85 protein-coding genes and 1 other RNA gene (2 of these 86 cut by a window edge) are annotated in these 115,343 nt (G+C 46.9%); 48 read left to right on the forward strand and 38 right to left on the reverse strand.

Features of this window, described 5'->3' with window-relative positions; all coding sequences use genetic code 11:
• On the forward strand, positions 1–810 hold the 3' portion of the coding sequence (locus tag NC994_RS04635; RefSeq protein ID WP_190439723.1) for an RsmE family RNA methyltransferase. 27 nt of this gene lie to the left of the window's left edge; 810 of the gene's 837 nt are visible here — the last part of the coding sequence; its start codon lies beyond the left edge, outside the window; the stop codon is at positions 808–810.
• Positions 811–888: 78 nt separating this feature from the next.
• Positions 889–1,971 (forward strand): tetratricopeptide repeat protein, encoded by a 1,083-nt coding sequence (locus NC994_RS04640; RefSeq protein WP_190439724.1) that lies wholly within the window; start codon positions 889–891, stop codon positions 1,969–1,971.
• Between the two features lie 56 nt (positions 1,972–2,027).
• Here NC994_RS04640 and NC994_RS04645 read toward each other — a convergent pair whose 3' ends face one another.
• Positions 2,028–2,618, reverse strand: a complete 591-nt coding sequence (locus NC994_RS04645; RefSeq protein ID WP_190412739.1) for a hypothetical protein — start codon at positions 2,616–2,618, stop codon at positions 2,028–2,030.
• A 427-nt stretch (positions 2,619–3,045) separates the two neighbouring features.
• Between NC994_RS04645 and NC994_RS04650 the strand changes: the two genes are divergently transcribed.
• Positions 3,046–3,735 carry a triacylglycerol lipase gene (locus tag NC994_RS04650; protein WP_190412740.1) on the forward strand — a complete coding sequence of 230 codons (690 nt, stop codon included), beginning with the start codon at positions 3,046–3,048 and terminating at the stop codon, positions 3,733–3,735.
• Here the strand turns inward: NC994_RS04650 and NC994_RS04655 are convergent.
• Positions 3,665–4,096 (reverse strand): VOC family protein, encoded by a 432-nt coding sequence (locus tag NC994_RS04655; RefSeq protein ID WP_190430473.1) that lies wholly within the window; start codon positions 4,094–4,096, stop codon positions 3,665–3,667. The two genes, NC994_RS04650 and NC994_RS04655, sit on opposite strands and share 71 nt — an antisense overlap.
• 162 nt (positions 4,097–4,258) lie before the next feature.
• Here NC994_RS04655 and NC994_RS04660 point away from each other — a divergent pair, with 162 nt between their 5' ends.
• Entirely contained in the window at positions 4,259–5,050 is a 792-nt protein-coding gene (locus tag NC994_RS04660) for a TIGR00297 family protein (RefSeq protein WP_190439916.1), read from the forward strand.
• A 24-nt stretch (positions 5,051–5,074) separates the two neighbouring features.
• On the opposite strand, the gene NC994_RS04665 is transcribed toward NC994_RS04660, so the two are convergent.
• Positions 5,075–7,663, reverse strand: coding sequence for a peptidase domain-containing ABC transporter (locus tag NC994_RS04665; RefSeq protein WP_190439726.1), 2,589 nt, complete (start codon positions 7,661–7,663; stop codon positions 5,075–5,077).
• Entirely contained in the window at positions 7,612–8,367 is a 756-nt protein-coding gene (locus NC994_RS04670) for a peptidylprolyl isomerase (RefSeq protein WP_190439728.1), read from the reverse strand. Before NC994_RS04670 ends, NC994_RS04665 begins: the two co-directional genes overlap by 52 nt.
• Positions 8,368–8,483: 116 nt before the next feature.
• On the opposite strand from NC994_RS04670, the gene NC994_RS04675 reads away from it, so the two are divergent.
• On the forward strand, positions 8,484–10,295 hold the full coding sequence (locus tag NC994_RS04675; protein ID WP_190439730.1) for a serine/threonine-protein kinase: 1,812 nt from the start codon (positions 8,484–8,486) through the stop codon (positions 10,293–10,295).
• A 146-nt stretch (positions 10,296–10,441) separates the two neighbouring features.
• On the opposite strand, the gene NC994_RS04680 is transcribed toward NC994_RS04675, so the two are convergent.
• Complete coding sequence (locus tag NC994_RS04680) at positions 10,442–12,805, reverse strand: response regulator (protein ID WP_190439731.1); 2,364 nt, start codon at positions 12,803–12,805, stop codon at positions 10,442–10,444.
• A 155-nt stretch (positions 12,806–12,960) separates the two neighbouring features.
• Positions 12,961–13,218 carry an ATP-binding protein gene (locus NC994_RS04685; RefSeq protein ID WP_190439732.1) on the reverse strand — a complete coding sequence of 86 codons (258 nt, stop codon included), beginning with the start codon at positions 13,216–13,218 and terminating at the stop codon, positions 12,961–12,963.
• Between the two features lie 405 nt (positions 13,219–13,623).
• Here NC994_RS04685 and NC994_RS04690 point away from each other — a divergent pair, with 405 nt between their 5' ends.
• Positions 13,624–14,073 (forward strand): pentapeptide repeat-containing protein, encoded by a 450-nt coding sequence (locus NC994_RS04690; protein WP_190412747.1) that lies wholly within the window; start codon positions 13,624–13,626, stop codon positions 14,071–14,073.
• Positions 14,074–14,141: 68 nt separating this feature from the next.
• Here the strand turns inward: NC994_RS04690 and NC994_RS04695 are convergent, their stop codons facing one another.
• Positions 14,142–14,729, reverse strand: a complete 588-nt coding sequence (locus NC994_RS04695) for an SRPBCC family protein (protein WP_190428625.1) — start codon at positions 14,727–14,729, stop codon at positions 14,142–14,144.
• Between the two features lie 416 nt (positions 14,730–15,145).
• Between NC994_RS04695 and NC994_RS04700 the strand changes: the two genes are divergently transcribed.
• The 7 genes from NC994_RS04700 (at position 15,146) to NC994_RS04730 (ending at position 20,063) form a co-directional block, all read left to right on the forward strand.
• Positions 15,146–15,337 carry a hypothetical protein gene (locus NC994_RS04700; RefSeq protein WP_190412750.1) on the forward strand — a complete coding sequence of 64 codons (192 nt, stop codon included), beginning with the start codon at positions 15,146–15,148 and terminating at the stop codon, positions 15,335–15,337.
• Between the two features lie 148 nt (positions 15,338–15,485).
• The gene (locus NC994_RS04705; protein WP_190412751.1) at positions 15,486–16,277 is read left to right on the forward strand and encodes a ChaB family protein; all 792 of its coding nucleotides are present in this window, start codon (positions 15,486–15,488) and stop codon (positions 16,275–16,277) included.
• A 215-nt stretch (positions 16,278–16,492) separates the two neighbouring features.
• Complete coding sequence (gene rd / locus NC994_RS04710; RefSeq protein WP_190439734.1) at positions 16,493–16,657, forward strand: rubredoxin; 165 nt, start codon at positions 16,493–16,495, stop codon at positions 16,655–16,657.
• A gap of 50 nt (positions 16,658–16,707) precedes the next feature.
• On the forward strand, positions 16,708–17,976 hold the full coding sequence (locus tag NC994_RS04715; protein WP_190439736.1) for an NAD(P)/FAD-dependent oxidoreductase: 1,269 nt from the start codon (positions 16,708–16,710) through the stop codon (positions 17,974–17,976).
• A gap of 116 nt (positions 17,977–18,092) precedes the next feature.
• Entirely contained in the window at positions 18,093–19,142 is a 1,050-nt protein-coding gene (gene lpxD / locus NC994_RS04720) for a UDP-3-O-(3-hydroxymyristoyl)glucosamine N-acyltransferase (protein ID WP_190439739.1), read from the forward strand.
• A 170-nt stretch (positions 19,143–19,312) separates the two neighbouring features.
• A complete protein-coding gene (locus NC994_RS04725; RefSeq protein ID WP_190412755.1) occupies positions 19,313–19,621 on the forward strand; it encodes a WGxxGxxG family protein in 309 nt (102 codons plus the stop codon).
• A 121-nt stretch (positions 19,622–19,742) separates the two neighbouring features.
• The gene (locus NC994_RS04730; RefSeq protein WP_190439742.1) at positions 19,743–20,063 is read left to right on the forward strand and encodes a WGxxGxxG family protein; all 321 of its coding nucleotides are present in this window, start codon (positions 19,743–19,745) and stop codon (positions 20,061–20,063) included.
• 248 nt (positions 20,064–20,311) lie between these two features.
• Here the strand turns inward: NC994_RS04730 and NC994_RS04735 are convergent, their stop codons facing one another.
• Positions 20,312–20,866, reverse strand: coding sequence for a peroxiredoxin (locus tag NC994_RS04735; protein WP_190439745.1), 555 nt, complete (start codon positions 20,864–20,866; stop codon positions 20,312–20,314).
• 229 nt (positions 20,867–21,095) lie between these two features.
• Positions 21,096–22,181, reverse strand: coding sequence for a fatty acid desaturase (locus NC994_RS04740; protein WP_347276953.1), 1,086 nt, complete (start codon positions 22,179–22,181; stop codon positions 21,096–21,098).
• 211 nt (positions 22,182–22,392) lie between these two features.
• On the opposite strand from NC994_RS04740, the gene NC994_RS04745 reads away from it, so the two are divergent.
• The 5 genes from NC994_RS04745 (at position 22,393) to NC994_RS04765 (ending at position 27,728) form a co-directional block, all read left to right on the forward strand.
• Positions 22,393–22,557, forward strand: a complete 165-nt coding sequence (locus NC994_RS04745) for a hypothetical protein (RefSeq protein ID WP_190439751.1) — start codon at positions 22,393–22,395, stop codon at positions 22,555–22,557.
• Between the two features lie 70 nt (positions 22,558–22,627).
• On the forward strand, positions 22,628–23,533 hold the full coding sequence (locus tag NC994_RS04750; RefSeq protein WP_190439754.1) for a retropepsin-like aspartic protease: 906 nt from the start codon (positions 22,628–22,630) through the stop codon (positions 23,531–23,533).
• 433 nt (positions 23,534–23,966) lie between these two features.
• A complete protein-coding gene (locus tag NC994_RS04755) occupies positions 23,967–25,628 on the forward strand; it encodes a D-Ala-D-Ala carboxypeptidase family metallohydrolase (protein WP_190439758.1) in 1,662 nt (553 codons plus the stop codon).
• Between the two features lie 346 nt (positions 25,629–25,974).
• On the forward strand, positions 25,975–26,589 hold the full coding sequence (locus NC994_RS04760; RefSeq protein WP_190439763.1) for a gamma-glutamylcyclotransferase: 615 nt from the start codon (positions 25,975–25,977) through the stop codon (positions 26,587–26,589).
• 194 nt (positions 26,590–26,783) lie between these two features.
• Complete coding sequence (locus tag NC994_RS04765; RefSeq protein WP_190439767.1) at positions 26,784–27,728, forward strand: phosphodiester glycosidase family protein; 945 nt, start codon at positions 26,784–26,786, stop codon at positions 27,726–27,728.
• A gap of 161 nt (positions 27,729–27,889) precedes the next feature.
• Here the strand turns inward: NC994_RS04765 and NC994_RS04770 are convergent, their stop codons facing one another.
• From NC994_RS04770 to NC994_RS04780, 3 genes are all read right to left on the reverse strand, one after another.
• Positions 27,890–28,762: a short-chain dehydrogenase gene (locus NC994_RS04770; RefSeq protein WP_190439769.1), complete on the reverse strand. Its 873-nt coding sequence runs from the start codon at positions 28,760–28,762 to the stop codon at positions 27,890–27,892.
• 112 nt (positions 28,763–28,874) lie between these two features.
• Positions 28,875–32,741, reverse strand: a complete 3,867-nt coding sequence (bchH, locus tag NC994_RS04775; RefSeq protein WP_190439770.1) for a magnesium chelatase subunit H — start codon at positions 32,739–32,741, stop codon at positions 28,875–28,877.
• An 89-nt stretch (positions 32,742–32,830) separates the two neighbouring features.
• Positions 32,831–34,462, reverse strand: coding sequence for a hypothetical protein (locus tag NC994_RS04780; protein ID WP_190439771.1), 1,632 nt, complete (start codon positions 34,460–34,462; stop codon positions 32,831–32,833).
• A gap of 568 nt (positions 34,463–35,030) precedes the next feature.
• Here NC994_RS04780 and NC994_RS04785 point away from each other — a divergent pair.
• Together NC994_RS04785 and NC994_RS04790 are read left to right on the forward strand one after the other, a co-directional pair.
• A complete protein-coding gene (locus NC994_RS04785; protein ID WP_190439772.1) occupies positions 35,031–36,104 on the forward strand; it encodes a peptidoglycan-binding protein in 1,074 nt (357 codons plus the stop codon).
• Between the two features lie 172 nt (positions 36,105–36,276).
• Positions 36,277–36,726 (forward strand): hypothetical protein, encoded by a 450-nt coding sequence (locus tag NC994_RS04790; RefSeq protein ID WP_190412768.1) that lies wholly within the window; start codon positions 36,277–36,279, stop codon positions 36,724–36,726.
• Positions 36,727–36,784: 58 nt separating this feature from the next.
• Here the strand turns inward: NC994_RS04790 and NC994_RS04795 are convergent, their stop codons facing one another.
• Entirely contained in the window at positions 36,785–37,828 is a 1,044-nt protein-coding gene (locus NC994_RS04795; protein WP_190439773.1) for an S-layer homology domain-containing protein, read from the reverse strand.
• Positions 37,829–37,924: 96 nt separating this feature from the next.
• Here NC994_RS04795 and topA point away from each other — a divergent pair, with 96 nt between their 5' ends.
• The 5 genes from topA to NC994_RS04820 all read left to right on the forward strand — a co-directional run bounded on the left by topA (position 37,925) and on the right by NC994_RS04820 (position 56,783).
• Entirely contained in the window at positions 37,925–40,135 is a 2,211-nt protein-coding gene (gene topA, locus NC994_RS04800) for a type I DNA topoisomerase (RefSeq protein WP_190439774.1), read from the forward strand.
• A gap of 1,016 nt (positions 40,136–41,151) precedes the next feature.
• Complete coding sequence (locus NC994_RS04805; protein ID WP_190439776.1) at positions 41,152–45,378, forward strand: type I polyketide synthase; 4,227 nt, start codon at positions 41,152–41,154, stop codon at positions 45,376–45,378.
• A 107-nt stretch (positions 45,379–45,485) separates the two neighbouring features.
• Positions 45,486–47,897, forward strand: coding sequence for an SDR family NAD(P)-dependent oxidoreductase (locus tag NC994_RS04810; RefSeq protein WP_190439778.1), 2,412 nt, complete (start codon positions 45,486–45,488; stop codon positions 47,895–47,897).
• A gap of 112 nt (positions 47,898–48,009) precedes the next feature.
• Positions 48,010–54,942 carry a PfaB family protein gene (locus NC994_RS04815; RefSeq protein ID WP_190439781.1) on the forward strand — a complete coding sequence of 2,311 codons (6,933 nt, stop codon included), beginning with the start codon at positions 48,010–48,012 and terminating at the stop codon, positions 54,940–54,942.
• Positions 54,943–55,127: 185 nt separating this feature from the next.
• On the forward strand, positions 55,128–56,783 hold the full coding sequence (locus NC994_RS04820; protein WP_190439784.1) for a PfaD family polyunsaturated fatty acid/polyketide biosynthesis protein: 1,656 nt from the start codon (positions 55,128–55,130) through the stop codon (positions 56,781–56,783).
• A 135-nt stretch (positions 56,784–56,918) separates the two neighbouring features.
• Here the strand turns inward: NC994_RS04820 and NC994_RS04825 are convergent, their stop codons facing one another.
• Entirely contained in the window at positions 56,919–57,827 is a 909-nt protein-coding gene (locus tag NC994_RS04825) for a LysR substrate-binding domain-containing protein (protein ID WP_190439786.1), read from the reverse strand.
• 227 nt (positions 57,828–58,054) lie between these two features.
• Here NC994_RS04825 and NC994_RS04830 point away from each other — a divergent pair, with 227 nt between their 5' ends.
• Positions 58,055–58,936, forward strand: a complete 882-nt coding sequence (locus NC994_RS04830; RefSeq protein ID WP_190439788.1) for an aspartoacylase — start codon at positions 58,055–58,057, stop codon at positions 58,934–58,936.
• A gap of 145 nt (positions 58,937–59,081) precedes the next feature.
• Positions 59,082–59,960: a hypothetical protein gene (locus tag NC994_RS04835; protein WP_190439790.1), complete on the forward strand. Its 879-nt coding sequence runs from the start codon at positions 59,082–59,084 to the stop codon at positions 59,958–59,960.
• A 176-nt stretch (positions 59,961–60,136) separates the two neighbouring features.
• Here NC994_RS04835 and NC994_RS04840 read toward each other — a convergent pair whose 3' ends face one another.
• Positions 60,137–60,742, reverse strand: a complete 606-nt coding sequence (locus tag NC994_RS04840) for a thioredoxin family protein (RefSeq protein WP_190439919.1) — start codon at positions 60,740–60,742, stop codon at positions 60,137–60,139.
• Between the two features lie 72 nt (positions 60,743–60,814).
• Between NC994_RS04840 and NC994_RS04845 the strand changes: the two genes are divergently transcribed.
• Positions 60,815–61,219 carry an NIL domain-containing protein gene (locus NC994_RS04845; protein ID WP_190412776.1) on the forward strand — a complete coding sequence of 135 codons (405 nt, stop codon included), beginning with the start codon at positions 60,815–60,817 and terminating at the stop codon, positions 61,217–61,219.
• Between the two features lie 37 nt (positions 61,220–61,256).
• Here the strand turns inward: NC994_RS04845 and NC994_RS04850 are convergent, their stop codons facing one another.
• Positions 61,257–63,410: a HEAT repeat domain-containing protein gene (locus tag NC994_RS04850; RefSeq protein WP_190439792.1), complete on the reverse strand. Its 2,154-nt coding sequence runs from the start codon at positions 63,408–63,410 to the stop codon at positions 61,257–61,259.
• 78 nt (positions 63,411–63,488) lie between these two features.
• On the opposite strand from NC994_RS04850, the gene surE reads away from it, so the two are divergent.
• The 4 genes from surE (at position 63,489) to NC994_RS04870 (ending at position 65,653) form a co-directional block, all read left to right on the forward strand.
• Positions 63,489–64,166 (forward strand): 5'/3'-nucleotidase SurE, encoded by a 678-nt coding sequence (gene surE, locus NC994_RS04855; RefSeq protein ID WP_190439794.1) that lies wholly within the window; start codon positions 63,489–63,491, stop codon positions 64,164–64,166.
• Positions 64,167–64,266: 100 nt separating this feature from the next.
• Entirely contained in the window at positions 64,267–64,452 is a 186-nt protein-coding gene (locus NC994_RS04860; RefSeq protein WP_190412893.1) for a hypothetical protein, read from the forward strand.
• The gene (locus tag NC994_RS04865) at positions 64,449–64,706 is read left to right on the forward strand and encodes a hypothetical protein (protein WP_190412779.1); all 258 of its coding nucleotides are present in this window, start codon (positions 64,449–64,451) and stop codon (positions 64,704–64,706) included. The genes NC994_RS04860 and NC994_RS04865 overlap by 4 nt, the downstream gene beginning before the upstream one ends.
• An 11-nt stretch (positions 64,707–64,717) precedes the next feature.
• Entirely contained in the window at positions 64,718–65,653 is a 936-nt protein-coding gene (locus NC994_RS04870; protein ID WP_190439796.1) for an NAD-dependent epimerase/dehydratase family protein, read from the forward strand.
• Between the two features lie 76 nt (positions 65,654–65,729).
• Here NC994_RS04870 and pgsA read toward each other — a convergent pair whose 3' ends face one another.
• From pgsA to NC994_RS04890, 4 genes are all read right to left on the reverse strand, one after another.
• Complete coding sequence (pgsA, locus tag NC994_RS04875) at positions 65,730–66,260, reverse strand: CDP-diacylglycerol--glycerol-3-phosphate 3-phosphatidyltransferase (RefSeq protein WP_190439798.1); 531 nt, start codon at positions 66,258–66,260, stop codon at positions 65,730–65,732.
• Between the two features lie 111 nt (positions 66,261–66,371).
• The gene (locus tag NC994_RS04880) at positions 66,372–67,010 is read right to left on the reverse strand and encodes a sugar transferase (protein ID WP_347276560.1); all 639 of its coding nucleotides are present in this window, start codon (positions 67,008–67,010) and stop codon (positions 66,372–66,374) included.
• A 467-nt stretch (positions 67,011–67,477) separates the two neighbouring features.
• Entirely contained in the window at positions 67,478–69,394 is a 1,917-nt protein-coding gene (locus NC994_RS04885) for a hypothetical protein (protein WP_190439801.1), read from the reverse strand.
• A gap of 74 nt (positions 69,395–69,468) precedes the next feature.
• A complete protein-coding gene (locus NC994_RS04890) occupies positions 69,469–73,107 on the reverse strand; it encodes a hypothetical protein (RefSeq protein ID WP_190439803.1) in 3,639 nt (1,212 codons plus the stop codon).
• Between the two features lie 530 nt (positions 73,108–73,637).
• Between NC994_RS04890 and NC994_RS04895 the strand changes: the two genes are divergently transcribed.
• From NC994_RS04895 to cobT, 4 genes are all read left to right on the forward strand, one after another.
• Entirely contained in the window at positions 73,638–74,345 is a 708-nt protein-coding gene (locus NC994_RS04895; protein WP_190412784.1) for a Crp/Fnr family transcriptional regulator, read from the forward strand.
• A gap of 58 nt (positions 74,346–74,403) precedes the next feature.
• Positions 74,404–74,931: a universal stress protein gene (locus NC994_RS04900; protein WP_190439805.1), complete on the forward strand. Its 528-nt coding sequence runs from the start codon at positions 74,404–74,406 to the stop codon at positions 74,929–74,931.
• A 114-nt stretch (positions 74,932–75,045) separates the two neighbouring features.
• Positions 75,046–75,801, forward strand: a complete 756-nt coding sequence (locus NC994_RS04905) for a DUF2232 domain-containing protein (protein ID WP_190412786.1) — start codon at positions 75,046–75,048, stop codon at positions 75,799–75,801.
• 88 nt (positions 75,802–75,889) lie between these two features.
• Complete coding sequence (gene cobT / locus NC994_RS04910) at positions 75,890–77,005, forward strand: nicotinate mononucleotide-dependent phosphoribosyltransferase CobT (protein WP_190439807.1); 1,116 nt, start codon at positions 75,890–75,892, stop codon at positions 77,003–77,005.
• Between the two features lie 92 nt (positions 77,006–77,097).
• Here the strand turns inward: cobT and NC994_RS04915 are convergent, their stop codons facing one another.
• On the reverse strand, positions 77,098–77,475 hold the full coding sequence (locus NC994_RS04915; RefSeq protein ID WP_190412895.1) for a hypothetical protein: 378 nt from the start codon (positions 77,473–77,475) through the stop codon (positions 77,098–77,100).
• A 490-nt stretch (positions 77,476–77,965) separates the two neighbouring features.
• Between NC994_RS04915 and NC994_RS04920 the strand changes: the two genes are divergently transcribed.
• Positions 77,966–78,601, forward strand: coding sequence for a phycobiliprotein lyase (locus NC994_RS04920; protein ID WP_190429678.1), 636 nt, complete (start codon positions 77,966–77,968; stop codon positions 78,599–78,601).
• Positions 78,602–78,650: 49 nt separating this feature from the next.
• Positions 78,651–79,805 (forward strand): extracellular solute-binding protein, encoded by a 1,155-nt coding sequence (locus NC994_RS04925; protein ID WP_190429677.1) that lies wholly within the window; start codon positions 78,651–78,653, stop codon positions 79,803–79,805.
• Here the strand turns inward: NC994_RS04925 and NC994_RS04930 are convergent.
• The 5 genes from NC994_RS04930 to NC994_RS04950 all read right to left on the reverse strand — a co-directional run bounded on the left by NC994_RS04930 (position 79,753) and on the right by NC994_RS04950 (position 89,124).
• Positions 79,753–80,427, reverse strand: a complete 675-nt coding sequence (locus NC994_RS04930; RefSeq protein WP_242030429.1) for a hypothetical protein — start codon at positions 80,425–80,427, stop codon at positions 79,753–79,755. The two genes, NC994_RS04925 and NC994_RS04930, sit on opposite strands and share 53 nt — an antisense overlap.
• 99 nt (positions 80,428–80,526) lie before the next feature.
• A complete protein-coding gene (locus tag NC994_RS04935; RefSeq protein WP_190439809.1) occupies positions 80,527–82,326 on the reverse strand; it encodes an EAL domain-containing protein in 1,800 nt (599 codons plus the stop codon).
• Between the two features lie 519 nt (positions 82,327–82,845).
• Complete coding sequence (locus NC994_RS04940) at positions 82,846–87,078, reverse strand: PAS domain S-box protein (protein ID WP_242030428.1); 4,233 nt, start codon at positions 87,076–87,078, stop codon at positions 82,846–82,848.
• A gap of 317 nt (positions 87,079–87,395) precedes the next feature.
• Positions 87,396–88,523 carry an aldo/keto reductase gene (locus tag NC994_RS04945; protein WP_190439811.1) on the reverse strand — a complete coding sequence of 376 codons (1,128 nt, stop codon included), beginning with the start codon at positions 88,521–88,523 and terminating at the stop codon, positions 87,396–87,398.
• A gap of 100 nt (positions 88,524–88,623) precedes the next feature.
• Complete coding sequence (locus NC994_RS04950; RefSeq protein ID WP_190412793.1) at positions 88,624–89,124, reverse strand: bifunctional nuclease family protein; 501 nt, start codon at positions 89,122–89,124, stop codon at positions 88,624–88,626.
• Positions 89,125–89,256: 132 nt separating this feature from the next.
• On the opposite strand from NC994_RS04950, the gene NC994_RS04955 reads away from it, so the two are divergent.
• Both NC994_RS04955 and NC994_RS04960 read left to right on the forward strand, forming a co-directional pair.
• Positions 89,257–89,427, forward strand: coding sequence for a hypothetical protein (locus NC994_RS04955; RefSeq protein WP_190439813.1), 171 nt, complete (start codon positions 89,257–89,259; stop codon positions 89,425–89,427).
• An 88-nt stretch (positions 89,428–89,515) separates the two neighbouring features.
• On the forward strand, positions 89,516–90,223 hold the full coding sequence (locus NC994_RS04960; protein ID WP_190429674.1) for a riboflavin synthase: 708 nt from the start codon (positions 89,516–89,518) through the stop codon (positions 90,221–90,223).
• A 33-nt stretch (positions 90,224–90,256) separates the two neighbouring features.
• On the opposite strand, the gene NC994_RS04965 is transcribed toward NC994_RS04960, so the two are convergent.
• Complete coding sequence (locus tag NC994_RS04965; RefSeq protein ID WP_190439816.1) at positions 90,257–91,924, reverse strand: M23 family metallopeptidase; 1,668 nt, start codon at positions 91,922–91,924, stop codon at positions 90,257–90,259.
• Between the two features lie 118 nt (positions 91,925–92,042).
• On the reverse strand, positions 92,043–92,870 hold the full coding sequence (locus NC994_RS04970) for a biotin--[acetyl-CoA-carboxylase] ligase (RefSeq protein ID WP_190439819.1): 828 nt from the start codon (positions 92,868–92,870) through the stop codon (positions 92,043–92,045).
• Between the two features lie 95 nt (positions 92,871–92,965).
• On the opposite strand from NC994_RS04970, the gene pgeF reads away from it, so the two are divergent.
• Positions 92,966–93,757 (forward strand): peptidoglycan editing factor PgeF, encoded by a 792-nt coding sequence (pgeF, locus tag NC994_RS04975; protein WP_190439926.1) that lies wholly within the window; start codon positions 92,966–92,968, stop codon positions 93,755–93,757.
• Positions 93,758–93,982: 225 nt separating this feature from the next.
• Here the strand turns inward: pgeF and NC994_RS04980 are convergent, their stop codons facing one another.
• From NC994_RS04980 to NC994_RS04990, 3 genes are all read right to left on the reverse strand, one after another.
• Entirely contained in the window at positions 93,983–96,523 is a 2,541-nt protein-coding gene (locus NC994_RS04980; RefSeq protein WP_190439821.1) for a hypothetical protein, read from the reverse strand.
• Between the two features lie 468 nt (positions 96,524–96,991).
• On the reverse strand, positions 96,992–99,145 hold the full coding sequence (locus NC994_RS04985) for an iron uptake porin (protein ID WP_347276558.1): 2,154 nt from the start codon (positions 99,143–99,145) through the stop codon (positions 96,992–96,994).
• Positions 99,146–99,599: 454 nt separating this feature from the next.
• Positions 99,600–100,292: a RibD family protein gene (locus tag NC994_RS04990; RefSeq protein ID WP_190439825.1), complete on the reverse strand. Its 693-nt coding sequence runs from the start codon at positions 100,290–100,292 to the stop codon at positions 99,600–99,602.
• A gap of 263 nt (positions 100,293–100,555) precedes the next feature.
• On the opposite strand from NC994_RS04990, the gene NC994_RS04995 reads away from it, so the two are divergent.
• Entirely contained in the window at positions 100,556–102,727 is a 2,172-nt protein-coding gene (locus NC994_RS04995; protein WP_190439828.1) for a sensor histidine kinase, read from the forward strand.
• 193 nt (positions 102,728–102,920) lie between these two features.
• Here the strand turns inward: NC994_RS04995 and NC994_RS05000 are convergent, their stop codons facing one another.
• The 3 genes from NC994_RS05000 to NC994_RS05010 form a co-directional block, all read right to left on the reverse strand.
• Positions 102,921–103,988: a Gfo/Idh/MocA family oxidoreductase gene (locus tag NC994_RS05000; protein WP_190439831.1), complete on the reverse strand. Its 1,068-nt coding sequence runs from the start codon at positions 103,986–103,988 to the stop codon at positions 102,921–102,923.
• A gap of 90 nt (positions 103,989–104,078) precedes the next feature.
• The gene (rnc, locus tag NC994_RS05005) at positions 104,079–104,708 is read right to left on the reverse strand and encodes a ribonuclease III (RefSeq protein WP_190429694.1); all 630 of its coding nucleotides are present in this window, start codon (positions 104,706–104,708) and stop codon (positions 104,079–104,081) included.
• Entirely contained in the window at positions 104,644–106,053 is a 1,410-nt protein-coding gene (locus tag NC994_RS05010; RefSeq protein WP_190439834.1) for a DICT sensory domain-containing protein, read from the reverse strand. Before NC994_RS05010 ends, rnc begins: the two co-directional genes overlap by 65 nt.
• 220 nt (positions 106,054–106,273) lie before the next feature.
• Between NC994_RS05010 and NC994_RS05015 the strand changes: the two genes are divergently transcribed.
• Positions 106,274–106,396, forward strand: a complete 123-nt coding sequence (locus tag NC994_RS05015) for a hypothetical protein (RefSeq protein ID WP_277877569.1) — start codon at positions 106,274–106,276, stop codon at positions 106,394–106,396.
• Between the two features lie 71 nt (positions 106,397–106,467).
• Here the strand turns inward: NC994_RS05015 and rnpB are convergent.
• An RNA gene (gene rnpB, locus NC994_RS05020) (RNase P RNA component class A) lies at positions 106,468–106,883 on the reverse strand.
• Between the two features lie 176 nt (positions 106,884–107,059).
• Here rnpB and NC994_RS05025 point away from each other — a divergent pair.
• The 3 genes from NC994_RS05025 (at position 107,060) to NC994_RS05035 (ending at position 110,069) form a co-directional block, all read left to right on the forward strand.
• Positions 107,060–107,938 (forward strand): 6-carboxytetrahydropterin synthase, encoded by an 879-nt coding sequence (locus tag NC994_RS05025; protein WP_190439838.1) that lies wholly within the window; start codon positions 107,060–107,062, stop codon positions 107,936–107,938.
• A 264-nt stretch (positions 107,939–108,202) separates the two neighbouring features.
• Entirely contained in the window at positions 108,203–109,261 is a 1,059-nt protein-coding gene (locus NC994_RS05030) for a tetratricopeptide repeat protein (protein ID WP_190412803.1), read from the forward strand.
• Between the two features lie 421 nt (positions 109,262–109,682).
• Complete coding sequence (locus tag NC994_RS05035; protein WP_347275920.1) at positions 109,683–110,069, forward strand: CAAD domain-containing protein; 387 nt, start codon at positions 109,683–109,685, stop codon at positions 110,067–110,069.
• A gap of 293 nt (positions 110,070–110,362) precedes the next feature.
• Here the strand turns inward: NC994_RS05035 and NC994_RS05040 are convergent, their stop codons facing one another.
• From NC994_RS05040 to NC994_RS05050, 3 genes are all read right to left on the reverse strand, one after another.
• Entirely contained in the window at positions 110,363–110,959 is a 597-nt protein-coding gene (locus NC994_RS05040; protein ID WP_190412805.1) for a pentapeptide repeat-containing protein, read from the reverse strand.
• A 168-nt stretch (positions 110,960–111,127) separates the two neighbouring features.
• Positions 111,128–111,964 carry a pentapeptide repeat-containing protein gene (locus NC994_RS05045; RefSeq protein ID WP_190412806.1) on the reverse strand — a complete coding sequence of 279 codons (837 nt, stop codon included), beginning with the start codon at positions 111,962–111,964 and terminating at the stop codon, positions 111,128–111,130.
• Positions 111,951–112,142 (reverse strand): hypothetical protein, encoded by a 192-nt coding sequence (locus NC994_RS05050; protein WP_190412807.1) that lies wholly within the window; start codon positions 112,140–112,142, stop codon positions 111,951–111,953. Before NC994_RS05050 ends, NC994_RS05045 begins: the two co-directional genes overlap by 14 nt.
• 662 nt (positions 112,143–112,804) lie before the next feature.
• Here NC994_RS05050 and ilvD point away from each other — a divergent pair.
• Both ilvD and NC994_RS05060 read left to right on the forward strand, forming a co-directional pair.
• Entirely contained in the window at positions 112,805–114,490 is a 1,686-nt protein-coding gene (gene ilvD, locus NC994_RS05055; RefSeq protein ID WP_190439841.1) for a dihydroxy-acid dehydratase, read from the forward strand.
• 109 nt (positions 114,491–114,599) lie between these two features.
• Positions 114,600–115,343, forward strand: partial view of a cytochrome P450 gene (locus NC994_RS05060; protein ID WP_190439843.1) — the 5' portion only. Its footprint extends 588 nt past the window's final position; the window shows 744 of its 1,332 coding nt (coding positions 1–744); its start codon is at positions 114,600–114,602; the stop codon falls past the right edge of the window.

Genomic DNA, 115,343 nt, shown 5'->3' on the forward strand with positions numbered 1-115,343 from the left:
GCTCCCTCTCAATTTCAAAACCAGCAAATTATCCTGACTGCCGAACAACAGCATTATCTCAGTCGGGTGTTGCGGTTGCGGGAGGGCGATCGCTTTATCGCAATGGATGGACAGGGGCACTGGTGGCTGGCGAAGCTGGAGGCGAATCAGGGGCAGCTTCTAGAGCCGATTTCCGTCCAAACCGAGTTGCCCTGCTCAATAACCCTAATGGTTGCGTTGCCAAAAAACGGCTTTGATGAAGTGGTGCGCTACAGTACCGAACTAGGGGTGGTAGCGATCGCGCCCGTCGTGAGCGATCGCACCCTGCTCAATCCCAGCCCCCAAAAACTCGAACGTTGGCAGCGAATTGCCCAAGAAGCCGCAGAGCAATCAGAACGTCAAATCGTCCCCACAATTTTAGAACCCGTTTCCTTTTCTGCTGCTTTGTCTTCGCTCAAGAGTCATTGTTCTTCGATAAAAAACAAGAATTATATCTGCGTTGCTCGTGGAGATTCTCCCCATTTACTCGATTGCTTGATTCATCTATTGCAGCAAGAGGCTTCTCCCCCAGCCCCTCTCCTACAAGGGGAGGGGGCTGGGGAGTCAGGTTTTTCAGGTACAGCAGATGAACTGAAGAATCCAGGGCAAGGAACGATTGTCATTGCCATCGGGCCAGAGGGAGGCTGGACACCAGCAGAAGTCGAACAAGCGATCGCTGCTGACTTCCAACCCGTTTCTCTAGGGCGTCGTGTCCTGCGAGCCGTCACCGCCCCAATGGTCGCCTTATCTCTGGTAGCAGCGGCATGGGAATCAGAAATTAGAGAGATTTAAGCTACGGTTCAATGCACAATTAGAAATGAAGGATGCTTCAACTTTTAATTTTTAATTGTTATTTTTTTAATTACTGTAATGCTTGAACAACTTGCGGAAGCTTTCGAGCGCAAAGACTATAAAACCGTTGCCTGGTTACTCAACCATCTGGTAAAACAGATGCCGCAAAATCCTTTAGTACAGTTCTATGTGGGACGGCTGTACGAAGAAACGGGCAAGTTGGAGGCGGCAGAAAATGCCTATCGGCAGCTGTTACGGGAAACCACCAATCCCAAGATTATGACTCAAGCTCGTCAAGGATTGGGACGTATAGAAGCGATCGCCCAACAAAAAAGACGAGACGCGATCGCTCAAGCCACCGCCGCCCCAGAAGACACAGAAGCAGGCGTCTTAGTTCTAGAAGCCGTTAGCGCTGAAAAGAAACAGGTCGCCGCCCAACAGTTAGCTCGAATCGTGCAGATAGACCCTTACACCGCACGGCTACAACTTCCCAGTCGCGGCTGGCGGTTGTACCGAACTGGTCCGGTAGGAGAACTGCGATTCTACAGTCAACAGATGCAGCAAGCCGAAATTCCCAACTTCTGGGCAAACCTTGCAGATGTTCGGAAACTTAACGTTTTTCGCGTCAGCCATTTCCTTTCGGCTTCCCCACCTAGCGTCGTTTGCGAGAACGAACACGGTCAGACAGGTTCCCTGACCTTCAAATGGTCAGAAGTCAGACAACAAGTGCAAGGACTCTTACCAATCTTTGGCGAAGTCATCGACCAAGATGCTCGTCGCCAACTGCAATGGAAAACTCAAACCCAAGACTATGCCCAATTGATCGACTTGCATCTTCCTTCCAGACACAGTATTCTTCGCCTTTGCGATAGCAACTACCAGTTTGGGCAGGGGATTTCCTTCAATCCACAGCCGACTCAACCCAATCAAGCGACCAACCGCAGTCATTGGAACAATTTACTTCATTTTCTAGAAGGACATTTGGCTCAGACGCCGATTTGGGCAGATTTTACAGATTTTGCTCAAACTGCGCTAGATCGCACAGAAATTCTAAAAAGTCTCAAGTCTCATATCGACTTATTTCGGCGTGAAGAAACCCTCTGGGACCCAGCTTTCCAACTGTACAGTGGGCTGGTTTTCCTCAGAGGGTCAAAGAATTAAAAAGCAAATCAAAAATTAGACAAAAAGCCTGCTAATTTTTAATTTTTAGTTTTTGATTATTTTTTCACCTGACGCGCCATGTCCATGAAGTTGCTCATGCTGGGACCGGGACGCCGACGAGTATTAGAGCTAGAAATTGGATTCAAGTATTTCGGAGCAAACGTGGTATCGGATTGGCTTTGACCCTTGCCGTTGATAGGTGCTGCTGGTTTCTCAGCAACCACTGCCTCAACACCTTCAGCCGTCTGAATTAGCTCTACTGGGGGCCGTTGAGCAATTTCTTTCGGTTCTGAGACTTCTTTAGAGTTTGATGAATTCTTGGATGCAGCCCCTACAAGTTCTGGGGTTGCTTGAGGCTTCGATGAATCTTTTTGTCCATTAGACGCAGATTTAGAAGCGGATGCAGATGCCTTCGCGGGTTCCGGCTTCTTCGATTCTGATGTTTGGGCTTTGACTGGTTCTGGCTTCTTCTGGCTCTCTTGTGCCGCTGGTTTTGCGTCTTTGGACTCTTCTAGCTCCATGTAGTATCCACCAGACTTCTTACGAGGAAGAGCAGCAGCCTCGTTTCCTTCAGATTTCTTAGAGCCAAAAATTCCACCAATGAAAGCGGTAATGCCGCCCAACAATTTTTTGATAAAACCAAACATTTAGTATTACTCCTGAGATTTAAATGACGATGTTGACTGATTCCCGAAACATTGGAGCAAGCTATTCTATTTTTGATGCAAGACTGGTATCGCCAAGGATAAGCTCAACTGCTCAGCTCAGAAAGCAGCCGCTTTACAATATGGACAAAGCGTTTCTATCGTTGCAATTTGCGATCCAGATCGGATTATGAAGTTTTACGGCGGACAAACGCAAGATTCCCAGATAGTTCTTTACAAAAATTTACAAATTTTGTTTTAGTAAGTACAGTTACCCAGCCAGTTAGCTCTGGAAAACGCTCTTTTGTTGCAAGAATTTACATTAATCTCAGATTTTAAGCCACAGCCACTCGACAGGCTGTCCTAAACCAACCCCAGCCGCGATCGCTCGTGTTTAAGCTGGGATTATATGAGATTAATTCCTGGCAAAATGAACAGTGCCCCTAAGCGCAATCCTGTATTGCTAATTCACGGCATCAACGATACGGCTGCTGTATTCCATAAAATGGCTCCTTACCTGGCACAGCAAGGCTGGTCTGTATACGACCTCAGCCTCACCCCCAATAATGGTGCGATGGGTCTGGACTCTCTAGCACAGCAGGTTGCTGATTACGTTGCCAAGACCTTTGCACCCGACCAACCATTTGATTTGGTCGGCTTCAGTATGGGAGGCATCGTTAGCCGCTACTACGTGCAGCGACTAGGGGGCATTAACCGGGTGCAGCGTTTTATTACCATATCAGCACCCAACCACGGAACGTGGGCGGGCTACTTTCACAATGGGATTGGCTGCGTTCAGATGCGCCCTGATAGCGCTTTTCTACAAGATTTGAATCGGGATGTGGCGATGCTGGAACAGGTGAATTTCACCTCGATCTGGACGCCTTTTGATTTAATCATTCTGCCACCGAATAGTTCGGAAATGCCCGTCGGTCAAAATCTACAGGTGCCAGTATTGCTGCACCCGTGGATGATTACAGATGCTAAGGGGGTTAAGGCTGTGGAGAAGGCACTTTTAGAACCACTGAAGCGCGATCGCGTAGCGTCTCCTAATGGGAATCGCCAATCTCGGCATACTCCCGAACCCCGAAAATTGCCTCGGCATGAGAGTAATATTTGAACTCCATCAGGTTATAAAACGGATCTTCGAGGAAGAAGGTGCAATGTTCGGTGAGTTGACCGGGAAAGCGATGTTTCGGCTGCTGATAAAAGTGCAACCGTCGCTGTTGTGCCCGTTCTAGCAAGCTTTCCCAGTCAGCAATTGATGTAAAAACCAGCCCAAAGTGTCTGGGATAAATCCCTCGTTGCGGGATAATCGGTTCTTTGCTAACGTGACCTACCAGCTGATGACCGTAGAGATTCAGAATTAAGGCATCGCGGGTTTCACGCCCAACTTGGCAGCCGAGTCCATCAGCGTAGTAGGCTTTCGCTTGGGCAACATCAGAGATGGGAAAAGCAAGATGAAAGATGGTTGGGTTCATCGGTAATATTCTGAGTGCTGTGCTTTTGCGGCGCTTTACTTGCAAGCGAAGATCAAGGGTGATATCGCTAATAGATACATCCTTCACTTGCGGTTCCTTTTTGCGCCTCTCTCACGAGCAAGAGTATTGTGAAAGAGTGTTATGAATTCAAGATTTTTACAGATGCTCTCTACAATTAATTCTGTCAATCCCTGGTTAGTTGCAGTGGGATTGAATACAGTTTTGTTAGCGATCGCCTATTTCGCCCCGAAAAAGTTACTCACCCCCGCCGGATTCCTCCACGCTTGGGCGCTAGGCGTCATTATCTGGGGTACCCTTGGCTGGCAGGGATATTTAGTTGTGATGTTCTATTTTCTCGTAGGTTCTGCCGTCACGCGCATCGGCATGGCTCAAAAAGAAGCCGAGGGAATCGCCGAGAAACGGTCTGGGGCACGCGGGCCGGAGAATGTCTGGGGTTCCGCCCTTACGGGCACTCTATGCGCCTTAGGAACGCTACTGGTGAGTTATTTAGGACAACCTCAATGGGTGCCTTTTTTACTGCTGGGCTATGTAGCCAGTTTTAGCACTAAGCTTTCGGATACCTGCGCCAGTGAAGTCGGGAAAGCTTATGGTAAACGGACGTTTTTGATTACAACCTTACAACCTGTAGCCAGGGGAACAGAAGGGGCGGTCTCTTTAGAAGGGACAATGGCTGGAGTGGTGGCATCGGTTGCGATCGCTTGTGTGGGCTGGGGCGTTGGTGCGATCGATCTCATCGGGGTGGTTTGGTGCATAGTAGCAGCGTTTATTGCGACCAATTTGGAAAGTGTCATCGGTGCTACGCTGCAATCTCGCTACGATTGGCTTACCAACGAAGTAGTGAATTTTCTCAATACATTAATCGGCGCGATCGCTGCAATTTTATTTGCCTTAGCATGGTACTCGTTTACTCTGACTACGGCGGGGATTGCTTGAAAGTGCAATAATTTCACGCAGTTTTTAAACTGATGGCTGTTGACGTTGATAAAGCGACCAATATAGCCCTTTTTTTTGCATCAATTCTAGATGAGTTCCTTGTTCCATTAATACCCCTTTCTCCAATACCAAAATCAAATCTGCCCGTTTGAGCGGCTCAAATCTGTGGGCAATCATAAAAACTGTACGGTTTTGGAAAATTGCCTGTAGATTTTGTAAAACTTGCTGCTCTGTTTCGCTATCTAAAGCGCTAGTTGCTTCGTCGAGAATTAAAATAGGAGCTTGAGATAAGAATAAACGAGCTAAAGCAATTCGCTGACGCTGACCGCCAGATAAAGCAGTGCCTCGTTCTCCGACAGGATTCTCGTAACCGTGGGTTAATTCGCTGATAAAGTTATCGGCGACGGCTAATCGTGCGGCTTCTACAACTTGTTCGGTGGTAATCTCTGAATTGCCTAAAGTAATATTTTCCAAGATTGAACCGTTGAAGAGAAAATCTTCTTGGATAACTACACTAATTTGTTGTCGCAAGGATGCTAAATCAGCACTTTTAATATCAAACCCATCAATGAGAATCCGCCCTGATTCAATTGGATAAAGTCGTTGCAAAAGCTTAGAAAGGGTACTTTTCCCAGAGCCGCTTCGCCCAACAATACCGACAAACATTCCCGGTTGAACGGTGAAAGTAATTCCTCGCAGAATGGGTTCTTGCTGGGGTTGATAACGGAAGAAAACCCGATCGAAGGTAACTTTACCTTTCAGAGGGGGAAGAACTAAACCCGATCCGGGTTCCGCTTCCGGGGCAACGTTGAGAATATCTCCAATGCGGTCTACAGAAAGTAAAACTTGCTGGAGATTCTGCCACAATTGCACTAACCGTAAAATTGGCCCAGTCATTCTTCCAGCCAGCATTTGAAAAGCGACTAGCTGACCAATTGTGAGCGTATGGTTGATGACTAGCGCGGCTCCAAACCAGAGAATGAGTAAGTTGGAAAAATTAGTCAGAAAGTCACCAATATTATTACTGATGTTGGAGGTGGTGGAAGCTTTAAAGCCGGTGCGGATGAAGCGGGCAAATAAGCCTTCCCAGCGATCGCGTGCGGTTCCTTCGGCTGCATGAGCCTTCACTGCATGGATTCCCGTCACCGTCTCTACAAGAAACGATTGGCTATCCGCACTGCGGTTAAAGGTTTCATTCAACCAGTTCCGGAGAATCGGCGTCGCCACCAATGTCAACATTGCAAATAGCGGAATCACTGCCAAGGCAACGAAGGTAAGCTTGACATTGTAATAAAACATCAGCGCCAGGTAGATAACAGCAAAGACGCTATCTAAGATGACAGTTAACGCCGTTCCGGTGAGAAATTGGCGAATATTTTCCAGTTCTTGTACTCGCGCTACCGTATCTCCAACGCGGCGAGACTCAAAATAAGCTAGGGGTAGCCGCATCAAGTGGCGAAACAATTGAGCAGATAAACTAAGGTCTAAGCGTCGTGCAGTGTGGGTAAAGATGAATAGCCGCAAGATGCCTAGAATCGCCTCAAAGATAGCAACGCTCAAAAGCGCGATCGCCATCACGTCCAAAGTCGGCAGACTTTCCTGAACCATCACCTTGTCAATAATCACCTGAGTAATGATTGGCGTCGCTAAACCCAAAAGCTGCAAGGTGAAAGACGCAACCAGCACTTCTCCCAGTAAACCCCGGTAACGCCAAACTGCCGGTAAGAACCAACTGAGGTTAAATTTGTCTTGTCGCTGAATTAGTTCAACTTGCCACAGTTGCCCATCCCAAGCAGTTTCAAGTGAGGGCAAAGGAATACTTTCGCAAGTTTGACTAGGGTTGAGGGGGTTAGCGATGATGAGGCGATCGCCTTTTACCTCGTATACCACCACCCAATGTTCCTGGTTCCAATGCAGCAAAGCGGGAAAAGATAGCTGCTGCAATTCGCGCCCAGATACTACCAAGCGTCGCAGCTGTAGCCCTATTTTCTCACTGGCTTCTACAAGCTGTTTCGGGCGTTGTCCCCGCAACTGACGTTGTATCCACTCTAGAGAAGCTGGATTTTGTAAATATTGCGCCACCATTGTTAAGCAAGCAGCCGCTGAGTTAAGGCTAGAAATAAACGGATAATTACTTACAGGTATCCTCGTTTCGGTTTCTATCGTTGCCTCTTCGCCGCTAGATTTCACACCGCTAGATTGCTGCCAAAAGCTATCAAGTTCTGGAGATGAAGCTTCGTTCCATAACGCCGTATCCCAACGCACTACCACAACTTCTTTGCTAGAGGCGATCGCTTTGAATCCCTGGAGTTGCTGCAAGTCACCGAACCAATCTCCCTCGGCTAAAGTGGTTAGCGGTTTCGCCCCTCCTTCTTCCCGCAAACGCACCTTTCCAGACACAATTAAAAACTGGTTGCCCGGACAATCTTTAGACCAAATTTTTTCCCCTAACCTGTAGGAACAGATTTCGGCTTGCGTTTGGAATTTTGCTTGCTGTTCGGATGTCAGCAAGCTCAGAGGTGGAATATTCCCAGGCAAAATTTTAGCGAGTTCAACACTACTCAACTGATTTGCAGTTTCACCGTTAAGGTTTGAATTTTCTGTGCTAGCCATTGCTCAAAAAGTTCATTTTGTAGTGCTTCCTTTAGCTGACTATCTTCTAACGAGGCTGGAAGGAATTGCTCAACACGAAATAAAGCCCAACGATTTTCCAGTTTTAATGGCTCTAATAACCGTCCTGGACTCGCGGTATCAATCGCGGCTCGGATTTGGTCTGGAAGCGTTCCTCGGCTGACTGGCCCCATCATGCCATTTACAATCCGATCATCTGTGAGAGAATACTCTTGAGCTAATTGTTCAAAGCTGGCTCCCTCCTCAAGTTGGCTATATAATTCTTCAGCTAATTCTTGTTGAGCCACCACAAGACGAGAGAGTACCACCCGATCTAGAAATAGCTTGCGTTCAATGAAATATTCTTGCAGTTTCGGCTCTGCAATCTGAGCTTTGAGCTTGGTGAGCTGAAAACCAGATTTTACCTGATTGTGGAATGTTTCGTAGTCGATTCTGTTGCGAGCAAGCCATTCTTGGAAACTCTTGGGATCTGCTAGATTTCGCTGCAACCGAAAATCAATCACTGCTTGCTCAATTGCCGCTAAGCTAATATCTAGCTTGAGGTTTTTTAGTTCTTCATCCACAACGTACTGACGGAGTATTTCTCCAATAAAGGAACTGAGTTTACCAGAAGATCGCAGATATTTTAGAGCCTGTTCAAGGGAAATTGATTGGTCATTTACAAGCAGAAAATGTACAGATTCCATAAAATCAAGAATTGAGGGAATGTTTATCTTTTCTAAAATTATGAGTAATTATATACAGGAGAGATGTCCGCTCCACAAAAGCTTTATCATAGACGCAATCTGCCGATTTTCTGTCTATGAGCTATTGCCTGAATTCAGGTTGCAACAAGCCTCAAAACCCTGTTGGCACAAACTTTTGTACAAGTTGCGGAACGAAGTTACTGCTCAAGGATCGATACCGCGCGATCGCGCCCATTGGCGAGGGTGGATTTGGCAGAACTTTCTTGGCTGAAGATGCAGATAGGCTAAAAGCTGCTTGTGTAATTAAGCAATTTTTGCCAGTGCCCGAAATTCAAGGCAATTCAGCGGCCATGCAGAAGGCAACCCAGCTATTTGAGCAAGAAGCGAGGCAGCTACTGCAACTGGGAGAACAACATCCACAAATTCCTAGTTTATTTGCCTATTTCGAGCAAGATAAACGCCTGTATCTGGTGCAGCAATATATCGAAGGGCAGGAATTAGGTCAAAACTTGGAACGGCAGCAAGCATTCACAGAAGAGCAAATTCGAGATTTATTAAATGATTTATTGCCGGTGCTGCAATTTGTCCACGAACATCAGGTGATTCACCGGGATATCAAGCCGACGAATATTATTAAACGTAAAAGAGATGGCAAATTCGTCCTAATTGATTTTGGCATTTCTAAAAAATTAACAGTCGGCACTGGTTTAACTAAAACAGGCACAAAAGCTGGCACAGAAGGCTACGCACCCATCGAACAATTTCGCAGCGGTAAAGCTTATCCAGCCAGTGACTTATACAGTTTAGGCGTTACCTGTATTCATCTGCTGACAGCAACCAAGCTTGATGAACTTTACGATCCATTAGAGGGCTGCTGGCTATGGAAAGAGCATCTGAGGGAAAAAGGGAAAAATGTCAGCAGCCAACTGAGTCAAGTTTTGGATAAGTTGCTGAAAGATTATGTGAAAGAACGCTATCAATCAGCCGCTGAAGTTTTGAAAGACTTAAATGCTGTATCTACCCCACCACCGCCAAAATCTCAGAATTGGAGATGTGTCCACACCCTCATAGGGCATTCAAGCTGGGTTCGTTCTATAGCTATCAGTCCGAATGGGCAGACTCTTGCCAGTGGCAGCAATGACAAAACCATTAAGCTGTGGCAGGTGGACAGTGGCAAGCTGATTCATACTCTCACCGGGCATTCAAGTTGGGTTCGTTCTATAGCTATCAGTCCAGATGGGCAGACTCTAGCTAGTGGTAGTGGAGACAGCACCATTAAACTGTGGCAGGTGGATAGTGGCAAGCTGATTCGCACTTTCACGGGGCATTCAAGGTGGGTTCATTCTGTTGTTTTTAGTCCGGATGGGCAGACTCTAGCTAGTGGTAGTGGGGACAAAACCATGAAGCTGTGGCAGGTGGGCAGTGGCAAGCTGATTCGCGATTTTACGGGGCACTTAGACTATATTTTTTCCGTTGCCTTTAGTCCGGACGGGCAAAGTCTTGCCAGTTGCAGTCAGGATTACACTATCAAGCTGTGGCAGGTGGGCAGTGGCAAGCTGATTCAGACTCTCACAGGGCATTTAAGCCGGGTTTATTCTGTTGCTTTTAGTCCGAATGGGCAGACTCTTGCCAGTGGTAGTGGAGATAAGACTATCAAGATTTGGCACTTGGAGACTGGTAAGCTGATTCACAGCCTCACTGGATATTCAAATTCGGTTTGTTCCGTCGCTTTTAGTCCGGATGGGCAGACTCTTGCCAGTGGTAGTGGAGACAACACCATTCAGAATTGGTCGATTGACAGTGGTAAGCTGATTCACACCCTCAGAGGGCATTCAAATTTGGTTTATTCAGTTGCTTTTAGTCCGGATGGGCAGACTTTAGTCAGTGGCAGCGAGGACAAGACTATCAAGATTTGGCGGTGCGATTAACTGGGCGAGAACTAATGCAAAGCGCGGCTCCTAGTCCATTCTTTGGGCATTAGATAAAATTGAGCTGCAACGTGAAGGCGAGATACTCGACTTTTTTAAAAAGTCGGGTATCTGAAACGCTACCAATCATAGAAAAACAAAATTTTCTAATTTTTACCAAGAACCACCTGTATATTTTTCAACAATTCCTCTGACGTGTAGGGCTTTGGTAAAAATGTTTTGACGTTATTACCAGCGATTTCAGTTATCTGGTAATTAGATGTAAGGCCGCTAACTGCAATAATCTTGACCTGTGGATTGATTTTTTGCAAAGCCCGGATAGTCGTTATACCATCCATAGCTGGCATCATCATATCGACTAATACAGCGTTAATATCTTGCTTGTGTTCTGCATATAGCACCAATGCCTCCACTCCATCAGTAGCGGTTAAAACCTTGTAATTATAGGTTTCTAGAGAAATTTTCGTAAGCTCTCGAATTGAATATTCATCATCAACAACGAGAATTAATTCTCCTTGTCCTCTAGGCAATTCATGAGGCAAGCTTTTCGTCTCATCTGGTATCGTTGCCTGCGTTACGGGTAAGTAAATATAAAACTGCGTTCCTTGCCCCACTTCGCTAAGTACCTGCACAAATCCACCGTGACTTTTAACGATACCCATCACCGTTGAAAGACCTAAGCCAGTACCTTGTCCTATCTCTTTTGTTGTGAAAAATGGCTCAAAGATTCTATCTATTATTTCCCTTGAGATTCCCATCCCTGTATCGGATACAGTAATGACAACGTAAGGGCCAACCTTAGCGTCAAGATTCATCCGGACATAGTGTTTATCAACCCATAGATTCCTGGCACCAAGCTCTAAAGTTCCCCCATTTGGCATTGCATCCCTAGCATTTACGCAGAGATTCATCAATACTTGGTGCAGCTGAGTTGCATCCCCAGAAATAGTCCAAAGATCGAGCATGGGGATATCGGTGCGGATTTCAATCGCTCTAGAAAACGTCTGTTTAACAATCTGCTCAATTTCTTTAATAATGTGCCTTACTTGCAGAGTGGTTCGCTTCCCTTCGACTCCTCGCACAAATGACAGCACTTGTTTAACGAGATCGGCACTTCGTTGAGTATTGGTTTCTAGTGTTTTTAGTATTCGCCGGCTCTGCTCATCCTGAAGTTTGTGTTCCAAGATTTGAACAGACATTAATACAGGTGCTAGGGCATTGTTGAGATCGTGGGCAATCCCGCTTGCCAGAGTGCCGATACTCTCCATGCGCTGTGCCCGAAGAAACTGGGCTTCGAGTTGTTTCCTCTCTGTAATATCGGTATTAACAGTTAAGATGAATTTGGGTTGTTCTTCTTCATCCCGAACGAGAGTCCAGCGACTTGCAACGATAATATTTTTCCCGTCTTTTGTGACTTGATGCAATTCACCCTGCCACTCGTTTTCTTGGGCAAGAATATTCTGATTTTTTTGGAGTTGTGGTGAAATTTCCTTGTATAAAAGTTGATTAGCATTCTTACCAAAAACTTCTTCTGTCTTCCATCCGTACAAACGTTCAGCCCCTTTGTTCCAAAATAGGATTTGGTTGTTCAGGTCTCGGACGAGAATTGCATCGGTTGTAATATCAAGCAAAGCCGCTTGTTCTTGGATTTTCCGATCTGCCTGTTTGCGCTCGGTGATGTCAAGGACAAAACCGACAACGTTTGGTTGAGATGGTTCCATCAGCGCTGCACCAATCATCACTGGAACGCGACGACCATCTTTGGAAATAAATTCTTTCTCGTAGGGAGTACAATTGCCAGAACTGAGGAATTGTGCGATCGCGTCTTCGTCTAAATGGCGATATTCGGGCGGAGTAATTTCATCCCAACGCAAACCTCCCGTTGGCAGTTCCTCCCGCTCATATCCCACCATCTGTAGAAAGGCATCATTCGCTTCGGTAATATTGCCCCGAAAATCTGCGAAAATAATCCCAATGATATTCGATTCAACCAAGCATCTAAATCGAGCTTCGCTTTCCTGGAGCGCTATAAATGCTTGCTCTCGTTCTGCTTCTGCTTGTTTGCGTTCGCATATCTCCTGTTCTAAACGTATATTTTGGTCTATCAGTTTTTTGGTCAAGCAACGCAGGCGTAGGTGGATGCTGACACGGGCTAAAACTTCTTCATGCTGGAGCGGTTTAGTAATGTAATCTACCGCCCCAAGATTCAACCCTTTGACCTTATCCACTGTCTCACTCAGCGCGGTCATAAAAATTACGGGAATATCTTGAGTTACTTGATTCGCTTTTAGGCGGCGGCAAGTTTCAAACCCATCTATTCCGGGCATGAGTACATCTAACAAAATTAGGTCGGGTGAAGCATACTCGGCACTTTCAATTGCACTTTCGCCATCTTCAGCCACTAAAACTTGGAAGCCGGAATGAGCCAGGAAATCGAACAGCATTCCCAAATTGGTAGGAGTGTCATCAACGATTAAGATAACTCCTTTTTCAACCGTATCAACACTCATTCATACCTCTTAAATTCTGTAATAAACTATAAGACTTGTTTCTCTTTAAAACCTTACCGAATTGACAAAATGGGTAGTATACGGAATCAACTGCCGATCCAACCCCTCAAGGTAAGCGATCGCTCTACGACGCCTCTAAAATCGTCTTTCCTTGCCTAGATCGAGCAAGTCTGCGATTTCCTTGGCAGGCGGAGGGTACTCTTGACTTTGAATGCGCCACTCATCAGTTGAACTAATTGACAGCGAATTGCCAATTTTAATCCCGTTCCTTTTGCATCCGGTGCAATACCAATTCCTGTATCTGCCACCTGAAACTGGGTTCTCTCCGTTTGGTAGCCCACTTTGAAAGTTATAACGCCAATTTCTGTAAACTTGACTGCATTGCGAAGTAAGTTAATTAAAACTTGCCGCAATTAGATCGCCTCGCGTCTGAAGATGGGTTTATAAACTTCCTTTAATCGAGAGGATTTACCAATTCCTAACCGCATTTTTAAAGGGTTCCTTTTTTTGCCCTTGATTTGGACTGCAAGCAATCCACCTTTGTATAGATTTTAAGATATTTTTCCTTATTTAAAATTACACCAAATCGTCAAGAAACGTAACGAATTTATAAATTTTTTAGCTTTTGATAACCGAAACTTTTGTTTGTATTTTTAGTATTAAAAATTTATTAAATTTTCAATGTTTATTGCAAACGTCATATAAGAAACAGTTTTAAATGATTCAACCAACCCAATTGGATAGACAAATGTGGCGGTTTTCTTTCTCCTCAGAGATAACGCCTCGCTGGATAATAAGCTTAGGAGGCGAAAAACGTCATGAAACTCACAATACTGGTTGCCGCCGCTTTATCGGTGCCGCTATCGCTGGCGACGCCCGTACAAGCGGCAAATATGGGGCACGTCAAACGATTGCTGGAAACGAAAGAATGCGTAGGGTGCGACCTTTCCGGTGCTGATTTAAGCGGTGCCGACTTGAGAGAAGCGAACCTGCAACGGGCTAACTTAAGGAAAGCCAACCTAACCGGAGCCAATCTGGCTGGTGCTAACTTATACGTAGCGGACTTAGATCGCGCCCAGCTCAGAAACGCTAACTTACAAAATGCCATCCTAAGATTTACGCGCTTAACGGATGCCAACTTAGAAGGTGCTGACCTGCAAAAAGCGACTTTGAGATTTGCAAACTTGACAGGTGCCAAGCTGAAAAATGCCAACTTGCTTGGGGCTGACTTAAATAGTGCTAATTTATACCAGACAAATATCCGATGAAGAATTCTGCCTGGTATCGTTATCCCCGATAATTTAGGTGCATTTAGAACTAAACGCGATCGCCTCTTTTAACTGCCGCACATCACCTGGCGCATAGTTCGCATATTCACAGGCAGTTCTAGCTGCATTGCCTGTTCGATGAAAATTGACGGCACTGGGATATTGGGCGTTGCTTTTACTGTATAGGTGAGCAAAGTGCCATTCTCGTAATCTTGCAAACTTAAGTCAGCACAGAAATCGGTAAAAGTACCTTTTTCCAAGCGAAAATGAATTTCCTGCTGCACGATCTCAGACACACTCAGATAAGCCTCAACCTGAAGACTGAGAAACAGGAAAGTTTTCGTGGCAACTTGGTAAACACTCTTGGAACTCGTCCCTTCCGGTAAGCCAACAGGCGAGGAGACGTTGGAGTGCAGTACCTCAGAGTGAGTAACATCTGGGAAATATTGCACCCAACGGGGATAGTCTGTCACTTGTTGCCAAACGCGCGATCGCTCGATTGGCAAATACATTTGGGCAGTAACAGCACCCCCCCAAGTAGAACGCAATTGCGTTTCTATCAAAATCTCACCTTGCAAAAGCGCCGTTGAGTATCTCTTGCTCAGCGACAAGTCTGAGGCGGCATCCATCGAGTCCGACGGAAAAAGTATACTCATACTGACTCAGCTACTCCTCAATCAATAGTAATTCGATGTCAAGCTAACACAGGTTGTCTCAGACGTGGAAGGCAAGGTATGTTGGCTAATCTCCTAATTTGATCCTACATCGCTGTTTCAGCAACTCAGTATGTAACAATGATGACCATAATTCCTCAAGCATGTCAGGAGCCAAGGAACGTGAGTTGCTCTCCCAACCCAGGCACCGCAATTTTGTTGTATCGCTGGCATTGCTTTAGTGATTACAGCGATTATCGTGGTACTGAAAGGATCGGGCGTTCTGAAGCAGCTTCGACTACGTCATCTGGGCGTTAGTTCTCTTTACCTTGGTTGCTGGTATCCTCGGCGGCATTCGCAGCTTGGGCGGACGTAGCCGATGGCAATATTCTGTTTTAACCATTTATTTGGTCGAGTCTGTGAGCCAAACTCCTAACCCTGAAACCCTGATTTCTTCTATTTTTGCCAGTGTTGTAGGGCTGACAATTGCGGTGTATCTGTTGCGAGGATTTGGAATTCTCACGTTCATCCCTGGCGGCGTTATCTGGATATTAATTTTGCTTTCAATTGCGAGTGGGATTACTTACGGCGTTCAGCGCACTCGCCGATAATTGCTTTCTTTTTCAAAGTTTGTTAAGTCATTTAGTATCTTTAAATACATTTAATATCAACCTTCGGGGCGATTCGCTGGAATTGTCATGTTCGCTATTCTCCAAGAGAAATTAACAAAAATTAAAAAACAAATTTCAGGAGAAGTGAATGACCGCGACAAACCCAACTACACAGCCAAGTGTTTCCACCGTAGAACGCAGTATCTCAGCCGTTTTCAAAGAGCGCGAACAAATTGAGAAAGTGATTCACCGCTTGCTCGATCGTGGGATTTCCCGCGACGATATTTCAGTAATCGGCAAAAACTTTCATTCCGAAACTCGCATTGCTGGATTCATCACCAAAAAAGATGTGATTTTAGGCGGGCTAAGAAGCGGCGGCATCTTTGGTTCCTTGTTTGGTTCAGCCCTTGGCTTGCTGACTGGTGTGGGAGTGCTGTTCATTCCTTTTGTGGGTTCAGTCGTCGCGGCAGGACCCATTGGTGCGGCGTTGCTGGGTGCAGCAAGTGGTGCTTTAGCGGGTGCAGCGGGCGCTGGTTTAGTCTCTGCTTTGGTCGCTTTGGGAATGCCAGAAGACAAAGCTGCCATTTATCAAACTCGCGTCGAAGCTGGAGATTTTCTGGTAGTTGTAGAAGTCTCTGCCAATCAATCCGGTGAAATTCAGCTGCTGCTAGAAAGTGCTGGTGGCGAAGAAGTGCATACCAGCGAAACCACATTACCCCGCAAACGCGCTGGGAAACTGGAAAGTCCTAGCGATTTGTCCCCGGAAGTTCGTTCTCACCTCTCAGAGGATGCTCAAAGGACATTTATCGCCAATTACAACAAAGCGCTAGAAGACTCTGGCGATGAATCCAAAGCCGAACATCATGCCTGGGATGTTGTTTCTGAACAATTTGAACAAGATGAACACGGCTTTTGGTCGAAGGCTAAAGCAAAGCTGTAGCAACTGAGCGGTTGAAAGTGCGTCTACAAGAGAATTAACCTGCTGGCGTGGGTTTCAAAACTTTTGATTCGGCTTAAGGCAAGTGCGATTCAGCGATAGTCCTTGGCTCAAAACTTAAGTTTCTCGAACATGAACAATGGGTTGTGCAAAAGCCGGTGTAACTTCGATTACGTCGGCTTTTAGTATTATGTATAGGCAAATGTTGAGGAGCGATAATGAAGAAGTATATATGTACAGTTTGCAACTACATCTACGATCAACAACAGGGCGACCCAGATAGCGGTATCCAACCGGGTACGGCATTTGAAGATATCCCGGAAGACTGGGTATGTCCTACGTGTGGAGCCACAAAAGGGGATTTTGAACCATACGACGGGTAGAGAGATAATATCGCATCTGTACGGAAATATTCCGTGAAATCGGCAATAGCTTGATTGTGCAACCTTTAAAAGTAGTAGTGATTGGCGGTGGGGCAGCGGGTTTTTTTGGTGCAATTACCTGTGCCGAAACTTATCCCCAGGCGCAAGTAATTTTGTTAGAAGCTGGACGACAACCCTTATCTAAAGTTCGGATTTCTGGCGGCGGGCGATGCAATGTTACTCATGCTTGCTTTGACCCGGCTGGTTTAGTGCAATATTACCCCAGAGGTGGGAAAGCACTTCGGGGGGCTTTTAGTCGTTTCCAAGCTAAAGATACAGTCGTTTGGTTTAGCGATCGCGGCGTCCAATTGAAAACTGAACCGGATGGACGGATGTTTCCAATTACAGATAGTTCCGAAACTATTGTGGATTGTCTGTTTGAGGCAGCAAGGGCATCTGGAGTGCAGATTCGCAGGGGAACACCTGTTGATAAGATTTTCCGGCAAGTGACTTCATTGAATCAACCACTCGACACCGGCTTTGAGATCCAGTTGAAGTCAGGAGAGATCCTCAAGTGCGATCGCATTCTCCTCGCTACCGGCAGCAATCCCCAAGGCTACCGCTGGGCAAAAACTTTAGGACACACGATTGAACCACCCGTTCCCTCTCTATTCACCTTTACGATTTCCGACACCCGGTTGCAAGATTTAGCCGGAGTCAGCGTGGAAAGTGCGCGTCTGCGTTTGGGTGTCGGTAAAACTCAGTTAGAACAAATCGGACCATTACTGATTACCCACTGGGGTTTGAGTGGCCCTGCTGCCTTGAAACTGTCGGCTTGGGCAGCTAGAATGCTGCACGATTGCAATTATCGAACAACGTTGCAAATTAATTGGCTACCCCAGTACAACCCGGAAAAGCTGCGGGAAATGCTTTTGGCGGTCAAGTCCCAATTGCCCCAACGCGCCATTTCTACCAGTTGTCCGCTGCCCTTACCTCGACGCCTCTGGCAGAGTTTAATTGCTGCTGTGGGGATTAGTGGGGAACAGCGTTGGGCGGAATTATCTAATAAAGTTCTCAATCAGCTAATTCAAGAACTTTCCGAGGGTAAGTACCAAATTCAGGGGAAGGGTGTCTTTAAGGAAGAATTCGTTACCTGTGGCGGCGTCAACTTAAAGGAAGTGAACTTTAAGACAATGGAAAGCCGCATCTGTCCGGGACTTTACTTTGCCGGAGAAATCCTCGATATTGACGGCGTCACGGGTGGCTTTAACTTTCAGAGTGCCTGGACGACTGCTTACTTAGCGGGTCAGGCAATGGGCAACGAAGAAATTAAAAATTAAAAATTAAAAATTAAAAACCCAAAAATTTAATTTTTAATTGTGTCTTGGCGGTGCGAATACTTGATGAATCTCTTGTATAGCTGCCAATTCATTTACAGTTGTCCATGAATATGCCGATGAAATTTCACGAAATTGTCGAAAAACTGGGTACTACTGCCGCCTGCAATAGTTTGACCTCAAATACAGATTGCAACCCGGAAATTACGGGAGTAGCACCCGTCGATGAGGCTGCCATTGGCACACTCAGCTACATAGAGGGCGCGAAATTTGCGGCTTTTGTGGGAAAAACCTTTGCCAGTGCCTTAATTTTACCGCCGGATGAAAAGTTACAAGCACAAGCATCTGAGCGGCGAATTGCCTGGATTGCGGTATCCGATCCGCGATTAATGTTTGCCGCCGCGATCGCGCTTTTCTATAAACCCTTCCGTCCAGGGCCAGCAATCCATCCCACAGCAGTCATTCATCCCGACGCCAAAATTGGTCAAGATGTTTACATCGGCGCTCATGCAGTCCTTGAGGCGGGTACAGAGATTGGAAATGCTGTCATCATTCACCCGAATGTAGTCATTTACCCAGACGTGCAGATAGGCGATCGCACGGTATTACACGCTAATTGTTCCATTCACGAACGCACCCGCATCGGCGCAGATTGCGTCATTCATAGCGGTGCTGTCCTCGGTGCGGAAGGCTTTGGGTTTGTCCCCACTCCGACTGGCTGGTTCAAAATGGAGCAGTCTGGCTACACTGTTCTGGAAGATGGCGTCGAAGTGGGTTGCAATAGCACCATTGACCGCCCCGCTGTGGGGGAAACCCGCGTCGCCCACAACACCAAAATTGATAACTTGGTGCATATCGGTCACGGCTGTAAGGTAGGCTCCAACTGCGCCTTAGCCGGACAGGTAGGGATGGCAGGCGGCGTTACTGTCGGCAATCGCGTGCTATTAGCCGGACAGGTAGGGATTGCGAATCAAGCGCATATTGGAGATGGCGCGATCGCTACTGCCAAAGCAGGCATCCACAATGATATTGAACCTGGTGCCATTGTTACTGGCGTCCCAGCGATTCCCCACAAAGTATTCCTAAAAGCAGCAGCCATCTACCATCGTCTCCCGGAGATGTATCAAACTCTCAGGCAGCTACAACGACACCTAGGAGACAAGAAATAAAATTTACAGAAATGTATATACGGCTAAAGCCGTATATATTCATCTCCTGTAAAAGGCTTTTTCTATCTCTTGAGTGATAACAAACACAAGCAGGAGTTTCCAGCTATAGAGGGATTTGGATTCTCTTGATACTCGTATAAATTAAGAGTAACAAAAGAGGAGATTCACCCATGAAAAATTCAAACTTGTCTAAACTAATGAGTGCTGGTGTTCTTGCAGCTAGCGTCGCTCTGGTTCCCATGACCCTACCTGCTTCTGCCCAGACTGATACGACTACATCTCCCGGTACCACCAATACAGCTCCTAGCCAAGGCGTAGACAATACAAATACAAATACTGAAGGCGATCGCGGTTTTGATTGGGGTTGGTTAGGATTGTTGGGCTTAGCTGGTTTGGCAGGTCTTGCAGGTCGTAAGAATCACGAAACGACCGCTTACCGCGATCCCAACGAAGTCGGTTCCTCTACTTATCGCCGCTAAAGCTGATTAACAGCTTGTTCATAGACATTTATTGTCTGTCCGTCACTTTTAAAACCAATTTGCTGGATGTCGTCCTGTTGGAAATCCATCGATTGGAAACATAAGAACAGGAGATTTAAACATGAAAAATTCAAACTTGTCCAAATTGGTGAGTGCTGGTGTTCTTGCAGCTAGCGTCGCTTTGGTTCCCATGACCCTACCTGCTTCCGCCCAGACCGATAGTTCAGCTCCCGGTACCACCAATACAGCTCCCGACACCACCACCACTGCTCCGAGTCAAGGCGTAAACAACGCCGATTATGAAGGCGATCGCGATTCTAATTGGGGTTGGTTAGGACTGCTGGGTTTAGCTGGTTTAGCTGGTTTAGCTGGTCGTAAACACGACGACCGTGTAGCTTACCGCGACCCAAATGAAGCCACTTCTTCTACTTATCGTCGGTAAAGTACAACACAAGTTTCGCCGTAGTTACGTAACATTGACAACTACGTTTTAGAAACAACTTTAATAATTCCTGGTGGAGACGAATATCCATCAGGAATTTTGTTATTTATGCTTTTTGCTAATATAGCAATCCTCTTGAATGTGCATGAGCTTATCGGGAATACTGACAAGAACTTATTGCCGATTACCGATGATCAGCTTGCACAAACGATGTTGATTTTCACGGCTTTGCTGAGTCATTAGCCGCTTTAGGATGCTGCCTGCAATTCATTTAGACGTACCAAAACCTCGCTACTGTGAATTGCAGGATTGATCCCTGTAAATGTCTCGCGTAGCACTCCCTGTGCATCGACAATGAAGGTGTGGCGCATCGAGACAAATCCAATCCAAGAACCGTAAGCTTTGCTCACCTTGCCATCTGTATCAGCCAGCAGTGGAAACTTCAGCTTTTCGGAATCGCAGAACTTGGCATGAGAATCAACAGAATCAGCACTGACGCCAATAATTTGAGTATTTTTATCCAGGTATTTCGGCAAGTCTTGCTGAAATCTGCGGGCTTCTAGAGTGCAACCAGAGGTGAAGTCTTGGGGATAAAAGTAGAGAACCACCCATTGACCCCGGTAATCGGAGAGGGAGACTTCGCCATCGCCGGTATTCGTTGGCAGGGTAAACTCTGGAGCCGATTGATTTACTGCGGGCAGCTTGCCGCCGAGTGCAGCCGCTGATGGTGTAATGCTTAACCAGGTGATGAGGGCGAAAAAACTTGCGAATAGAGTATTGAGGAAGATGCGACGAGAATTCATGATGAAAAGCGAAAACTGAACTTAACATAAGTTTACAGTTTTAATTCGCTCTCCACTTTTATCTGAATATTCCTGGTTAATGGGGGTCGCAGTCTGTCAGGCTTGCCGCGAAGGGTTCATTTACCATAGAGGCAAGGGTTGAGCGCATTGGGAATCAAACCATCAAAATTTTAATCAAGTAGGGGCGCAAAGCTTTGCGCCCCTACTGCAAACTCAAGAAATGACTGGATTAGCCTTTTTGGAGTTCTTTTTTAGGTTTGTAGTAAACCTTCGCCCCTGTATCCGTTACAAAATGACAAGAAGGGTTAGAGCGTAGGAAGGCTTGGAAAACTGACCGCTCGGATTTTCGGTAGTAATTGCCCAAAATAGGTTTAATCGCCTCAGTTGCTGTCTTCAGGTGGTAGTGAGGAATGCTGAGGAATATGTGATGAGCTACATGGGTGCCAATATTATGGTGAATATTATTGATAAACCCATAGTCGTGGTCAATCGTAGATAAGGCACCCTTGAGAAAATACCAGTCTTTCCCACGATACCAAGGAATATCCGGGTCGGTATGGTGCAGAAATGTTACCAATGCCAGCCAGACGACAAAAACCTCGTAGGGGCCTACATAATATTTGACCAGCCACATCCAGCCCCACTGATAAGTTAACCAGCCCAAGCAACCCAGCATCAGCGTCCAGAGGGTTGCGCTAGTGATGACATCCCATTTTTCTGAGGGTCGAAACACAGGGTTACTGGGGAGAAAGTGAGAACCAGGCTTTCCAGGAGTCCCTTTAAACAAGTACAACGGATAAGCCACCAGTAAGGCTAAGGCATTAAAGCGGACAAATTTTTCATACGCGGGCATCTCCCGATACTGGCTTTCTGTAACGGGATACCAGCTTTCATCCGTGTCAATGTTGCCGGTATTTTTGTGGTGAGTTCGGTGGCTGATACGCCACCCATGATACGGCACGAGGATGGGAATGTGTGCCAAATGCCCAATCAGGTTATTTACCCATTTTTTTCTGGAAAAAGAACCGTGACCGCAGTCGTGTCCGACGACAAACAACGCCCAGAACATTGTTCCCTGCGCCAACCAAAATACAGGCCAAACCCACCAGGAATCCAGATAGCTAGCGATCGCGTAGAGGATGCCGATTATCCCTACATCCACTAGAAAATAGAACAGCGATCGTTTGGTGGAGGGCACAAAGCACTCTGGGGGAATGGCGGCTTTCAAGTCTTGAAGGGTAAAGGGGGGTTCTGAGTCACCCAAATATAATTCTTCTTCGACAGGATTATTTAACTCTATGAGCTTAGATTGCACAAAGTTTCCAATTTTACGTAACTGTAGACCAAAAGGCATTATTCTACAGCCGCGCCATCAGTGCAATTAACGCTATAAAGACCGATTAGTCAAGAGTATGGCTGTTGTTTACCTACAAAATCTATTCTGTGGAAAATGCGGTTGCTCATGTAGCATTTAGTATGGTATAGAACAAATACACTTTGATGCAGCCCTTGATGGAGGGACTGGCTTGAACGGGTTCGCAACTACGGCAAGTCGGGGCAACCAATCGGCTCCTTCTGGCATGGAGAGTTTCCGGGAAGCGATCGCAATTGACAGGTTAAACAGTCATTCAACAAAAAGAAACTGGTTAAATCCGGAAAAATCTGCGGAAAAATCTTACCTTAGGGTGTAGTAAGACCCGTCTTGCCAGAAAAGCCGTGTCCTCTCCAAAATCAATTGCTTATAAGATCGGGCGATTAATCATGTGGAAACCCTCTCAAAGCCGTACCACCCTGATTGTTCTATCCAGCTCCCTGGCGTTTGGGATTCTTGGCTGTAATAACGATGCAGCAAGCCCTCCTAGCCCACCAGCCGCCTCAGCCCCAGCGACGCCTGCTGCTAGTGCAAGTCCCGTGGCGGCTGTTGCCAGTTCTGCTGCTGCTACTCAACCGGCTAAACCTGCCTCAACAGCTAAGCCAAAAGCATCCACGGCGACTAAAAAAACACCCGTTAACCAACCGATTAAGACTGGCCCTGACACTTATAACGAAGCGATTGATACTGCCCTTGGCGCGATCGCGATTAGTGAATCTGCCAAAAGCCGAGATGATTGGCAATTAGTTGCCAGCCGGTGGCAAGAGGCAATTGAATTAATGAAAGCTGTGCCAACTTCTAGCCGCAACCATGCGATCGCTCAAAAGAAGCTGCCTCAATACCAGCGCTTTCTAGCCTCGGCTCAGAAACAAGCGGCTCCTCCGCCCAAGCCCAAACCCATTGGACCTGCAATCGTTAACAAACCCTTTTTCACGGTTCCCATCAAACGCCGACAAGGGGACACGATTCCTGTTGTTGACGTGACATTTGATGGCAAAAAGAAATATGAAATGTTTCTGGATACAGGGGCAAGTAAAACGTTGATCACCCGACAGATGGCTTATGACCTAAAGGTGAAACCTGTAGGAATGGCGAACGTAAAGACGGCGAATGGAGTAGCTGGGATATACTTTGGGTTTGTTAATTCGATGCAACTGGGTGGAAATCTCGTCAAAGATGTGCTGGTAGGAATCGGACAACCCGACTTGGACATTGGACTGCTAGGACATGACTTCTATGACGGCTATGACATCACCATTAAAAAAGATGTGGTGGAGTTTCGTCGCCAGCGCTGAAGAACGAGCGCGATTTTAATGGGGTACAGTGTATTTTGACTCCCTACTACCCTACAAAAGGCTACCGCGTACACACAAGTCGGTGGTCTTCCTAAGCCCCGCTTCGTTTGCGAAGCATATGCCGTTAGGCTATAGCCCAGAGGGGCTTTGAATATGGCTCCCCTTCTCACCCCTTCGGAGTAAGCAAGGTACTTAGGAAAGGGGCGGGGACTTAGGTCTGAGAGGGCTTCGAGCAAAATTAGTCACTGTACCCGACAAGGGGAGGAAGCTAGATTTTCTGGCTTCTCTTTCCGAAAAGCGGACGCTTGGGGCGTCACCGTGCCGTTTAGTTAGCGATCGCACTGATTGATATTTATTCTAGGAATCACTCCGGAAAAGCTTCGGAACGGGTGCCAAAGTCATAGAGTGGTTAAGTGGGTTATCAAAACTGGCTATGCCAACACTGACACCAGACCAGCGCAATTACTACTACCTCTTAGAAGCGGAACGAACTGGCATTCACAAGCCGATTCTGGCAGCGCTTTATCAAGTGCTATCTTCACCGCAGTTTTCGGACGGAGAAAAGGGACTGGGCATCTCCCCAGCGAATCGCATTCCCCTACAGGAGGTGGATTCTTTTCCCAAACAAGTGCAATATGCTGCCAATACTATCCGCAGTTTAAGTAACAATCTGGTCGCTCAGGGGTGGAAAGGAGCGGATCTGTGGGACGTACAAAAAGGGCGCTACAGCGATCGCTTTATTCAAGCTGTGGCTGATGGTTATGCACCGCCAGCAAGCGAACCGACAGCAGCGCGGTTGGAAGCCAGCGATGGCAAGGCGTTACTGCAAGCGTACCTAAAAGACATCGAAACCGATTTCAGTGCAGAAGGCTTGCCCCACAATCTTGCCTACCTGGATAAGGCGCTACTGACCCTAGTGGAGCGAGTTCCAGAATACTATACTGGCTTGCCTCATCAACGGGATGCTGCCCTGGAAGTGGTGCGGATGTGGCGTCAGATGGATACAGAAGAAGCCGCGATCGCGTCTTTGCTGTCTCCTGGCACAGTCATTGGCGATAACTTCGAGGAATCCCAGATGGATGTTCCTCTCAAACAATTTATCCAGCGAATTTCTCCCAATTACTCCGGTTATCCCTATCAGCGAGAAGCCCTGCTGCGGCTAGCCCAGCTGTGGCGTCAGCTAGAATCGCGGGAAGTTGCGATCGCTTCTTTGAAAAACAACACCTCCGCCGATACAGGGATTAAAATTGTCGATCCGGCCCTGATTGCCTTTATCCAGCGCATCCCGCAGTACTATCAAGCTTCAGGCAACCAACGCAACGCGCTAACTGAATTAGTTCGGATCTGGCGAAAGTTGGACTCTCGCGCTTCCGCGCTGGCATCATTGGGAATCGACCCTCTACTGCTGAGTGGCACGACAAGCGATCGCACCAGGTTATCGAGTCTTGCCGCCCAGCTAGATCGAGAATTGCTGAATTTTGTTCGGCGTCTGCCGATTGAATATAAAGAAATCGACCACCAACGAGAAGCTTTAATCCGCCTGGTTCAACTTTGGCGCGATTTGGCAACCAGAGATCAAGCCATTCGCTCCTTATTTGAGGATCTCAAACGCATGAATCAGGCACGGAAAGATTCTCCGGACGCCGCACCCAAGCCGGTTCCAATCGCTGTCGCCAAGCGTCCCGACAGGTGGACGCTAAGGAATATTCAGCTGTCTGCCCCCATCGTTCCGGATGGCAACTTTACCTGGGCAGAAGCTACCCACGGCGGCACCCGAATGCCTCCTAACCAGGCGACGCTGGATGCCATGATCCGGATTGCGAGACTCGCACAAAGGGCACGCGATCGCATTGGGCGACCCTTCATCATCACTAGCTGGTATCGACCTCCAGCGATCAATCGTGCAGTTGGTGGGGCAAGATACAGCCGTCATATTGTTGGAGATGCAATAGACTTTCTCTGCGAAGGTCTTTCTGGCGATCAACTTTACTGGTCTCTCGACCCTTGGTGGCCCGGTGGTTTGGGTCGTTACACCAGCTTCCCGAACCTGTGTCATCTTGATGCGCGAAGCTATCGGGCACGCTGGCGAAACTAAAGTGAGGCACAGAGGTACACAAAAGCTCCTCTTTCTATCAATGGTGAGCGGTTAGGGTTGGCTGACAAATCTTTCCGTATAGGTTGGGTTTCCCGCTGTTGAACCCAACCGCAGCCAGTGTTTCGTTGGCTCCGTGCGGGAATGAAACCCAACCTTGTATTTGTACTTCCGCAAGGAAACTCCAAAACATTTGGCTTTTCCACAACCCTACTAATCTTTATCCGGTTTCCGGAGGAGAAAACAAAAATTTAATCTACGGTTTGCCTATCGGGATATGAAGGTATACAATAAAAACATTCTGCTAGAATCATGTCCATAGTAAAAACATTTCTATACCTATAGATAGATGAGCGATCGCATTGGACACTTAAAACACACCTGGGTACAATCTCATAATCCTTCACATCCAGCATTGAGATTGCAACAACAGCAACAAACAGAGCCGATGTTCTACTATTTTGCTTACGGTTCTTGTATGTGCCCGGTCGATTTAAAGCGTACATTCGGCGAGAACACCCATAGTTACGTGATTGGTGCTGCCACACTGAAAGGATATCGGCTAGGATTTTATCGTCGCTCAGCGCTTCGTAACTGTGGTGTTTTAGATATGGTAAAAGATCCATCAGCCTCAGTTGAAGGAGTTCTGTATCGACTACCGTGGAGATTGAGCGATCGCTTAGATGAACGCGAAGAAGTCCCTCAAGGCGGTTATCGCCAGGAAATGGTCAACGTTTCCTGCCAAGGTCGGACATATACCAGCGTTCGTACCTACGTTGTCGTTAATAAATTAGCAGAAGAACTCGCCCCCAATGACTGGTACTTTAACGTTGTCCTGCGCGGTGCCTTAACCTGCGGGCTTCCAGAACAGTATTGCTGGCAACTGTTTAACCATATGCATCAGTTACAACAGCGCCACTGGGTCTCATCAGTCTCTACGGTTCGTTTAGTTAGCGGTAATTGATCGTTCGTCATTCGTCATTAATGATTCGTTTTTGGTCAGCAATTCTGAGCAAACACCCAAAAGCTCATGACAACTGACAATTCCCCCGTATTTATTATTTATTAAAATACTTGTAGGGTAGTTAATTTTTACCCTCATCCTAGATATTGCTAGGCTTAAAATGTAAACATACATTTTTTGTAAATTCTTGGTGTATGTTTACAAAAGCAAAATTTCTAAGCATATTATTAGTAACATTCATTATTGTATCCGCTATTCATATTTATTCCAAAAATGCTTCAAAGATTCCTCAAGTTCAAGTACAAAAAATAATAAGCAGAGAAAATACAGCTAATAATTTATGCGATTGCCAAAGCCAAGAATGGCAATTCAGCATAGAATTTATCAGAACGGATCATCAAGGAAATACAAAGGCTAAAGGTGCAAATTATGTTCTTATTTTTGATCCAAAATCTCCGAAACTAGATTTTAAGGTTAGTCTTGCTTTAGCCCATGAAATTTATGCTAAAGATGCTAAAGGAAGATTCCGCAAAGAATATGTTCCAAAACAGTTTCATGAAATTATAGCCGATGATAATGCAAAACTAAATGGCAAAAAACCGATTGCAGCCATTAACGGGGATTATATAGATCCTGAGAATAAACCCCAAGGCTTGAACATTTCGAGGGGGGTAGAATATTCGGGTTTATTTAAAGATAAGCGGTCTTCTTTTGGAATTTCAGGAGGTACGGAAGCGCGAAAGGCGACGATTCAGATTGGAAAAAGAAACGAGCAAAATTTAAACTATAACTTAGTAGGAGGAAATGGAAGATTTTATAAAGATGGAATATTTAAAGATATTTGTAATGACTTGGGAGAATATGCCTGTAAACACGAAACCAGTCGCTCAATGGCAGCAATTACTTCTAAAGGCTATGTAATTTTATTGGTTAACAACGTCGAAACCGATGGGCCATTGTATCCAGATAAGTTTGATGATGTCCTGAAAGGAATTTCTAACAATCACTGTTTAGGAAATATTCAGGAAGCGATGTTATTTGATGGTGGGTTTTCAACAGCTTTTTACTATAACGACAAAATCTATGTAGAAAACTCTAATCCAATTGGCTCAGTTTTCTTAATTTATAAAACCGAGTAAAACTTTATTAAGCTACTTTTATATTTATAAGTCTCAAGTTTCATCTGCATTTTCTATACAGTCTTCACAGTGATATTTTTTAGGTTACACTTTGCAAGCGGCGTTTAGGTTTATGCAACCGAGTTTACCTCTCATCGAGTATATTGCTATACTCTATTAATTTACTTAAGTTTACTTTTTATCTCAGACAGAGACTTTTCAGTTTCTTTGATTTTTGCTTCTTTTTTTAATTTTTCTAATTTCTCATCCAAAATAATTTCTATCCCTTTTTTTAGACTACTAAAATGATTCAAGCAATCTTCTTCACTTAACTCATGAATTCCTTTACTTAGAATTGAATAAATAATTGTATTTTTAACTAATGATTCAGGCAAAATATCTTTCAATAAACCGATTTTTTCATTAACTCGACTACTGTTGTAAAATTCTTCGTCCCATGCATCTGTTTTTTTAGCTTCTTGATGAGCTTCTTCGACTAAATTTTCAAATATTCTTCTTAAATAAACAAAAGAGCCAATACCGATTTTATGACTGACAAGCCCAATAGCCCTACTGAATTCCTTATATTTTGTTTCACCTAATACTTTTCTATACTTTCCTATCTCGGTCATATTCAAATCAGCAATTGAAGGATATTGACCAATTTTTTGAATTGTACCTTCGCATACTTTAAAACAAAAATGCATCCTATGACTGTTATCCCTGGCGCAGGAAAAATTGACATTAAATATTCTATTATTTAGATTAGATTCTTGCCAACGAATTAGTAAAGGATTTTGATTTTTAGCATTAGCAAGTATTTTTTTGTCTTTAATCGATTTTGACAAATGTCCTAATATAGGTTCGTTAATACCAACCATTTTCTTGAAGGTACTTGGCTTTTTACAATTCAGGCAGAAAGCATCAATCGAACCTTTGAAATTTTCAATTTCCTTAATTAGTTCGGAATTAGGCTCTACTTCAAAAGAACCATAAAGAGGAATTTCCAGAAAAAACTCTATAGGAGAAGGAAATTCATTGTTTAAATTTGCCACCTTTGATACTCCTTGGTAATAAAACTTAAAGCTAAACCTATACCCTAGAACCATAAGCTAGTAGGGTTAGGTGAAAGCTTATGAGTTACATAATAACTACCATATCATCCGATTAGCTTATGCTTACACCTTCAATTTCTGCCTCCGATAATTCATACAATTCGCGTAACTTCTGTAATTTCTCCTCAGAAGGTTGCCAGAAACCTCGCCCATTTGCTTCTATCATTCTCGCAACAATATTGCGGAAAGCTTCGGGATTCGCCTCGCGCAATTTATTCGCCATCTCTGCATCTAAAGCATAGGTATCTACTGCTTGGTCGTATACCCAATCATCGGTAAAATCAACAGTACCACCCCAACCAATTAGTGCTGTCATGCGTTGGGAAATTTCGTAAGCGCCACCGGAACCTTGATTCGCCATTGCTTCTGCCCATTTGGGGTTTAGCAATTTGGTACGGTACTCCATCCTCAGCAAGTCGTCTAAATTGCGAGGCGTGGTGTCTTTAGAGAAGCTTTCGACGAAGCTGGCGCTAACTTTTTTACCGCGTTGTTTTTCTGCGGCTTTTTTCAAGCCGCCAGTGTTGGCGTAATATTCTTGAATATCGGTAAGACCATATTCAACCGAGTCGATTTCTTGGACAATGCGATCGCTTGTTTGCAACAACTGCGTCAGCACTTCCGGTCTAGCTTGTCCTTTGTCTTTTCTACCGTAGCTGAAGACATTGCGATCGCGCCAAGTATCCCCCAATTCATCCCCCGATTCCCAGTTACCATCGGTTACGCGATCGTTCACTAGAGAACCAAAATCACCGGCAGGGTTAGAAAATAATCGCGCTGAGGGATTGTCTACACCTTGAGATTTCAACGCTAAAGCGTGTTTGCGGATAAAGTTTTGGTCTTCCGGTTCCTCAGCATCAGCGGCGCGTTGAAACAAGTCATCCAATAATTCAATAATGTTGATAAAGGTATCGCGGAAAATACCTGAAAGATTCCCCAACACATCAATACGCGGATGACCAACTTCTGCTAAGGGTTTCAATTCATAACGGACAATTCTTCCCGTACCTTCCTTAACAGGTTCAGCACCCACTAATTCCAGCAAAATTCCCAGAGATTCGCCCTTCGTTTTAATCGCATCCAATCCCCATAACATTACTGCTACAGTTTCCGGATAAGAAGCCTGTTCCTTAAGATGTTGGGCGATAATCTTTCTAGCAACTTCTCGACCCCTTTCGTAAGCGGCTGGTGAAGGCATCCGATAGGGATCTAAAGCATGAATATTCCTGCCTGTTGGCAACACACCAGCACCATCCCGCAACAAATCACCACCCGGCGCAGGCGGAATATATTCGCCATTAAGTCCCCGCAGCAAATTAGTGATTTCTTCACTATTTTGTTGCAATAAATCACGTATTTTTATCGCTTCATCTATTAACTCTGGAAGATTAGGATTGATGCGAAATTTAACATTAGGATATGTTTTGTTTAAGGATTCCCAGTGTGCTGACAGTGCTGTCTGTTTGTCTGCGCCTTTAGCAACTGCCTCAATAATGTCTTTTGGTAACTCAAAATAAGCATCAAAATAGCTAATTAGCCCTTCTGGAGTTGGTGGTTCCCCCAGCGTATGCAAACCAGATGAGAAAAGACGATTTTCTAGAACTTGCAGATATTCGTACAGTTTTACTAAGTAAGAATTAAAAACATCTGCACTGAACAGTCTGGCATTCTCAGGAGAGAAGTCAATACCTAAGCGTTTAGCATCCTCAAAAGAACAATCTGCATCCAAACCCGTATCTACAATCTTTTTACAAATTGCTTCCTTGAGGGCGTAATTTTTTTGCGGATCTTCCCGATACTCCGCGATTAAATCGCGCAGCGATACCAATTCTTTGTACAATCCAGCACGACCATAAGGCGGCACATTATGGGAAATCAGTACCCCGTAGCCGCGACGCTTTGCCAACATTGATTCAGAAGGATTGTTCGCCGCATAGATATATAGATTGGGGATATTTCCTAACAGAATATCTGACCAAGAATAGCCCGTATTACCGAGCGGAGATCCGGGCAACCATTCAACCGTTCCGTGCATTCCGAAGTGAACGACAGCATCAGCTTGAAAGTCGTTTTGCAACCACTTATAGAAGGCGGCGTACTGAGGATGAGGTGTTAAATCGCGCTCAAACATTAGTCGCATTGGGTCGCCGGAAATTCCCAAGGGTGGCTGTACGCCTATCCAAATATTTCCTAGCTGTATCCCTCCAATTTGAAATTCATCTCCATAAGTTTTGATGCCAGTTCCAGTGAGGGATTTCCACTGTTTTTCGATGCGAGTCGTTAGCAAATATCCCAGCCAATTTTCTAAGGTTTTAGCGTTAACGCTTGTACTTGCCTGAACTCCGCCGTCAACGGAGGTGAATGATCTTGCCCCCTCCCCGTTCACGGGGAGGGTTGGGGTGGGGTTCTCATCCGCCTCTTTCACTATGCGAATTAATTCTTCCCCATCTTCCGGTAATTTTCCAACGTTGTAGCCTTGGTCTTTGAGGGCGTGGAGGAATTTAATTAGACTTCGCGGTACATTCAATAAAGCCGCTGTCCCCGTCGCCCCATATCCAGGCGGAAAACCATATAAAATCACGGCAATTTTACGTTCAGCCGTTGGCTTTTGTCGCAAGGAAATCCATTTTTTCACCCTTCCAGTTAAACGTTGAACTCGTTCTGGAATCAGATAAATATCTTCTCCTACTAATCCACCGAGGGGAACAGGATCGATTGCCCCATCCAGTTCTGGCAAAGCATATAAAACAACACTTTGTAACCCGCCCACACCCTGCCGTGTCCAAGAATGGATATCTTGAATTAGTAGCGGTGCAGCGACGATATAGGGTACATTCTTGGCAGTTAGAATGCGTTTTGCTACTTCCACTTGTCGCCCTGCTTCCATTGACCCCGCAGGGCCACCGACGAGGGGAAAGCCAATCGTAGAGACAATTGCATCTACTGGAACCGCATCTTCAGACAGAGATGGAGTTTCAAGATTACCGAGTTGTCGCTGTTGCATTTCGTAGTCTGTGGTCATCCAATCCCGCACCGCCACATGACCTTCGACGCCGTTGATAAAGATTGGCAAAGGTATCAACCCAGCTTTCTCAAAGTGGCGAATGAGTTGGGGAATGTAAGGCTGTTTGGTGATAACGTGCTTGCGATAAAGCAGAATGCCGACAACTGGGAATTGGGAATTGGGAATTGGAAATTGGGAATTGGAAATTGGTGAATTCTCTTTGTTTTTATCTTCTCCTTTGCGAAGCTGTTGATACCATTCCAAATATGCCCTTGGGGATTCAAAAAAACCTTGATAATCGGGATGCAGTAATCCCATATTTGGAGTTTCAAGGGGCGGCGGAATTTCTCCTACCTTTAACTGCAAATATTTCTCTGCCAGCGTCCAGAACATCGACGCGACATTTTCTGTTCCACCAGCGTTCCAATAACCGTAAATAATTAGCCAGTTGCGTAAGTCTTGCACTTTTTGCACTGGCACAAATTTTAATAATTTTGGCCCAACTTTTAAAAAGCTAATATAACCGGCAAGTTTGTCTTCTTCTCGCCCGTTGCTGAATTTGTCGAGAATAAATTTAACTGGCTTGGGCATTCCCTTAGGCTTGTCGCCAATTTTGAACGCGCCTATCTGAGTGAGGCTCATCAATTCCAAGGCTGACTCGAAAACGAGGCGAATCGGAATATTTTGCACCCTTTGGCGCAACCACATGACTTGGTCGTAATCAAATAGCAGACTGCCAAAAAAGACATCTGCCCCTTGGAGTGCGGCTTCTACGGCGTCTGGTTCCGTCGTGAGGGCGCGATCGCTAAACACCCGAATATCCAACTCCGGACACCTAGCCTGAGCCAAATGAGCTGCCTTCCGGTACAAGTCAGCGTTGAATGATTCAAACCCAGCAATTAGAACAATGCGTTTCATGCCCAGAGAGATTAAAGGTTCCTACTTTCGATCTTAAGCAGGAACCTTGGGGATGGGACGCCTAAGCCCACCCCGACCTCAGATTGCTTTTAGTAACTCGCCCTGAGCATCCCGCTGAAGATATTAAAGTTCTTATCAATCAAACCGATTAAACTCTGAGCATTAGAGAGCGATCGCGGTGGGTTAGAAATCAGCGTATCTAAGGCAATCAAGCGATTAAAATCAACTCTGATGTCACCAGTCCGCTCGGTTTTCCCATCGCTTTCATAAAACTTGACCCCCGCCTTCTTGTGCATAATCTCAATCAACTCCTGCGCCATGATGCCATAGCCAATCGTGGTGGGATGAATGCCATCCAAAGAGAATAAGCCGCCTTGAGTGCGACCTGTTGCATCAGATTTAAAAAAGCGGGAATCTGGTACAGGTGAAAGTGCCTGAAGCTCAGGTGGCAACTCGTACTGACCACCCACTTCATCCCACCAAGTCGGTCTGGCTTCCGGGTCTTGGATATAGCGCCTGGATGCCAAGCGATCCAACAAGCCAGCCATTTCAAACAGATACCAATCTCTGCCTTCCTGTCGAGCTTGAAGCACCGCCTCGGTTATAGAGTCGTTGTACTGGTCAATGGCACTATCAATGGCTCGTGCTTCTTCCTCTAGTAAATAGGGATGCTTATTTGGATCGAAGTCTTCTTCAGTCAGCCAAGGCAAGGAGTAGTAAGGGAAGTATCGAGATCCTGACTTTGCTTTTTTCCCTTCATTGTCTTTATTGATACCACGGGCAAAAGGAAGGATGGTGATGTGAGGAACCGTTGCCAAGATTACATGGCGAGCGCGGATTTGCTTAACTTCCTCAACCAGCTTGTCCAGTTCAGCCTTAAAGTGAATCGGACGCCAGACAGTATAGCGATCGTTGACCGCCATATCGTCATAACCTTCAGCAGTCCAAGCTGCCTTAAATGTCAGAATACTACCCAGCGCATTGTTGCCACCGATGATAACAAGCAGCGTTTCAATGCCGTTACCATCGCTTTCTTGCGTCCCCTCAGCGCCCAGTGCTGCCGCCGCTTGCAGTGGTGTCAGCGCGTTGCCTTGTGCATCCCGCGCCGAATTCAAAACTCGGATAGCAGCGCGTTCGTTATGGTACTCGACAACCTGCCGGAGATAATCGTCTTTGGGGGGATTTTTCCGAATGATGTCTAGGCAAATGTCCGCAGTGCGCGACAGGGTATTCCGCAAATCCCAGCCATAGACTGCCAGGTTGTGATTAATCCCGCGTTGAATGGGGAAGCGGGAGCCTGCGTCACGTTCCCAATAATCCTCTACATCGTCCATGTAGTGGCGTATAAACAACAGCGCCGGGGCGAAATCCAACCAGTTGATATCACCAAACTCCCGATCGAGTTGTCGAGCCAGATGTTCTAGGTTCAGCGGAAACCCGTCTCCTGGCCCGTCGTAGGTGGGATAACGCATCTGGTTAGACCAGCCCATTTCCTTGGCAATCATCATCGGATAGGAGAGGCTAGTATTAAAAATTGCCCCACTTTGAAAGCCGTGAGAGAGAGAGTCCCCAATCGTGACTAGCCGATGCTTAGGAGTTCCTTGTCTACTCACTTCAACGGCAATGCCCAGACTGGGATCTGTAATGGGTTTTCGCGCCTGTGCCTGAATAATTACATCGTCTGGCGTGCGATCGCGCATTCGATTTCCAGAGTCTGCCATAAAGTCTCCTTATTAAAAAAAGCGAACATTCGTTACCAGATGCTCCACAACCGATGAGATAAAATCCGGAATTTGTGTTAAATCAGCAGCGGTTTCAAATTAGCCGGTAGAATCTCTAAGACGATAAGATTCAATTAAATATTGTAGCAATTTGTAACAATATTTAAATCTTTTATTTGAAAACTGGACAGAAGATTAGGTAGAGGTTTTACTATAAAAGCTACCTCAAGTTCAAGAAAATTTAATTTTATAAAAAAGCCAGATAATTAATTAACTATTAATTATCATAAGTTAGAGGATTGATTTTAGGCATAAGGTATTTTCCAATAATTACCTTATTGGAATTAAATAGGAAGATAGACATATGACGGAAATAATAACTAAAATTATATCATCGAAATTTATTAAGCATTAAGTTATAAAATGCAAGTGTATCGCACAAGCAGTCTAACTCTCATCTGCTGCGTTCTTTTGTAGCGTTAAAATAGCACAAAAGCTAGACTGGGTCGATGGCTTTTCCTTGGCTAATTAACAGAAAAGTTAGCAATACTGAATTCAGGTGGAATCTATGGCTTTTAATATCAGTGCGCTGAAATTACCCACACTCAAAATCGGCTCTAATGGAGCAGCAGTCAGTGCTTGGCAAAGCTTTTTAAAAGAGGCTGGTTATCCGATAGGAACCGTTGATGGAGACTTTGGCAAGATTAGCGATACAGCTACCCGTAGTTATCAGCAAAGAAATAACTTGCCGGTTAATGGAGTTGTGGATAATACCACCTACACCAAAGCTTTGAGCGACGGTTTTCTTTATAAAGTTCCCAATCTTACGGCAGCAATGTTGCTTGCTTATCTGCGCTTTGGCGAGGCAGAGGTTAAAGATTTACAAAAGTCTTTGAATACTATATTGGTTCCCGACTTAACCGTAGATGGAGACTTTGGAGCTAGAAGTAGCCAAGGGTTAGCCCAAGCTTATCTCCAAAGAGATGTGCGCTTGCGTGATGAATTGGAAAATCTACTTTCTGCAACGACTAAGCAGAAATTAGGCGCAGATTTTATCCCAGCAATGGATATCCTCAACGCCTATGCCAAAAGAATTCGATTTCGCTTGAGTGGTCCGCATTGGTATGACAACTTTCCGACTAGCCGCTCGATTTCTGATTTAGCTTCGCCTTTCCGAGAAAAGGTAGCAGCTTTTCAAAAAGCTTTAATTGATGCGGGTGCCCAAACTATTATTGCCGCTACCTATCGACCTCCACAAAGAGCTTATATGATGCACTATTCGGCTCGGATTAGTCGAGGAGAAATCAGAGCAGAAAATGTACCAAATATGGCGGGAGTTGACATTGAATGGGTACATTATACGAACGCTGTAGCTGTGCAAGCTGCACAACTGATGGTAGATGAATTCGGGATTGGGGGGAATCCGGTGGCTCTAAGATCTCGCCATACTGAAAGGCTAGCCATCGATTGGAACATTACCTGGGAAGGAATTCTAAAAATAAAAAAGAGAGATGGCACCCTGGTGAATATTGGCGCTCCCACGAATGGTGCCAACAATACGGCTCTCTATAGTGTAGGTGCATCTTATGGCGTATTTAAGCTAGCAAATGACCCGCCCCACTGGTCAGTTGATGGTCGCTAAGGCTGAGGAGTTTTTTGAGTTAAGATTTTGAGTTTAGATTGTAGAGACGCGATTTATTGCGTCTCTATTTATCGATAGTTCAGAAATTTAGATTGGGCAACAGTAAAGCAAAATGGTATGAAAACAAAAGGTAAACTTTGCTGATTGCCGAACATCTACCCAACTGAGAGCTATGCAAGTTCAAAGATTTGACCTTAGCGCGGTTATCATCCGCACTACTGCGATCGCTCTACTGGCATTAATTGCTGGCTGTTCATCCGATCCATATACAGAATCAGCACTCCAGCCAACCAAATCCTCGAATCGCGCCGCTACTACAGCAGAAGTGGGTTTAGCACGCCACTTGAAGCGCACCAAAGCCAAATTTTACGGCGCATATTGGTGCCCTTTCTGCACAAAACAGAAAGAACTGTTTCCAAAAGAGGCGCTTGGCTATATAAACTACATCGAGTGCGATGCGGGCGGTAAAAATCCGCGTCCAGACCTCTGCACAAAGGCAAAGATCAAAGGCTTTCCCACTTGGGAAATTAAGGGGCGGCGTTACTCAGGTCTGCTTTCTTTAGAAGAACTCGCCGAGCTATCCGGGTATAAAGGCGATCGCAACTTCCAAAACCGAATTTGATGCGTGTCACCAAACGCTTCGCTCAAACGAACAATGCCATGCCCCTACGATGGTTCCCTCATTGTGGCTGCACAACGGCTGGAGAGGAAATTGGTTGTGCTTGTCCGGCTTGTACTAGAGCTTGATAAATTGCAGCAGCTACCTCAGCACGAGTCGCCGCCTGATTCGGTTTGAGCAAGTTTTGATTCGGGTAGTTAATTACAAGACCGGCGGCTGTAGACGCTGCGACACCTTGTGTCGCGTACTTAGGAATCTGATTGGCGTCTTGATAAGTCTGCAAAGCTTGAGCCGGATTGGACGGTGGTTTCAGCCCTAAGCCGCTAGCAAGCGCAACCAAAACTTGCGCTCTCGGAATTTCTTGGTTGGGTAGAAACCGATTTCCCGGATATCCTTTCAGAAAACCCGTTGCTACAGCCTGCTTGATCCCTGTTTCAGCCCAGTACCCAGCGGGGACATCTTGAAAATTTGAAGCATTCTGAACCGGTTTTTGACTAAAAGCCTTCCGCAACGGAGCCGTAAATTCCGCTCTCGTGATCGGTTGATCGGGGCGAAAAGTGCCATCGGTGAAACCCGCGAGGATGTTGCGTTCAACCAGCGCTTGAATGTAAGGACGCGCCCAGTAATTGTCGGGGATATCGGAAAAGTTGATCGGTTTAGCTGGGGCAGAAGCTGTGGGGGCTGGTACGGGAACAACCGCCGCAGGCGCGGAAGGCGCAGGCGCGGGTACTGTGGCGGGGGCGACTGACGGCGCTGGGGCGGAAGGCGCGGGTACGGGTACGGGAATAATCGGGACGCTTCTCGATACCGTGTTTGGATCGTCCGGTATGAGTAGCGTTGAGTTTGGGTCGCTCGGTGAAGCAGAAGGTGCCGGAACCGTTTGCTGGGTGGGCGATTCTCCGGGTATCACCGTTGGTAGCGGCGCTGCTGGCTTTGGACTCGCCGTGGCGTCAGGAGTCGGCAATCCGGTCAAATTCAACCCTGGCTCCCTTCTACCAATTGACCAGAAGAAAATCGTGCCAATCACGCCGAAGGCAACAACAATGCCAATCAACTCATCAAAGCCAAGCCGAGAGGAACGTGGATCGGGGGGAGGTGATGTCATTTACCTGAGTTCATGCAGCAAGTAGCTTATACCCTAAAATGCCTAGCTAAGTCATCCTTCTTAAAGCAAGAATTAAAAATTTTTGGAGGACAGAACATGAAACTTGTTTTGATAGAAAGCCCTGGAAAACGGCAGAAATGGCAGAAAAGCCTTGGTTCTGGCTACCGAGTGATGGCAAGCATGGGTCATGTCGTTGAGCTGGCTAAAGACGGGGAAGATGCACTGGGATTTGACCTATCAGGCGATCGCGTTACTTGTCGATTTGTCCCCCGTGGCGACCGAGGCAAAAAGGTTCTCACAGAATTAAAACAAGCCGTCAAATCAGCAACCGAAGTCATATTTGCGACAGACCCAGACCGGGAAGGGGAGGTAATTTCTTGGCATCTGGCACGAGAACTCAAGGTAAAAAATCCCCGGCGAGTAGTGACGAGCGAAATTACAGAAACTGCGATTAAAAAAGCCGTGAGCAAACCCCGTCCCCTCGACCAGAACCTCGTAGATGCAGCTCTTCTGAGGACGTGTCTCGACAAGCTGGTTGGCTTCAGAGGCTCCCCTCTGGTTTGGTCGCTCAAAAACGGAGCCAAGTCAGTCGGTCGGGTTCAAAGCGCGACCTTGCACCTATTATGCGATCGCGAGAGAGCGATTACAGCCTTTGTCCCTGAAGATTACTGGTCTGTTTACGTTGACTACGCCGAGGGGTTTCGAGCCTTTTATGCCGGACAAGTGAATCGTTCCGATGAGCCTGAAGTAGAGGAAACCGATGATTCTGAGTCTCCTGACAGCAAAAAAGCTGCTGAAGGAACCAGAGTGACAACACAAACTCAAGCGGATCAACTGGTAGCGATGGCGAAGAGTCATCCGCATCAGGTAGTCAGCACCCAAGGTAAAGTGAGTTTCAAAAAACCACCCGCCGCATTTACCACCAGTTCCCTTCAGCAGGCAGCAGGAGCGCGTCTAAAGCTGAATCCAGAGAAAACAATGCAAGTGGCGCAAAAGCTGTACGAGCAAGGATACATCACCTATATGCGTACAGATAGCCCAACTTTATCTGAGGAGTTTTGCGCTTCGGTGCGGAAGTATCTGGAGCAAAATGACCCAGAGAATGTCCCCCAAAAGACGACTGTTCGTAAAAGTGCAGCGCTGTCCCAGGAGGCGCACGAGGCAATTCGACCGACAGAGATTACCCGGCTACCATCCGTCATTAAAGCAGAGTTAACACCCGAAGAAGCTGGATTGTATGATTTGATATGGCGACGCGCGATCGCTTCTCTGTGTCAACCAGCGCGACTCCTGAAGACGAAAATTGTCACCAAATCTGGTAGCGTCACTTGGCAAGCTTTGGGTCAGGTGCTACAGTTTGAGGGCTATCTTCGCTACTGGCGAGATATTGGTTCAGATCAAGTGTTGCCGACCCTCAAAGAAGGGCAACCGCTGATCTGTACCCATGCGGATGCCGATAAGAAGCAGACGATGCCACCCCCCCGTTATTCTGAGTCTAAGTTGATTCAGGTGATGGAGAAACAGGGGATTGGGCGTCCTAGCACCTATGCTCCGACTGTAAAGACTTTGAAAGAGCGGGAGTATGTGGTTCTGAAGAAGGCGTTGCTCGTGCCTACCCAGTTAGGGATGGAAGTTGATGAGTTTTTGGGTCGGGTGTTACCTGAGCTGATTCAAGCAGATTTTACGGCAAAGATGGAGCGGGAATTGGATGCGATCGCTCACGGTAAGCTGGACTGGCAAAAGTATTTGACTAGCTGGAACCGCGACTATTTTGCCCCAGCACTCAAGAAAGCCGGGGCAAAAATTCCCGTTTCTATGCCGACTGTAACGAATCCAAGCCGAGTTAAGGTCACTCCACCTGTTTGTGAACCCCCGGATACTCGCACCGATACTAGCACGGAGACTCGGTCTGAACTTACTAATATTCGGTGTCCGAAATGCAAACATCCAATGATGAGGGTTTACTCGAAGTCTAAAAAACTTCAAACAGACCATTTTTTGAGCTGTGATGAGCGCAATAATGGCTGCGGTGCTGTAATGTTTTTTAACGTATCCACGCTAGAGTATGAATTGCCTGACGCTAAGCGGAAAAATCCGCCGCGTTCTGACAAGCCTTCTCAGCATTCTTGTCCGATTTGTGGCTCTTCCCTAGAGCGTTACAAATACACCAAAAATGGTCAAGATAAGGTGATGTTGCGTTGCTCTAACCCGAAAACCAAACAAAAGAAATGCAAAGAGGTAGCCTTCTTTGAGAGTAAAAAAGGTAACTGGTGGTCGCCAAAATTTGGCGAGCTTGGCGCGGAGTAATTCAGTAAGAATGCGTAGGTATACCTGTGGCTTGGTTTCTTGATTTACAAAGCGCCTAATTGAAGGACGTTGTTTGCTTGATGGTTTAAGGGTCTGGAGTGTACGCAATCATTATCAAGTTTTAACTAAAAAATAAACGCCAAGTCAGTCCCCCCATCCCTCAACTCGAATTGCATTCTATTGGAGATATATTTTAAATTACAGCACAACTATTCACAAAGAACAGCGGCATCTCAACACTTGGGTAGTTGCCCTTACACATAGCTGGAAATAAAATAGCTATGTCTAAGCATACTTTGGTTGGCATTAGTAGTTAATAGCATCACATTTATTTAAAGGTTTTCTTCATACATAACAATAAATATAGCTAAATTTAAAGTGATAGCAGACCTTATTTTTACTACAACGCTTAATAAATTTAAAAATTATTTTTGTTGTTTTAACCGTTGTTTTAATAAAAAGTTGAACAAGAGAAACTTACCTATTTTTTTGTAAATTCTAAAATCAAAACTAAAATAAATACACTCTTTTACCTTTTCAAATTGAATCAAATTTAAATTGTAAAAAATTGAAACCTGTAGTTTCAGCGTACTTGCGATTCTAAATTACCAATTTTAAATACTCTAAGTTTTACTGTGCCTGGGTTTTAACCCCTAAAATTTTTTTTAACCACGATCCCTTAGCTTTATACCCTGTACCCAAGGCTTGACAGAGAACTCAAAAAATAAAGTCATTATAACATAAAATTTCAACTACAAGAAAATTTGTTAAAATAGTTAACTTGCTTCAAGGGACTGAAATTGCTATTATTTAAATTCCTGATTTTGCCTATCTGCGTGCAGCCTACAAAGCTTTCGCCCAAGCTGAGAATATGAAGCTGGGTGTACCCACTCGTGTGAAAATAAACAGCAAACTTCCACAGGTTTAAATTGAGTGGATATACAACTACACTAAAGCGGAATAACTTGGTATCATAACCCTTTGAACCAGGAACGTCACTAGCGTCAGGTTGAGGAATGAAGTCTGATAAATCATTGATAAACAACAAAATTAAGCGGCAACTGCAACAAACACCAGTGGCGATTATCGGAATGGGTTGCATTTTTCCGCAAGCCAGGACTCTAGAAGAGTATTGGGAAAATATCATTACAAAAACCGATTGTATCTCTGATGTTCCTCCCTCACGCTGGCGGATTGAGGACTACTACGATCCAGATCCCAAGGCACCGGATAAGACTTATTGCAAACGAGGCGGATTCATCCCGGATATTGATTTTGATCCGATGGAATTTGGGTTGCCTCCCAATATTCTAGAGGTGACAGATGTCGCCCAAATGCTCTCGTTGGTAGTTGCCAAACAGGCAATGGAAGACGCTGGTTACGGTGAATCCAGAGATTTTAATCGGAAAGGCACAGGCGTCATTCTGGGCGTAGGGGGCGGGCAGAAACTAATTACGCCGCTAACTGCCCGTTTGCAATATCCCGTTTGGGAGAAGGTTCTTAAAAACAGTGGTGTATCTGACGAAGATACCCAAAAGATTATTGAGAAGATAAAACTTGCCTATATCGGCTGGGAGGAAAATTCTTTTCCGGGCATGCTGGGGAACGTGATTGCCGGACGAATTGCCAACCGCCTAGATTTAGGAGGAATTAACTGTGTTGTAGATGCAGCCTGTGCCGGGTCATTAAGCGCCCTGCGGATGGCTTTGAGTGAATTGACCGAGTATCGTAGCGACATGATGATCGCGGGCGGTGTGGATGCCGACAATTCGATCTTCATGTATATGTGCTTTAGTAAAACGCCTGCCTTTTCTAAAGAAGGGAATTCTCGTCCCTTCGATATAAATTCCGACGGGATGCTGTTGGGTGAAGGCATGGGAATGATGGTTCTCAAGCGGCTTGAAGATGCCGAACGAGATGGCGATCGCATTTATGCCGTCATCAAGGGAATGGGCACCTCCAGCGATGGCAAATCTAAGAGCATTTATGCTCCTCGTTCGGAAGGGCAAGCCGTAGCGTTGCGTCGAGCTTATGAAGATGCTGGATTTGCACCCTCAACAGTCGGTCTGATTGAAGCTCATGGTACAGGGACCGTCGCTGGCGATCCGACAGAGTTTGCAGGCTTAAATGAAGTTTTTAGCCAAAACAACTCCCAAAAACAACATATTGCCTTGGGGAGCGTTAAGTCTCAGATTGGACATACCAAAGCAACAGCAGGTGCAGCCAGCCTGATCAAAACGGCTTTGGCTTTGCACCATAAGATATTACCCCCGACGATTAATGTTACCCAACCCAACCCTAAACTTAAAATAGAAGACTCACCCTTCTATTTGAATACCGAAACCAGACCCTGGCTTGGCATTGATGATGAAACGCCAAGAAGAGCAGGGGTCAGTGCGTTTGGCTTTGGAGGCACGAATTATCATGTCGTCCTCGAAGAATATCAAAGGGAACATCAACAGGCTTATCGTTTACACAGTACGCCAGCGACCATCCTGCTGGATGCTCCAACAGTAGGAGAATTATTGGCGAAGTGTGAAACCCTAGAGTCGCAATTGGCAAGCGATCGCGGCACACAACATTACACAGAACTTGTCAGCGCTGCGAGTTTAAAAATTCCCGTTGCCTCAGCCAGAGTGGGATTTGTCACCACCTCTGCCGCAGAAGCCCGTGAATTATTGCAGATTACGATTGACTTACTCAAAAACAAACAGCAAGCCCAATCGTGGGAGCATCCCAAAGGAATCTATTACCGCAAAACTAGCCTGAACCCCCAAGGGAAGGTAGTGGCGCTGTTTTCGGGGCAAGGTTCGCAGTATTTGGAGATGGGTAAGGAACTTGTCCTTAACTTCCCTCAGCTTCGCCAAGCTTACAGCGATATGGACAAATACCTGGGCAAGAATGGGTTGCCACCCATTTCCCAAGTCGTTTTCCCGTGTCCTGTTTTTGACAACGCCCAAAAGGATGCCCAAATTGCGGCATTACAACAGACCGAAAATGCCCAACCCGCAATTGGTGCCTTGAGTTTTGGTCTCTACAAGATTATAGAAGAGGCAGGGTTCAAGCCTGATTATGTGGCAGGGCACAGCTTCGGGGAACTGACAGCACTATGGGCGGCGGGCGTTCTGAATGACGAAGATTACTTTTTCCTCGTCAAAGCCAGAGGTCAAGCGATGGCATTCCCCGACGATCCAAAAGTTGATACCGGCATGATGCTGGCGGTGAAAGGGGATATTTATAAAGTCAAAGAAGTTGTCGAGAATTTCCCCAAAATCACCATTGCCAACTGGAACTCTAACAATCAGGTGGTATTAGCGGGGGCGAAGGGAGAAATCGCCAAAGTCCAGCAGAAATTGGAGCAGCTTGGGTATTCGGTTGTTTTACTACCCGTTTCCGCAGCTTTCCATTCACCGTTTGTCGCTCACGCTCAAAAACGGTTTGCAGAGGTGCTGGATCGCGTTACTTTTAATCAACCGAAAATCCCGGTATACTCCAATACAACCGGAAATCTTTATCCAGACAATTCCCATACCATCGGACAAACCTTAGCTGCACATATTGTCAATCCTGTGCATTTTAAGCAGGAAGTTGAAAATATTTACGCAGCCGGGGGATATTTCTTTGTCGAAATTGGCCCCAGGAATATCCTGACCAATCTGGTGAAGAATATCCTCGAAGATCGACCCCATTTAGCGATCGCCTTGAATGCCAGTAGCAAAGGAGATAGCCAGCGCCAGTTGTGCGAAGCCTTTGTTCAGTTGCGCGTGGCTGGCTTGTCTTTAGATAACCTCGATCCTTACCTAGTTAAATCAAAAACATCCAATTCTCAGCAAAAGAAGAGATTGAATGTGCCTTTAAACGGCGCTAACTATGTCAGTGAGAAAACCAAAGCTGCTTTTGAACACGCTTTGCAAAACGGACACCAAATCAAGGGAAATCCAGAAAGGGAAAACAGGAATGGGAAATTGACACAGGAGCCGAAGAAATCTTTAGCCCCGAAACCAACACCACACATCGCCCCAATCCCTACCCCTCAACCCGTAATTCCCGTACCCGTAATTCCCCAAGTCAAAATGCCAGAGCCGATACCAGTTCCACCCGCAACCAAATCAGAGGCGCAACCCATGCAACAATCTTCTGTAAATAATCAGGGTCTTCTAGAAAGTTTAGAGCGCAACATGATGCGCTTTCACGAACATCAAGCTGCCAGCCAGCAAGTTCACGAACAATACCTGAAAAATCAGTTGGAATATTCCCAAAGATTTTTCCAGCTCATGCAGCAACATTATTCTCTTTTGGGGGCTGGTAATGGTGCGAATGGGTCAGTTGTGAATGGTCAGGCGTCAATCGCGCCGGTTCGGAACTTTGAGCAAGGACAAAACGGACAAGGAACCTCTGACAAACCACAGTATTCGGTTGTTTCCCCTACTGCCACGACTGTCGTACCGACGCCGGATCTGACGATTTCTGGGCTAGCTGCCCCAGAAATCGTCCCTACAGTGCCAGTATCTCCCGTTTCCAGCAATGGTTCGCAGCCAGCCCAGGCTCGCCAAGTAGAGACAAACGGCCTGCAAAATCAAATCGCTCAAGCAGAGGAGGCAGAAGTTGCGCCATCAGTCATCGAAAAGACCTCTAGCCCATCTGTAACAGCGCCAGCGGTGGATTTGACCCCCCTGATCGAATCCCTGTTAGAAGTGGTCAGCGAGAAGACTGGCTACCCCACGGAAATGCTAGAGCTTTCAATGGACATGGAAGCGGATTTGGGGATTGACTCGATCAAGCGGGTGGAAATCTTGGGAGCAATGCAGGAGTTATTCCCTGATTTGCCGCCGGTGAATCCAGAACAGCTCGCCGAACTCCGCACCCTCGCTCAAATTGTTGAATATATGGGCAACAAAGCGCCATCAACAGAGGTCGAGGTTTCTGCTCCAGCGGCAGCAGTTTCAGCGAAGGCAGAAAACGGATTTGTCTCCCAGGAGAAGGCGAATGCTCTGATCCAATCCCTGTTAGAAGTAGTCAGTGAGAAGACTGGCTACCCCACGGAAATGCTAGAGCTTTCGATGGACATGGAAGCAGATTTGGGGATTGACTCGATCAAGCGGGTGGAAATCTTGGGGGCAATGCAGGAGTTATTCCCTGATTTGCCGCCGGTGAATCCAGAACAGCTAGCCGAACTCCGCACCCTTGCTCAAATTGTTGAATATATGAGCCAGGAATCGCGGGTGGCTGAAAAAAAAACTTAACCCCAGAATCGCAGCAAGTTGAAGCTTCAGATGAAGCTTCAACTGAAGCTGAGCACAAGATTCAACGCGGTCGGGCGAGGCTCCAACCTCTAAGTGAGGTAGATTATTTGGATTTCACCTTGCCCGACCATCACATTTGTTTGCTGACCGATGACGGTAGCCCTGCCAGTATCAGATTGGTCAAGTCTCTTTCAGACCGAGGGTGGAAAGTGGTTGTATTAAGTTTCCCCGAATCTGTTATTGCCCAACGGCTACCGTTACCGGGAGGAATTAACCGTGTGGTGCTGGCAGATTTGAGCGAGGAGCATTTGAAACAACAGCTGATGGCGATCGCGCAAAACTACGGCTCGATTGGCGCGTTCGTTCATCTGCATCCCTCAATTCAAGAAAGTCTTGGGCAGGAATCGGAAAAAGCCATCCTCAAGCATATTTTTCTGATTGCTAAGCACCTCAAAAAATCACTGAATGAAGCAGCACGTCAAGGACGCAGTTGTTTCCTCACCGTGAGCCGCCTGGATGGGCAATTCGGTTTAAGTCGCAAAACAGAGTTTAGCGCCATCGGTGGGGGGCTGTTCGGCTTGACGAAAACCCTCAACCTGGAATGGGAACGGGTGTTTTGTCGCGCCATCGATTTGAGTCCCGCTTTCGATGAAGAATTTGTCGCCCAATCGATTGTCGCGGAACTTCACGACCCCAATCGGTTGATTACCGAAGTCGGGTACAGTTCCCAGGGGAGAACCACCCTGGTAGCCGAGATGTGTAGGGTTAAGAAGAACGCTCGCGGCACAACACATCAAATTACTCCATCCTCGGTGTTTCTCGTCAGCGGCGGTGGACGCGGGATTACTTCCCAGTGTGTCATCAAGCTAGCGCAACGCTACCGATGCAAATTCATCCTCCTCGGTCGCTCAAGCATCAATCCGGAGCCAGCATGGGCAAAAGGCTGTGTTGATGAATTTGATTTGAAAAAGCGGATTATGGCAGATATTACTGCACGAGGAGAGAAACCCACCCCAATCAAAGTCCAAAAGACACTGAAGGCGATTTTATCCCAACGAGAAATCGCCCAAACGCTGCAAGCGATTGAGAAAGCGGGTGGGAAAGCAGAATATCTCAGCGCCGACATTACCGATGCGATCGCTTTAAAGGAAAAACTAGCAGATACCGTCCAGCGTTTTGGAGCGATCTCCGGAATTCTTCATGGCGCTGGCAATTTGGCAGATAAATTGATTGAGAATAAATCCGAACAGGATTTTGAAGCCGTTTATACTGCCAAAGTCAAAGGGTTGGAAAATCTGCTGAGTTGTGTCAATCCGAATCAAATCAAGCATTTGGTGTTGTTCGCTTCAGCGGCTGGGTTTTACGGGAATATTGGTCAATCGGATTATGCGATCGCCAATGAGATTCTCAATAAATTTGCCCATCACTTTAAGCGCCTCCATCCCGAATGTCACGTAGCTTCCTTTAATTGGGGACCTTGGGATGGCGGGATGGTTACGCCTGAGTTAAAACAGATTTTTGCCGAACGCAAGGTTGAGGTAATTCCCGTTGAAGTGGGAACTCAGATGCTAGTTGACGAACTAGATTTTGGCGAACGGGAAACAGTGCAAGTTTTGGTGGGGAGTCCTCTGGTAGTCGTGTCTGGAGAGCTAGATTCAGAACTCCGGACTTACCAAATTCATCGAAAATTAAACCTGAAAGCAAATTCCTTTTTGCAAGATCATGCGATTGGTGGTCAAGCGGTATTACCAACCGTTTGTGGTTCAGTATGGCTTGCCAATGTTAGCGAACAGCTATATCCTGGCTACAAGTTTTTTAGCTGCGAAAACTTCAAAGTCTTAAAAGGCATTGTTTTCGATGAAACATTGGCAAGCGAATACATCTTGGAAGTGAAGGAAGTCAATAAATCCCAGAACGAGCAGCTCGAACTCGCAGCGACAATATGGAGTGAAGCGGAACCCGGAAAACGCCGCTATCATTACAACGGGCAGGTGAAACTCCTGAAAGAAATTCCGGAAGCTCCCACTTATGAATTTGATGCAACTCAAAGTCAAGAGTTTGCGTTCCTATCGCCTTATCAGGATGGCACCTTGTTTCATGGCCCTAGTTTTAAAGGGGTCAAACAAGTTTTAAATATTACGCCAGAAACCCTGACGATGGAATGTGTTTTACCCCAAATCACTGAAGAACAGCGGGGACAGTTTCCGGCACAGGCATTCGATTTTGTCGCCAAAGATGTGCAATTTCAGTGCATGTTGATTTGGGTAAGGCATTTTTATCAGGCGGCTAGTCTCCCTTTACGCTGCCAGAAAGGAGAGCATTTCCAAATGATTCCCTTGGGTAAACCATTTTACGTGTCGATGGATGTCATTTCTAGCAATGAAACTAAGTTAGTGGCGAACATCACTTCCCACGATATCCAAGGAAAAGTTTACTCGCGAGTATTTGGGGCAGAAGTGACGATTAGTAAACAACTGAACCGTCTATTCTTTAACTCTGAAAAAGTAGGAGTTAAGTAATGGCAAGTTAAAAACTAATTCAGCGTGCTGTAGTAGCGATCGCTGCTACAGCACGCTGGCTAGAGCCTATTTAAAATAAAGTCGTTTTTTATTAATCTTTTAGGAATATTGAATGGAAAAAATTGCAATCATCGGTTTATCTAGCTTATTCCCAGGTGCAGAAAGTCCTGAGCAATATTGGCAGAATTTAATTGCTAAAAAAGATTTTAAAAGCTTAGCAACAGTCGAACAAATGGGAGTAGACCCCCAAAAGTTTTATTCGACAGATAAAGGGAAGCTAGATAAATACTATTGTTTAAAGGGAGGGTATATTCGAGATTTTCAGTTAGATACCAGCGAGTATCAGATGGCTCCTGAGTTACTGAAAAGCTTAGATGAAATTTATCAATGGTCTTTATACGTCTCAAAACAAGCATTAAAAGATAGCGGTTATTTAGGAAATCAATCAGTTCTGGAAAAATGCGGCGTGATTCTGGGGAATCTTTCTTTTCCTACCCGCTTTTCCCATCGTTTTTTTGCACCAATCTATCAAAAGTTTCTTGATTCAGCCCTTCAGCAACTTTTACAAGAAGAATCTTTCCAACTAAAAAAACCACCTTCTGATGGATCTCTTTTAAATGGAATGTTATCCGGGTATCCGGCAGCAGTCATTGCTCAAGCGCTGTCTTTATCTGGAATTAATTTATCTCTGGATGCAGCCTGTGCGACATCGCTGTATGCAGTTAAATTAGCTTGTCACTATCTGTTATCCGGCAAAGCTGACCTGATGTTAGCGGGTGCGGTGAGTTGCGCCGATCCGTTCTTCATCAATATGGGATTTTCTATTTTCCACGCTTATCCAGAAGATGGGATATCGCGTCCTTTTGATAAGTCATCCGGAGGACTCGTAGCTGGAGAAGGAGCCGGAATGGTTGTCCTGAAACGATATAGCGATGCGCTGCGAGATGGCGATCGCATCTACGCCACAATCTGCGGCGTTGGCTTATCGAATGACGGCAAAGGGAAATTTGTCCTCAGTCCTAATCCCAAAGGGCAAATCTTAGCCTTTGAACGGGCATATACCGAAGCCGGAATACATCCCAACAGTATCGATTACATCGAGTGTCATGCCACGGGTACTCCTGTCGGAGATATCACCGAACTCAACTCGATGGAAACCTTCTTCGGTAAGCATCAAACGGTACCTCTGATTGGTTCTGTCAAATCCAATTTTGGTCACTTGTTGACGGCTGCGGGGATCGCGGGTCTCATCAAAGTGATTTTGAGCATGGGTGAAGAGATCATCCCGGCGACAATCGACGTAATTGACCCCCTCCGTTCAGAAAAAGGCGCGATCGCTGCTGAGCAGATGGTCACTTCCCCGACACCTTGGCCTCAAAAACAACCGACAAAACGTGCCGCCATCAATGCTTTTGGTTTTGGTGGTACTAATGCTCATTTGATTTTAGAATCTTCAGAGGCAACGGCTGGAGAAGGTGAGGATTCCCAATCCCCAATTCCCAATCCTCAACTCAACACTCAACACTCAACACTCAACACTCAACACTCATTAGCGATCGTCGGCATGGATGCCTTCTTTGGCTCCTGTAAAAGTTTAGATGCCTTCGAGCGCACGATTTATGAGGGAACGCAGCATTTTATCCCCCTTCCGCCTCAGCGCTGGCAAGGTATCGAAGAGCAACCCCAATTACTCAAAGAATATGGCTTGGCAAACGGTGAAGCGCCTCTGGGAGCCTACATTCAAGATTTTGAACTCGATTTTCTCAATTTCAAAATCCCGCCCCGCGACGAAGATCAACTGATTCCTCAACAGCTATTGATGCTCAAGGTGGCGGACAACGCTATCAAAGATGCAAAACTAGCGCAAGGGGGAAATGTCGCCGTGATTGTGGCGATGGGGACAGAACTCTCCTTGCACCAGTATCGCGGTCGATGCGATTTATCTTGGCAAATCAAAGAGAGCTTGGAACAAGCAAATATTTCTTTGTCTCCCGAAAAACTTGCCGAACTGGAAACTATTGCCAAAGATAGCTTGCATCCTCCGGCGCAAGTCAACCGATACACTAGCTTCATCGGCAATGTGATGGCTAGTCGCATTTCCGCCCAGTGGGATTTCACTGGTCCCTCCTTCACCATTTCTGCCGAAGAAAATTCGGTTTTTAAAGCTTTAGAAGTCGCTCAACTCCTGCTCTCTAATGGAGAAGTTGATGCTGTTGTCGTCGGCGCTGTCGATCTCTCTGGTGGATTGGAAAACGTATTATTCCGCCAGCAGTTAGCACCGATTAATCAAGGGATTCCCACCTTAAGCTTTGATGAAAACGCGAATGGCTGGATGGTCGGAGAAGGTGCAGGTGCCGTCATTTTAAAGCGGCACGAAACAGCCAAACAAGAGCAAGACCGAATTTATGCCGTTATTGATGCCATCAGCTTAATTCAGGATAATGCCAATCATCAATCGACGAGCGATCGCATGCTCACACAAGCTTGTCAGCAGGCGTTCGATTTAGCAGGTATTCACCCTACAGACATCGGGTATCTGGAAGTTTTTGGCAGTGGCGTCGCCTCAGAAGATGAAGCCGAAATCAAAGGTTTACTTTCTGCCTATCAAACTTCCCAAGCGAGTTTGAGTTGTTGCCTGGGAAGCGTCAAAGCCAACATCGGTCATACTTATACCGCTTCCGGGATGGCGAGTTTAATCAAAACTGTCCTCTGCCTGTTTCATCGGTATATTCCTGCGACTCCCCAGTGGTCTAGACCGAAACTGCCTCAGATGTGGCAAGGAAGTCCCTTCTACGTCACCACCGAATCGAGAACTTGGTTCTTGGAACCCGAAGCGTCCAAAAGAGTGGCTGCAATTAACGGCTTAGGCATAGATGGTACTTATTCTCACATCATCCTCTCGGAAGAATTGAGCCAAAAAGAGCGTCCTAGGAAGTATCTGGAACAAACGCCCTTCTATTTATTTCCCCTCACCGCTAATCATCAATCTGCGTTGCTCGAACGCTTGCATTCGCTCCAAAATCTGATTGAAACGGGTGAAGATCTATCCGTTGCAGCAACACAGACCTTTACAGCTTTTGGGAAATCGCCCCAGGCGACTTATACCCTAGCGATTGTCGGTTCTCATAAACAGGAAATCCTGCGGGAAATCCACTTAGCGATCGCAGGTATCAAAAAAAGCTTTGAAACGGGCGGAGAATGGAAAACACCACTTGGCAGTTATTTCACACCGAAACCTTTAGGAAAAGAGGGTAAACTTGCCTTTGTTTACCCAGGTATGGCTAGTTCTGCTCTCGGACTAGGACGGGACATTTTCCAGCTATTTCCTAAAGTTTACGATAGCTTCTCGGCTCTGACTCCCTATCCAGGTCAGGTCATGCACGAGAAACTTCATTATCCCAGAAGTTTAGAAAAACTTTCCAGTCAAGCACAAGCAGAGAAACAGGCAGAATTTTTGGGTGACGGAGTAGCAATGTGCCAAACCGGAATCAGTTTGGCAGTGCTATATAGCCTCATTCTCAGACAGTATTTCCAAGTCCAACCCCAAGTTGCATTTGGGTATAGCTTGGGTGAAGCTAGCAGTATGCTGTTTGCCCTTGACATTTGGCGCGATGATGGGAAATTAAGCGAAGCTTTAGTGTCCTCTCCTCTATTTAGAACTGATTTATGCGGTCCCTGTTTAGCGGGACGTAGGTTTTGGGGTTTGCCAGAAAGCGATCGCTCGGAAAAATTTTGGATTTCCTATGTTCTCAAAGCGCCCGTATCGACAGTTAAGGAAGTCCTAAAGCAGGAAGAACGTCTTTATCTGTCATTTATCAATACTCCAGAAGAAGTAGTAATTGGTGGAGATCCGCAAGCTTGCTTAAGAGTGATTGAAACTCTCAAGTGCAAATATTTCCCCATCAATTTTGACAGTGTATTGCACTGCGAACCAACAAATACTGAGTATGAGGGATTGGTTGAATTACACACAATTCCCATCCAAAATCTACCCGATATTCAGTTTTATTCTGGAGTAAATTACGCTCCGATTAAGCTAGATACTAATTCTCTGGCCCATAACGCCGCCAAAATCTGCTGTATAACGGTTGATTTCCCTAGAATTATTCATCGTGTCTACGAAGCTGGTGTCAGAATCTTTATTGAGGTAGGCGCAGGAAACAATTGTTCTCGATGGATTAGCGAAACGCTTAAGCAACAAGAGCATATTGCCATATCCATCAATACCAAAGGCGTTGATGACCATACTGGAGTGGTCAGGGTTTTAGCAAAACTTGTGAGTCACGGTGTCTCTGTGGATTTGTCCCCACTTTATTCTCAAGTGCCAGAAAAATCTATCCAACGTCAATCAATTGTTAAAAAAGTTACTTTGGGTGGAAGCCGAATTTATTCTAAAATTTTGACCGCTGAAAATTGTGAGATTTTCCGAAAAGAGATAACAAGAGGTAATAAAGCAAAAGCCATGACAATAGCAAAAGAACCCCAACAGACAACTAATCATCAAAACCAAATGATGAAGATATTTCAGCTACAAATAGCTGTAGCCGAACAATTATTGAATCAAAATATATCAGCTCAGAGCAATGGTCAGATAGCCCCTGCAACTTCAGATCCTCAGCGCAATAGTTACACAAAGCCTTCTAATATTGTTTGGGATGAAGCAGATTTACTAGAATTTGCTGAAGGGAAAATTTCCCGTGTCTTCGGTAAAGACTATGAAATTATCGATTCCTATTCCCGGCGAGTGCGGCTGCCAGTTCCGCCCTATCTCTTGGTGAGCAGGGTTACTAAACTTGATGGGGAAATAAATAGCTTTAAACCCTCTTCAATCACAACCGAATACGATATTCCACAGAATGCCTGGTACGCTGTTGATGGTCAAGCTCCTTGGGCAATCAGTGTAGAATCTGGTCAATGCGATTTATTATTAATCAGCTACCTAGGAATTGATTTTGAGAATAAAGGCGACCTAGTTTATCGCTTGCTTGATTGCACCCTGACGTTCCTAGATGATTTACCCAAAGAAGGACAAACCCTGCGTTATGACATCCGCATAAATTCTTTTGTGCGAAGCGGAGATAACCTACTATTTTTCTTTAGTTACGAGTGCTTTGTTGGGGATAAAATGATCCTCAAAATGGACGGAGGCTGTGCCGGATTCTTTTCCGACGAACAACTCGAAAATGGTAAGGGAATTATTGTTTCCGATAAAGAACTTGAAGCGCGAAGCAAGATTCCAAAGCAAAAGTTTGAGCCTCTGCTAATCTGTCAAAAATCAAGCCTAGATGAGTCAGATATGTTATCCCTCACCGAGGGTAATATTGCTGCCTGCTTAGGAGACCATTATTGGCAAGATGGCTTAAATCCCTCCCTGCGCTTGCCCCCGAAGGCAATGCTCATGATCGACCGCATCACATCAGTAGAACCGACAGGAGGGGCTTGGGGTTTAGGTCTAATTATCGGCGAAAAATTTCTTGACCCAGATCATTGGTATTTCCCCTGCCACTTCAAAGACGATCAGGTGATGGCTGGTTCCCTGATGGCAGAAGGGTGCGGTCAACTCTTGCAATTCTATCTTCTCTATTTAGGATTGCAAACCTACACGGTTGATGCTAGATTTCAACCGATTCCCGGTTTGCCACAGGTCGTCCGTTGTCGCGGACAGGTGACTCCCATTTCGGGCAAATTAATCTATCGGATGGAAATCACTGAAATTGGCATTACACCAAAACCTTATGCAAAATGTAATGTTGAAGTCATCCTAAACGGCAAAATTGTTGTTCACTTCCAAGACCTCGGCTTGCAGCTATCTGAAAAGAACCCCAATCATTCAATTTCTGTTGAACAAGCGATAAACAACTCTCAACAAAAGGCAGGATTACCCCGGAAACCAGCCTTATTAAATGAAGATCAAGTCAACGAATTTTGTCTGGGTTCGGTTGCTAAGTGTTTTGGCCCAGAATTCGAGATTTATGACAACGGTGGCGTCAAAGCTTCGCGGATGCCCAATACTCATCTCAATTTGGTGCATCGCGTTTTGGAAGTGAATGGTAAACGCCATGAACTAACAAAAAATTCCAGTATTGTTACTGAATACGACGTTCCCACAGAGCCTTGGTATTATCGCCAAAACTCCTCTCCAACAATACCGTACTCAATTTTAATGGAGATAGCTCTGCAACCCTGTGGTTTTCTCTCTGCTTATTTAGGAACTACTTTGTTGTATCCAAATCAAGACTTGTACTTCCGCAATCTTGATGGACAGGGTCGCCTTCTCAAGGATATAGATATTCGAGGAAAGACGATTACGAATACAGCCCGGTTACTGTCTTCATCCAATATCCAGGGAGTGATTATTCAGAGTTTTGATTTTCAAATGGTTTGCGATGGCGAACCGTTTTATGAAGGAACTGCCGCATTTGGTCATTTTAGCCCCCAATCTTTAGCAAATCAGGTAGGACTGGATCGCGGTAAGGATGTTCCACCCTGGTACGAAACGGAAAATACCACCGGACTCGCGAAAGCAAAAATCGACTTAAGGAGTCCGGAAAGTAGAGCCAAGTTTTATCGCCTTAATCAGGCTCGACCCCATTATCGGCTTGCTCAGTATCAGTTAGACCTCCTGAATGAAGTACGAATTATTCAAGGAGGAGGGAACTATCAGCAAGGCTACATCTATGCCCGAAAAGAGGTAAAGCCGAATGACTGGTATTTCAAGTGTCATTTTTACCTTGACCCGGTCATGCCTGGTTCATTAGGAATTGAGGGGATTTTGCAAGCGATGCAAGTCTATGCCTTGCAGAACGATCTTGGTAAACAATTCAAATCTCCCCGTTTTGTCCAAGCCATCGACCATCTAATCGTTTGGAAATATCGCGGACAAATTCCTCATGGTCATACCGAGATGTATTTAGAGGTTCATATTTCCAAAGTGGATATTACTCCAAACAAAGTCACCTTAATCGGTGATGCCAGTTTGTGGAAACCCAACCTGAGAATCTATGAAGTTAAAGACATCGCTCTTTGTTTAGTTGAGTCTGATTAAAATCTATCAAACTCACACTATGGTTCAGTTAGTACTGTTGGTGAATTAAGAACCTAACCCCCAGCCCCCTTCCCTAGTAGGGAAGGGGAGTCCGGAAGCCCCTCTTCTCCTAAGGGAGGGATTTGGGGAGTCAACCCAACCGACAATCTACAATCTGTTATTGGCTTGAATTGGAAAAAGAAACTATGTTGGCAATACCTTTAACGCAAAACAAAAATGGTCTTCGTTTCTCAGGAAATCCAAACAATCAAAATCCAGTCTGGCAGGGTTCTTTAAATTCTGTAGCTTTTGATGAAGAAGGTATCAAGACTAAACTGCTGAATTTAGATAAACCCTGTTACATCGTTAGCAAGCAAGGCCAAATTGGGGTCACGAACGAAGGTTATTTAGGGGATGCTAATAACGGCAAAACTGAATCCGTGGAAACTTTGACAGCAGTGCCACCGCTAGTTCCTCAACAGTTGGGAGACCCCAGTTTCCTGACTTTTCACGGGGTAAAATATGCTTATAGTACGGGGTCAATGGCGAATGGCATTGCCTCCGAAGAAATGGTAATTGCCCTTGGTAAAGAAAAGATTCTCAGTGCCTTTGGTGCCGCGGGCTTAGTTCCTTCTCGCATTGAAACTGCTATTCACCGCATTCAGCAAGCACTTCCAGAAGGGCCTTATGCATTTAATTTGATCCACAGTCCTAGCGAAGCTGCAATCGAGCGGGGTGCAATCAATTTATATCTCAAATACGGCGTCACCACTGTAGAAGCTTCCGCATTTCTGGATTTGACACCCAACATTGTTTATTATCGGGCAGCGGGACTTAGCCTCAATTCAGCGAATCAAATCGAGATCAAAAACAAAATAATTGCCAAAGTTTCTAGGGCAGAAGTTGCAACTAAATTTTTGCAACCAGCCCCAACTAAAATGCTCAAGCAATTGGTCGCTCAAGGACTGATTACTGAGTTACAAGCTTCCTTGGCTGAAAAAATTCCAATGGCTGACGATATTACTGTAGAAGCCGATTCTGGCGGTCATACAGATAATCGTCCCTTAGTTTGTCTCTTACCTTCGATTCTGACTCTTAGGGATGAAATTCAGGAAAAATATGGTTACGAACAACCTGTCAGAGTTGGAGCGGCTGGAGGAATTGGTACACCGCAGTCAGCATTAGGGGCATTTATGATGGGAGCCGCTTATGTGGTGACAGGCTCCATTAACCAATCCTGTCTTGAAGCTGGAGCTTCTACTCATACCAAAAACTTGCTAGCTCAAGCGGCTATGGCTGATGTGAGTATGGCACCAGCGGCGGATATGTTTGAAATGGGGGTGAAATTGCAAGTCCTGAAACGTGGCAGTCTCTTCCCAATGCGGGCGCAAAAACTCTTTGATTTCTACAAGAACTATGACTCAATTGAAGAAATTCCGCTTGTGGAAAGAGAGAAATTAGAAAAAGAAATCTTCAGGAAGAGTCTAGAGTCAGTTTGGGAAGATACGGTTGCTTATTTTTCTCAACGCGACCCGGATCAAATAACCAGAGCAGATAACAATCCTAAACGTAAAATGGCTCTGATTTTCCGCTCGTATTTGGGCTTGTCCTCCCGTTGGTCTAATGCGGGTGAGAAAGGTCGTGAAATGGATTATCAAATCTGGTGTGGCCCCTCGATGGGATCGTTCAATGAATGGGTGAAGGGTTCTTATCTGGCTCAAGCGAATAATCGTCGCGTAGTTGATGTTGCCGATCACATAATGATTGGTAGTGCCTTTTTGTACCGGCTGCAAAACTTGAAACTACAGGGATTATCGATACCTGCACAATACTGGAACTACTGTCCAAAACCTCTTTTTTAGGGATAGTCTAAGCATTCTTGCTACAAGGGGCTGGCATTGTGAAGAACTTTGCCGAAAAAGCCTCTGAGCTGTCTCTATTGGTATCCCTTAAACTGTGAAGACAAGCGATCGCGTATAGGCGTTTTTATGTTTTTATTAAGACGCTTTTGAGTGAGTCTGCGCGATCGCTTTTGTCACTTCCAAGAACTCGCGCAAAGTCGCTGAAGCATCGTCCTGTCGCCATACAGCCGCCATTGGGACAGTTGGTGTTGGTTCAGCGATGTTTTTGTACAAGACACCCTTGCGTTGAAGATTTTGGACATTAGCAGGGAGCAAGGCAACTCCAACCCCACCAGCGACTAAGCCGAGTATTGTTAGCATCAGCGTTCCTTCTTGGATGACAACGGGGGAAATACCCGATTGTTGGCACAGATGTTCGAGCTGTTCAGATAAGACTGGAGAGAATTGACGAGAAGGAAGGATGAACACTTCCTGTGCCAGTGCTTTTAAGGAAACTTGAGGTTGGCTCGCCAGTGGATGACTCTCTGGTAAGGCGACGATTAAAGACTCATGGCAAATCGTCATCCAGGATAAATCAACTTCTTCTTGCATCCACGACGGCAAATGGAAAAAGCCAACATCCAGATGGCGATCGCGCAGTGCTTGCAATTGGAAGGAAGTTGCTAACTCTCGCCAGACGAGTTCCACAAGCGGAAAACGTTCAAGATAAACTCGCAGAATGTCTGGCAAAAAGCTGTTTGCCACTGAGCTAGTAAAGCCGATTACCAATCGCCCGATTTCTCCACGACTAGCACGTTGCGCCATGTTGACCGCACGATCTACGCTAGCGATCGCGCTTCGAGCTTCGTCTAAAAAGACTCTTCCCGCTAGGGTTAACTGGAGCGGTCGCTGGGTGCGATCGAACAGCTGCACTCCCAGATCGTCTTCGAGATCGTGAATTTGTTTGCTCAAGGGAGGTTGCGCGATATGCAGACGAGCAGCAGCACGAGAGAAGTTTAACTCCTCTGCAACCGCGATGAAGTAATGCAAATGCCGAAGCTCCATTCGTTCTTCACCACTATGTCTTTGCCCTAATCTTGGCAAGATAGGAATGCAAATGTCAAATTAATATCCGTTTTTAAACACTATATCTTTGCCATATAGTTACCTAATCAAGAAAGTATTAGACATCTAGTAAACCCTTCGTTAATCTAAATGAAAAGACGTTATCAACCTCAACACATCTAAGTTAATAGATAGTGTTGTAAATAAGTATAGGGAGCCATTATTTTATGAAGAAGATCGAGCGTGTTGCCATTGTAGGGGGAACGCACGGAAACGAACTCACCGGAATTTACTTAGTGAAGAAATTCGAGCGATCGCCCAACTTAATTCAGCGACCTAGCTTTGAAAGTCTTACCTTGTTAGCGAATCCCAAAGCCTATGAAATTGGGAAACGGTATGTTGATACCGACCTTAATCGCTGTTTTCTTCGCCAGGATTTGGAGAATTCGAGCCTTTCTAGTTACGAAGCGCAACGAGCCAAGGAGATTTATGGAAAATTTGGCTCTGGGGGGAGCCATCAGGCAGATTTGGTTGTTGATTTACACAGCAGTACAGCAAACATGGAGCTAACAATTATTCTCGCTAGTAAGCATCCTTTTAACCTTCAGCTAGCCGCTTATCTCACATCTTTTCATTCTAAAGTGAAGGTACTTTACTCGACAACCAGAAATCAAGGCACCCCTCATCTGGACTCAATTTGTGAATTCGGCTGCACAGTTGAAGTCGGTGCGGTGGCTCAAGGGGTATTGGATGCAACTTTATTTCAGCAAACGGAGGAACTCGTCCACGCAATTTTAGACTACACGGAAGCCTATAACCAGGGAACGCCACCTCCTGTAAGAGATACCCTTACCGTTTATCACAGCATCCAGACAATAGACTATCCCAGGAATGAGTTTGGAGAGATTCAGGCAATGATTCATCCCCAGCTTCAATTTAGAGATTATGAAGCGCTTCATCCCGGCGATCTCATGTTTTTAACGTTTGATGGTCAAGCGAGCGCTTATGAAGGTGAAGCAACAGTTTATCCAGTCTTTATCAATGAAGCAGCCTACTATGAAAAAGGAGTTGCTATGTGTTTGACTGAAAAGCAGCAAGTCACCATTTAGCAAAAGTCTCAAGTGTCGAATTCAGATTAAATCATTTCTAACTCTTCGTCAGTTAAAAAAATATCGCGAACTTGGAATTGTGGATTTTATTGATTAACAAAAATAAAAAGTAAATCGGTAATTCAAAAACACAAAGGAGTCATAAATGAAGGCGCAGCAGGCAGAACTTTACCAAAGTATTCAAGAATTCCCCCTTGACGATCCGGAGTCTGCTTTTCCCTTTAGTCAAAGGTTAGCAAGAGAAAACGGTTGGACGGCTCAATATACTCAGCGTGCCATTAACGAATACAAAAAGTTTATTTTTCTTGCCCTTGTAGTTGGGCATCCTGTCACGCCTTCCGATCAAGTAGATCGAGTTTGGCATTTGCACTTAACTTACACTCATTCCTACTGGGATGAGTTTTGTGACAAAGTTTTAAAAAAACCATTGCACCATCACCCAACGAAGGGCGGTTCCAGCGAACAGGATAATTTTTATAGGTGCTATAACGAGACGCTGATTAGCTACGAAAAACTCTTTGGACAGCAACCTCCTAGCGATATCTGGTCACCACCCAACACTCGATTTGGTAAAGACATTGAGTGCAGACAAGTCAACACTCATCGGTACTGGATCGTACCCAAACCATCTTTTACTCTGACTTGGTTGCCATCTATTTATCTCCCTCGCTTGCCTTTGGGGCAATTCCTAGCGATCGCTCTATTGTCATTTATATTAGTTCTAACTATCAGCAGCTCTACGCTACTGATAGCAGGGATTTCTACCCAGACAACTCACTCTACAAGCTCTGAATTAGCACTGGCTCAAACAAGCGAAAATTCTCCACTACCTCGCAAGACTCCAACTCCTACTTCTAAGAACAAAGATCGTCCTACTTCGGAAAAATCTTCAGGATCGTTTTGGTGGTGGCTACCAATATTCCTCATTTTTTCCCTGTTCGGAAGTCGCGGCAATAACAGTGGTGGTGGTAGTAGTGGTAGTAATGATAGTACGAACAACGGCTGCGGCTGTGGCTGTATGTGATCGGGCATCTGTTCAAGACTGGACAAGAGACATACAACTAGAGAAACCCTGTCCAAAACCCTTGAGTGGGCGTCATTTTTGGCGTTACCTTCAGCAATCAGGTATCAGCAAAATGGATTTCTGATTAACCAGCGCAAACTCCAAAAATCTTCTAACAGCGACTGTTCTCGTAATTCTTAATTGCTTTTGACTTGGCTACCGTGACTGCGAGGATCATCCTGACTAACTTTGGCAGGTGTAACGGGTGATTGGAAGGCAGAAACCTGTCCCCCAGCTTGGGCGTAAGGCAGAGGTACAGAAGCAACAAGGGCGTCAATGTTTGCCTGCATGACGGGACGAGGTACCTCACCAATCGTTTGAGCGATCGCGTCTCCGTTATTGCCGAAATATACAAAATGGGGAATCCCATCAACGCGGTAGCGCGTCATCTCTGGCAACCACTTATTGTTATCCACATTCAGCATGACAAAATTCATCGAATCAGCATACTGCTCTTTCAGTTCGCCCAGATCCTTTGCCATCGCCTGACAGCTGGTACACCAGTTCGCATAAAATTCCATCAACGTCGGCTTGCCATTGCTCAAAGCCACTTCTAACGGTGTAGATTGCTCAGCTTGGGTGTCCAGGGAAACTGAACTTGTCTCAGTTTGCAGTCCCAAGAATAGGAAAACGCTGAGGACAATCGCTACTAAAGCAATCAAGAAGTTTGTGACACGTTTCGCGCCGGTTCCTAGCGACGGCGGCTGGGAGGTTGCAGTTGATTCAGGTGAATTCACAGCCATCGAAGATTTTTTCACGATTGTTATAGATGAGCTACCTTTAGTGTACCAACTCCCTCCAGAGCTACCTTTGCCGTGAAAAAACGAGTAACGTTGACTTTTCCCAAACGAGCGATTCAGATGCCAGTGACTTATCGACTGGCGAAGGATTTTAATGTAGCGGCGAATATTATTCGTGCCCAAGTGGCACCCAATCAAATTGGGAAGCTAGTGGTGGAACTTTTGGGCGATATTGATGCAATAGATGCGGGAATCGAATGGATGCGATCGCAAGATATTAGCGTTTCTTTTGCCAGTCGCGAGATCGCGATCGATGAAGACGTTTGCGTTCACTGCGGGTTATGCACTGGCGTTTGCCCCACAGAAGCTTTGACTCTGGAACCGCAGACATTTCGGCTTAATTTTACGCGATCGCGCTGTATTGTCTGCGAACAGTGCATTCCCACCTGTCCCGTAGAGGCAATTTCTACTAATTTTTGAATTGAAAATGCCTCTTTTTGGCGAATTGAGTCCAAGACTAGGCGATCGCATAATTGTAGTAACCGCACCGCTCTTGAATGGCAGCGATCGCATCGAGAATCGTGCTAAGAGCAACGCTATTCTCCGATTTTAAGAGCATCTGGCGTAGATGAGGTAATGCTCCAGCGCTGCCGATTTTCCCCAAACTATAGGCAGCCTTCTCACGAACGCTAACGTCTTCGTGGTTAACAGCTTGCCTGAGCGCCCCTACAGCCGACGGGCTATTGATTTGACCTAATGCCCAGGCAGCACTCCCTCGAACGCTAGCGTCTGGGTGGTTGAGAGCTTGTCGCAGTGCTGCTACCGCCGCTGGAGTGCCGATTTGACCTAATGCCCAAGCAGCGCTTCCACCCACAGTCGCGTCTTCATCGTTCAACGCCCCCAACAGCCCCACCACCGCAGCCGGAGAACCGATTTCCCCTAAAGCCTCCGCAGCCTTCTCGCGCACCCGATAGTCGGTATCGTGCAAAGCCTCCAGCAGCCCGGTTACGGCAATCTGGCAGCCAGTGCTACCTAAAGCAGAGGCAGCATTTTCGCGCACCCGATAGTCGGTATCGTGCAAAGCCTCTAGAAGTCCCGCTACCGCTGCTGGGGAGCCTATTTTTTCTAACGCAGCGGCAGCACTTTGACGAACCCCAAAGTCTTCATCATGTAACGCTTGTCGCAGCCCCACAACGCTGACTTCACTGCCGATTTTCCCTAAAGCCTCAGCAGCTTTTTCTCGAACATCAAAGTTTGGATGGTTTAAAGCTTTCAGTAGCGCCGCTACGCCTTCCTCCTTGCCCATAGAACCCAGGGCATAGGCAGCCATCCAACCCACCCACGAATCGTCATCGTCCAAAGCTTCTAAAAGCCCAGCTACCGCCGCTTGGGCAGGCGCAGGCTCGATGCCCTTTCTGCCGATTTTCCTTAAAGCATAGGCAGCACCCCTGCGAACATAAAAGTCACGATCCTTTAAAGCTTCTAGCAACCCTGACATTGCCGCCGGAGAACCGACTAAACCTAACCCATAGGCAGCACAACTGCGAACCTCATAATCTTCATCTTTCAGCGCCTTCAGCAGCCCCGATACTGCCAACGGATTGCGGGTAAGGCCTAAGCCGAATGCAGCCCTCTCGCGCACCCGATAGTCTCGATCCTGCAACACTTCCAGTAGTGTCGCCACCGCCTCCTCGCTGCCAATTTTTCCTAAAGCATAGGCAGCTCTTCGGCGAACATCAAAGTCATCATCGTTCAACGCTTGCCGTAGCGCCATCACCGTTTCTTGCGTGCCAATCGAACCTAATGCTTCGGCTGCTTTTTGACGCACCCGATAGTTTTCATCATTTAACGCTTGCAGTAGTGCTGATACCGCCTGCTGAGTGGGAATTTGACCTAAAGCATAGGCAGCATTGTAACGCACCCGAAAATCTGCATCGTTCAAAGCTTCCAGTAGCGCCGACACTGCTTCTTCGGTGGGGGTTTGACCTAAAGCGTAGGCAGCTCTCCCACGCACATCAAAGTCCTCATCGTTCAATGCTTGCCGCAGCACCCCTACGGCTGCCTGGGTACCAATCGCGCCTAAGGCATAAGCTGCACTCTCGCGCACCTGAAAATCTTCATCGTTCAACGCTTGCCGCAGTCCCATCACTGCGGCATCGGTGCCGATAGAACCTAATCCATAAGCTGCACTCAAGCGAACACCAGAGTCGTCATCGTTCAATACTTCCAGCAGCGCTGTCACGACTGCATCGGTGCCGATGGAAGCTAAGCCATAAGCTGCACTTTCACGCACCTTAGCGTCAGGGTGGTGAAGCGCTGGGAGTAGGCTGGGGATTGCACTATCAGAGCCAGTGATGCCTAAAAGTTGAAATTTCAACTCTTGAGGAACTTCTAGAGAAGCAACTAAACCGACGGTTGCGGCTTGAAACTCCGGTTTAACGGCTCCTGCCATCTGTGCGCCTAACCTCAAATCCACTTCTAAGGCTAACTTCACGACTCGCACTACCTGAGCTTTTTCCTCCAAGCGCTGTAACATCTGCACTATGGGGTCTGTCCATTTTAGATAATTTAAATACTCCTGCTTGAGCTGGTCATCACTCAGTGAGAGTACCTGTTGGAGGAGGTTTTCGGCGGTGTAAGATTCCTGAATCGGTTGGTGATGCAATTCCATCTAGTTGCCTTCTCACATTTGAATCAATGGGTGCTTGAGCAAACCGTCTAGGCTACGTCCGACTCAGCAAAAAAATATATGACTTTGATTTTAACGAACGACGACGGAATAGACGCTCCTGGAATCCGAGCGCTGCACAAGGCGATGAATGGCAAGGGGGTGATTGTGGCTCCTAAAGACCATTTATCCGGATGCGGTCATCAGGTGACGACGACTCAAGCGATTCATGTCCGGCGTCGCTCGGATTTTGAATATGCGATCGCGGGTACTCCCGCTGATTGCGTTCGCATTGCAATTACACATCTTTGCCCTACTGTCAAGTTTGTCCTTTCTGGCATCAACGCCGGTGGCAACTTAGGAGCCGATGTTTACATTTCAGGGACTGTCGCCGCTGTGCGCGAAGCAGCCTTTCATGGCATTCCGGGGATTGCCGTTTCCCACTATCGCAAAGGCAAACTGAATGTCGATTGGGATGTGGCGGCGAGGTGGACGGCTGGAATTTTAGCCGATCTACTCAACCGTACCATTGAACCGGGAACGTTTTGGAATGTGAATTTGCCGCATTTGTTACCCGGAGATCCCGATCCGGAAGTGGTGTTTTGCGAACCTTCTCGGCAACCCTTACCAGTTAACTATCGCGTTGAAGGCGATAATTTTTACTACGTCGGAGAATATGCCAAACGCGATCGTACGCCCGGTAGCGATGTTGATGTTTGCTTTTCCGGCAAAATCGCCGTAACTCAGCTGCGACTTTAAAAAAGGTGAGGTAAGATACCGCTCCCATAAGAGTTAACGAAAATCCCTTAATGCAGTCCCTTCGTGTAAGATAGCCAAGGTTAAATTGAACTCAATAGTGGTGGAACCATCCGAAGCACAATACCTAATTCTCAACGCCTTAGATACCTTAGAGCTACTTAGCAATGCGGTGTATGATGAAGACACAGGAATTTGGGTAATTGAAACCCCTAGCAATGTCTTACCCTATGCTCGACTCCTGCAAAATAGCGATATTGTTCCTATCAAATGGGTATCGGAACGATGACAAAACCTACTGAGATTGAAAAGCAACAGTATGCAAGAATAAAAGAACTTTTTGCTTTATCTCGACAGCGCTACTTGGATGCAGGAGGCGATCCTCGAAAGCGCCCAAGTGGTCTGAAAGGTGATGACTACTTGACAGATGAAGAAAGGCAAGAACTATTTGCGATCGCTCGCGGTGGAGTTAAAATCATCGGGGACGAAGTTCACTGTGAAGGGCGGTCTTGGAAAATATCCGCAAAAGATATAAATAATTAGAATTAATCAAAATGCGAATTTTAATCATGGGCGGAACCCGTTTTATCGGGGTTTATCTAACAAAAATTTTGGCGGAACAAGGGCATGAAGTGGTGCTGTTCAATCGGGGAAATAAACCAGCGCCCGTTGAAGGGATCAAACAAATTCAGGGCGATCGCACGGATGCTTCGCAACTAAGAGAAAAGTTATCTCAAGAAAAATTCGACGCAATTTTTGATAACAACGGTCGGGAATTGAGCGACACCCAACCTTTAGTAGAAATTTTCAAGGATCGGGTGCAGCATTTTATCTACATGAGTTCTGCGGGTGTGTATCAAAAGTCAGATCAGATGCCTCATGTAGAAGGGGATGCCGTCGATCCAAAAAGTCGTCACAAAGGCAAGCATGAAACGGAAGCTTACCTAGCACAGCAAAAAGTGCCTTTTACATCGATTCGTCCTACCTATATTTACGGCCCGCAGAATTATAACGATCTGGAAGCTTGGTTTTTCGACCGGATTGTGCGCGATCGCCCAATTCTCATGCCCGGACATGGCTTCCATCTCACCCAACTCGGTCATGTGAAAGACTTAGCGGTAGCAATGGCAGCAGTGCTGGGCAATTCTCAGGCAGTGGGACAGATTTATAATGTGTCGGGCGATCGCTATGTTACTTTTGATGGTCTAGCGCGTGCTTGTGCGATTGCAGCCGGGAAGTCCCCTGAGAATTTACAAATTCTCCACTACGAACCCAAAAAGTTTGACTTTGGCAAACGCAAAGCTTTTCCTTTCCGACTTCAGCACTTCTTCGCCTCAGTAAATAAAGCCAAGGCTGAACTAGGATGGCAACCAGAATATGACTTAATTTCTGGGCTGAAAAACTCGTTCCAGAAAGATTATCTTGCCTCTGGTCGGAACAAAGCCGAGATAGATTTCTCAATTGATAACGAAATTCTAGAAGCAGGCTAAATCAACTACCAAGACACGAAGACATGAAGACGCGAAAGAGCGATTAGTCGTTGTAGAGAGCCGATGAATCGTATCTCTACTGGCTAACCGCTGAGGGTTGCTCGGTTTTTTGGGGTAGAAGGTAAATAACTCCAGAAATCAAAGTGAAGGCAACGGAAATCCAGAAAGCAATCATGGCGGGAATTTCCCAAGAGACAGGCAGAGGTGCGATCAAAAGCGCGATCGCAATAATCTGACTGACTGTTTTTAACTTGCCCCAAATATTCGCTCCACTAATGGTCGTTTTGTTAACGCGCCAACCCGCGATCGCTAACTCTCTTGCCAAAATTAGAAATACGCCCCATGCCGGTACTTGACCGAGTTGAATGAGCGGCAATAGGGGAGCCAACACCAGTAATTTATCAACTAACGGGTCAAGAAATTTACCCAAATCTGTAACTTGATTCAATTTACGAGCCAAGTAGCCATCTAACCAATCCGTAGCCGCCGCAACCAGAAAAATTACCAACCCCACAGTGCGAGTTTCAGTTGTTGGGGTGTCCAGGCAATAAAGCAGAACTGGCAACGCCAGTAAGCGAGATAAAGTAATCCAGTTGGGTAGCGTCATAACAAGCATCGATCTGATAAGTTAAAAAGACTGTAGACTCCGGACGGTTTCGCGTCCAGAGTCTACAGCCTGAAATTCTAAGTTTACAGTTAGGGATTCGCGATTCGCTTTTTAACAAGCACCTTTCTTCTTCACAACTGCCATCACCGTCTTGAAAATCAAGCTGAGGTCGTAAGCAACAGACCACTTTTGCTGGTAGTCAATATCCATGCGGACAATGTCTTCAAAGTCTTGGACGCTAGAACGACCATTCGCTTGCCACTCGCCAGTAATTCCCGGCTTAACATTCAATCTTTCCCAGTGATGAGCGTCGTAGCGCATGACTTCATCAACGGTCGGCGGACGGGTTCCTACTAAGCTCATGTCCCCCATTAGAACGTTCCAAAACTGCGGGAATTCATCTAAGCTAGTGCGACGTAAGAACTTACCGATGCGGGTAATCCGGGGGTCATTTTCGTTTTTAAAAATATGCCCTTTCGCTTGGTTATCGACCAGATGCTTGAGCTTCTCTGCACCAACAACCATCGAACGGAATTTCCAGATGCGGAACTTGCGTCCATTCAAACCGCAGCGAATCTGACTGTAAAAGACAGGACCTGGGTTATCCAGTTGCATCGCGATCGCAACTGGAATTGTAATTGTCGCTGCGATCGCTAACCCCACGACGCCTCCCAAGATATCAATCAGGCGCTTCTCTTTGCTAGTGACAGATGGATGACAGCTTGGCTTTGCAACATCAACCAGGTAGATTTCATCAAACGCCGACGAAGCAACGTCGAGGGATTCGGGGAGGTGGGAAGTAGTAATCACTGTTTTTAAGTTGGCTTCTAGAATCAGGTTGCTCTTATGTCAATATAGGCAACACCCCTTACAGATGAATCGTTGAAAGCCCTTACTTTACCGAATCTTTAAGGGAATCGGTATTTTTTTAAGTTTTGTTAGAAGTACGGTTGACAAGCTACAGATTTCAATTATTTAATCCTCTGCCTGTAGGAGGATTGAGAATGGATAATTCTTTTTACCTGAAAGTACGTCGTTACGCGTCTCTTGCGGGTCAGAACTTACCCGGCAAGGATTGAGAAGGATAATTTTTTACCTTGAAGTACTCCTCCCCAGTCTTTTGCAAACAAAGATTTTTCCCGATTTTCCTCCGCACGTAGGGGGAATTGCGGAGGGATGTTCTTGTGACTGAATACAAGCAGTCTCGGATCTCATCGCTAAACTGTTGCCGGTACTAACAAGTCAAAAACTAATGGTTCTTCTAGTTTTTGATAAGTGCTTGTCAGGATAGTGTTTAAATAGCGAAGATAGCGATCGCCCTGCTGAGCATTCAGTCGATACATCTGGGTCGCTTCTTTCTCAAAAAGTGGAGCCTCTGCGATCGCTTGATAGTCAGGATTTTGCTCGGAGGTGGAACTCAGCAGTCCAAACTCGACTTCCGACGGCACGATACCCGCAGGCAGCTTTCCTTCCAAAAGCGCCATAACGCGAGAATAACAAACCCGCGTATTAATGCCGCGATACTCTAATAACTGCATAATTTCATTCAGCGGCAGCGGTTCTTCCGGTAAAGCGCGTAAAAGTTCCAAAAGCAGAAAATAATCGCTGTACTGCTGCGTTTGTTGCTCCAACAGTTGAGGATACAGCGGTAACGTAGCCAAACCGTAAGCCACTGGACTACAGTTTAGGGTTGAGTCGTTTGCGCCAGTATCCCGAATCAAGACTGCTTTTGGGAGTTTTTGTCGCAGCCATTGAGCGATTTCTCCGACGGCTGCGGTTCCGCCAGTACAGATAATTTGATGAATTCCCGATGCCGGTATCCCTGCCTGAGTTAGCAGCGCATTCAATTCTTGATTCAGTTTTTCAAGAAACGGTTTGAACACGCGGTTTTCTAAATCTCGGCGTGTCACCAAACAGGACTTTCCGCCCAATTCCACGGTATAGCTGTCTTGCTGTTGCAGAATTCGTTTGACAGAATTGGCAGCTTCCAGAAGCGCTTGTCCTAGAGGAGAACTTTGCAATAACGATGCCAAGCGATCGCGCGTTGCTAAATCGGGTTCCCCGGCTTTGGGAAGGCTCAAGGATGAAGAATGCAGGATGAAGGATGACTCGAATTCATCTTTCATTTTGCCTTCTTCATCGTTCAAGAGTAATTGACCGATGATGTCTTGATCGATAGCGTTGCCTGCATAGGCGAGACTCCGACAAGCAAACTGAGAATACGTTAAGTCTTTAAGATTTTCGGGCAAATTCACCACAGCGAGTTCGATGGTAGTGGCACCCGCGTCGATCACCAGAGTCCCGCCTTGCCAGGGGACTCCCGGTAAGGTTGCACCTTCAATTCCTGCTAACAAAGTAGCGATCGCATCTTCAAGAAAGAAGATTTCCTCCGGATTTTCCACCAGATGGGCACCCAGTACGGCTTCGCGAATGTTAAAGCGGTAGGTATCTCCCCATTTAGCCGGACAACCGACAATCACACCACTCAAGCAACTCATCGCTGCATTCAGCGTAGAGGGCTTTAAACCAGCAGCACCCACCAAATTAGGTCTCGATTGTTCTGTGGGGGATAGCGGGTTTCCCTGCCTTCCTAGAGGTCTTAGAGTGGCAAATAACGCTTGCAATGAGCGCCCCAGCCAGTAAAGAGAAATTGGCTGGTCGAGCGACCACTGCAATATCGGCTCCCATTTTTTAGCAGATGAATAGTAAGGAATTCCCACCTTCAAGTACGGTTTAAAGCCTTGAATAAAGACTCCTTCTTTACGATTGGCAAGAGAAGACGCCAGAACACCCACTGCGATCGCCGCTGGCGTATGCGCGTAAGTGTTACTCGCGGCTGGTGTATCGGCGTAAGCGCTACTCGCACCCCCCGATGACTGCTCTGAATTGCTCCAGGCTGGCCCCGTGTAAGTCACTGCGGGTAAACGAAAGCTGGTTTGGGTAGATTCTGTCTGTCCTTGGCTTATCCAATAGATGGGATATCGTTCACCCGTCGAACCATTTAACAAAACCGCAGACACGCCAGTTGTGCCAAAGTCAATACCTAAGTACCAGGCATACTTGCTGACATTCTCCGCAGGCGATGGTTTTGCAGACTCAAGGACAGTGGAAGAATGTATTGAATTTGGATTCATTATCCCGATCGGGAGCAATTTTGTACTTTCTAAAACGAATGGGGATTCAAGGGTAATTCCCTGAGTGGGTATCCCTACGGAGTTTTTTTTTCCGGGTTCGATGAGTCTGAAAATATATCCAGCTCCAGATCAAAATCGTCAGGTTGAGGCAGCGTCGGCTCAGAAACGGCTTCTTCCTCGGTTGCCATCGGTGGATTGTTAGGGAACTGAGCGATCGCATCGTCTGGTGGAGCGATCAGTTCTTCCAATCGCAATAATTCTTCCTGCCAATCCGATTCCCCTAGGTGTGTTATTTCGACTTGCGAAATTTCTGGCATTTCCTCAAATTCCCAGTCGCCTAAATCTTCTTCCTGCAACCCAGTTAGCGCATCAATATCGGCATCGGACGCGATCGCTCTTTCTCTGGGTGTTTCTAGACTCTGTTCCTCATCGGCAAATAATTCCCACGATTCATCGAACTCAATCGATACTGCTGTCTCCTCACCAGTAATTTCTGGCGTCTGTTGTGCTTCCGAGTCAGAGAAGTATTCTTGCTCTAGCGCCGCCGTTTCAGTAGGTAGTAGATTGACTTCTTCGGGGAAGAATGACAACGATTCATCGAAATCAATGGTGGCTGGTGCCTCCCTTGACGGATTGGCTGACTCCTCCCACTCCCAGTCGGCAACGTATTCTTGTTCTAACGCCGCCGTTTCGATTGGTGGTAGCTCTAAATCGACTTCTTCTTCGGGGAATACCAACGATTCGTCGAAATCGATGGCGGCTGGTGCCTCCCTTGACGGATTGGCTGGCGGTGGCATTTCTTCCCACTCCCAGTCAGCAACATATTCGTGTTCCAGCGCCGCCGTTTCTGTAGGTAGTAGATCGACTTCTTCGGGGAATACCAACGATTCATCGAAATCGATGATTTCTGGCATCTCTTCTGGCGTTTCTGTTGACGTGATTCCTAACGTCTGTTGCTGGGAATCGGCTATGTATTCTCGATCCTCCTGTATTCCAAGTTCTGCTTCTAATGTCGAACTTAGCGAGGGCGATACTTCCGACGATTCATCAAGATTAGCGGGGGGAAGAAAAGCGATCGCTTTGTCTGGCGCTGGGTCTAAGGGTTCTACAGGGAACAAGGAAGCCAAATTCCAATCCGCTCTTTCATCGGCTGTTGTCGTGTTCGCCGTTTCCGGTTGCTCCTGATGGGAATTTTGTGGATGGTGAGCGATCGCGTTTTCTGTTTCTGAACCTAAACTGAATTCCCCAGACGGCAATCTTTCTGACTCCTCATCTGTTCCAGGAACAGAATCCTCCTCCACAAAGCTATCTAGGGCGAGATCATCCCAATCTTCCATCAACAACTCATCCAGTTCCGTCACTGGCAAAGCTTCCTGGTGTCTCGTCCTCTGGGTTATTTCTGACGCTTCTGCTTGTGTTTCAACAGCATCAACCGTCCCTTCTGGTATCTCCGTCCCAAAAAGCTCTTCCTCCTCTGCGAACCAGTCATCTTGAGTCTGGATCTCTATAGCGTTATCGCTAAAATCCGCCTCTATATCCCTTCTCTGCTCCTCTGATGGCGGGAATACGCCCCCCTGAGGTGCCTCAAAGCTAGACAAATCTTCGCTCAGCAGTTGCAGTGTATCTCTATCCAGCCAAAAAAATTCGTCTTGGTCAACTGAGAAAGTATCCATCGCCAGCAGATTCTCGTCTGGCGAAGCTGGAATGTAGATATCTTCTTCCAGACTTGCAGCTTCCTCGGTTGCAGGTTGCTCTGTATCCTGGATTTGAGTGTCCTGGATTTGGATGTCCTGGATTTGAGTATTCTGGATTTGAGTGATTTCCTCCACACTCGGAGGTGTGACGATTGGCAAGGGAGATTCCGGTGGCAGTACTTCTTGCTCCTGGAACAGATCCTCCTGCAACAGATCGGTTAGTGCCGAAATGACCAGATCCCCTTCTTCCACTGTTTCAGGATTGAAGGCTTCATTGGTTTCGACATTTTGATTGTCACTGGCAATCGTCGGAGCGATCGCCCACTTCTCAGCTTGGATAACAGTCCTTTCCCAATCTTCTGGAAATAAAACATTTTCCCAAGAGTCCTCAACTTGCTCGACTCTCGCAGGTGGTTGCGCGATCGCGGCATCTTCAGCGGGGTCTTCCAAACCTGCAAACAGGGCATCCTCTAAAGAGTCCTGACTGCTATAAGGGCGAGGGTTCCTCTCTCCGGCTGAATCTTGAGGAATGATTGGATTTATACTTTCTGCTTGAGTTTGGGTATCTCCGGCGGGATTATTCTCCGGTTGTTTCTCAACTTTTTGAGCTTGTTGTTCGGGACTCTGTGAGATCGGCGGCGTCCCAAACAAGCTTTCAAAAAAATCGTCGATTTCGTCGCGCTTCCTGTCGGGAATCGTGGGAAGGATAGGCTCCGTCTGGAAGATAGTTTTCATATCATCGTCATCAAGCGATGCCATCTCCAGATTGCCCAATTTCTCTAGATTCAAGTCTTCCAGACCGCTACTCTGGGCACCAGAGGTAGGGTTCGATGGAGTGCTAGCAGACGATGCTGTCCCAAAAAGATTATCCTTTGAGGAGGTTTGGCTTTGAACCGACTCGCCTAAGCGGTCCGTTGGCAGATTGAACTGGGGACTTTGCGGCTGTTCCTGTTGCACCGAGCGGGGGGGCAATTCAATCCCCGGATATGGCAATGGCTGTCTGGCGACAGGAACATCATTCGGCGAGAAATTGAATTCGTTGCGATTAGAAGGTGGCGAGGGGGGTTGATCCAGCGTTTGGGGTTCCCTCTGGGGATAGGGCAGTTGCAGAGCGCCGATCCCTGGTGTTGTCGCAGCCGTACTCGCGCTACTTGCATCTACTTGTGACTGCCGAGATGATTGCAAAATTGCTGAGGCTTCTTGCTGGAACTGCTCGGTGAGCTGATTTACCAACTCTGTAAACATCACCTCGCTTTGCTGCCCCAAGTTGTGCATTTTATCAAGTCCTTGGGCCAAGGACTCTTGATAGCTAACAAGATTGCGTTGCAGTGCCTCGAAGACTGTACGAATGGTTGAATCCAGGGTTGCTAGCAGTTGATCGGATTTTGCCTGTAACGTTTGCAGTTGTTCCAGGCGCTCTCGTGGATGTAAAGGTAAAGAGTTGCTAGATATTGCGTCTGAATAGCTAGGTGAGAAATTATACGGTTGTTTTTGACCTTCTGGAGGGAGTACCTCAGCACTCAAAAACTGAGTTTCCAAATTTCTCAGGGTTTGAGCCATCTGTTGCGTGAGAGTTTCCTGCAAGCGACTAGAAAGTACCTGCAAAAATTCGGAAATTAGTTGCTGCTGTGCCGCTTGTTGCTGGGCAAGCGTTCGATGGTGCAGCCGATAACTCTCCATCTGCCGAATCTCTAGAACCAGAGATTCCCGCTGTTGGCGGAGACTCTCCAGATCCCCCTGCAAGGAGTGCATCAAGCTGGTTCGCACCGCTTCCATGTCTTGCTCAACCGCTTGCACAATCTGTCGTGCTGTTGCCTGCGGTTGGTATTCCTGATGCCGAGCTTCATCTCCAGCGCCTAATTGTTGCTGTGAGACTAAATAGGTACGAACCTGCTCTAGAAGCCGACGCTGCTCTTGGACATCAACTGACCTGAGCCAAGGCCGACGGGAGCTGGCCTTGTGGAGGATGCTGTCAATATTAGCGATTAGTGTAGAAATCGCATCCGTCTCGTGAGTCACAATGGAATCCCTGGCTAGAACGATTGCACAGTTATCAGAAGTTACTATACTGCCACTGCCTATAATGTTAGACTGCCCAACAAGAACAACTTATATTAAACAGGGTGTTGCATCTACCGGGTGAATTATTTCAAGACTGGTAATTCTAAATGTAGATAGAATTTTGGGTTGTAGCGTTTTGTCACCCAATGGGTACAAAGAAGGCGATCGCCCAAAATCAAAGCGTTTTGGATTAAGATGTGAGTTTTGCTAGATGCGTCAGCAGCGAGTCGCGGGTTTCCTCTATGAGGATAATAAAGATAGGGTCACTGGCTCAATGGGTGCCTCCTAACTCTGATTGGTACGCTGCCAAGAGCCTCCTGTTCAGCCTAATTATCTTCGAGAGCGTAAACACCATATTCGGGAGATGCCGACCTGATTGCTGAAAGTTTCCGGCTCAACGGTTGCTCTTGATTCAAACGCTACCAGCTAGCCCCACTCCAGTGGGCCACTCTTTATCAGTTCTTAGCTTTTTCATTTGTGTTGGCCCGATGGAAGACCGATACACCCCCCGCGAACCGAACTCTAACATGAATGCGTTGATTCGCTCCACACCTTTGTTTACCGGCTTACCAGAGACCGTTGTGGAGAAAGCCACTTCCCATGTCGTCACTCGTACCCATCCTGCAAATCAGGTGATTTTGCTGGAAAATGACTGGGGCGGCTCTGTCTACTTTATTCTGGAGGGTTGGGCGAAAATTCGCACCTACAACCTTGATGGTAAAGAGGTAACGCTGAATATTCTTGGCAAAGGAGAACTTTTTGGCGAAATGGCAGCGTTGGATGAGGTTCCTCGTTCAACGGATGTGATTACGCTAACTCCTACGACGATTGGCAGTATGCCTGCTCAAGATTTTGTTCAGTTAATTCATAACGAACCACTAGCAGGCGTTCGCTTGGCTCAGTTGATGGCAAAACGCCTGCGTCAAGTCAACCGTCGCCTCCGATTGCGAGAATCAGATAGTATGTCCCGCGTTGCCGACACGTTATTATTCTTGGCAGAAGGACAGGGAAAAACTGCCCAAAAAGGAACGATGATCCCCAATTTACCCCATCGTGAGTTAAGCAGCCTCAGCGGTCTGGCGCGAGAAACGGTGACACGGGTTTTAACAAAGCTGGAAAAAAAGGCGCTGATTATGCGCGACCACGATATCTTGTGCATTCCCGATTTGGCGGCTTTGGAACGGCTAATCGTCTAATAAATACACGGCAGCGGCACTCTGGGTGCCCGACTGCCATTTATCTGGGTGCCTAGTCATGGGTTTTCAGAAAATATTGGTTGCTATCGACGACTCTTCTTTATGTCAGGCTGTCTTCGCTCAAGCGCTGGAATTGGCGCAGGCGAATCGTGGAGCAATGATGCTGCTACATTGCCTCAATAGCGAGATACTCGGTGAAATAACGCCACGGCTCTCTGGTGAGATGGGTTTGTATCCTCAGATGATGACATCCTATGAGAATCACCACCTCACGCTCGAAAGGCGAATCCAGCAGGTGCAAGATTTGCTCCGAAGTTACTGCGAAAAATCTACCCGTCAGAAAGTGCCGACGGAGTTTGATTACAAAGTAGGCGAGGCTGGGCAAATGTTATGTCAAGCAGCTGAGAATTGGGGTGCCGATTTGATTGTGATGGGACGTCGGGGGCACAAGGGATTGACAGAAGCTTTGCTGGGGAGTGTGAGTAATTATGTGCTGCACCACGCTCCCTGTTCGGTGTTGGTAATTCAGGGCATAGATACGGAGCATCCTGAATCACTGGCGACTGGGGAAATAGCGGATGGATAAAGGGATACTGGAAATTGGTAATGGGTCTTGTAATTCTCTCCTGAAGCTGCTGAAGCTCGGCTCAAAACGGGAATAGAGGTTAAATTTAGGATCTGGCTTTGTTTTTTAATCTGCATGAGCGATCCTTTTGAAGACGGTCAAGCTTCTGGTCTGGGGAATTCTCAGAAAATCGAAGATGAGGCGAATCTAAGCGAAACGCCCCCGGCAACCAGTGCCCAAGGGAACAATTATTCCGAACCCCAGGTGAAAGCAGTTGCTCCCCTGATCATGGTGGAAACTGCCTTTCTGGCTAGTACTTGTAGCCTGATTTGGCTGATTAATTATTACTTTCCAATGGGACCGCTGCTGCGGATGTTTTTCCCAATCCCGATTGCCCTCGTATACCTGCGATGGGGACACCGGGCGGCTTGGATGGCAGCGTTGGTTTCTGGGTTGCTGTTGTCCGTCCTAATGGGACCAACTCGCAGCATTCTGTTTCTGATCCCCTACGGTCTCATGGGTGTCCAACTGGGGGCTTTGTGGCGGCGCAGGAGCAGCTGGCTGTTCTCGATTGGTACGGGGACAATTATTGGTACGTTTGGATTCTTTTTTCGGTTTTGGCTGCTGTCGATTTTATTGGGGGAAGACCTCTGGGTTTACATGACTAGCCAGGTGACGGAACTGGCAGAGTGGGTATTTGTCAAGATCGGGCTACTGCAAGAGCCGAGTCTATCTTTGATTCAAGCGATCGCATTCGGCATGATTATTCTCAATAACGTTATCTATCTGTTTGTCGTACATTTGGTGGCTTTGCTGCTACTCGATCGTTTGGGCAACCCGATTCCCCGTCCCCCTCATTGGGTGCAAGTGCTGCTGGATTATGAAGAATGAGGGTGAAAAGTTAAAGGTTGATTTCGCCTTTTTCCAGTTGCTTTGAGCCTTACCACGACTCAACCCTCAATCCAAAATCCAAAACTCGATGATTCATGTCTACACTCAGATAGAACAGGGACATCGATGGCTCCAGCGATATCGGGGACGTCCATCGGTGTTTGCTTGTCTTTTGGGCTTTACCGCCACCGGGCTGATCCCCGGTATTTCAGCAGCTGGAGCAACGCCACAGGATCGACAATATACAGCGATCGCAGATGCGGAATTTTTGTATAAAGGCCCTCAGCCTCAGCCTCAATATCCTCTGCCTCCTCTGCAAGCGGGTGCCTCTCCAGTGCTAATCTCCCGCGCGGTGGTTGAAGCACTTGGTATTCCCGTTTATTTATTCAATGCTGGATTGCCCCAGCCGCCAACTGTTCCAGTCATTGATTTGGAAGGTGCCCCTGCCCAGTGTCTCAGCGGCGGAAATGCTTTGCCTCTCGCGACAGTGAAACATCTGTGGGAACAAGGACTAATTTGGGGGCAAAAACTAGCGGCAAGTATCCCGGATGGATATTTAATTCTGGGAGAGTGCGTGGTAGGGGGAACGACAACGGCTTTGGCAATTTTAACGGGCTTGGGTGTCCCCGCTGCCGGTAAGGTCAACAGCAGCCATCCTAGCTGCAATCACGCGCAAAAGTGGGCGGTGGTGGAAGCTGGGCTGAAAGCCTTTAGGAGCAGAGAGGCTCAGGGACATAAGGGTAGCATTCATCTGACACAAGACCCTTTACATCTGGTTGCGGCAATTGGCGATCCGATGCAAATTGCGGTTGCGGGGATGGCGATCGCTGCGAGTCGCACTTGCGGTGTCATGCTGGCTGGTGGAACGCAAATGCTGGCTGTCTATGCCTTGATGCAAGCGCTTGGGCGTCAATATTCCCTATCTTGGAAACCCGAACAAGTTGTGGTGGGAACGACTCGCTGGGTGGCAGAAGATCCGACTGGCGATACGGTCGGCTTAGCAAAAACAATTAGCCCAGTCCCCTTATTGGGGACTGGGCTGAGTTTTGCGCCCTCTCGTTATCCTCAACTGCGGGCTTATGAGCAGGGATACGTTAAAGAAGGCATGGGTGCGGGCGGATGTGCGATCGCGGCTCATTTAACTCAGGGTTGGCACCAGGAGCAAATACTCCAAGCCATTGAAATGTTAATCGAGCGTTGTTGAAGTCTGAAATATGAAGTGTGAAGCATAAAGCCAGTGTTTATTCTTTCTTCTCTATCTGCAAGCCTTCTAGCTGTATCCCGCCTGCTGATTGTTTAAGAGTGAATTCTCTGAGAGAGTAACTGTTCTTCTAAAGCAGCAATGCGATTATAGGCAGCGGTGAGCTGTGCCGTTAGCCGTTGGATTTGAATGGTCGGTGACAAATCTTTCTCGCTGCTATGAGAGTTACTATCTACAGAGTTTGTATCAACTAAGACATCTTTGTGCTCCATTACTGGAGACTGATTGCTGTAGCTTTTATAGGCATAGCGGCTATTACTGACTCCTAAAGGTGCGGGTGTACCTCCTTGGATAGCCGCTGCTTTGCTTTTAGACAAAGCTTCAGAGACTTTTTCGCTCAACTGGTCAATCATTTCGTAAAGGACATCAACTTTATGATTTAAAGTGATGACTTGCTTTTGAAGTGAATCCATGCAATTCCCACTAGGCGTTAACTTGATTTCTTTCATGTTATAAAAAAATAGTTAAAAAACTGTTTTACTTACAAATTATTTAACTATTGAGCAAGATGAATTTATGAAGCTGGAGTTGGGATCGATTGAGCCTTTTTAGGTCAAGGCTGAATAAACATGAAAAGCGGTTTTTATAGCAGGATTTATGATGTAGAAATATTAAATTCTCAATTCTGAAGATTTATTGGAAATTTTCGCGATTCTAGCCCTATATTCCGTTTATTTTGATTTTCAGCCCTAAGAAGTTCCTCTATCAAAAGGAGGAACAGAAAATATACTTATCCAATATACTTATCGAATAGATAAAGAAGATGGCAAGGGCGATCGCAGTGCAAAAAACTGTAGCAACGGCTAGAACCTTTATCAGCACCGAAGAACACGGACGTATGTTAAGTTAATCAAGCAAGCTAATCACCTTTTACTTGCGTTAAATATTGCTTTTTTGGAAAAAATGCTCAGCATCAGAGAGTTTTTTACCGCTTGCACCGGGGTATGGACAACAGAAAGAATGTATCATTCTGTCCTTAGTGGTCAGATTGAACGCTCTCATACGGAATATTCGGTAAAAGCCCTGACATGGGAACAAAAGCAGCAAATTTTGTCCTTTTCTTCGTCAAATGGCATAAAGGTAAATCTTGCCCAAGCAACCGAAGAAGAAAATGCCTGTCCTGGGTTTGCGATCGCCTTTGATACCGTCTCGGAAACGGGCGAACGAGTATCCATGAGTTTGAAGGCTTTATTTGTGCCGGATGCCTACGTGGTGCCTGGGGAATCGCCCGCCGAAATCCCCGCTCCACCGATCGTGGCGGAAGTTGTAGATGGGGAAGCGATTAAAGGTTTTTATCTGCGGGATGAGGGATACTCAGAAGCGGGAGCGATCGCGGGGCGCTTTACCTATCAGCCCACTCGCCAAACGCTGGAAATGATCACCTATTATCGACGTTCTGTTGCGGTCGATCAAATGCGGATTGTAGCGCCGGATACGCGGATCAGAACAATTATTACTTACCAACGACCCGAACCCGGAGAACAACCAACGGTAATCGATTTGGTCGGCTTTGGTGTCGAGCGCCGACAAGCGCTATAAACAGCGAATAGCGAATTGCTAATCAGAAGGATTGCTAGTTGCTACAACTATGAAGAGACGGTCTTTTCTGCTGGGTGCTGGAACGCTGACCTTGAGTCAGATGCTTGCAGGGTGTGGAAATTCCCAAAACCCCACACTAAGAGTTAGACTTCTGAAAAATTCCATTCCCGCTCAGCTGTTAACTAAATTTCGCCAGAGCCTCAAGCAATCGGCAACTCTAGATTTTACGCCAGCCACACAGTTAAAAGATTTATTTGCGAGTCTAGAAACTTGGCAGAATCCCGGTAAAGCGAACCAGGGCTGGGGTCGGAACTTACCGCTGATTACCCCGAAAAAACCCGTCATTGCCGATCTAGTGACTTTGGGAGATTTCTGGTTAGCACAGGCAATTGAGCAGAAACTCATTCAACCCCTCGAACTCACACAGGCGGGAGGGTGGAATCAATTGCCAATCCGATGGCAAGAACTTGTGAAACGCAATAGTCAAGGTCAATCTGACCCCGCTGGAAAAATTTGGGGTGCGCCCTATCGCTGGGGAAGCACAGTAATTATCTATCGCCGCGACAAATTCAAATCTTTGGGATGGACACCGACGGATTGGCAAGATTTGTGGCGAGAAGAACTGCGCGATCGCATTTCACTTTTAGATCAACCGCGAGAAGTGATTGGTCTAACCTTAAAACGGTTGGGTCATTCTTACAACACGGAACGGATAGACAGAATTCCTGAGTTGAAAAATACCCTGCAAAAGTTGCACCAGCAGGTGAAATTTTACAGTTCCGATACCTATCTGCAACCGTTATTGCTAGGAGACACCTGGCTGGCGGTGGGTTGGTCAACAGATGTATTGTCGGTGATGAAGCGCGATCGCAACATTGCTGCGGTGGTTCCTATGTCTGGAACCGCCTTGTGGTCAGACTTATGGGTGCAACCTGCTGGTGCTGCGGCGAATCCTCTGTTGCAAGATTGGATTAATTTTTGTTGGGAATCCAAACCTGCTACGGAAATTTCTCTGTTCAGCCGCGCCGCCTCACCAATTGTTGCTGGCATGAACCCAGCAGAGTTACCTGAATTTTTAAAAACGAACTCGATCTTGCTGCCAGATACTCAGATACTGGACAAGAGTGAATTTCTGTTTCCGCTTCCCCAGTCTACGGCGCTTGCGTATCGTTCCCTGTGGCAGGAAATCCGCCCAACGGTTTAGAACGAACTCGCAGACTATCTTGACCAGAGGAGACAATATCCAGATCGCAGACGACTGGAGTGGTACTGAAATTACAAGTGTAGGTTGCTAGCGGTTCTTGTGGTTGATTGGCAATAAACACCCTGGTGTTATAGCCATAATCTCTGGCAACCGTCCCAAAGCTGTTGACAAAGCTATAGCGTCCTATATAGTTCAGAAGGCTCCAGAGTTGTCGGTTTACAACCAAATCCACCCGCTGGCGATCCGGGTACGCTAGCCAGTTCTCTAGTAATTTGCCACCAAACTGTTCCTCCGCCCACCAAAGGCTGGGAACCGTTGGTTTAGCTTGGGACATACTATCGGCTCTAATGACTTGACTTCTCGGTGGGCGAGACTCTGGATCGAGTAGTTTTAAGTCTAAAGGTTCGGGAGAAGGCAGCAGTGTGGGTGGTGTTTGTGCCTGCGTTAACAAAGGGACAAGACACGAAGTAAGAATTGCTAAAGCTGATAACAGCAAGGAAGAAGCAATCTTTTTCCCTGTTTGGTGGATCTGGCTTCTGGCAGCATTGTCATCTGCCGTGTACGCCTGCCTAAATTGTTTAAGTTTCGCTCCAGATTTGGTTGGTTCCTGTAGAGGTTCCATGTTTACTCGCGCTAATTCATGCAGTTATTGTCTGGTAAGAATTGCTAATGGTTCCAGCGATTGATTCAGCGAACGGTTTGTAAATAAACGTAGATTAATTCATACAACTTGCATCGGCAACCGTTTACCGGCACTTAACAAGGTTTCAAATTCTGCTGCGGGTACGGGACGACTAAATAGATAGCCTTGCATGGCATCGCAATGCTGCTGGCTTAAGAAAGCTAGTTCAGCGCGAGTTTCTACCCCCTCAGCCGTAACTTTCAAATTCAGATTGTGAGCGAGTTGAATCACGGCGGTCATAATCGCTCGGTTTTGGGTATCGCTAGTAACATCCTGAACAAAGCATCGGTCAATTTTCAAAGTGTCAAAGGGAAATTGTTTGAGATAGCTCAAGGAAGCATAGCCAGTACCGAAATCATCAATTGCGATGTGAATCCCCAACTGTTTCAGTTCATTTAAAGTAGCGATCGCCATCGAAGCATTTTGCACGAGGATACTTTCAGTCAGCTCTAATTCCAATGCATCTGGGTTCAAACCTGTAGTTTCCAATACTCGGACAATTCGCTGGCTTAAATCAGCTTGGCTAAATTGACGCCCCGACAAGTTCACTGACACGCGGAACGATATAAATCCAGCGTCTCGCCATTTTTGCGTTTGGGCACTGGCAGTTTGCAATACCCACTCGCCAAGCGGGACAATTAAACCCGTTTCTTCTGCCATAGGAATAAATTCAGCCGGTGAAACCAGCCCCCGCGTCGGGTGCTGCCAACGCACTAAGGCTTCTGCACCGCTAATTTCTCCGGTTTGGAGATTTACTTGGGGCTGATAGTACACTTGAAATTCACTTTGTTCTAAGGCACGGCGCAGACTCGCTTCTAGCACCAGCGCTTCGCCATAATCAGCCTTGATGTCCGTCGCATAAAACTGATAGTGATTTCCTCCCAGCTTTTGGGTGTAGGACATCGCCGCTGCTGTCATCTTCATCAGGGTGTCTAAATCTTGCCCGTCGTTGGGATAGAAGGTAATGCCAATGCTGGCAGTGAGGAAGATTTGACCGTCTTCTAAGGAGAAGGGTTCATTCAGCGATGACAAAATCGCTTGGGCGACACTGGCAACCGTTTGTCTTTGACTTAAGGTTGCCAGAATAATTGCAAATTGATCTAAATTCAATCGCGCAATCGTGTCCTGTCGGCTGAGACAGGTGGTGATTCGTTCGACAATTAGTTTAATTAATCGGTCACTCCCTTGATTTCCCAAGATGTCACTAATCCGTTGAAACCGATCTAATCCTAGAAACAGCAGCGGGACAGGTTGAACGTTGAGTGGCTGCTGGGCAGAGGCAAGAGGCGATTCGTTCTCCTGGGTTTTGGAATCGCTTTTGTGTTCATCTTGTCGCTTACTGATAACTTGATTAAACCGCTCTCGCAATAGCAAGCGATTGGGAAGGTTTGTCACGCTATCGTAATGAACTAAGTGATTGAGTCTTTCTGCTGCTTGCCTGAGCGCTAAGGTATAGGGTAGAGTAATGGCTCTTTGTCTTTCGAGGCGGGCAGCGATCGCTTTGAGTATTTCCTCAGGCGTACAAGGCTTGGTTAAATAGTCGTCTGCCCCTAATTCCATCGCTTGACGCAAATCGGCTTTTTCAGCTTTGGCAGTCAGAAAAATGAAGGGAATTGTTGCGGTGACAGGATCTTGACGCAGCGCCATCAAAACACCAAAACCATCTAAATCGGGCATCATGACATCGCAAATAATTAAATCTGGGCGAATCGTTCTTGCTATCTGTACGCCAGCAAGACCATTTTCTGCACCTGTCGCCTCGAACTCTTCTGCCTCCAATAGTTCTAATATGTTTTCGCGGATTGCTTCTTCATCTTCAATAACTAGAATTTTTGCCATTTCTCTAAATTTCCTTTAATTTATGGTTTTTCTTACAAAATCAAACTTTTTATTTCCCCGATGTTTTGCAAACTATTTAATTTATAAAGGTTGTCCTGCTTCCTGAATTTAGATTTTATCAATCTGTAATAACATTTATTTAAGTGAAATTATGCACCCTCTCACTGGATAAAAGTCTATTTTTATACTTTTTCAAAGCCAAATATACCAGCAATATTTATGGGGTTATCCATAAATATTAGACAATTAATTCATTATAATTTCACTCGCAAGGGAAAATAAAATAATTGAATTCAAAATTTTATATTTAATGCTTATCAAAAATAAATATAAGAAGTTCTTACCTTCCTATAGTAACTAACCTTATTAATCGAACCTAGGTAACGGTCAAGCCGCCTAGAATGAAAAAATCAGCGAAGACAGGAAAAGAATGTATAGGAAGATTTTTTCTAAGTTTAGTATATAAAGATACCGTTATTAAAATCCTTGCTATAACGGGTTAAAACTAGCCCCTGAAGCTTAACAATCCCCGCTCAACGGTAACTTAATCGTAAAGGTTGTACCCACTCCGACTTCACTTTCTACGGTGATTTTGCCTTTGTGTAAGTCTACAAAGTTTTTAATAATCGCTAATCCTAAGCCAGTTCCAGGAATATTGCCAACATTAGAAGCTCTATGGAAGGTTTCAAACAATCGTTGCCGATCTTGTGGAGGAATGCCAATTCCTCGATCTTTAATTTGGAAGATGGCTTCCCCATTGTGGCAGCTAAGTTCGCATTTTATAATACCCCCCCCTGGGGTATATTTGATAGCATTTGAGAGTAAATTGCTGAGGATGTGGCGCAGCAGTTTTTCATCAATGCAAGCTGCGAGACATTCTCCCTGACTTGAGAAAATTAGGGAATGGCGATCGCCTGCTGTTAGTTGCATTTCTGCTACAAGGTCTTGGCAGAATGTTTCTAGCTCTATCGCGGCAGGGTTAAACTCTGTCTTGCCAGCTTCATTTTTGCCAATAAGCAACACTTCATCTAACATCCCGTCCATCCGTTGAACAGCAGTTTTAATTCGATGCAGATGAATCCTTTTCTTCTCTTCTGTCCATTTAAAGCCGTAATTTTCAAGCAATCCAGCCGAAAACAAAATAGTCGATAACGGGGTACGAAATTCGTGAGAAGTCATAGAAACAAAACGGGATTTTAGTTCGTGCAGTTCCTTTTCTTTTTCCAAAGCATTGCGAATTTCTTCTTCTGCTCGCTTGCGCTGCATGAATAATCCCAATTCAGTTGAAGCGGAAATCAGTTCGATGAGTCGTTCGTCTTGTTCGCAAGATTCAAACATATAAAACACAAGGACAGCCAAAACAGTATCATCAGCAATAATTGGAATTCCTAAAGCGGCTTTTAATCCAATGTTCATTGCCAAATTTACCCTGAAATAAACTTGATGCGACTCACCGGAAACATCTCGTTGCCACTCTGGTTGTTTTGAGACCCAGACACGACCGGGTAACCCAATCCCTGGTGCAAAGGTCAAGTTCTCGCCTCCTTGCCGGAATTCCTCTAGACAAGTGGCACGGCTATACCAACCTCGACTGCATTCGAGAACGCTGTTGTCGGATTGTGGAATCCAGGCTTCCCCAAAATCCCAGCCAGTGGCTTCACACACTTTTTGGAGTGCTACGAATAGCGCTGAGTGAAAGTCTGGAGACTCAAAAATAGCTTGGGTCATGGTTTGCAGAAAATAAACCTCCTCCTCCGTTCGCTTGCGATCGCTAATATCCTCTGCAATTCCGGCAATTCGATAGACTTGCCCTGTCTCGTCCCGAACTGGAAAGGAGCGATCGCGTATCCAGCGAATCGTCCCATCCGGGCGGATAATCCGATATTCGTAGTCGTCCACTTCTTGCTGGCGTTTTTCAAGCCCATCTATCACCGACTGCCGATCTTCTGGATAAATAGAATCCAGCCAAGATTCAGGCTGCTGATAAAGGCTTTCGCAAGTTTGCCCCCATACCTGCTCATAAGGGGGACTGATATAGAGCATTTGTTTCTCATCGGGAGTCGTCATCCAGAAAACTTGCGGAATATTTTTCGCTAATTGGCGGAAACGCTCTTCCGATTCCCGCAGCGCTGCTTCTATCTGCTTGCGTTCGGTAATGTCTTGAATGGTGGCAGTGCTAAATTGAGGGGCACCGCTGGGACTGCGAATCAAAGAAACGGTCAAGTAGCCCCAAGCCACATGACCATCCTTGCAGATATAGCGCTTTTCCAAATGGTAAGAATCCTGCTTTCCAGCCATTAACTCTTGGTAAAGTTCCCGGTCTTGCATGGCGTCATCTGGATGCGCCAACTCAGTGAAAAGCATCCCTTGTAGTTCTTGTTCGCTATAACCTAAAATTTCCCGAAACTTGGGATTACTTGCCAAAAGCCGCCCCTCTAAAGTGGTCAGGACGACACCCATCGCTTCTCTTTCAAAAATTGTTCGGAATCGCTCTTCACTTTCCCTCAGAGCTTCTTCAGATTGTTTGCGTTCGGTAATGTCCCGATCTATACCGCGATAGCCACAAAATTTCCCAGAGCTATCAAAAACTGGGACGCCACTGGTTTCTAGAACAACTCGATGACCGTTTTTGTGGATGTTGATATTTTCTAGGCAAGAGAATGGTATTGCTTGGGCAGCAATTGGCCCAAAAGTGTTCGCAATCCGGAAGGCTTCTTCCGGCGGCATTAAGTCAAAGGGCGTTTTTCCCAAAACTTCTTCAGGTTCGTAACCTAAGATGTCGCGCACTTTGGGACTTGTGTAAATATAAACAGCATTCTCATCTACCTCCCATACCCAATCGCTGGTAGTTTCCAGCAAATTGCGGAACCGTTCCTCGCTTTTTTGCAATGCCTCCTCTGCCAGTTTGCGTAGCCTGACGTGCCGGAGGCTTTCGCTGATATCCCGAATAATACTTAATAAAACTCTTTGATTGTCAATTACCCAGCTTTGGGAACTGACTTCCACTGGAAAAGTGCTGCCATCTTTGCGGCGGTGAGTGGTAGTAAATAAGATGCCTCGCTGTTCTGCTTGCTCCAGTTGTTGAGCGATCGCTGTATGAGTTGGAGGATCTCGCAAGTCCTGAATGTTTAAGGCAACAATCTCTTCGCGTTCGTAACCGTATGCCTGAATTGCCGCCTGATTCGCTTCGATAATTTGCCCTTGATTCCCAATAAACAAAACAATGTCACGGGCATGTTCCGATAGCAATTGATAATGCTTTAAGGTTTCTTGAGCGAGCTTGCGTTCGGCAATCTCTGCTTGGAGTGCCTGGACAACATCTTCTAGCTCAACGGTACGCTCTTGGACTCGGATTTCTAACGCTTCATTTGCTTGCCGTAAGGCTGTTTCTGCCTGCTTGCATAACATCGTCTGCCGTTGCCTTTCGCTGATGTCTGCGGTACTACCGTAGTAATAGAGAACGCCATCCTCTATGGCAGGTCTGGCTGTAATTTCAAACCAGCGATCGCCTCTATGAAGAGTGTGAAAAAGATAAACAACCTGATAGGGTTCCCCTTTGGTAATTGCTTCCCAAGCTATCCGAATTGCTTCTTGGGATTCATGCCCTAAATCGACTCGATCGTCCCAAACTTGATAATTCTCAAAAAATGCCTGTGTAGAAATGCCGCTGAGTTCGGTTAGGATCTCGCTGGCATGGATAAACTGGGTGGTTGCAGGGCAGAACTTCCAGACAAAACTGGGCAGCATATTAAAAATTTGATTAATCTCGCCAGCACTTCGCTGAAGTAACGCTTCAGCGGCTTTGCAGTCTGTGATATCTTGCAATTCCCCCAAAATCCGAATAACTCTTTGTTTTTGCTCATCCCATTGCGATCGCGCATAATTTCGTAACCATCGAACTTCACCGCTACGGGTCACGATCCGGTGTTCGCTAATCTCAGAGGAACCAGAAACCAAGTTGAGAAAATTTTGCTGAACTTTTAACCAGTCGTCGGGATGAATAAGCCGCCGCCAGCCATCAAGAGTGATAATTTCCGCGAACGTGTAACCGCTCACTCGCAAAAAGGTCTCTGACACCCATTCGGTTGTCATTTGACCGTCAGGGGCAACTGTTACGCAATAGGTATCAGAGGTCAGTTCTGAGATAACGCGATATTGTTCCTTACTGTCGAACAGTGCTTGCTCTGTTTGCCTACGGCTGGTAATGTCTTCAACGGTGCCTTCGTAGTAAAGTAGCTTGCCACTGCGATCGCGCACAGCACGGGCATTAGAAGAAATCCAAAGGCAACTGCCGTCGGGGCGATTAACCTGAGATTCAAATCCCGTTACGGCATCAGTTTTTTGGAGTAATTGGTACAACTCCAAATTGCTTGCGTGCCAATGAAGATTGCCAATAAGTTCATTTGGTGAGTTGTAGCCATAAATGCGTGCTAGTGCTGGATTTGCATTCATATAGCGTCCATCATCCGTAACTTGATAAATTCCCTCAACGGTGTTCTCAAAGATACGGCGATAATTATGCTCGGATTGTTGCAATTGTAAGCCAGCGCGAATTAGAACATACAACAACCCGCTAATAGATAGAATAGATCCCCACTCTTTCAGCATCTCTAACTGGATTAAAAACGCTAAATTCTTGCTCAGTAAATTAAGTATTTCATTCCCAGAAACAATATAAATAATGCTAATTAATATATAAATAGATACAATTCTGCGAACTAGATTTTCTGTAGAGGTAAGCTGATTTTTCATGACTACCAAATATAGTTATGGAATATTCAAAGCCCACCTTCTCAAAGTCAAACTTTAAACCAACCTTAACCAATGGATTAGCAAAATTCTTTTTTAAGCTATTTTACATAAATCAATGTGTCGGTAATCCAGATCACTAAACATCTTAACAAGAATATATCTTTAGATAGGTGTAAAACTTAAACCAATAAGCTAAAGATACTGTTCATCGTCGGAGTGATAACAGCATCAGGCAAGGGCACAAATACCCTGTCCATACATCCTGGTTGCCTTAAAATCTGTTCACGCAACTATACTTTACGCAACTACCGTTACGATTATTCCCAAAGCCGACGCCTAGGTTGTCCATTCAGACGCTGGTGAGAATCTCGCAAAAGGGCTGGAATGTCTAAATGTTGAGGGCATCGGGGCAGACAGTCACCACAGTCAGTGCAGCGATCGCCTTTCATCCCCGGAAACCAGTGACCGGCATTTTCAAACATTCGGTAGCGGTATTGACCATACGCTGTCATGTCATAAGCAACCGCTAAATTACGCAGGCGCAATATTTCTGGAATATTGATGTTTTCTGGGCAGGGCAAACAAGCGTAGCATTGACTACATAAATCTGGAGAAATTACTCCTAAATGAGCTTGTAAGCGGTCGAAAACTTCAATTTCCTCCGGTTTTAGCGGTTCATCGCGCTCAGCAACCGCCAAACATTCCGTCAATTCGCTGGGGTTCGCTGGGCCAACACTGAGCGTGGTAATGCGGCGATCGCTCAACAGAAACCGATAATTTAGTTCTAGGGGTGAAAATGGATAGCACAGATGTTGAAGCGTTTCCGGTGGCGTGTAGAGTAGTCCCCCCTTATCCGCAGGCGAAATAATAAAAATGCCCATATCCTTTTGGTTGGCTAACTCAACCGCCGGGGCATGGCGCTGGAAAAAGTAATAATAATGCAGGTTGATGAATTCAAATAAATTAGTGTTAATCGCCGCCAGAATCACATCCAGCGGCCCGTGGGTAGAGAAGCCAACGTGTCGAACTCTGCCATCTGCCACGGCTTCCTGCACCGCCTGCATACAACCTCCATCCGCTTGCACCCAGTTTAAATGTTCCCAGGTGTTAAGGCCATGAATCGCCAGACAATCTACGAAATCAGTCTGGAGGTTCAATAGCGACTCATCAATCCACCGACGCATTGTATCGGCGTCATTACTTGGGGGAAGTTTGGTAGTGATGTAAAGCTGTTCTCGCGACTGGGGCAATCCCGCAGCTAAAGCGGCACCGAGATATTCTTCGCTTTTGCCGTAACCCCTCGCGGTTTCTAAGTGATTAATTCCACAAGCAACGGCTTGATGCACCGTCTGGTAGGCATCTTCAAAGGAAGCCAGACAGCGCATCGTCCCGCAAGAAAACACTGAAAGCGGTAAATTTGTTTTTCCAAACCGCCGATAACGCATAAAAAGTAAAAAGAAAGAGCAAGAGAAAGCCGCGATCGCTAAGTAAAAAGTTCATTTTCTGGCTTTTGGCTTTTGCCTTTTTACTTTTATCTTTGGTGTGCTATGATTCCGTGCTGGAGCCTCCTCGCTGGATCAAATCTTCCGGTCGAAGCTTCGATACAAAATCACGGAAGGCTCGGCGTTCTGCCTCATCGGCATCGCGATCGACAGGGATAGAAGCATCAGCAATGACTTCTTCCATCACCCAAATCGGACTGCCAGTGCGGATGGCGATCGCGATCGCATCACTAGGCCGAGCATCAATCTCCTTTTTTACCTCACCCTGGCGGACACTCAAGATCGCATAAAAGGTATTGTCCTGAAGGGAGTGAATGATGATCCGCTCTAAGGTCATATTCCAAACGTCCAGGATATTCACCAGGAGGTCATGAGTCAGGGGACGGGGAGGGGTTTGTTTTTCCAAAGCGCTGATAATTGCCTTTGCCTGATCTTGTCCAATATAAATTGGCAAGGCTCGTCGCTCCGAGGCATCTTTGAGCAACACAATCGGGCTGCGCGTCACGGCATCTAATGCAATTCCAGCGACTTTCATTTCAATCATCAGCTTGGCCTCTAGAACACGGTAGGCGTCGGGGGGGATAAAGCAAAGCTATAAACTGGTACTGGAGGTAGTGGGGTTTAACAAACACGCTTGCGGTTCTAATCACCTTACCAAGCGAAGGTTCAACCAGCTATGAAGACTTGGTTAAGTTGGGATCAACAAAGCTGTATCTCCCAGTATGCCTCAGTCTTAGAACGATTCGCTGGAGATTTTACTAAAAAATATAGACCGATTGCCTTCATCCCTTCGCTGGTTGTTCGCTATCAGTTATCAGTAGGTCGAAATCCGATTAATTACATCTAATAGCAAGTTGTTTTTCGGTTTTTTCACTGAATCATGAGCGACGACCGTTTGCCAATGACCGTTATTTACCTAATTTCACTTAAAAACAGTGTTTACCGGATTAATTCAAGCTCTAGGAACTATTAATTCTCTGGGAGAAGACCGTTTTGGGCTTTCCTGCGTGGGAGATACTTGTCAGCTGATACTGTCAGATTTAGCGATTGGCGATAGTGTGGCGGTGGATGGCGTTTGTCTGACGGTAGAGGAAATTTCGCCTCAAGGCTTTGTGGCAACCGCTTCTCCGGAAACTCTTAGTCGCACCACCTTAGGACAGCGAGAACAAGCCGCCGCCTACGTGAATTTAGAAACCTCTCTCCGGGTTGGCAGCAAGCTAGGAGGACATTTTGTGACAGGGCACATAGACGGAATAGGCTGTCTGCAAGAGTCGGTACAAACTGCTACTTCCTGGGAAATGCGCTTTGAGATACCGGCAGCAGAGGATGGGGAGCAGCGCCAGATTGCTCGGTACATTATCCCCAAAGGCAGTATTGCCGTTAATGGGGTGAGTCTGACGGTGGCAGATTGCGACCCTGATGGAAGTTGGTTTACGGTAGCGGTGATTCCTCATACTTATGCCGAGACAAACCTACCTTATTTACAGACTGGCAGTTTGGTGAATTTGGAAGGAGATATTCTGGGCAAGTACGTGGAAAAATTTCTGCGTTATCCAGCACGAACATCTGAGCAGAATGCACCCGCTACGATCGGGATGGATGGAATTACACCCGCTTTCTTGGTAGAACACGGGTATTCTTAGAAATCAAAATTCAAAAAGATGAATTTTTAATTCTTAGCTACCTGGTTGCGGGGTTAACGCAGCTGATGACGCTGATGGAGCGGAAGGAGCGGAATGGGCGGTTTGCAAAGCTTTGATCATTTGCGCCAGACCATATTCCAAGTAGGCATCTGAGTCCACCGCCATCCAGCCTTCTTGCGTTAGCTGGCGGATTTCAAAGTGAAGGTGGGGACCTGTAGAATTGCCGGTACTACCAACCCGCCCAATCACGGTTCCTTGTTCGATCTGTTGACCGGGTTGAACCAAAATTTCCGACAGGTGAGCATAGAGAGTTTCTTGGGTTTCGTTGTGTTTGAGGACAACAGCTTGACCATAGCCGCCCATCCAGTCAGCGATCGCAACCTTCCCCGCAAAAGCTGCCAGAACGGGTGTACCCAGAGGTGCCCCTAAGTCAGTACCTGCATGGAACCGGCGAGTGCCGGAAATCGGATGCGTCCGCCACCCGAAAAGCGAGGTAATTGGCGCAGGAATCGCCAGTGGGAATATTAAGCTGGTATTGCCGTTAGCCAAGCCCCGGAAAATGGTCGGAATCGGGGCTTTGTATTCGGGCACATTGAATGGAATAGAGCTTTGGCTGCTGCCAACGTTATTAGCAGCGATCGCCGTCGCTCGAGTAACGGCAGAGGAACCCAAAGACCTGGAGCGACGACGGTTAATTGAGCGAATGCCTTGAGGGCGATCGCTTCTTGGGCCAATTGCGACAGGACTTGCAGAGGCAACCAAGATTTGCTGACGGATCTCCCGTTCTGGCTGGTTTACCGCCAAACGGGCGCGGCTGACTCTACGATTCGCCAACCCAGAGGTCCGTAATGCTTCCGGTACGTCTGTGTCACTTGCGTACTCCCTACGGCTTCTGGTCGGGTAGGTTAATCTAGCAGTTTCCCTTAGACGGTTGGTGTTCCTAGAAGGGATCCGTGCAACACCACAGCTTCCACCAGATAAACCTTGCCCGCTCTGCAAGACTCTTTGACATCCTGTTGACCGTTCCGACAGCACAACGGCAGGTGGTTCATCGTAAGAACGAATCGGCTCCTTGCCTCGACTCGTTGCACCAAGACTATAGTCAGTCGGATCGATATAACTATTGTTGTAATCGCTGGAACTTATCCCGCTCTTTTCAGCTTTGCTCGGTCTAAGCTTGGGAGGCTTTACATAAGAAATCGTGTTTGGCTCCACCAACCTGGGAGGAGAAAGCTTTGCTTTTCTTGGAACAGCGACCGAAGTCTCTGGTGCTGATACTGGAAGCGAGCGACGACGGACAACTGCGGTTTCTGGCGCAGAACGGCGACGGCGACGGACAGATGTTGTCTCTAACGCACGCTGACGAGCCAATTGGCGACGACGGACACCCGATGAAGCGTTCTCTGCTGCTGGAGCCGAGCGACGGCGTACAACATTTGACTCTGGTTCTGGTGCTGAAACTGCACGGCGACGAACAACCGTCGGCTCAGTTCGTCGCGGGGAGTTCGTCTCCATTTTTACAGTAGGCGGTGCCTCTTGAGTAGTAGGCGTGCCTATTGTATCTATGCTTGGATCGCTTTGTGCCCAAACTAAGCCGCTGCTGAGGACACCGATACCTCCAATCCAACTGAGTCCCTGCACCAGGGGACGGCGGCAAAACAGACCAAACGGAGTACAACTAGGGTGGTTTCGCTGGCTCATTTCCGAATCACTCCTCATCTCACTCACTCTATAGGGTCATACTGGTTAGTGTTTTTGGTATAAAGACATGGCTATCGTCTCTACCCCATCCATTTTCACTTCCAGAGCTTGTGTAAAATTACTGATCGTAGCCAAGACTGATTGTACCGGGCTTGAGGCAGATTTCCTCGGCATCTGCTAAAGAGTTCAAGCGGACTTGAAGTTCGCCGGTGGATGCGACACCCACAATGACTCCAGAGCGTCCGTCTACGATGACAGAACGCCCCCTGCAACTGAGAAGCTCTACGTAAGCGGGAAGTAGGGCGTCTATTCCTTCTAGGGAAACGTGTCGATATCCGGATAAAATACCCTGCAAAGTTATTGCCGCTAATCTTTCCAAGGCGTTAGCGAACCGTGCGTGTAAGGCATTCGCTTCGATTGGCTGCTGCTCCAAAAACGATTCCAGATTGATGCCAGTTTCCGGGACTGGATTCGCCCAGTTAATTCCCACACCCACAACGGCTTTGGTAATCCGTCCTTGTTGCACTCTAGTTTCGGTGAGAATGCCTCCTAATTTGCGTTTGCACAAGATTAGGTCATTTGGCCATTTAATCAACGCTGGGATGCCGTAACTCCGCAATGTGGTAGCAATTCCCCAAGCGCTGCATAGGGTCAAATGAGCGCTATTGGTTGCAACTAAATCGGGAGCTAGCGCGATAGATAGGTAAAGTCCGCCTGTACTGGATTGCCACTGGCGTCCCCACTGACCCCGCCCAGCGGTTTGCTGAAGGGCAATGACAACGGTTCCCGGTGTTGCTCCTCGATCGAGCAGTTCCCAAAGGGTTTGATTTGTGGAAGGTAAAGTCTCAAAGATATGGAAAGAAAGCGGTAGAGAAACATCCCCTAAAAAGGCTTCCAGACAATGCCGATCGAATGCCACGGTTGCTAACAAATTGATTCGTAGCATAAGTTAGCATAATGTCACCGATATTTCAGGAGTTCCGAATGGCGATGCTTTCCCGCACCAATTTGAACCTGGGCGCAGGAGAATCACAAACTTCTATAAATACCTGGCACTGGCGGACTTGGGAAGGATTGCCCTATCTAACTTGTAGCTTGCTAGAACGCTGGTCTCACGGATTTTTTACTCAACAATTTTTGCCCCGTTCTCCGGCAGAATTAGTCAGCGTTTTACAGCCGGATGCTAAGGTGTATCGGGTGAAACAGGTGCATGGCAATAGGGTGATGACGCCCTCCGAAATAGAAGCGGCAACCCGTGAGGGTCAAGAGGGGGACTCCCTACCCCCCGCTGATGGGATTGTCAGCGAGCAGGTTCAGCAGGCAGCATGGGTGTGCAGTGCCGATTGCACGCCGGTTTTAATCGCCGACCCCCAGACGGGACAGGTGGCAGCGATTCATGCGGGTTGGCGCGGGACTGCTACTAGAATTGTCCCCCAAGCGATCGCCCGTTTCCTAGCTTCCGGCAGTCAACTCCAAAATCTGCTGATTGCGATGGGTCCCGCGATCGCAGGTGATGTCTATCAGGTGTCTGTGAATGTGGCATCTGAAGTAGGAGCCAGCATCTTACCAGATAAAGATCCGCAGCAAGATACAGAATCCATTCTTGATGCCTTGCAACAGTTACCACATTCACCGTTATTAGACGATTCGCAACCAGGACGGGTGCGACTGGATGTGCGGCGAGTCAATCAGCTGCAACTAGAACAACTGGGAATTTCTAGCGAACAGATCGCGATCGCGCCTCACTGCACCTACCAGGAACCAGACCGTTTCTTCTCTTACCGGCGGGACAAGCTCAAAAAAGTCCAGTGGTCGGGGATTGTGAGTAGATAAGCTGCTTTAACCCTTAGAAGGGGCGCACTTCAAGGTGCGCCCCTTTGTTGTTTATGGACATCTACAAAAAAATCGCCTCCAAGTCATGACTTGGAGGCGATCGATATACGATTTGTCTAACTCAAACTAGAACACCTTGTTGTTGGTCTATTTTCCTGCTTTCAGGAGCATGAGCTAAACCTTTGTCTTCAAACAGATAGCGATCGCCATCTGTTTGAGTTATGACTATTGTTGAGGAGCAGGGGCTGTTGTATCGCTGGCTGGGGCAGTATTTAAGCCTTCTGCACCACCTGTGGTTGGAGTAGTAGTCGAGGTGCTGGCGTCATCGTCATCGCCATCATCATCGCCATCATCATCGCCCTCGTCATCGGCTTCAGGAGTCGATGTGTTCGCATCATCGTCATCACCATCGTCATCACCATCATCATCGCCATCGTCATCACCATTGTCATTGGTGTTGGTGTTGGTGTTGTCGTTAGTGTTGGTGTTGTCGTTAGTGTTGGTGTTGTCGTTAGTGTTGGTGTTGGTGTTGGTATTGTCGTTAGTGTTGGTGTTGGTGTTGGTGTTGGTGTTGGTGTTGTCGTTAGTGTTGGTGTTGGTGTTGGTGTTGGTGTTGTCGTTGGTTTCAGCGCCAGCGTCACCTTCCACGTTAGTAACCTGCTCGGTTGAAACCTGACGCAGACCGACCAACCCAAAACCTAGACGGCTTTCTGGTCCCACTGACTGATAGGCTGCGACTGCCCGACCTTTCTTCTGTTTGTAGGTACCGAGAGCCAGACCTCGGCTATTTTGGCGCACCACCAGCAATCTTTGCTTGCCACGACCTTTCTCCACAAAGACTCCAACAGGGCCACTAGACGTGGAAGCAACGTTGTAGACCTTATTAGAACTTTGGACGAAGGAATTAGACAGAGAAATCAGATTGAAGGTTGTGCTGTTGTAAATGGTGATAAGCGATCCGCCGTTCCCCTCGGCGCTAGTGCTGGTACCGCTGCCGCCGCCGCTACCACCTGTACTACCAGTGCTGGTGCCGCCGCCTGTGCTACCACCTGTGCTGCCGCCTGTGCTGCCGCCTGTGCTGCCGCCGAAGCTACCACCGCCGCTGGTGCCGCCGCTGCTACCTGTGCCTGTGCTGCCACCACCGAAGCTGCCGCTAGAGTTGTTGATGACGGTGTTAAAGTTACCATCATTTTGGAAGATGAGGTTGTAGCTCAAGCTTGTTTTAGAACCAAAGCCTGTGTTTTGGCCTGTAGCTGCACCTGCACCTGTCGAGTAGGAGCTGCTGCTGCTCTGGTAAGAGCTATTGTTCGTAGAAACATCATATCCACTCGTTCCACCCAATTGGCTGGCAACTGCACCAACAGTGAACTGGGTACGGCCTTGACTTTCACCTTTGAGTTTGAAGGCACTCCCTCCTTCTTGCCCAAATTCAAACTGTGTTTTGCTGTTATCGCTTAGATAGCCAACCGTGCTGTTGCCATTAATTGTGGTGATGCCATTCCCTTCGCCTGTAACTTTGAACTTGATTGCAGAATTACTAAAACTGCTGGGATTTGTCAGCTCAAGCTTAGTAGTACCACCGAGTTTAATATCTGTGCCAACTCCGGTGCCCTCAATCTTGAATTTTTCGCCTTCAACTTTGAATTTGGTTTGAGCATTATTGCTGCTGAAGGCTACCTTGTTAGTGCTGCTAAAGGTTTGTGCGTCGGCAGTGCCGGTGCCACTAGCGGTTGTAATTTGACTACTTGTTTGTGAGTCGTCGCTATCGGTTGTAGTTGCGGTGTCAGTATCGCAACCGCAGGGAGTTTGAGTACCAGATTGCGTGCCGGTTGCGGTCGTAGTTCCGCTGGTTGTGCCGGTGCCGGTTGCGGTTGTGGTGCCACCTGTTGTGGTGCCGCCTGTTGTGGTGCCACCTGTTGTGGTGCCGCCTGTTGTGGTGCCGCCTGTTGTACTAGGTTGATCGGAAAAAGTGCTGCTTAAGGTGCCGAATCCTTGACCTTCTAGCTCAAATTTTGTCTTTTGCCCCAAGCTAGTAGATGGAGGAAGAGGAACAGAGCTGCCGCCATTGAACTTCAGGGATGTCGGCAAACCAATATTGCCCGCAGTGAGTTTGCCCTCAAAATTACCAACTTCTAAAACCCCAGATTTGGCAGTGTAGTTAGCCTGAGACTGAGTAGATAGTTTGACGTTTGTAACGGGCAGGAAAACCAGCGGAGCCGAACCTGTCTCCTTAGGAGCAATCAGCGAACCGCCCAAAAAGGCGCTGCTGGCAAAAGAATTCAGAGTAAAGTCTAGTTTCGTGGGGATGTTCGAGAAGGGAACAGCTGCGCCACCAGAAGTGAAGGCTAGACCGGATAGGGTACCCACTAAGCTACCTTTGTCATCTTTTCCAGGACGACCAACGTTGCCAGCACCGACGTCTTTGAAGTCTGCTGCCTGGGGTACGAAGCGAGCAGAGCTGGTGTTACCGGAAGTTGTTTGCAGTTGCAGCGTGGTGACGGCAGCGTCAAACAAAACCGGGCTACTTGTACCACCAGTAGTCCCAGTAGTAGTCTGTGACTGTAAAGGCGAAAAGAAGGCAGCTTGCCCTCCTAACAGACCGCCTGTGATTGAAATCGACTGAGATTGAGTGCTTGTAGCGGAAGTAGAAGTCGTAGTAGGAGCAGCAGTCGTAGTCGTCTGAGCGTGAGCTGTGGGAGCCAGAGCGATCGCCAAGCCTCCAGCGATACCGAAACAAACAGCATACTTAGTTGATTTCGCAATCATGTTAGGACTCCATCAGTGAGTATAAGAGGACAGGGTGAATAGCAGAATCTAGCTCAATTCGATAGTCAACAGGGGATCATAAGTTTCTTCAGCATTCATCCTGAGCAAGCTCAGAACTACAAGTATTAGAAGAGAGTAATAACAGCATCCTGATTGAATAAGCATTAGGGCAAGTGTGACTAGCATTAAGTAGAACTAGGTCATACTTGCTTGGCTTTGCTTGTGCCCGTGTTTGGATAAATGACTGTTTGGTTTCTCAACGAGTTCCCAGTTTTTTGCAAAGTTTTTGTAAAGTTATTTACCCGTTTTATATACGTAAATACACTTAAAAAATTGTTCTATTTTCGGCTGTTGCGAGGTTTGCGTTGAAATTACTTACGAAGTTATTTGTAATGTTTTTATAAAATTATCAGGGAGATCCTTGAATGAATCTCCCTGACAAAGCGATCGCTACTTTTCAGCCCACTTTTAGAAGGTAAAAGTGGTTCGGATGGCACCGATTGTGATTGTGTCGTTGTCCTGGTTGTGAAGCGGATTAAATAATACGATCACCCCTGGAGTGACTGTAATATTCTCAGAAACCCGGAAGCGGTAGAAAGCTTCTACGTGAGTTGTACTTCCTGGCTGACCGCCTTCATCCCCAAAGCCACCCTCACTAATAAAATCAGGGTAGTTTCTTCCAATTGGCAGGTCACTACTGGTAATTTTAGGCGGCTGACCGACATAAATACCGCCGAGGTTGCCTTCACCAAGCAGATCGGGGAAATTCAGGTAAGCCATCCAGTTGAATGTTTCTACATTTCCGGATATTCCTTGCGCGTCAGAAGTCGTGTAGCCGCCCCAACCGCCAATTGTAATGTTGGGCGTTGCTCGGAATTCTAAACTGGCACCAAAAGCATTCGTATTAATTGGCCCTCTGCCTGCCGGAGTCGGGAGGAGAACCAAATCGTCGCCAACGCCAGTCCCCAATCTTCCAAACGGAGAGTAGGAGTTGATGTATTGCAGACCAATATCAAGCGTATCTAGGGGCGATACGACTAACTGCAAGCCAGCTGCGGTTTCTCCATCTTGTCCACCGCCGATACCCCCACGAAAAGCATCTGCGGGTCTGCTGGCAGAGTAGACGCCTTGTAAACTGATCCGTGGATTGACTTGCCAGTCAAAGCCTAAGCCTCCACGTCCCCCGGTATTAATAATTGGGTTGCGTTGAGCAAAGCGGGAAAGTGGCCCTTGACCGGCACTTTCTACGCGGTTTGCTCCCCGGAAAACGTTCACTGGGTTGACCCCTTCCGGACCGATGATGAAGGCAAAATTATTACCGATTAACTGACGATAAGTGAGGTCGCTCAGTACAATGTCGTTCCCGGTGTCTCCTTCATATCCCAAGAAGACCATATCGTTGTTGAGCAAACGAGGTCCCGAATTTCCAGAACCCGCTTGCAATCCAGTCAGCAGCAGGCTGCGAGGACTGAACTGGGTGAACAAACTCAACTGGACGTTGCTAATGACGTTGGGATTTGTATTCTGGTCTTCTAATCGGTTCCCAGTTGATTTTCGGTTCAGGAACAACTCAAATTCATTCTCATTGCGTCCCTGAACGCCGACGACTGCCTGTCCAAATAGCTTCGTCGTGGTTGAGAACTGATGGCTTTCCAAGAAAGCGGTACGACCTTCCAGATTATCTACCCGCGTCCGTAGGGTCGCCAGTTCCGGCCCAAACTCATCAACGAGTCGTCGCAGGGTTTCTAAATCCGCTTCGGTAGCTGCATCAGCCGAACTAGCGGCAATTAATTTCTCAATTTGCTGAAGACAGGCATTTACCCCTGCGGCAAATTCATAGCGACTGAGTGCCCGGTTGCCGCGAAAAGTGCCATCAGGATAGCCTGCAATACAGCCGTAACGCTCTACAAGACTTCGCAATGCTTCGTAAGCCCAGTCGCTTGGTTCCACATCGCTCAACTGGGACACATTGGTGACTTGATCCAATGGGTTGGCTTCCATGTCCTCTGGGTTTCCCATTTCCAAAGGATCGCCCGCTGGAAGCACTTGTTCGCTAGCCTCTTCAGAGGGCAGCGCTTGAGCTTGCAGGGTGTTGGGATTGCTAACAGTTGCTGCGTCTACAAGAGTGCGAGCCTCTTTTGTTGTTGCAGATGCAGTGAAAGATGTATCCAAGCTGCGACGGCTAGCAGACAAAATAGGAGACTTTGTAGTCGAAAATTTTGGTAAACTAGCTGCCGGTTGCAACTGGCTTGTTTCAGTTGGGGGGGTTAAATTTACCGCAGTGGCAGATTCTTGAGTTGCCGCTAAACTAGGCGAACTTGCTGCCGATTCCGTCTGCGATGCTTTTAGTTCTGGCAGTACATTCGCCGATGCGAGTGTTCCCTCGGATGCAGCTGCCGCCAGCGAATTTGCTGTCGTTTTTGCCTTGGTTACATCCGTTCCTGTCGCTAAATCTGTAGATGTCGAGAATCCCTGAGTTGAAGACTGGACTGCCTCAGCAGCTGTGGTTGGGTCGATATCGGTGGCTGCAATCGCCGGGGAGAGGCTAACTGCTAGTAAGCCAAAGGCTGTAAACACTAGCGCTGAGGATGCTGTTTTCTCTATTCTCCACTGGGATTTCACGGGTCTAAAACTCCTCAAAACACACCATACTTGCTGAAATTTTACAACAATATTGTGTCAGTCGCTACTAACGCTTTGGATTCCTTTTCATTCGTTAGGGATTGAGGTTGGCAGTTGACGTTTACCCAAAAGGAAAGTTCCTGGCTGAGTTTCTTTTTTTTATAATCGCTGACAAAAAATTGCTCCTAGGGATTAACGGAGAAGCAATTTTTATACACGGAGGTTTGATACTCTGCGCCTAATTACTCAAGGTCATCTGAGGCAAGTGTGCGATCGCGCACTTGTCTGGGATGTACACAGCCGAAACAGGCGCGATCGCTTCTTCTGGGTCAAATTAGTTTATAAATCCTAACAATGAGTGTCCGAGCGATTTTCAACATCATTTCTGTTTCGTTCGTGCAATAGAGATTGTGCAAATAATTGTCAAGTTTTATCTACAAATTACCAAATTCAACTAACGCTGCCGCCGGTAGTGTAGAAAAACTTCTTGCTCAATCGACTCGACTGACAAGAGTTCCAGCCTAGGTGCAAAATCTGCCAAAAATCCAGAACCTTCTACTGGCGTCGGTGCTGTCGCTCCTCCTAAAATTAACGGACAAACCGTGAACCAGAATTCATCGATTAAATCAGCCGCCACTAAAGCACCTACGAGTTCCCCACCTCCTAGGACAGCGAGATGTTCCAAGCCTAGCTCCCAGAGCTGTTGAAAAGCAGCAATCCAGCTAATTCCATCGGTCGTTGCCTCCACTTCTAGAACCCGCTCAAATTCTGAGCATCCTTGCCAGCGCTTGGCACCTGCCTCTCCTGTAAGTAACCACCGAGGTATGGGTTGACGAAAAAAGCGCCATTGCGGATCTAGATTGGCTGATTGAGAGCAAACAATTTGGACTGGTTGGAGCGATCGCCCTCTCTGTTGTCGCCAGTCCAGCAAATCGGGATTCCTCACGCTCAGCGTCGTACCGTAGGCGCGGAGAGTACCCGCGCCAAATAAAACCCCATCCGCTTGGGCAATCTGTTTTTCCAGGTGCGCCAGATCCGCTGGAGACGAAAATCGGGCGCGATCGCGACGAATATCCGCAATCTTGCCATCGGCACTCATTGCCAAAACAACTGTCGTAGAAGGGCGTTTCCAGACAAATCCCGTCATCGCTGCTGGTCGCTCAAATATTTAATTAAAGTTTAAGAATTGCTTATATTACGGGAATTAGTGTAGAGATTCCACAAAGTCAACCTTTCCAGAGTATACGAGGATCTGGAACCGTTCTAGGATGGAATGGATCTGTCAAACAGTATCGCTCTACCAACACGATTAACCCAGAAAAAAGTAGGCTAATCAATACCCCCACTCTGATGGGGTGATTTTTGAGAATTCTTGCTATTGGGTTTTACACCTCAAATTAGAGAAGTCCTATGGCTAAGCCGGGTCAATCCTCCTTCCGTCGCATCCTGCTGTCACGCATTTTGCTTTTGAGCGTCCCGGTACTGCTGATGGGGGTGTATGTAACCTACAGAAAAGCACGATCTAGCATACTGGAAACCGCTCGCCAAAATCTTACCGAAAGTGCAGTGAGAAAAGGAGAGAGCATGAGCGAGTCAATTAAAGCGCTCTCTGCCAACTTAGTGACTGCAAGTGAAGCAGTCGTACTGCAATCGCGATCGCCCGAAGCGCATCAAAAATTTTTAAACCAACTCGCCCAACAATTGCCAACGCAAGTCCAGTGCATTCAACTCATCAACGTCGAGACCGGAAACATTGCTGCCAGCACTTGTGGGGAGAAACCCATTAGTACGCTAGATGCAAGTCACTGGCCCCAGCAGCAACAGGAATTACTGTTAGATACTTCCAAGGTGCAGGTGAAATCGCTGCTTCCAGGAAGCTCCCGCCTGAATTCAACTGTTAAAGAGAATCAACCTAGCCCAAAAAGCCAACTAAGATTGATTTTCAGTGCGCCTGTTTATGACAGCACAGGTTCTCTGCGTTATGCCCTGAGTGTCCAATCAGCTCTACTGAAACAAGAGCGTGCCAAACCAGGGTCTCTGAGTGGCTATCCAGTGGTGATTGACCAGGATGGAACCATTTTGGCGCATCCGATTACCCAGCGAGTTGGAAGAAATATTAAGCAGGAGGCAGATGGGGAAAGGCTCGAAACGGTCATGAAAAACGCGATCGCGGGTAGAAATGATTTTCTGCACTTGTTTTCTTTCGAGAAAAACGGTGTGGAATTACTCGCAGGGTATACCCCGATTCCCAGTCCGATTAGCAACCAGCCGGATCGCCAGTGGGTTATCTTAGCCGTCACTCGCTTAGATAGTGCCTTATCGGGTCTAAAAGAAATTCAACAGGTGCTGGTGATTCTGACATTTGGCTTAATCGCCGCTAGCCTGCTGGCAACGCTGTATATCTCTCGCGAACTGGCGCTGCCATTGGAGCAATTGAGAGACTACGCTGGGTCGAAAGGGCACTTTCACTCTACAGATCGAGTTCCTCAAAACTTCAAAATCCGGGAATTCAATCAATTATCGGAAGCCCTCGATAATATGGTGGAGCGACTGAAAGCATGGGCAGAAGAAATCGAAACAGCCTGGAAAGAAGCACAAGCAGCGAATCAGCTGAAAAATGAGTTTCTAGCGAATACTTCTCACGAACTAAGAACTCCCTTGAATGCGATCATTGGTTGCATTCGCCTGGTACGCGATGACTGCTGCGATGACCGCGAAGAAGAGATGGATTTCTTACAGCGAGCGGATGATGCAGCGATTCACCTCCTGGGAATCATCAATGACGTTCTGGATATTGCCAAAATTGAAGCGGGTAAGCTTTCCGTCGTCATGGAGGCAGTCGATCTGCGAAAGTTGCTTAAGGAAGTGATTGATTTACAGGCTGTTCCGATTCAGCAAAAAGGTTTGCACTTTAATACGCCAGATTTGCCAGAATCGATTCCTGTTCGTACTGACCCCGCAAAACTCAAGCAGGTGCTGCTAAATGTGGTTGGCAATGCGACTAAATTTACTGAAAAAGGCAGCGTTACGATTACCACCCGGATAGAGACTAGTTATGGCAAAGAACAGGCAGTGGGGAATTCTGTCCCTCCTAGCTCTCATTTATCGAATGGGGTCGCTCAAGCCGCGACAGTGAGTCATGAAGAACAAACAAAAATCCAGGCGGCGGCATCTGTGGGCAATGGGCAAGAAGTTAGAGGAGAAGATGCCTCTAGCATCTCGAATGGAGCTTCTAACATTTCTCGAAGCCTTTTAACAGGAACTACGAACTCTCTCAAAGAGCGTCTCGTCCCTTCTGCGCGTGTTGTTGTAACAGTTCACGATACAGGGATTGGTATTGATCCGAATCAACAGCATAAGCTCTTTCGCCCCTTTGTCATGATTGATGGCACGACGACTCGGAAATTTGGCGGCACAGGTCTGGGACTCGCAATTTCTCGGAACTTAATGGAACTGATGGGAGGTAGCATTACGCTATCAAGTGCAGGAGCTGGTCTGGGCACAACTGTGGAGATTGCCGTGCCCATGATTGATACTTCAGTGTTGCCAACTCTTGAGTCTACGAATGCGGCAAAAAATTAAGAATTCAGCTATCTGTTTGACTGCGGAATGAAACCCACTCCTCGTTAACGAGGAGGGGTGTATAGAAGGCATCTCAATGGTGAAAATTTACCTCAGACTCTTTCTCAATCTCTCTGTTTACATACAGGGAAACGTAAGATTTCGCGATCGCCTTGAAAGAGGAAAAATTGAAGAAGCTTTAATTTTTCACGGACTAGGGAACTGTAACCGTAAGTCCTCCCTGTTGTAAAGATTCGCTCAGACATCGAAGAATCTGCACCAGCTGGGCACCCACCCATCCCGAAGAAATCTCTGAAGATTGGTTCTGGTGGATACAGCTCAAAAAGCGATCGCAAACTCGCCCTAAAGGTTCGCCCGGTTCTATGCTCAATACTTCCCGGCTTTGATTGACGGGAGTATAAGGGCCAGCACTGGTGTTTTCAAAGCGTCCATGCTGAATGGTTAGCGGTGATTCTGCTTGTAACTCATCAAAAATCAAAGTTCCCTCACTCCCCACCACACACAGGCGACGCTGTTTATCAGGATTCAGCCAGCACAGATGAATGAAGGCTTGAAAGCCGCTAGGGTAGGTGAGTGTCGCCCAAACAAGGTCTCTTAAAGGATGAAGAATCTGGGGTGAGGGAGGAGTGTCAAAATTGACTCCATCTTTCATTCCGGCTTCTTGGTGCAAAAAAACGGTGCCGCTGGCTTGCACCTGAGTTGGCGTTGCCTGAAGCCAATTGTTGAAAATATTAATATCGTGGATGGCTAAGTCCCAGAGTGCGTCAACATCCTGGCGCACAGGGCCTAGATGGGTACGGGTGGCGTAGCCATAGCGCAAATCTCCGAGAATTCCAGATTGGACAGCGGTTTTACCGCGTTCAACCGCTGGGTGAAACAAATAGGTGTGGTCTACGAAGAGTTGCCGGTGCTGTTGTTCTGCTAATCGGCACAGTTCCAAGGATTCAGACGGATCGAGGGTGAGTGGTTTTTCTGATAAGACGTGATAGCCTTGCCGGAGAGCGTCGGCGATCAAGGTGTAGTGTGTCGTGGCTGGGGTTGCGATCGCAACTGCCTCGACTTCCGGCATCTGCTGCACCTGGGACCATTCGGTTGTTAGCCGCACGCTGTCATCTAACTTAAACCGCTCTCGAAGTGCTTCCAGGCGCTCCTGCTTCGGGTCTAATACCGCGACCAAGCGGGATTGAGGATGCTCTAGGAAATTCCGCACGAGATGTACACCCCAGCGTCCAGCCCCCAACACAGCAATTCCAGTTTTCATCGTTGTTTATTGTTCGTTGTTCATTAAAGACTGGCTAATTGTTCTTTGTCATTCCCCATTAACCAGTCTTCAAATTAGCCATGAACTAGGCTAATTGCTAATGGCTAAAAAAGCTTCCCTCGCCGCAGCTTGTTCGGCAGCTTTTTTAGAATGTCCCTTGCCTTGACCCAATCGACGCCCTTGCAGCCAAACCTCGGCGGTAAAACGTTCTGGATCGCCGTGAATTCGTCTGGTTTCCTCGACTCGATATTCTGGCAGTATTTGGTAATGACCTTGCGTCCATTCCTGGAGGGCGTCCTTGTAGTTTTGGTAGGCTGGGTCTGTCCGAATTTCGGATGCCAGTTGTTTAAAATGAGAATCTAGCCACGGACGCACTAGTTCTAAGGTATGCGTACTCAGGTACAGGGCACCCAACACCGCTTCAAAGGCGTCTGCCAACCGCGAGGTAAGACCAGCTTTGTCACCTGCGGCACTTTCAGAAATTAACAGGTAGCGATCTAGTCCGTAACTATCTGCAATCCCGGCTAAGGTGCGATCGCTCACCAGTACCTTCCGAATTGCCGAAAATTCACCCACAGAACAATCAGGATAAACTTCCCATAAAAATTCAGACGCTGCCATCCGCACTACCGCATCCCCCAGGAACTCCAATTGCTCATAGTTCGCCGTTGTCGAAATTGTGGGGTGGGTGAGCGCTAAGTTGAGGAGCGACCACTGCACTGGTACCTGCGGTGGAAGCCCTAACTTTTGGATCAGACTTTGCAGCTGCTTTTGACGAGGAGGATAGCTGAGATTCATGGGAATGCGTTGGACTTAGGGGAACCCCAATCATTTTTGCAACATCACTGAACAGCGCCTCAACCTGAGCCATCAGTTCTCGTTGAATTGGTAAGAGGTGGACTTCTTCCCGGAGTTTTTGCTGCAAATCGCGCAGGCGGGCGATGGGTTGACGCAACTTGGAGATTGTCTGCTCTAAGTGTTTGGCACGTCTGAGTTGTAACACGACATCCCCGCTGAGCTGGGTCTTCTGTTCGATGAGTACCGCCAGCATTTTAGCGAGCGCCATCACAGTCTGACCGTCTTCCTCATTCCATTGCTTTGGTTCTCTACCACCAACCGTCACCACACCGTAAACGCGACGACGACCTTGCAGCGGCGCTGCCATTAGCGTTTGAGCCGTGGGCATCAGGGGTTCCATCAAACCATTCTGGCGCACATCTTCAACATAAATCAATCTACCCTCACCAATTGCTTTACCGCTAGCTCCATCGCTAATTCCGACAATTGGTTTGTTGGTGCTGATGTTGCCTGCTGCGGAAACCACCATAAAATTGTCATTGTTTAAGTTGAGGGCGATGACGGCATCGGCGGCACCAAAATTGGTAAATAATATCTGCACCGCATCTCGCAATATACAGGGCAAAGGTTGATACTGCGATAGAGCCGTGGAAAATTTATGCAAGGTAGAAAGCTGCACCCAACGGCGGTGACTCGTGAGTTCGGCTTCTTTAAGCCGTCCCAGCAACCGTCCATTAATTTCGGCAATGTGGGCACTTTGCTGAACGTAGTTTCGCGTTCGGATCGGCTGGTAAAACGTCCCCATGACTTGGGACATCAGCAACGAAACCCGCGCCACTACTTCTTCATCGTAAGACCACAGCCCATCAAAGCTTTGACTACTGCTGTTGCGCTCTGGCCCTTCCACAGCTTGAGTCAATACCGCCGTCCAGAAATCGGGGGTATCAACCAGCCAAAACCGCTCCCTGGACAAGGCTGAGTTAGGCTCAAGCCCAATAAATTCGATTCCCGGAATTTCGGGGGGATGAACGTCGGGAACACCAAATATAAAGACCCGCCGACATACCTCGCCTAAGTAACTATATCGACGGAGATGTTCGAGGAAGTGAGAGAAACGCTGGAAGCCAGCAAACAAATCAACCGGAAGTTTGTGGTTGAGCAACTGATCTTCGAGCAGATCGCCGATAACGTTCATCGTTGCGATCGTGTGAATACCGCGCAATTCTTGGTATTGGTTCGCAATCGAGCGGAACAATGATATGTCCACTAAGCCACCCTGATTAACAAGAGTTCAAAATCGTGTAAATATCGCTTCTGGCAGACAGATTACCGCTAAATGCTACGGGTGGCTATGCAAAATTTCTTGAAGTCTTGACTTTTGTGACTGCATCAAGAGAAAAACAAGCTCATTTTTACATGAAGCTTCACTGAATTCATTAATTAAATTGATTTAGCCTTAGAAAAGGATTACTTTTCCGACCGCTCGTTTGTACAGCCTCTACAAGCGCGATCGCGATCGCCAACTAACACTGGGCTTTGCTCGTCCTGTTTTTCCGGGAAGACTCGATAGGCGATCGCTCAATTTACCCAATTTTTCAAATGCCTGTTGAGCCGGAGAGTTTCTCGAGCTAGACTCACCCTCGCCTCTCTAGCTCTTGTTCACAACAGTAAAGCAATTTAAGGGAGAGAGTCGGTCATAAGCCGGGTTCTGTTCTCCACAGCAGCAGTGCCGCTGGAAGGGCGGTTATCTATCTGGGACGCCTGTTACCAGACGCCTCAAGCGGTTTTAAAACGGAATCGGAAAAAGACCAACCGTGATTCCCTACCTTGCTCCCAACCGGGGTTTACCGAGCCAGCGCCTCTCGACGCTGCTGGTGCGCTCTTACCGCACCTTTGCACCCTTACCGGGATAATTAAACATTAAAAATTCTTCATTTTGCATTTTTAATGTTTAATTATCCCGGCGGTATCTTTCTGTGGCACTATCCTCACGGTCGCCCGCACTGGGCGTTACCCAGCAAGTTTGGTCTTTCGGGAGCCCGGACTTTCCTCAGACTCGCACAAACGGCAAATCTGCAACCACCTGCGCCTACTCTCTCCCGTTCTTCAGTGTGGCATATTCAAGAGCTTTAGAGAGCGAATCTTCGCTTTTGAATTCTCACTTTGCTGATGCAGTTTTTCAAGAAAGATTGGAGATCCCCGCCTAAATTTCGATTATCCTGAATAAAGGGAATGATTTACGTAACTTAATAATTCTGCTGGTTACTGGACTTATGAGATGCATCATCAACCGCCGCGCTCAGTTTTCGGCGAGCCACCGTTATTGGCTGCCAGAACTGAGTCAAGCGGAGAATATACAAGCGTTTGGTCGCTGCACTCAGTCGCCCGGACACGGACACAACTACGTTTTGTTTGTCTCCCTTGCCGGGGATCTGGATGAGTATGGCATGGTGCAAAACTTGTCTGAAGTCAAACGGGTGATCAAACAGGAAGTCACCAGTCAGCTAGACTTCTGTTATCTCAACGATGTGTGGTCGGAATTTCAACAAACCCTACCCACTACAGAAAACATCGCGCGAACCATTTGGCAGCGTCTAGCACCTCACTTACCGTTGGTAAATATTCAACTATTTGAACATCCCGAACTCTGGGCTGACTATCAAGGAAATGGAATGGAAGCGTATCTGACAATTGGTACCCACTTTAGCGCCGCTCACAGACTGGCTCATCCGAACCTCAGTTACGAAGAGAACTGCGAGATTTATGGCAAATGCGCTCGTCCCAACGGTCACGGGCACAACTACCACTTGGAAGTAACAGTTCAAGGCGAAATTGATCCGCGCACGGGCATGATTGTGGATTTAGGAGCCTTAAACAAGGTAGTGGAAGATTATGTGCTTGAGCCGTTTGACCATACTTTCCTGAACAAGGATATCGCCTATTTTGCCCAAGTTGTTCCCACCGCTGAGAATATTGCCATTCATATCCGGAATCTTCTGCAAGAGCCTATCCGGGAATTAGGGGCAAAGTTGCATAAGGTAAAACTGGTTGAAAGTCCGAATAATTCGTGTGAAGTATACTGTAGCGAAACCGCTCAAAACTTAGCGGGAATTCAACAGAACGATCGCTCTCTAACGCCTGTATCTACTTGATGTTTTAGCCGGGAGGCGCAAGTTTTTAGAAAATGTCGGGAACAAACCCGCTATCGATTTGCGTCTACCGAATCCTAAGCAGCGTTCGTCCAGTGGCAAGCAAGGGTTGCATTCCAACGCCTAAAGCGATAAATTGTAAGGTTTTTTGAAAAATTTGTTTAAAGCATGAGAGCTTAACCAGCCGATCCGGGAACACTAAAAAGAGACGACCTAGCCTTATACCGCAAGTCGGTGCTAAGCGAATCAAGGTGTTGAGAAAAATATATGGATCGCCGCGTTAACCATCACAACAGCCAACAGGAGGGCGACCTACCTGAGGAGGAACGCATCACTGTTGTTCCTCCTACAGATATTAGCGCTCATAGCCAGCATCAGCCAAAAACCGATAATTACACTAAGGGAGAAGCCGATCGACTGCTGGAGCAAGGTGCCCAGCAGCACCAAAACGGTCATTTCGAGGCGTCACGACTATCCTTTCATCAAGCACTCACGGTCTACGGCGAACTTCAAGACCAGCGAGGACAAGGAAGAACGCTCGGCAATTTGGGGCTAGTGTACTATGCCTTGGGAAATTTTGCCAAAGCGGTTGAGTATTCTGGGCAAAGTTTAGCGATCGCCCAAAGTATCAACGATCAGCGATTGGAAAGTCAAGCGCTGGGAAATATCGGCAATGCCTACCGTCACTTAGGCAACCATGCCAAAGCCATTGAGTTTCAGCAACAAAGTCTGCTAGTCGTGCGGGAACTGAAAGACTTGAGTGCAGAAGTGGCGGCGCTGAATAATCTTGGACTAGCTTACAAGGCACTGGGAGACTACTCAGCGGCAATTGAATACCAGCATCAAAGTTTAATAGTGGCGCGGGAACTCCAAGACCAAGAGGCAGAGGGTCAGATCCTGAGAAATTTGGGAAATGCTTGCTACGCTTTGGGCGACTATGTCAAAGCGATCGCCTACTATAAGCAGCGTTTAGCACTCGTGCAGCAGACTGGAGATCACCGTATTGAGGTACAGATTCTGAGAAATCTGGGGAACGCCTGCTACGCAATCGGGGACTACTCTGCGGCGATTGACTATGGAGAGCAACGCCTAGCGATCGCTTCGGCAACGGATGACCTCCGCTCCCAAGAGCAGGCACTTTCGCATTTAGGAGTGGCTTACGAGGCATTGAGCAACTACGCTAAAGCAATTGACTACTATGAACAACGCTTAAGGATAGCGCGAATCCTCCAAGACAGCCGAGTCGAAGGGCAGGCTCTGGGAAGCCTCCGAGTTGCTTGCTATGCTTTGGGCGATTACGCCAAAGTGATGGAATACGACCAATAGGATTTAATTAAAAATAAAAATTTATAAGGCAATCTATGTATTGCCGAGAGCTTAGTTGCGCCCGAAAAGCTTGCTAGGTATGTTTTTCAGCTTTAGTTTCTAATCTATATCCGTACAGCGTAGATTGAGCTAAAAAGTTTCTTGATTTTTAATTTTTTATTTTCTCTAGCTACGTCCCGCTTTTGGGAGATGCATGGAGACCGCTCGCCCGATTATCACTAAGTTTTAACCGGAAAATTCTGGACTCAGCGAAGTGGTCTTGGGGTGTCTGATAATATGAGCAAGAGGAATTCACCCCGCAATTGTACCCAGCTATCTTGCCTAAACGATACACAATCGTACCTAAAACAACGATATGGAGGATATGGACACCATGCAAACTGATTATTCCGCTCCAGAGACCGAAAAAACCCAGGTAGAAATGAGAGTTGACGCCCCAGGCGAATTGGCAGCTCTACCCCCAGCCACCCAATCAACGGAAAAGTGGCAGCAAATTGGAGAACAAATTTCCGCATTTTTCGCAGAACTACCCGAATACTTAGGTGAGTTCTTCTCAGAGTACCAGCGCCCCTTGACCACTCTAGGTCTAATATTAGCTGGCATCATTACCGTGAAGGTGACACTGGCGGTTCTGGATGCGCTTAATGATATTCCTCTGCTAGCGCCGACCTTTGAACTGGTAGGAATTGGCTACTCAGCCTGGTTTGTATACCGCTACTTACTCCGAGCTTCTAATCGTCAGGAGTTGTCCGAGGAGTTTAAAGCTCTCAAGTCGCAAGTTGTCGGCGGGGATTCCAATAACTCGTAAATTTCTCATTTCCGCATAGCTCATTTCCGCACAGCATTGTTGCCCTGCGTCTCTGATTTTCTGACTTAGGGGTAGCACACTAGTGACTGCCCCTAATAATTTTAGTTGTAAATTTCTTAATACTGGTAGAAAGCGCGTGTGCCCATCACGTGATATTTTTAAGCGAGTCGAATCCAAAATATCATTTTGGATTTTAGCTTCTAGATTGTAGAAGACTGGCAGGAATTGCATCTCTACCACTAAGTTTGGCGCGATCGTGGGATTTGATCGTTTAATTTACCAGCGATCGCGGCTCATTTGCTCTCGCTGGGTGTAAAGTGTTCAACTGGCATAATTGTCCCGCTCAATTCCGCTCCACTTAAATCGGCTCCGTTCAAATCAGTTTCACTTAAGTCGGCTTGACTCAAATTCGCCTTAATTAAGTCGGTTCTATTCAGATTTACTCCAATGAGGAGGGCGCTAGTCAGATTGGCTTCACACAAGATTGCATCGCTGAGGTTGGCGTAGCTCAAGTTTGCCCTTCTCATATCTGCGCCAGTTAGATTTGCGCCAGTTAAGTTTGCTCCAGTTAACTCAGCACCAATCGGTTCGGTTTTAACGAGCCTTGTTCCAATCAGTCTGGCTTTATCAAAATTGGTTCCGATCAAGTCAGCACCCGTTAGGTCGGCACCCGTGAGGTCAGCACGACTCAAGTTTGCCCCACTCAGATCGGCACCTGTTAGGTTCACCCCCCGCAGGTTGGCTCCGGCTAGGTTAACTCCCTCCAGAATCGTCTCGCTGAAATCGACCTGGCGTAGGTTAGCTCCTTCCAGATTTGCCGCCTTCAAATCTAACTTCTGGAAATCCCGTTCTCCAGCAGCATATCGTGTTAAAACCTCATCCCCATCCATTTCTATTGCCTCTAAATTGCTTCCAGTTAGCGTGGACTTAGGAATTTTGGATTTTAGATTGATTTTCGATGAATTGCCAATCTAAAATCTGGCTGGCGATCGCGTACAGCCCTTTGGGCATGAAAACAGCGAAGCAAGGCGTTAGTTTAGGGCTGACTTGTCACTTCGCTACTCGTGCGTAGCTGCATTAGGCATGATGGCACCAGTCATATCGGCGTCACGGAAATTGACCCGATTTAGGTTAGCGTCAATGAGAACCGCTTCAGTGAGAATTGCCCCAGTCAGGTTTGACCAGCATAGTTTTGACCTGTACAAGTTAGCTCCGGTGAGATTCGCTCCTCGCAGAGTCGCCCAACTTACATTTGCTCCCCTCAGATTGGCTTTAATTAAGATGACATTTGTCAGATTGGTTCCGCTCATCTTGGCGCGGCTCAAGTCTGCTTGCGTGAGATTTGCTCCAATTGCACTGGCTCCATTTAAAACAGCGTTCGCTAAGTTGGCTTTCTCCAGGTTGGCTCCAATTAGAATGGCATTCGTTAAGTTTGCACCTTCCAACACAGCTCCAATCAACGTAGCATTCGTCAAGTTGCTTCGACTTAAGGGTGCATCAATTAGTTTGGCTCCAGTCAGATTGGCATCGCGGAGAATAGTCTCGCTCAAAAGAGCGTGACTCAGGTTAGCTCCGGCGAGGTTAGCTCCGCTGAGATTGGCAGCTCGTAAACTCGCTTCAGTTAAAATCGCTTCGCTCAGGTTGGCGTCAATCAGGCTAGCGCCGATAAGATTTGCCTCGCTGAGATTGGCGCGGAGAACCGCTCCATTGAGATTTGCCTCGCGTAGGTTGACTCCGATTAGGTATGCCCCAATTAGATTTGCTTCGCGCAGGTCTGCTCCCCGCAGGTTCGCTTCGCTCAGGTCAATTCCCATCAGGTCTGCTCTCCGCAGACTTACCTCTCGAAAATCTCGTTCGCCTGCTGCGTAGAGACGTTTCAGTTCATCGGCATCCATCTAGACCTCCCTTCAGGGTACTGCCGCTACAGTCGTTAGGGATGGGGTTCAACCCCTCTCCTAGAGTGGCAGGAAAATAGCGATCGCAGTCTATGCCAACTGCCCAAGGGTGGGATGACAGACGCTCAAAGCCAAAAATAAAGGTTCTAATCGACGATTGGGATCGACACAGAACCATGACACATTGAAGCAGGAGGCGACACTCCCTAACCCTTGAGTGCGTAAAACCTCCTGGGTACACAGGTAGAGCGAACATTTGTTTAGATCCTTCACTTCGAGCGGGATTCAAAAACGGTGGAACTCGCGTTTGGAGCCTGGGTCAGTTTAATTGTTGGACATTCAGTCAGTGTAGATGCTTGAGCGAGTTTGCCTGTTGGATACTAGAACCAGTAGCCGTGAGGTTGAGAAAGCTTACACTATAACCGTAAGGTTAAGTGTGGGATAAAGTCACTATGCTTCACCGCGCCTAGAATTTTGGCGGAGGGGTGGCAATAGCGTACAGCCCTTTGGGCATGAAAACAGCGAAGCGAGGCGTTAGCCTAGCGCTGACTTGTTAGTTCGCGCATTTTCTATCAAAGATTTACAAGGCTGGAAACTCCTAAATAATCATGAGAACTAGAGGTTAATCTCTAGCTACTGAATCTTATTCCTAACTTGAGCGCTCAACTCCGCTCAATTAACTCTAATTGTTACAAAATAGCTGCCACCTGGTAGCTGTCAGCGGGTAGCTCTTTGACAAGAAGATTCCTGTAATCTAGTTATATGGGGAGACCTTCTCTCAAACACCAAACCTGCAAAGAGAATAGCCGATCCACCGAAAAGCAATCTTAAGGACAGAGAATGCCGGAGAATTTGAGAAGCCAAGTCGTCACCCAAGGCGTACAGCGATCGCCCAACCGGGCTATGTTACGTGCTGTTGGTTTTGGAGATGAGGATTTTACGAAACCCATTGTGGGAATTGCCAATGGGTACAGCACCATTACCCCCTGCAATATGGGGTTAAATGATTTAGCGAAACGGGCTGAAGCTGGAGCCAAGGTGGCTGGGGCGATGCCTCAGATGTTCGGCACGATTACCATCAGCGATGGCATTTCAATGGGCACCGAAGGGATGAAGTATTCCCTGGTGTCGCGGGAAGTCATCGCCGATTCGATTGAGACTGCCTGCAACGGGCAGAGTATGGATGGAGTGCTGGCAATTGGGGGCTGCGATAAGAATATGCCCGGAGCGATGATTGCGATCGCTCGGATGAATATTCCGGCTATTTTCGTGTATGGCGGTACGATTAAACCGGGACATCACAACGGGCGCGATTTGACGGTTGTGAGTGCTTTTGAAGCGGTGGGGCAACACAGCGCCGGAAAAATAGACACGGATGAGTTGCTGCAAGTAGAACGCAAGGCTTGTCCGGGTGCCGGTTCTTGCGGCGGAATGTACACTGCCAATACAATGTCTTCCGCGTTTGAAGCGATGGGGATGAGCTTGCCTTATTCTTCCACAATGGCAGCAGAAGATGCTGAAAAAGCAGAAAGTGCTGAGAAATCTGCTTTTGTCCTAGTAGAGGCAATTAAAAAACAACTTTTACCGCGACAGATTGTTACCCGAAAAGCGTTTGAGAATGCCATTTCTGTAATTATGGCAGTGGGCGGTTCTACGAATGCCGTGCTACACTTACTCGCGATCGCTCATACGATTGGGGTCGAATTATCCCTGGATGATTTTGAAACCATTCGCGCCCGCGTTCCAGTTTTGTGCGACCTCAAGCCTAGCGGTCAGTATGTCGCCACTGACCTCCACAAAGCCGGTGGAATTCCCCAGGTGATGAAGATGCTCCTGGTACACGATTTGCTACATGGGGACGCCCTGACCATCACCGGACAAACCATTGCTGAAGTCTTGGCAGATGTCCCAGAACAGCCCCGCACCGACCAAGATGTTATCCGTCCCTGGGATAACCCGATGTATGCTCAAGGGCACCTAGCCATCCTGAGAGGCAATCTGGCAACGGAAGGGGCTGTTGCCAAAATTACCGGCGTCAAAACCCCTTCAATAACCGGCCCAGCGCGGGTGTTTGAATCTGAAGAAGCTTCTTTAGCAGCCATTCTGGCTGGCAAGATCAACCGTGGAGATGTCCTAGTGATTCGCTACGAAGGTCCCAAGGGTGGCCCTGGAATGCGAGAAATGCTGGCTCCCACTTCTGCCCTGATTGGTGCGGGATTAGGGGATGCTGTTGGCTTGATTACCGATGGACGCTTCTCTGGTGGGACTTACGGCATGGTTGTCGGTCACGTAGCCCCAGAAGCGGCTGTAGGAGGCGCGATCGCTCTCGTGGAAGAAGGCGATACCATTACAATTGATGCACGCGATCGCCTGTTACACCTTCATGTACCTGATGAAGAGCTAGAGCGTCGTCGCGCTGCTTGGCAACCGCCTAAACCGCGTTATACAACTGGCGTACTGGCAAAATATGCCAAGTTAGTTTCTTCTAGCAGTGTCGGTGCCGTGACGGATTTAGATTTGGGTTGAAAACAGTCTTTAACTGTTAGATAAACCAAAAAATGAAGTATAAAAGAAGAACCCTGAAGTTTCTCTTTATACTTCATTTTTTTATAACTTTTAACGCAGATTAAAAATAATGAACAGCGATAAACTTCCTCCTGGTAGGATGGGGTTGCCGGTGCTTGGCGAAACACTCGCGTTTGTGTTCGACCCCAAATTTATCGAAAAGCGCTATCAGCAATATGGCTCTATCTTTAAGAGTCATGTTATTGGCAAACCTACGGTTTTTATGGTGGGGCCAGAGGCATCTGAATTTGTTCTCTCCAGCCACATGGATTGTTTCTCGTGGCGCGAAGGGTGGCCCAACAATTTTAAAATACTGCTGGGCGAATCACTATTTGTGCAAGATGGCGAGGAGCATCGGAGAAATCGCCGCCTGATGATGCCAGCTTTGCATGGTGCAGCGTTAGGAAACTACGTTGCCACAATGGAGTCGATTACGCAAAGCTATCTCGAAAAATGGCAGCAGAAACAGGAATTTACCTGGTTTGATGAGTTCAAACAGCTAACGTTTGATATTGCTAGTCAATTATTGCTGGGTACGAATCCGGGGGCTGAAGGTGTTCGGTTGAGCCAGTTGTTTACAAGACTAACAAATGGGCTGTTTGCCATCAATCCGCTGCCTTTACCGTTTACGCAGTTTGGGAAAGCGATCGCTGCTCGTAACGAAATTTTAGAACATTTGGGCAAAGTGGTGCGCGATCGCCAGCAACATCCGACTAAAGACGTTCTCAGCCTTTTATTACAAGCTAAGGATGAAGACGGTAACGGCATGAGCGAAAAGGAAATCCGCGCCCAAGCAATGCTGTTACTCTTCGCT

Origin of the sequence: Trichocoleus sp. AS-A1, from assembly GCF_039962015.1 — a bacterium.
Taxonomy (GTDB): Bacteria; Cyanobacteriota; Cyanobacteriia; order Cyanobacteriales; family FACHB-T130; genus FACHB-T130.

Excerpts from the sequence above, each read along its gene's own strand:
- NC994_RS04640 (WP_190439724.1), top strand. The coding sequence starts at position 889 with ATGCTTGAACAACTTGCGGAAGCTTTCGAGCGCAAAGACTATAAAACC.
- NC994_RS04645 (WP_190412739.1), bottom strand. The coding sequence starts at position 2,618 with ATGTTTGGTTTTATCAAAAAATTGTTGGGCGGCATTACCGCTTTCATT.
- NC994_RS04650 (WP_190412740.1), top strand. The coding sequence starts at position 3,046 with ATGAACAGTGCCCCTAAGCGCAATCCTGTATTGCTAATTCACGGCATC.
- NC994_RS04655 (WP_190430473.1), bottom strand. The coding sequence starts at position 4,096 with ATGAACCCAACCATCTTTCATCTTGCTTTTCCCATCTCTGATGTTGCC.
- NC994_RS04660 (WP_190439916.1), top strand. The coding sequence starts at position 4,259 with ATGCTCTCTACAATTAATTCTGTCAATCCCTGGTTAGTTGCAGTGGGA.
- NC994_RS04665 (WP_190439726.1), bottom strand. The coding sequence starts at position 7,663 with ATGGCTAGCACAGAAAATTCAAACCTTAACGGTGAAACTGCAAATCAG.
- NC994_RS04670 (WP_190439728.1), bottom strand. The coding sequence starts at position 8,367 with ATGGAATCTGTACATTTTCTGCTTGTAAATGACCAATCAATTTCCCTT.
- NC994_RS04675 (WP_190439730.1), top strand. The coding sequence starts at position 8,484 with ATGAGCTATTGCCTGAATTCAGGTTGCAACAAGCCTCAAAACCCTGTT.
- NC994_RS04680 (WP_190439731.1), bottom strand. The coding sequence starts at position 12,805 with ATGAGTGTTGATACGGTTGAAAAAGGAGTTATCTTAATCGTTGATGAC.
- NC994_RS04690 (WP_190412747.1), top strand. The coding sequence starts at position 13,624 with ATGAAACTCACAATACTGGTTGCCGCCGCTTTATCGGTGCCGCTATCG.
- NC994_RS04695 (WP_190428625.1), bottom strand. The coding sequence starts at position 14,729 with ATGAGTATACTTTTTCCGTCGGACTCGATGGATGCCGCCTCAGACTTG.
- NC994_RS04705 (WP_190412751.1), top strand. The coding sequence starts at position 15,486 with ATGACCGCGACAAACCCAACTACACAGCCAAGTGTTTCCACCGTAGAA.
- rd (WP_190439734.1), top strand. The coding sequence starts at position 16,493 with ATGAAGAAGTATATATGTACAGTTTGCAACTACATCTACGATCAACAA.
- lpxD (WP_190439739.1), top strand. The coding sequence starts at position 18,093 with ATGAAATTTCACGAAATTGTCGAAAAACTGGGTACTACTGCCGCCTGC.
- NC994_RS04725 (WP_190412755.1), top strand. The coding sequence starts at position 19,313 with ATGAAAAATTCAAACTTGTCTAAACTAATGAGTGCTGGTGTTCTTGCA.
- NC994_RS04730 (WP_190439742.1), top strand. The coding sequence starts at position 19,743 with ATGAAAAATTCAAACTTGTCCAAATTGGTGAGTGCTGGTGTTCTTGCA.
- NC994_RS04735 (WP_190439745.1), bottom strand. The coding sequence starts at position 20,866 with ATGAATTCTCGTCGCATCTTCCTCAATACTCTATTCGCAAGTTTTTTC.
- NC994_RS04750 (WP_190439754.1), top strand. The coding sequence starts at position 22,628 with ATGTGGAAACCCTCTCAAAGCCGTACCACCCTGATTGTTCTATCCAGC.
- NC994_RS04755 (WP_190439758.1), top strand. The coding sequence starts at position 23,967 with ATGCCAACACTGACACCAGACCAGCGCAATTACTACTACCTCTTAGAA.
- NC994_RS04760 (WP_190439763.1), top strand. The coding sequence starts at position 25,975 with ATGAGCGATCGCATTGGACACTTAAAACACACCTGGGTACAATCTCAT.
- NC994_RS04765 (WP_190439767.1), top strand. The coding sequence starts at position 26,784 with ATGTTTACAAAAGCAAAATTTCTAAGCATATTATTAGTAACATTCATT.
- bchH (WP_190439770.1), bottom strand. The coding sequence starts at position 32,741 with ATGAAACGCATTGTTCTAATTGCTGGGTTTGAATCATTCAACGCTGAC.
- NC994_RS04780 (WP_190439771.1), bottom strand. The coding sequence starts at position 34,462 with ATGGCAGACTCTGGAAATCGAATGCGCGATCGCACGCCAGACGATGTA.
- NC994_RS04785 (WP_190439772.1), top strand. The coding sequence starts at position 35,031 with ATGGCTTTTAATATCAGTGCGCTGAAATTACCCACACTCAAAATCGGC.
- NC994_RS04790 (WP_190412768.1), top strand. The coding sequence starts at position 36,277 with ATGCAAGTTCAAAGATTTGACCTTAGCGCGGTTATCATCCGCACTACT.
- NC994_RS04795 (WP_190439773.1), bottom strand. The coding sequence starts at position 37,828 with ATGACATCACCTCCCCCCGATCCACGTTCCTCTCGGCTTGGCTTTGAT.
- topA (WP_190439774.1), top strand. The coding sequence starts at position 37,925 with ATGAAACTTGTTTTGATAGAAAGCCCTGGAAAACGGCAGAAATGGCAG.
- NC994_RS04805 (WP_190439776.1), top strand. The coding sequence starts at position 41,152 with ATGAAGTCTGATAAATCATTGATAAACAACAAAATTAAGCGGCAACTG.
- NC994_RS04815 (WP_190439781.1), top strand. The coding sequence starts at position 48,010 with ATGGAAAAAATTGCAATCATCGGTTTATCTAGCTTATTCCCAGGTGCA.
- NC994_RS04820 (WP_190439784.1), top strand. The coding sequence starts at position 55,128 with ATGTTGGCAATACCTTTAACGCAAAACAAAAATGGTCTTCGTTTCTCA.
- NC994_RS04825 (WP_190439786.1), bottom strand. The coding sequence starts at position 57,827 with ATGGAGCTTCGGCATTTGCATTACTTCATCGCGGTTGCAGAGGAGTTA.
- NC994_RS04830 (WP_190439788.1), top strand. The coding sequence starts at position 58,055 with ATGAAGAAGATCGAGCGTGTTGCCATTGTAGGGGGAACGCACGGAAAC.
- NC994_RS04835 (WP_190439790.1), top strand. The coding sequence starts at position 59,082 with ATGAAGGCGCAGCAGGCAGAACTTTACCAAAGTATTCAAGAATTCCCC.
- NC994_RS04840 (WP_190439919.1), bottom strand. The coding sequence starts at position 60,742 with ATGGCTGTGAATTCACCTGAATCAACTGCAACCTCCCAGCCGCCGTCG.
- NC994_RS04850 (WP_190439792.1), bottom strand. The coding sequence starts at position 63,410 with ATGGAATTGCATCACCAACCGATTCAGGAATCTTACACCGCCGAAAAC.
- surE (WP_190439794.1), top strand. The coding sequence starts at position 63,489 with ATGACTTTGATTTTAACGAACGACGACGGAATAGACGCTCCTGGAATC.
- NC994_RS04865 (WP_190412779.1), top strand. The coding sequence starts at position 64,449 with ATGACAAAACCTACTGAGATTGAAAAGCAACAGTATGCAAGAATAAAA.
- NC994_RS04870 (WP_190439796.1), top strand. The coding sequence starts at position 64,718 with ATGCGAATTTTAATCATGGGCGGAACCCGTTTTATCGGGGTTTATCTA.
- pgsA (WP_190439798.1), bottom strand. The coding sequence starts at position 66,260 with ATGACGCTACCCAACTGGATTACTTTATCTCGCTTACTGGCGTTGCCA.
- NC994_RS04885 (WP_190439801.1), bottom strand. The coding sequence starts at position 69,394 with ATGAATCCAAATTCAATACATTCTTCCACTGTCCTTGAGTCTGCAAAA.
- NC994_RS04895 (WP_190412784.1), top strand. The coding sequence starts at position 73,638 with ATGGAAGACCGATACACCCCCCGCGAACCGAACTCTAACATGAATGCG.
- NC994_RS04900 (WP_190439805.1), top strand. The coding sequence starts at position 74,404 with ATGGGTTTTCAGAAAATATTGGTTGCTATCGACGACTCTTCTTTATGT.
- NC994_RS04905 (WP_190412786.1), top strand. The coding sequence starts at position 75,046 with ATGAGCGATCCTTTTGAAGACGGTCAAGCTTCTGGTCTGGGGAATTCT.
- cobT (WP_190439807.1), top strand. The coding sequence starts at position 75,890 with ATGATTCATGTCTACACTCAGATAGAACAGGGACATCGATGGCTCCAG.
- NC994_RS04915 (WP_190412895.1), bottom strand. The coding sequence starts at position 77,475 with ATGGATTCACTTCAAAAGCAAGTCATCACTTTAAATCATAAAGTTGAT.
- NC994_RS04920 (WP_190429678.1), top strand. The coding sequence starts at position 77,966 with ATGCTCAGCATCAGAGAGTTTTTTACCGCTTGCACCGGGGTATGGACA.
- NC994_RS04925 (WP_190429677.1), top strand. The coding sequence starts at position 78,651 with ATGAAGAGACGGTCTTTTCTGCTGGGTGCTGGAACGCTGACCTTGAGT.
- NC994_RS04930 (WP_242030429.1), bottom strand. The coding sequence starts at position 80,427 with ATGGAACCTCTACAGGAACCAACCAAATCTGGAGCGAAACTTAAACAA.
- NC994_RS04935 (WP_190439809.1), bottom strand. The coding sequence starts at position 82,326 with ATGGCAAAAATTCTAGTTATTGAAGATGAAGAAGCAATCCGCGAAAAC.
- NC994_RS04940 (WP_242030428.1), bottom strand. The coding sequence starts at position 87,078 with ATGAAAAATCAGCTTACCTCTACAGAAAATCTAGTTCGCAGAATTGTA.
- NC994_RS04945 (WP_190439811.1), bottom strand. The coding sequence starts at position 88,523 with ATGCGTTATCGGCGGTTTGGAAAAACAAATTTACCGCTTTCAGTGTTT.
- NC994_RS04950 (WP_190412793.1), bottom strand. The coding sequence starts at position 89,124 with ATGATTGAAATGAAAGTCGCTGGAATTGCATTAGATGCCGTGACGCGC.
- NC994_RS04955 (WP_190439813.1), top strand. The coding sequence starts at position 89,257 with ATGAAGACTTGGTTAAGTTGGGATCAACAAAGCTGTATCTCCCAGTAT.
- NC994_RS04965 (WP_190439816.1), bottom strand. The coding sequence starts at position 91,924 with ATGAGCCAGCGAAACCACCCTAGTTGTACTCCGTTTGGTCTGTTTTGC.
- NC994_RS04970 (WP_190439819.1), bottom strand. The coding sequence starts at position 92,870 with ATGCTACGAATCAATTTGTTAGCAACCGTGGCATTCGATCGGCATTGT.
- NC994_RS04980 (WP_190439821.1), bottom strand. The coding sequence starts at position 96,523 with ATGATTGCGAAATCAACTAAGTATGCTGTTTGTTTCGGTATCGCTGGA.
- NC994_RS04990 (WP_190439825.1), bottom strand. The coding sequence starts at position 100,292 with ATGACGGGATTTGTCTGGAAACGCCCTTCTACGACAGTTGTTTTGGCA.
- NC994_RS04995 (WP_190439828.1), top strand. The coding sequence starts at position 100,556 with ATGGCTAAGCCGGGTCAATCCTCCTTCCGTCGCATCCTGCTGTCACGC.
- NC994_RS05000 (WP_190439831.1), bottom strand. The coding sequence starts at position 103,988 with ATGAAAACTGGAATTGCTGTGTTGGGGGCTGGACGCTGGGGTGTACAT.
- NC994_RS05025 (WP_190439838.1), top strand. The coding sequence starts at position 107,060 with ATGAGATGCATCATCAACCGCCGCGCTCAGTTTTCGGCGAGCCACCGT.
- NC994_RS05030 (WP_190412803.1), top strand. The coding sequence starts at position 108,203 with ATGGATCGCCGCGTTAACCATCACAACAGCCAACAGGAGGGCGACCTA.
- NC994_RS05035 (WP_347275920.1), top strand. The coding sequence starts at position 109,683 with ATGAGAGTTGACGCCCCAGGCGAATTGGCAGCTCTACCCCCAGCCACC.
- NC994_RS05040 (WP_190412805.1), bottom strand. The coding sequence starts at position 110,959 with ATGGATGGGGATGAGGTTTTAACACGATATGCTGCTGGAGAACGGGAT.
- NC994_RS05045 (WP_190412806.1), bottom strand. The coding sequence starts at position 111,964 with ATGGATGCCGATGAACTGAAACGTCTCTACGCAGCAGGCGAACGAGAT.
- NC994_RS05050 (WP_190412807.1), bottom strand. The coding sequence starts at position 112,142 with ATGGTTCTGTGTCGATCCCAATCGTCGATTAGAACCTTTATTTTTGGC.
- ilvD (WP_190439841.1), top strand. The coding sequence starts at position 112,805 with ATGCCGGAGAATTTGAGAAGCCAAGTCGTCACCCAAGGCGTACAGCGA.